Annotated in this window: 106 protein-coding genes and 2 tRNA genes (2 of these 108 cut by a window edge); 52 read left to right on the plus strand and 56 right to left on the minus strand. The window is 65.0% G+C overall.

Translation table 11 applies throughout. The annotated features are described in order from the left end of the window. The 10 genes from ACLE20_RS09370 to sdhC form a co-directional block, all read right to left on the minus strand. Positions 1-1717, minus strand: the 5' portion of a protein-coding gene (locus tag ACLE20_RS09370; RefSeq protein WP_410940008.1) for a 2-oxoglutarate dehydrogenase E1 component. 1280 nt of this gene lie to the left of the window's left edge; the window shows 1717 of its 2997 coding nt (coding positions 1-1717); the start codon lies at positions 1715-1717; the stop codon falls past the left edge of the window. A 232-nt stretch (positions 1718-1949) separates the two neighbouring features. Further along, positions 1950-2852: a succinate--CoA ligase subunit alpha gene (gene sucD, locus ACLE20_RS09375; RefSeq protein WP_410940009.1), complete on the minus strand. Its 903-nt coding sequence runs from the start codon at positions 2850-2852 to the stop codon at positions 1950-1952. A gap of 5 nt (positions 2853-2857) precedes the next feature. Further along, positions 2858-4054, minus strand: coding sequence for an ADP-forming succinate--CoA ligase subunit beta (sucC, locus tag ACLE20_RS09380; RefSeq protein WP_410940010.1), 1197 nt, complete (start codon positions 4052-4054; stop codon positions 2858-2860). A 24-nt stretch (positions 4055-4078) separates the two neighbouring features. Next, the gene (gene mdh, locus ACLE20_RS09385) at positions 4079-5041 is read right to left on the minus strand and encodes a malate dehydrogenase (protein WP_410940011.1); all 963 of its coding nucleotides are present in this window, start codon (positions 5039-5041) and stop codon (positions 4079-4081) included. A gap of 189 nt (positions 5042-5230) precedes the next feature. Next, complete coding sequence (zapE, locus tag ACLE20_RS09390) at positions 5231-6385, minus strand: cell division protein ZapE (protein WP_410940012.1); 1155 nt, start codon at positions 6383-6385, stop codon at positions 5231-5233. Between the two features lie 86 nt (positions 6386-6471). Then, complete coding sequence (locus ACLE20_RS09395; RefSeq protein ID WP_410940013.1) at positions 6472-7020, minus strand: protease inhibitor Inh/omp19 family protein; 549 nt, start codon at positions 7018-7020, stop codon at positions 6472-6474. A gap of 151 nt (positions 7021-7171) precedes the next feature. After that, entirely contained in the window at positions 7172-7951 is a 780-nt protein-coding gene (locus ACLE20_RS09400; RefSeq protein WP_410940014.1) for a succinate dehydrogenase iron-sulfur subunit, read from the minus strand. A 26-nt stretch (positions 7952-7977) separates the two neighbouring features. Next, positions 7978-9822, minus strand: coding sequence for a succinate dehydrogenase flavoprotein subunit (sdhA, locus tag ACLE20_RS09405; RefSeq protein WP_410940015.1), 1845 nt, complete (start codon positions 9820-9822; stop codon positions 7978-7980). 4 nt (positions 9823-9826) lie between these two features. Further along, a complete protein-coding gene (gene sdhD, locus ACLE20_RS09410) occupies positions 9827-10207 on the minus strand; it encodes a succinate dehydrogenase, hydrophobic membrane anchor protein (protein WP_410940016.1) in 381 nt (126 codons plus the stop codon). Positions 10208-10220: 13 nt separating this feature from the next. Continuing rightward, positions 10221-10613, minus strand: a complete 393-nt coding sequence (gene sdhC, locus ACLE20_RS09415) for a succinate dehydrogenase, cytochrome b556 subunit (RefSeq protein WP_410940223.1) — start codon at positions 10611-10613, stop codon at positions 10221-10223. 292 nt (positions 10614-10905) lie between these two features. Here sdhC and ACLE20_RS09420 point away from each other — a divergent pair, with 292 nt between their 5' ends. Continuing rightward, positions 10906-11613, plus strand: a complete 708-nt coding sequence (locus tag ACLE20_RS09420) for a hypothetical protein (protein WP_410940017.1) — start codon at positions 10906-10908, stop codon at positions 11611-11613. On the opposite strand, the gene ACLE20_RS09425 is transcribed toward ACLE20_RS09420, so the two are convergent. The 5 genes from ACLE20_RS09425 to tsaD are packed head-to-tail and all read right to left on the minus strand — an operon-like array spanning position 11569 to position 15120. Continuing rightward, positions 11569-12255 carry a class I SAM-dependent methyltransferase gene (locus tag ACLE20_RS09425; protein WP_410940018.1) on the minus strand — a complete coding sequence of 229 codons (687 nt, stop codon included), beginning with the start codon at positions 12253-12255 and terminating at the stop codon, positions 11569-11571. The genes ACLE20_RS09420 and ACLE20_RS09425 overlap by 45 nt on opposite strands. A 6-nt stretch (positions 12256-12261) precedes the next feature. Then, positions 12262-12702, minus strand: coding sequence for an EVE domain-containing protein (locus ACLE20_RS09430; protein ID WP_410940019.1), 441 nt, complete (start codon positions 12700-12702; stop codon positions 12262-12264). A gap of 5 nt (positions 12703-12707) precedes the next feature. After that, positions 12708-13013: a YciI-like protein gene (locus ACLE20_RS09435; RefSeq protein ID WP_410940020.1), complete on the minus strand. Its 306-nt coding sequence runs from the start codon at positions 13011-13013 to the stop codon at positions 12708-12710. 20 nt (positions 13014-13033) lie between these two features. Next, the gene (locus ACLE20_RS09440) at positions 13034-14026 is read right to left on the minus strand and encodes an NAD(P)H-dependent glycerol-3-phosphate dehydrogenase (RefSeq protein ID WP_410940021.1); all 993 of its coding nucleotides are present in this window, start codon (positions 14024-14026) and stop codon (positions 13034-13036) included. Continuing rightward, the gene (gene tsaD, locus ACLE20_RS09445) at positions 14023-15120 is read right to left on the minus strand and encodes a tRNA (adenosine(37)-N6)-threonylcarbamoyltransferase complex transferase subunit TsaD (RefSeq protein ID WP_410940224.1); all 1098 of its coding nucleotides are present in this window, start codon (positions 15118-15120) and stop codon (positions 14023-14025) included. Before tsaD ends, ACLE20_RS09440 begins: the two co-directional genes overlap by 4 nt. A 60-nt stretch (positions 15121-15180) precedes the next feature. Here tsaD and hemC point away from each other — a divergent pair, with 60 nt between their 5' ends. Together hemC and ACLE20_RS09455 are read left to right on the plus strand one after the other, a co-directional pair. After that, a complete protein-coding gene (hemC, locus tag ACLE20_RS09450) occupies positions 15181-16110 on the plus strand; it encodes a hydroxymethylbilane synthase (protein WP_410940022.1) in 930 nt (309 codons plus the stop codon). A gap of 3 nt (positions 16111-16113) precedes the next feature. Beyond that, entirely contained in the window at positions 16114-16815 is a 702-nt protein-coding gene (locus tag ACLE20_RS09455; RefSeq protein ID WP_410940023.1) for a uroporphyrinogen-III synthase, read from the plus strand. 66 nt (positions 16816-16881) lie between these two features. On the opposite strand, the gene ACLE20_RS09460 is transcribed toward ACLE20_RS09455, so the two are convergent. After that, on the minus strand, positions 16882-17535 hold the full coding sequence (locus tag ACLE20_RS09460; RefSeq protein WP_410940024.1) for a hypothetical protein: 654 nt from the start codon (positions 17533-17535) through the stop codon (positions 16882-16884). On the opposite strand from ACLE20_RS09460, the gene ACLE20_RS09465 reads away from it, so the two are divergent. The 3 genes from ACLE20_RS09465 to ACLE20_RS09475 all read left to right on the plus strand — a co-directional run bounded on the left by ACLE20_RS09465 (position 17522) and on the right by ACLE20_RS09475 (position 20810). Then, positions 17522-18421: a COG4223 family protein gene (locus ACLE20_RS09465; RefSeq protein WP_410940025.1), complete on the plus strand. Its 900-nt coding sequence runs from the start codon at positions 17522-17524 to the stop codon at positions 18419-18421. The two genes, ACLE20_RS09460 and ACLE20_RS09465, sit on opposite strands and share 14 nt — an antisense overlap. Positions 18422-18431: 10 nt before the next feature. Beyond that, on the plus strand, positions 18432-20222 hold the full coding sequence (locus ACLE20_RS09470) for a heme biosynthesis HemY N-terminal domain-containing protein (RefSeq protein ID WP_410940026.1): 1791 nt from the start codon (positions 18432-18434) through the stop codon (positions 20220-20222). A gap of 111 nt (positions 20223-20333) precedes the next feature. Continuing rightward, on the plus strand, positions 20334-20810 hold the full coding sequence (locus ACLE20_RS09475; RefSeq protein ID WP_410940027.1) for a TerB family tellurite resistance protein: 477 nt from the start codon (positions 20334-20336) through the stop codon (positions 20808-20810). Between the two features lie 22 nt (positions 20811-20832). Here ACLE20_RS09475 and ACLE20_RS09480 read toward each other — a convergent pair whose 3' ends face one another. Continuing rightward, entirely contained in the window at positions 20833-22074 is a 1242-nt protein-coding gene (locus ACLE20_RS09480; RefSeq protein ID WP_410940028.1) for an MFS transporter, read from the minus strand. Positions 22075-22303: 229 nt separating this feature from the next. On the opposite strand from ACLE20_RS09480, the gene ACLE20_RS09485 reads away from it, so the two are divergent. Then, positions 22304-22603, plus strand: coding sequence for a YggT family protein (locus ACLE20_RS09485; protein WP_410940029.1), 300 nt, complete (start codon positions 22304-22306; stop codon positions 22601-22603). A 90-nt stretch (positions 22604-22693) separates the two neighbouring features. Here ACLE20_RS09485 and ACLE20_RS09490 read toward each other — a convergent pair whose 3' ends face one another. The 7 genes from ACLE20_RS09490 to ACLE20_RS09520 form a co-directional block, all read right to left on the minus strand. After that, the gene (locus ACLE20_RS09490; RefSeq protein ID WP_410940225.1) at positions 22694-23062 is read right to left on the minus strand and encodes a formate dehydrogenase subunit delta; all 369 of its coding nucleotides are present in this window, start codon (positions 23060-23062) and stop codon (positions 22694-22696) included. Next, on the minus strand, positions 23052-23879 hold the full coding sequence (fdhD, locus tag ACLE20_RS09495; protein WP_410940030.1) for a formate dehydrogenase accessory sulfurtransferase FdhD: 828 nt from the start codon (positions 23877-23879) through the stop codon (positions 23052-23054). Before fdhD ends, ACLE20_RS09490 begins: the two co-directional genes overlap by 11 nt. Continuing rightward, on the minus strand, positions 23876-26755 hold the full coding sequence (gene fdhF, locus ACLE20_RS09500) for a formate dehydrogenase subunit alpha (RefSeq protein ID WP_410940031.1): 2880 nt from the start codon (positions 26753-26755) through the stop codon (positions 23876-23878). The genes fdhD and fdhF overlap by 4 nt, the downstream gene beginning before the upstream one ends. A gap of 61 nt (positions 26756-26816) precedes the next feature. Continuing rightward, positions 26817-27032, minus strand: coding sequence for a DUF4287 domain-containing protein (locus tag ACLE20_RS09505; RefSeq protein ID WP_410940032.1), 216 nt, complete (start codon positions 27030-27032; stop codon positions 26817-26819). After that, complete coding sequence (locus tag ACLE20_RS09510; protein WP_410940033.1) at positions 27029-28585, minus strand: formate dehydrogenase beta subunit; 1557 nt, start codon at positions 28583-28585, stop codon at positions 27029-27031. The genes ACLE20_RS09505 and ACLE20_RS09510 overlap by 4 nt, the downstream gene beginning before the upstream one ends. Continuing rightward, complete coding sequence (locus ACLE20_RS09515) at positions 28582-29061, minus strand: formate dehydrogenase subunit gamma (RefSeq protein ID WP_410940226.1); 480 nt, start codon at positions 29059-29061, stop codon at positions 28582-28584. Before ACLE20_RS09515 ends, ACLE20_RS09510 begins: the two co-directional genes overlap by 4 nt. Positions 29062-29192: 131 nt before the next feature. Beyond that, positions 29193-29963: an SDR family NAD(P)-dependent oxidoreductase gene (locus ACLE20_RS09520; RefSeq protein ID WP_410940034.1), complete on the minus strand. Its 771-nt coding sequence runs from the start codon at positions 29961-29963 to the stop codon at positions 29193-29195. A gap of 115 nt (positions 29964-30078) precedes the next feature. On the opposite strand from ACLE20_RS09520, the gene ACLE20_RS09525 reads away from it, so the two are divergent. The 8 genes from ACLE20_RS09525 to ACLE20_RS09560 all read left to right on the plus strand — a co-directional run bounded on the left by ACLE20_RS09525 (position 30079) and on the right by ACLE20_RS09560 (position 38664). Next, a complete protein-coding gene (locus ACLE20_RS09525; protein ID WP_410940035.1) occupies positions 30079-30843 on the plus strand; it encodes a DeoR/GlpR family DNA-binding transcription regulator in 765 nt (254 codons plus the stop codon). A 124-nt stretch (positions 30844-30967) separates the two neighbouring features. Then, the gene (glpD, locus tag ACLE20_RS09530; protein WP_410940036.1) at positions 30968-32485 is read left to right on the plus strand and encodes a glycerol-3-phosphate dehydrogenase; all 1518 of its coding nucleotides are present in this window, start codon (positions 30968-30970) and stop codon (positions 32483-32485) included. A 46-nt stretch (positions 32486-32531) separates the two neighbouring features. Then, a complete protein-coding gene (locus ACLE20_RS09535; protein ID WP_410940037.1) occupies positions 32532-33614 on the plus strand; it encodes an ABC transporter ATP-binding protein in 1083 nt (360 codons plus the stop codon). 10 nt (positions 33615-33624) lie between these two features. Then, the gene (locus ACLE20_RS09540; protein WP_410940038.1) at positions 33625-34704 is read left to right on the plus strand and encodes an ABC transporter ATP-binding protein; all 1080 of its coding nucleotides are present in this window, start codon (positions 33625-33627) and stop codon (positions 34702-34704) included. Positions 34705-34709: 5 nt separating this feature from the next. Next, on the plus strand, positions 34710-35576 hold the full coding sequence (locus ACLE20_RS09545; protein WP_410940039.1) for a carbohydrate ABC transporter permease: 867 nt from the start codon (positions 34710-34712) through the stop codon (positions 35574-35576). 15 nt (positions 35577-35591) lie between these two features. Continuing rightward, the gene (locus tag ACLE20_RS09550) at positions 35592-36419 is read left to right on the plus strand and encodes a carbohydrate ABC transporter permease (RefSeq protein ID WP_410940040.1); all 828 of its coding nucleotides are present in this window, start codon (positions 35592-35594) and stop codon (positions 36417-36419) included. Positions 36420-36433: 14 nt separating this feature from the next. Continuing rightward, positions 36434-36853 (plus strand): DUF2160 domain-containing protein, encoded by a 420-nt coding sequence (locus tag ACLE20_RS09555; RefSeq protein WP_410940041.1) that lies wholly within the window; start codon positions 36434-36436, stop codon positions 36851-36853. An 83-nt stretch (positions 36854-36936) separates the two neighbouring features. Then, positions 36937-38664 carry an ABC transporter substrate-binding protein gene (locus tag ACLE20_RS09560; protein ID WP_410940042.1) on the plus strand — a complete coding sequence of 576 codons (1728 nt, stop codon included), beginning with the start codon at positions 36937-36939 and terminating at the stop codon, positions 38662-38664. Between the two features lie 201 nt (positions 38665-38865). Here ACLE20_RS09560 and ACLE20_RS09565 read toward each other — a convergent pair whose 3' ends face one another. The 4 genes from ACLE20_RS09565 to ACLE20_RS09580 form a co-directional block, all read right to left on the minus strand. After that, positions 38866-39624, minus strand: a complete 759-nt coding sequence (locus ACLE20_RS09565) for a sugar transferase (RefSeq protein WP_410940043.1) — start codon at positions 39622-39624, stop codon at positions 38866-38868. A 276-nt stretch (positions 39625-39900) separates the two neighbouring features. After that, positions 39901-40890, minus strand: coding sequence for a DUF6030 family protein (locus tag ACLE20_RS09570; protein ID WP_410940044.1), 990 nt, complete (start codon positions 40888-40890; stop codon positions 39901-39903). Between the two features lie 122 nt (positions 40891-41012). Next, a complete protein-coding gene (locus tag ACLE20_RS09575; RefSeq protein ID WP_410940045.1) occupies positions 41013-41207 on the minus strand; it encodes a hypothetical protein in 195 nt (64 codons plus the stop codon). A gap of 133 nt (positions 41208-41340) precedes the next feature. Further along, positions 41341-42147 carry a potassium channel family protein gene (locus tag ACLE20_RS09580; RefSeq protein WP_410940046.1) on the minus strand — a complete coding sequence of 269 codons (807 nt, stop codon included), beginning with the start codon at positions 42145-42147 and terminating at the stop codon, positions 41341-41343. A 254-nt stretch (positions 42148-42401) separates the two neighbouring features. Here ACLE20_RS09580 and mprF point away from each other — a divergent pair, with 254 nt between their 5' ends. Together mprF and ACLE20_RS09590 are read left to right on the plus strand one after the other, a co-directional pair. Next, entirely contained in the window at positions 42402-45011 is a 2610-nt protein-coding gene (gene mprF, locus ACLE20_RS09585; protein WP_410940047.1) for a bifunctional lysylphosphatidylglycerol flippase/synthetase MprF, read from the plus strand. Next, positions 45008-46423 carry a virulence factor family protein gene (locus ACLE20_RS09590; RefSeq protein ID WP_410940048.1) on the plus strand — a complete coding sequence of 472 codons (1416 nt, stop codon included), beginning with the start codon at positions 45008-45010 and terminating at the stop codon, positions 46421-46423. Before mprF ends, ACLE20_RS09590 begins: the two co-directional genes overlap by 4 nt. A 38-nt stretch (positions 46424-46461) precedes the next feature. Here ACLE20_RS09590 and ACLE20_RS09595 read toward each other — a convergent pair whose 3' ends face one another. The 3 genes from ACLE20_RS09595 to rocF all read right to left on the minus strand — a co-directional run bounded on the left by ACLE20_RS09595 (position 46462) and on the right by rocF (position 48623). Further along, complete coding sequence (locus ACLE20_RS09595; protein WP_410940227.1) at positions 46462-47022, minus strand: dual specificity protein phosphatase family protein; 561 nt, start codon at positions 47020-47022, stop codon at positions 46462-46464. Positions 47023-47141: 119 nt separating this feature from the next. Further along, positions 47142-47621: a chemotaxis protein CheW gene (locus ACLE20_RS09600; RefSeq protein ID WP_410940049.1), complete on the minus strand. Its 480-nt coding sequence runs from the start codon at positions 47619-47621 to the stop codon at positions 47142-47144. 78 nt (positions 47622-47699) lie between these two features. Continuing rightward, complete coding sequence (rocF, locus tag ACLE20_RS09605) at positions 47700-48623, minus strand: arginase (protein WP_410940050.1); 924 nt, start codon at positions 48621-48623, stop codon at positions 47700-47702. Positions 48624-48858: 235 nt separating this feature from the next. On the opposite strand from rocF, the gene ACLE20_RS09610 reads away from it, so the two are divergent. Together ACLE20_RS09610 and ACLE20_RS09615 are read left to right on the plus strand one after the other, a co-directional pair. After that, complete coding sequence (locus ACLE20_RS09610; RefSeq protein WP_410940051.1) at positions 48859-49431, plus strand: pyridoxamine 5'-phosphate oxidase family protein; 573 nt, start codon at positions 48859-48861, stop codon at positions 49429-49431. A 92-nt stretch (positions 49432-49523) separates the two neighbouring features. Beyond that, positions 49524-50288, plus strand: coding sequence for a DNA polymerase III subunit epsilon (locus ACLE20_RS09615; protein ID WP_410940052.1), 765 nt, complete (start codon positions 49524-49526; stop codon positions 50286-50288). Positions 50289-50296: 8 nt separating this feature from the next. Here the strand turns inward: ACLE20_RS09615 and nhaA are convergent, their stop codons facing one another. Further along, positions 50297-51436: a Na+/H+ antiporter NhaA gene (nhaA, locus tag ACLE20_RS09620; protein WP_410940228.1), complete on the minus strand. Its 1140-nt coding sequence runs from the start codon at positions 51434-51436 to the stop codon at positions 50297-50299. A 252-nt stretch (positions 51437-51688) separates the two neighbouring features. Between nhaA and ACLE20_RS09625 the strand changes: the two genes are divergently transcribed. Beyond that, positions 51689-52804: a Gfo/Idh/MocA family protein gene (locus ACLE20_RS09625; protein ID WP_410940053.1), complete on the plus strand. Its 1116-nt coding sequence runs from the start codon at positions 51689-51691 to the stop codon at positions 52802-52804. Between the two features lie 68 nt (positions 52805-52872). Here ACLE20_RS09625 and ACLE20_RS09630 read toward each other — a convergent pair whose 3' ends face one another. Both ACLE20_RS09630 and ACLE20_RS09635 read right to left on the minus strand, forming a co-directional pair. Further along, complete coding sequence (locus ACLE20_RS09630) at positions 52873-53052, minus strand: hypothetical protein (RefSeq protein WP_410940054.1); 180 nt, start codon at positions 53050-53052, stop codon at positions 52873-52875. Between the two features lie 68 nt (positions 53053-53120). After that, positions 53121-54713, minus strand: coding sequence for an isocitrate lyase (locus ACLE20_RS09635; RefSeq protein WP_410940055.1), 1593 nt, complete (start codon positions 54711-54713; stop codon positions 53121-53123). A 127-nt stretch (positions 54714-54840) separates the two neighbouring features. Between ACLE20_RS09635 and ACLE20_RS09640 the strand changes: the two genes are divergently transcribed. Together ACLE20_RS09640 and ACLE20_RS09645 are read left to right on the plus strand one after the other, a co-directional pair. Continuing rightward, positions 54841-56238 (plus strand): helix-turn-helix domain-containing protein, encoded by a 1398-nt coding sequence (locus tag ACLE20_RS09640; RefSeq protein ID WP_410940056.1) that lies wholly within the window; start codon positions 54841-54843, stop codon positions 56236-56238. A gap of 165 nt (positions 56239-56403) precedes the next feature. After that, a complete protein-coding gene (locus ACLE20_RS09645; RefSeq protein WP_410940057.1) occupies positions 56404-56694 on the plus strand; it encodes a DUF6074 family protein in 291 nt (96 codons plus the stop codon). A 60-nt stretch (positions 56695-56754) separates the two neighbouring features. On the opposite strand, the gene ACLE20_RS09650 is transcribed toward ACLE20_RS09645, so the two are convergent. Continuing rightward, positions 56755-57288: a 2'-5' RNA ligase family protein gene (locus tag ACLE20_RS09650; RefSeq protein WP_410940058.1), complete on the minus strand. Its 534-nt coding sequence runs from the start codon at positions 57286-57288 to the stop codon at positions 56755-56757. Positions 57289-57424: 136 nt separating this feature from the next. Here ACLE20_RS09650 and ACLE20_RS09655 point away from each other — a divergent pair, with 136 nt between their 5' ends. Next, entirely contained in the window at positions 57425-59686 is a 2262-nt protein-coding gene (locus ACLE20_RS09655; RefSeq protein ID WP_410940059.1) for a heavy metal translocating P-type ATPase, read from the plus strand. 100 nt (positions 59687-59786) lie between these two features. Here the strand turns inward: ACLE20_RS09655 and ACLE20_RS09660 are convergent, their stop codons facing one another. The 3 genes from ACLE20_RS09660 to ACLE20_RS09670 are packed head-to-tail and all read right to left on the minus strand — an operon-like array spanning position 59787 to position 61812. Then, entirely contained in the window at positions 59787-60224 is a 438-nt protein-coding gene (locus ACLE20_RS09660) for an RpiB/LacA/LacB family sugar-phosphate isomerase (RefSeq protein WP_410940060.1), read from the minus strand. Positions 60225-60268: 44 nt separating this feature from the next. Continuing rightward, positions 60269-61039 (minus strand): triose-phosphate isomerase, encoded by a 771-nt coding sequence (locus tag ACLE20_RS09665; RefSeq protein ID WP_410940061.1) that lies wholly within the window; start codon positions 61037-61039, stop codon positions 60269-60271. Further along, positions 61036-61812, minus strand: coding sequence for a DeoR/GlpR family DNA-binding transcription regulator (locus tag ACLE20_RS09670; RefSeq protein ID WP_410940062.1), 777 nt, complete (start codon positions 61810-61812; stop codon positions 61036-61038). The genes ACLE20_RS09665 and ACLE20_RS09670 overlap by 4 nt, the downstream gene beginning before the upstream one ends. Before the next feature lie 221 nt (positions 61813-62033). On the opposite strand from ACLE20_RS09670, the gene pncB reads away from it, so the two are divergent. Beyond that, positions 62034-63338 carry a nicotinate phosphoribosyltransferase gene (gene pncB / locus ACLE20_RS09675; protein ID WP_410940063.1) on the plus strand — a complete coding sequence of 435 codons (1305 nt, stop codon included), beginning with the start codon at positions 62034-62036 and terminating at the stop codon, positions 63336-63338. A 106-nt stretch (positions 63339-63444) separates the two neighbouring features. On the opposite strand, the gene ACLE20_RS09680 is transcribed toward pncB, so the two are convergent. Beyond that, positions 63445-63747 carry a hypothetical protein gene (locus tag ACLE20_RS09680; RefSeq protein WP_410940064.1) on the minus strand — a complete coding sequence of 101 codons (303 nt, stop codon included), beginning with the start codon at positions 63745-63747 and terminating at the stop codon, positions 63445-63447. Between the two features lie 116 nt (positions 63748-63863). On the opposite strand from ACLE20_RS09680, the gene ACLE20_RS09685 reads away from it, so the two are divergent. Continuing rightward, positions 63864-64502 (plus strand): TetR/AcrR family transcriptional regulator, encoded by a 639-nt coding sequence (locus tag ACLE20_RS09685; RefSeq protein WP_410940065.1) that lies wholly within the window; start codon positions 63864-63866, stop codon positions 64500-64502. 97 nt (positions 64503-64599) lie between these two features. Here ACLE20_RS09685 and ACLE20_RS09690 read toward each other — a convergent pair whose 3' ends face one another. Further along, entirely contained in the window at positions 64600-65016 is a 417-nt protein-coding gene (locus tag ACLE20_RS09690; protein ID WP_410940066.1) for a hypothetical protein, read from the minus strand. A gap of 276 nt (positions 65017-65292) precedes the next feature. Here ACLE20_RS09690 and ACLE20_RS09695 point away from each other — a divergent pair, with 276 nt between their 5' ends. After that, positions 65293-65874, plus strand: a complete 582-nt coding sequence (locus tag ACLE20_RS09695; RefSeq protein ID WP_410940067.1) for a DUF2934 domain-containing protein — start codon at positions 65293-65295, stop codon at positions 65872-65874. Positions 65875-66138: 264 nt separating this feature from the next. Continuing rightward, positions 66139-67602: a glycogen synthase GlgA gene (glgA, locus tag ACLE20_RS09700; protein ID WP_410940068.1), complete on the plus strand. Its 1464-nt coding sequence runs from the start codon at positions 66139-66141 to the stop codon at positions 67600-67602. A 68-nt stretch (positions 67603-67670) separates the two neighbouring features. Here glgA and ACLE20_RS09705 read toward each other — a convergent pair whose 3' ends face one another. From ACLE20_RS09705 to ACLE20_RS09715, 3 genes are all read right to left on the minus strand, one after another. Beyond that, the gene (locus ACLE20_RS09705; protein ID WP_410940069.1) at positions 67671-68015 is read right to left on the minus strand and encodes a DUF1330 domain-containing protein; all 345 of its coding nucleotides are present in this window, start codon (positions 68013-68015) and stop codon (positions 67671-67673) included. 474 nt (positions 68016-68489) lie between these two features. Then, positions 68490-70577, minus strand: coding sequence for a glycogen debranching protein GlgX (gene glgX, locus ACLE20_RS09710; protein WP_410940070.1), 2088 nt, complete (start codon positions 70575-70577; stop codon positions 68490-68492). A gap of 121 nt (positions 70578-70698) precedes the next feature. Then, a complete protein-coding gene (locus ACLE20_RS09715; RefSeq protein WP_410940071.1) occupies positions 70699-72639 on the minus strand; it encodes a calcium-binding protein in 1941 nt (646 codons plus the stop codon). Positions 72640-72931: 292 nt separating this feature from the next. Here ACLE20_RS09715 and ACLE20_RS09720 point away from each other — a divergent pair, with 292 nt between their 5' ends. The 5 genes from ACLE20_RS09720 (at position 72932) to ACLE20_RS09740 (ending at position 76095) form a co-directional block, all read left to right on the plus strand. After that, positions 72932-73486, plus strand: coding sequence for a DedA family protein (locus tag ACLE20_RS09720; RefSeq protein ID WP_410940072.1), 555 nt, complete (start codon positions 72932-72934; stop codon positions 73484-73486). Positions 73487-73560: 74 nt separating this feature from the next. After that, on the plus strand, positions 73561-73872 hold the full coding sequence (locus ACLE20_RS09725) for a SelT/SelW/SelH family protein (RefSeq protein WP_410940073.1): 312 nt from the start codon (positions 73561-73563) through the stop codon (positions 73870-73872). Beyond that, the gene (locus ACLE20_RS09730; protein WP_410940074.1) at positions 73869-74297 is read left to right on the plus strand and encodes a YqaA family protein; all 429 of its coding nucleotides are present in this window, start codon (positions 73869-73871) and stop codon (positions 74295-74297) included. The genes ACLE20_RS09725 and ACLE20_RS09730 overlap by 4 nt, the downstream gene beginning before the upstream one ends. Before the next feature lie 95 nt (positions 74298-74392). Continuing rightward, entirely contained in the window at positions 74393-75820 is a 1428-nt protein-coding gene (locus ACLE20_RS09735) for a phosphomannomutase (protein ID WP_410940075.1), read from the plus strand. Positions 75821-76010: 190 nt separating this feature from the next. Further along, positions 76011-76095, plus strand: a tRNA-Leu gene (locus tag ACLE20_RS09740). 187 nt (positions 76096-76282) lie between these two features. Here ACLE20_RS09740 and ACLE20_RS09745 read toward each other — a convergent pair. Both ACLE20_RS09745 and ACLE20_RS09750 read right to left on the minus strand, forming a co-directional pair. Then, positions 76283-77182, minus strand: coding sequence for a LysR family transcriptional regulator (locus tag ACLE20_RS09745; RefSeq protein ID WP_410940076.1), 900 nt, complete (start codon positions 77180-77182; stop codon positions 76283-76285). A gap of 183 nt (positions 77183-77365) precedes the next feature. Beyond that, positions 77366-78277, minus strand: coding sequence for a LysR family transcriptional regulator (locus tag ACLE20_RS09750; RefSeq protein ID WP_410940077.1), 912 nt, complete (start codon positions 78275-78277; stop codon positions 77366-77368). Positions 78278-78433: 156 nt separating this feature from the next. Here ACLE20_RS09750 and ACLE20_RS09755 point away from each other — a divergent pair, with 156 nt between their 5' ends. The 3 genes from ACLE20_RS09755 (at position 78434) to ACLE20_RS09765 (ending at position 82571) form a co-directional block, all read left to right on the plus strand. Beyond that, positions 78434-79423, plus strand: coding sequence for an MBL fold metallo-hydrolase (locus ACLE20_RS09755; protein ID WP_410940078.1), 990 nt, complete (start codon positions 78434-78436; stop codon positions 79421-79423). A 133-nt stretch (positions 79424-79556) separates the two neighbouring features. Further along, the gene (locus tag ACLE20_RS09760) at positions 79557-81263 is read left to right on the plus strand and encodes a PAS domain-containing methyl-accepting chemotaxis protein (protein WP_410940079.1); all 1707 of its coding nucleotides are present in this window, start codon (positions 79557-79559) and stop codon (positions 81261-81263) included. 216 nt (positions 81264-81479) lie between these two features. Next, a complete protein-coding gene (locus tag ACLE20_RS09765) occupies positions 81480-82571 on the plus strand; it encodes a calcium-binding protein (protein ID WP_410940080.1) in 1092 nt (363 codons plus the stop codon). Between the two features lie 78 nt (positions 82572-82649). On the opposite strand, the gene ACLE20_RS09770 is transcribed toward ACLE20_RS09765, so the two are convergent. Beyond that, positions 82650-84419 (minus strand): calcium-binding protein, encoded by a 1770-nt coding sequence (locus ACLE20_RS09770; protein WP_410940081.1) that lies wholly within the window; start codon positions 84417-84419, stop codon positions 82650-82652. Between the two features lie 274 nt (positions 84420-84693). Between ACLE20_RS09770 and ACLE20_RS09775 the strand changes: the two genes are divergently transcribed. The 3 genes from ACLE20_RS09775 to ACLE20_RS09785 all read left to right on the plus strand — a co-directional run bounded on the left by ACLE20_RS09775 (position 84694) and on the right by ACLE20_RS09785 (position 87059). Beyond that, entirely contained in the window at positions 84694-85467 is a 774-nt protein-coding gene (locus ACLE20_RS09775) for an amino acid ABC transporter substrate-binding protein (RefSeq protein ID WP_410940082.1), read from the plus strand. 159 nt (positions 85468-85626) lie between these two features. Continuing rightward, positions 85627-86307 (plus strand): amino acid ABC transporter permease, encoded by a 681-nt coding sequence (locus ACLE20_RS09780; RefSeq protein WP_410940083.1) that lies wholly within the window; start codon positions 85627-85629, stop codon positions 86305-86307. After that, positions 86304-87059, plus strand: coding sequence for an amino acid ABC transporter ATP-binding protein (locus ACLE20_RS09785; RefSeq protein WP_410940084.1), 756 nt, complete (start codon positions 86304-86306; stop codon positions 87057-87059). Before ACLE20_RS09780 ends, ACLE20_RS09785 begins: the two co-directional genes overlap by 4 nt. A 6-nt stretch (positions 87060-87065) precedes the next feature. Here ACLE20_RS09785 and ACLE20_RS09790 read toward each other — a convergent pair whose 3' ends face one another. Beyond that, positions 87066-88070 (minus strand): bile acid:sodium symporter family protein, encoded by a 1005-nt coding sequence (locus ACLE20_RS09790; RefSeq protein WP_410940229.1) that lies wholly within the window; start codon positions 88068-88070, stop codon positions 87066-87068. Positions 88071-88164: 94 nt separating this feature from the next. On the opposite strand from ACLE20_RS09790, the gene ACLE20_RS09795 reads away from it, so the two are divergent. From ACLE20_RS09795 to ACLE20_RS09810, 4 genes are all read left to right on the plus strand, one after another. Beyond that, a complete protein-coding gene (locus ACLE20_RS09795) occupies positions 88165-89031 on the plus strand; it encodes a LysR family transcriptional regulator (protein ID WP_410940085.1) in 867 nt (288 codons plus the stop codon). Between the two features lie 111 nt (positions 89032-89142). Beyond that, complete coding sequence (locus ACLE20_RS09800; protein ID WP_410940086.1) at positions 89143-90648, plus strand: ATPase domain-containing protein; 1506 nt, start codon at positions 89143-89145, stop codon at positions 90646-90648. Next, positions 90635-92692 carry a PAS domain-containing protein gene (locus ACLE20_RS09805; protein WP_410940087.1) on the plus strand — a complete coding sequence of 686 codons (2058 nt, stop codon included), beginning with the start codon at positions 90635-90637 and terminating at the stop codon, positions 92690-92692. The genes ACLE20_RS09800 and ACLE20_RS09805 overlap by 14 nt, the downstream gene beginning before the upstream one ends. Before the next feature lie 130 nt (positions 92693-92822). Next, positions 92823-93089, plus strand: a complete 267-nt coding sequence (locus ACLE20_RS09810) for a DUF982 domain-containing protein (RefSeq protein WP_410940088.1) — start codon at positions 92823-92825, stop codon at positions 93087-93089. Positions 93090-93118: 29 nt separating this feature from the next. Here ACLE20_RS09810 and ACLE20_RS09815 read toward each other — a convergent pair whose 3' ends face one another. Continuing rightward, positions 93119-94186: an AI-2E family transporter gene (locus ACLE20_RS09815; RefSeq protein ID WP_410940089.1), complete on the minus strand. Its 1068-nt coding sequence runs from the start codon at positions 94184-94186 to the stop codon at positions 93119-93121. A gap of 356 nt (positions 94187-94542) precedes the next feature. On the opposite strand from ACLE20_RS09815, the gene ACLE20_RS09820 reads away from it, so the two are divergent. Beyond that, complete coding sequence (locus ACLE20_RS09820; protein WP_410940090.1) at positions 94543-94737, plus strand: hypothetical protein; 195 nt, start codon at positions 94543-94545, stop codon at positions 94735-94737. Between the two features lie 12 nt (positions 94738-94749). Here the strand turns inward: ACLE20_RS09820 and ACLE20_RS09825 are convergent, their stop codons facing one another. Both ACLE20_RS09825 and ACLE20_RS09830 read right to left on the minus strand, forming a co-directional pair. Next, complete coding sequence (locus ACLE20_RS09825) at positions 94750-95793, minus strand: hydroxyacid dehydrogenase (protein ID WP_410940091.1); 1044 nt, start codon at positions 95791-95793, stop codon at positions 94750-94752. Positions 95794-95921: 128 nt separating this feature from the next. Then, positions 95922-96263, minus strand: a complete 342-nt coding sequence (locus tag ACLE20_RS09830) for a hypothetical protein (protein ID WP_410940092.1) — start codon at positions 96261-96263, stop codon at positions 95922-95924. Positions 96264-96386: 123 nt separating this feature from the next. Between ACLE20_RS09830 and ACLE20_RS09835 the strand changes: the two genes are divergently transcribed. Then, positions 96387-97013, plus strand: coding sequence for a ribonuclease D (locus ACLE20_RS09835; RefSeq protein ID WP_410940093.1), 627 nt, complete (start codon positions 96387-96389; stop codon positions 97011-97013). Between the two features lie 114 nt (positions 97014-97127). After that, positions 97128-98477 carry a hypothetical protein gene (locus ACLE20_RS09840; RefSeq protein ID WP_410940094.1) on the plus strand — a complete coding sequence of 450 codons (1350 nt, stop codon included), beginning with the start codon at positions 97128-97130 and terminating at the stop codon, positions 98475-98477. A gap of 43 nt (positions 98478-98520) precedes the next feature. Here the strand turns inward: ACLE20_RS09840 and ACLE20_RS09845 are convergent, their stop codons facing one another. Beyond that, positions 98521-98847, minus strand: a complete 327-nt coding sequence (locus ACLE20_RS09845; RefSeq protein ID WP_410940095.1) for a DUF6665 family protein — start codon at positions 98845-98847, stop codon at positions 98521-98523. Between the two features lie 94 nt (positions 98848-98941). Then, positions 98942-100330, minus strand: coding sequence for a nicotinate phosphoribosyltransferase (locus ACLE20_RS09850; RefSeq protein WP_410940096.1), 1389 nt, complete (start codon positions 100328-100330; stop codon positions 98942-98944). Positions 100331-100649: 319 nt separating this feature from the next. Here ACLE20_RS09850 and ACLE20_RS09855 point away from each other — a divergent pair, with 319 nt between their 5' ends. The 3 genes from ACLE20_RS09855 to ACLE20_RS09865 all read left to right on the plus strand — a co-directional run bounded on the left by ACLE20_RS09855 (position 100650) and on the right by ACLE20_RS09865 (position 103879). After that, positions 100650-102551 (plus strand): hypothetical protein, encoded by a 1902-nt coding sequence (locus tag ACLE20_RS09855; RefSeq protein WP_410940097.1) that lies wholly within the window; start codon positions 100650-100652, stop codon positions 102549-102551. A gap of 288 nt (positions 102552-102839) precedes the next feature. Continuing rightward, positions 102840-103538 carry a Crp/Fnr family transcriptional regulator gene (locus ACLE20_RS09860; RefSeq protein ID WP_410940098.1) on the plus strand — a complete coding sequence of 233 codons (699 nt, stop codon included), beginning with the start codon at positions 102840-102842 and terminating at the stop codon, positions 103536-103538. 265 nt (positions 103539-103803) lie between these two features. After that, positions 103804-103879 (plus strand) — tRNA-Phe (locus ACLE20_RS09865). Positions 103880-103990: 111 nt separating this feature from the next. Here ACLE20_RS09865 and ACLE20_RS09870 read toward each other — a convergent pair. From ACLE20_RS09870 to ACLE20_RS09880, 3 genes are all read right to left on the minus strand, one after another. After that, positions 103991-105802, minus strand: a complete 1812-nt coding sequence (locus ACLE20_RS09870; protein ID WP_410940099.1) for a glycoside hydrolase family 15 protein — start codon at positions 105800-105802, stop codon at positions 103991-103993. Beyond that, the gene (locus ACLE20_RS09875) at positions 105795-106607 is read right to left on the minus strand and encodes an SDR family oxidoreductase (RefSeq protein ID WP_410940100.1); all 813 of its coding nucleotides are present in this window, start codon (positions 106605-106607) and stop codon (positions 105795-105797) included. The genes ACLE20_RS09870 and ACLE20_RS09875 overlap by 8 nt, the downstream gene beginning before the upstream one ends. Positions 106608-106783: 176 nt before the next feature. Continuing rightward, the gene (locus ACLE20_RS09880; protein WP_410940101.1) at positions 106784-107182 is read right to left on the minus strand and encodes a RidA family protein; all 399 of its coding nucleotides are present in this window, start codon (positions 107180-107182) and stop codon (positions 106784-106786) included. 132 nt (positions 107183-107314) lie between these two features. On the opposite strand from ACLE20_RS09880, the gene ACLE20_RS09885 reads away from it, so the two are divergent. Next, positions 107315-107911, plus strand: a complete 597-nt coding sequence (locus ACLE20_RS09885; protein WP_410940102.1) for a TetR/AcrR family transcriptional regulator — start codon at positions 107315-107317, stop codon at positions 107909-107911. Positions 107912-108000: 89 nt separating this feature from the next. Continuing rightward, positions 108001-108690 carry a DJ-1/PfpI family protein gene (locus tag ACLE20_RS09890; RefSeq protein ID WP_410940103.1) on the plus strand — a complete coding sequence of 230 codons (690 nt, stop codon included), beginning with the start codon at positions 108001-108003 and terminating at the stop codon, positions 108688-108690. Between the two features lie 66 nt (positions 108691-108756). Here ACLE20_RS09890 and ACLE20_RS09895 read toward each other — a convergent pair whose 3' ends face one another. Next, positions 108757-109626 carry an SDR family oxidoreductase gene (locus tag ACLE20_RS09895; protein WP_410940104.1) on the minus strand — a complete coding sequence of 290 codons (870 nt, stop codon included), beginning with the start codon at positions 109624-109626 and terminating at the stop codon, positions 108757-108759. A gap of 108 nt (positions 109627-109734) precedes the next feature. Here ACLE20_RS09895 and ACLE20_RS09900 point away from each other — a divergent pair, with 108 nt between their 5' ends. Together ACLE20_RS09900 and ACLE20_RS09905 are read left to right on the plus strand one after the other, a co-directional pair. Continuing rightward, positions 109735-110625 carry a LysR family transcriptional regulator gene (locus ACLE20_RS09900; RefSeq protein ID WP_410940105.1) on the plus strand — a complete coding sequence of 297 codons (891 nt, stop codon included), beginning with the start codon at positions 109735-109737 and terminating at the stop codon, positions 110623-110625. 286 nt (positions 110626-110911) lie between these two features. Then, positions 110912-112360, plus strand: partial view of a TRAP transporter large permease subunit gene (locus tag ACLE20_RS09905; RefSeq protein WP_410940230.1) — the 5' portion only. The gene runs 381 nt beyond the window's last position; 1449 of the gene's 1830 nt are visible here — the first part of the coding sequence; the start codon lies at positions 110912-110914; its stop codon lies off the right edge, out of view.

Below are 112360 nucleotides of genomic sequence, written 5' to 3' on the forward strand. Positions count from 1 at the left end.
GCTTGTAGGACTGGCCTGCCTCGAACTCCTGCTCGAGGCGCGCACGCCAGTCGGCCTTCATCTTCTCGACCTCGCCCTCGGTCAGCAGCCCTTCCTCGATCAGGCGGGCGGCGTAGAGGCTGACCACGGTCTTGTGGCTGCGGATCACCTTGTACATCTTCGGCTGGGTGAAGGCAGGCTCATCGCCTTCATTGTGGCCGAAGCGGCGATAGCAGAACATGTCCACCACCACCGGCTTGTGGAACTTCATGCGGAATTCGATGGCGATCTTGGCGGCATAGGTGACCGCTTCCGGATCGTCGCCATTCACATGGAAGATCGGCGCCTCGATCATCTTCGCCATGTCGGACGGGTAGGGCGAGGAGCGCGAGAAGGCCGGATTGGTGGTAAAACCGATCTGGTTGTTGATGATGAAATGCACCGTGCCGCCGACGCGGTGGCCGCGCAGGCCGGACAGGCCGAGGATTTCGGCCGTCACGCCCTGGCCGGCAAAGGCCGCATCGCCATGCAGCAGCAGCGGCAGCACCTTGGAGCGTTCCTTCAGCGGAATGACATCGCCTTCCCAGACCTTGGCGAGCTGGTCCTGCTTGGCGCGAGCCTTGCCCATCACGACGGGGTTGACGATTTCGAGGTGCGACGGATTGGCGGTCAACGACAGATGCACCTTGTTGCCGTCGAACTCGCGGTCCGACGAGGCGCCGAGGTGGTACTTGACGTCGCCCGAGCCTTCCACGTCGTCCGGCGCATAGGAGCCGCCCTTGAACTCGTGGAACACGGCGCGGTGCGGCTTGCCCATGACGTTGGTCAGAACGTTCAGGCGGCCGCGATGGGCCATGCCGAGCACGATCTGTTCGAGCCCTTCCTGGCCGCCGCGCTTGATGATCTGCTCGAGCGCCGGGATCAGCGATTCGCCGCCATCGAGGCCGAAGCGCTTGGTGCCCTTGTACTTGACGTCGATGAACTGCTCGAAGCCTTCGGCCTCGATGAGCTTCTGCAAGATCGCCTTCTTGCCCTCCGGCGTGAAGTCGACGACCTTGCCCGGTCCCTCGATGCGGGCCTGGATCCAGCCTTTGATCTCCGGGTCCGAAATATGCATGAACTCGACGCCGAGCGTCGAGCAATAGGTGCGCTCGAGGATCTCCACGATCTCGCGCATCGTGGCATAGTCCATGCCGAGCACGTTATCGAGGAAGATCTTGCGATCCATGTCCTCCGGGCCGAAGCCGTAATTGGAGGGGGAGAGCTCGTGATAATCGTCGACTGGCGTCGCGATGCCGAGGGGATCGAGCTTGGCATGGAGATGGCCGCGCATGCGATAGGCGCGGATCAGCATCAGGGCGCGGATCGAATCGCGCGTTGCCTGATGCACGTCTTCCGGCGAAGCGGGCGTGCCGGTGGCGGCGGCCTTTTCCTCGGCCTTGGCCTTCACCTTCTTCTCGACGACCTTCTCAACCGTGCCCCAGTCGCCATCCAGCGCCGAGGTCAGCTCGTCTCGCGGCGTCGCCGGCCAGTGGGCCTTTTTCCAGGAGGCGCCCTTGGCAGCCTTCACCACGTCATCGGGATTGTCGGCCAGCGCCTTGAAGAAGGACTGCCATTCGCCGGAGACCGATGCGGGATCGGTTTCGTAAGCCGCATAGAGCTGCTCGATATAGCTCGCATTGGCGCCGTCCAGGAACGACGTCAGCTGGAATTGCTCGTTGGCCTCTTGCCTTGCCATGTTTCCTCGCGGACCTCGTCGTCCGCCTCCTGACTTGTCGGATGCGCCCCGACGTTCGTCGTCCGGAGCTGGCTTCGCATACTATCGGCAGGGGCCATCCTTTCCCTGCGCGAGCCTTGCAGTCTCGGCGGAGCCGCCGCTGGTCTGGCCTTGCAGCCAGTTGCCCCTGACACTCCAAATGGGGCGGGCGACGGCCGGCGCCAAGCACCGGCCGTCGCCGCTCTCGTTTCGATCAGCCCTTGAGCACTTCGACGAGCGTCTTGCCGAGGCGCGCCGGAGAAGGCGATACCTTGATCCCGGCCGATTCCATGGCGGCGATCTTGTCTTCCGCGCCACCCTTGCCGCCGGAAATCACGGCGCCGGCATGGCCCATGGTGCGGCCGGGAGGAGCGGTGCGTCCGGCAATGAAGCCGACCATCGGCTTCTTGCGGCCGCGCTTGGCTTCGTCCTTGAGGAACTGGGCGGCATCTTCTTCAGCCGAGCCGCCGATCTCGCCGATCATGATGATCGACTTTGTCTCGTCATCGGCGAGGAACATTTCCAGCACGTCGATGAACTCGGTGCCCTTGACCGGGTCGCCGCCAATGCCGACGGCGGTCGTCTGGCCGAGACCTTCGTTCGAGGTCTGGAACACCGCCTCATAGGTCAGCGTGCCCGAGCGCGAGAGGACGCCGACGGAGCCCTTCTTGAAGATATTGCCCGGCATGATGCCGATCTTGCATTCGTTGGGGGTCAGCACGCCGGGGCAGTTCGGGCCAATCAGCCGCGACTTGGACGCATCCAGACGGGCCTTGACCTTGACCATGTCGGCGACCGGAATGCCCTCGGTGATGCAGACGATCAGGCCGATCTCGGCCTCGATCGCCTCGATGATCGCGGCGGCAGCGCCGGCCGGCGGAACGTAGATGACCGAGGCATCCGCACCGGTCTGTTCCTTGCCCTCGGCAACGGTCGCGAAGATCGGCAGCTTTTCGCCCTTGGATCCTTCCCAGGTCTCGCCACCCTTCTTCGGGTTGATGCCGCCGACCATCTTCGTGCCGTGATAGGCGAGCGCCTGTTCGGTATGGAAGGTGCCGGTCTTGCCGGTCAGACCCTGGACGAGGATCTTGGTGTCTTTGTTGATCAGGATAGACATGGCAATCAGGCACCCTTCACTGCAGCGACGATCTTCTGGGCTGCATCGTCCAGGTCGTCGGCGGAAATCACGTTCAGTCCGCTCTCATTGATGATCTTCTTGCCAAGATCGACATTGGTGCCTTCCAGGCGCACGACGAGCGGAACCTGAAGGCCGACTTCCTTGACAGCGGCCAACACGCCCTCGGCAATGACATCGCACTTCATGATGCCGCCGAAGATATTGACCAGGATGCCCTTCACGGCCGGATCGGCGGTGATGATCTTGAAGGCCGCGGTGACCTTCTCTTTGGATGCGCCGCCGCCGACATCGAGGAAGTTCGCCGGCTCGGCGCCGTAGAGCTTGATGATGTCCATGGTGGCCATGGCAAGACCGGCGCCATTGACCATGCAGCCGATATTGCCGTCGAGAGCGACATAAGCGAGGTCGTATTTCGACGCCTCGATTTCCTTCTCGTCCTCTTCGGTCTTGTCGCGCAGCGCAACGACATCCTCGTGGCGGAAGAGCGCGTTGCCGTCGAAGGAGACCTTGGCGTCCAGCACGCGGACGCGGCCGTTCTTCATGACGATCAGCGGGTTGATCTCGAGCAGGCTCATGTCCTTCTCGACGAAGGCCTTGTAGAGGATCGGGAAGAGGGCTTCCGCATCGCTCTTGGCTTCGCCCTCGAGCTTCAGGGCCGAGGTCAGCGCTGCGAGGTTCTCGGCCGTTACGCCCGCTTCCGGGTCGATCGCGACGTTGACGATCTTTTCCGGCGTGTCATGGGCGACTGTTTCGATGTCCATGCCGCCTTCGGTGGAAACGACGAAGGAGACCTGGCCGACCGCGCGATCGACGAGGATCGAGAGATAGAGTTCGCGGTCGATGTCCGCGCCGTCCTCGATATAGAGGCGGTTCACCTGCTTTCCGGCCTCGCCGGTCTGCTTGGTGACCAAGGTGTTGCCGAGCATTTCCTTGGCGAAGGCGACGGCTTCGTCCACGGACTTCGCCAGGCGGACGCCGCCCTTGGCGTCGGGCCCGAGTTCCTTGAACTTGCCCTTGCCGCGACCGCCGGCATGGATCTGGCTCTTGACGACGTAGAGGGGGCCCGGAAGGGATTTCGCGGCAGACTCTGCCTCATCGGCCGAGAAGATCGCGACGCCTTCGGCGACCGGTGCACCAAAGCCCTTCAGGAGAGCCTTGGCCTGATATTCGTGGATGTTCATGGGAAAGACTGGTCCTGTTCTGGCTTATTTGAGGGCCGGGGCAATGCCGACGCAGGCTTCGCAAAGGCCGGCCACGGCGGCGACGGACTTCTCGAAAGCGTCCTTTTCCGTCTTGTTCAGGTCGATCTCGACGATGCGCTCGACGCCGCCGGCGCCGATGATGGTCGGAACGCCGACATACATGTCCTTCACGCCATACTGGCCGGAGAGATAGGCCGCGCAGGGCAGGACGCGCTTCTTGTCCTTCAAGAAGGCTTCGGCCATTTCGATGGCGGAGGCAGCCGGCGCATAATAGGCCGAGCCGGTCTTGAGCAGGCCGACGATCTCGGCGCCGCCATCCCGCGTGCGCTGGACGATTTCTTCCAGGCGCTTCTCGGTGATCCAGCCCATCTTGACGAGGTCGGTCAGCGGAATGCCGCCAACGGTCGAGTAGCGCGGCAGCGGCACCATCGTGTCGCCATGACCGCCCAGCACGAAGGCGGTGACGTCCTGGACGGAGACGTTGAATTCCTGGCTAAGGAACAGGCGGAAGCGGCCGGAGTCCAGCACACCGGCCATGCCGACCACCATGTTCTTCGGCAGGCCGGAGAACTTTTGCAGCGCCCAGACCATGGCGTCGAGCGGGTTGGTGATGCAGATCACGAAGGCGTTGGGGGCATATTTCTTGATGCCGGCGCCGACCTGTTCCATGACCTTGAGGTTGATGCCGAGCAGATCGTCGCGGCTCATGCCGGGCTTGCGGGCGACACCGGCGGTGACGATGCAAACATCCGCGCCCTCGATGGCGGCGTAGTCGCTCGCGCCGGTGAGGTTGGCGTTGAAGCCTTCGACCGGAGAGGACTGGGCGATGTCGAGGCCCTTGCCCTGCGGAATGCCGTCGGCGATGTCGAAGAGGACGATGTCCCCCAGTTCCTTCAAGCCGGCCAGATGAGCCAGCGTACCGCCGATCATCCCGGATCCGATGAGTGCGATCTTGTTGCGCGCCATGAAAGTGCTTCCTTTGCGATCAAATCTGGCAAGGTCCGCCGCGACGCTTCCCGGCCCCTCCGGGCGACCACGCAACCTCACGGCGGAAGGACTTAATCGGCAAAAGTAAAAATATCAATGCTTGTTTTTGTGACGAATGTTTTCAATCGGTTAGATCAAAAAATTCTTACGTAAAGGTAAGAATTGTCGTCATGAATCAGACATCTTCAGGCGGGTTGCCTCCGCATAGTCTTCGCTTTGAATCTCGATCAGTCGTGAGACCGTCCGATCAAATTCGAAACCCTCCGTCCCGCGACGCGTCGCAAGCAGAGCCTCTGGGCGGGTCTCGGCGGAAGCGAAGAGCCGCGCCTGCTGATCGTAAATCGTATCGATGAGCAGAATGAAGCGTTTCGTCTCGTTGCGCCGGTTGGCATCAAGGATCGGGATGTTTTCGACGAAAATCGTCTTGTAGCGCTCGAGGATCGCGAGATAGTCCGCCGCCGCCAGCGGCTTCTCGCAGAGATCTTTGAACTGGAACCGTGCCGACGTGCCGGCTGCGAGCGGCACGCGGATGGTCCGGCCGCGGAACGCGATTTCCGCTGGCGCCACCTTCTGGCCGGCGGTCGCGTGCTGCCAGGCTGTCTCGATCGCTCGGTCGGCTTCGGGCCCGAGTGGTGTCGACCAGACGGGGAGGCCGCTGGTCTTGATCAGCCGGTAGTCTGTTGCCGTATCGAGCGGGATGATGTCGGTATAGGCGCGGAGCATATCGATGAAGGGCAGGAAGAGGCCGCGATTGAGGCCGTCCTTGTAGAGATTGCCGGGTTCGACATTGGAGGTGGCGACAAGCACGCAGCCGCGGCGGAAGAGCTCGCCGAACAGCCGCGACAGGATCATCGCATCGGCGATATCGGTGACGGAAAACTCATCGAAGCAGAGAAGGCGGGATTCGCCAAAAATCTCCGCCGCGATCGGCGGCATCGGATCGGCCTGCTTGGTCTCGCCGGATTTCAGCTTCTGCCGGTGGCGGGCGATGCGGTCCTGCACATCGGCCATGAATTCGTGGAAATGGGCGCGGCGCTTGCGCTCGATTGGAACGGTCTCGAAGAACAGGTCCATCAGCATGGTCTTGCCGCGACCGACGCCACCGTGCAGGTAGAGGCCCTTGAGCGGTGGCTGCTGCTGGCGCTTTGAGGCGAACAGCCAGCCAAGCGCGTTCGACTTGCGCTGGGCGCGATTGCCCGCGAGCGCCACCGCGAGGCGGTCGAGCCGGGTGGCGATCTGCAACTGGGCGGGGTCGCGCTGCAGCGTTCCCGCCTCGATCATCGCCTCAAGCCGGCGGACAATCTTTTCTTCCTGATGGGGCACCGATCAGCCTCGTTTGGCCGTTCCGAGCGCCGTGCGCGCGGGGAGGCGTCGAGACCAGCCGGGACCCGGCTGGTCGAACCGCAGTCTCAGCGGCTGAGGCTGACCGTCTGCCCGGAATTGGTGGAGCCGTCGAAGCGGTTGTCGGCGGTCTTGTAGAGGCGGGCGATGGCATTGCCGTCGCGATCCTTGAGGACGACCTGCTTGCCGGCCACTTCCCAGGAGCCCATCTGCGTCAGCTCGCCGGCACAGCCGCGCGTGCCGCCGCGCGAACCGGAGCCGAGGTTGGTCAGCGTCAGGAACATGTCGCAGGAGGCGCCACCATTGCCGACGCGCCAATTGCCGACCATGGCTTCCTTCTTCACGTCGAGCGACGCAGCCGACGGCGGTGCGCCGGCATCGGCACCGGCAAGGCCGGGCTGGCCGAGTGCTGCCTGCTGGCTGACGGGGGCAGCGGGGAACTGCGAGGCATCGGCCGGGGCGGGCGGCGGCAGCGCGCTGCCCGAGACGGACGGGACTGGCTGCGCCTGGAGAGGGGCGGGACCCGGCGCAGTGTTGAAATCGCTCATCGCTGTGCGCTGGCATCCGGAAAGGGCGAGTGCCACCGCCAAACCCGCTGCAACAGTAGAAACCCGCATGCCTTACTCCCAGTCGTCTCGCGTTGAGGTGCCTGTGCGAGCAGATATAGCCGCCATTATGGTTAATCGAGCTTTAACAGGCGCGAAAAGCCTCAATCGCCCGCCCCTGTGGCAGGATTGCGACTCTTCCCGTCAAGCGGGTCTTTTCCGATCAGACGCGACGCTCGACCATCATCTTCTTGATCTCGCCAATCGCCTTGGCCGGATTGAGTCCCTTGGGGCAGGTCTGCGCGCAGTTCATGATGGTATGGCAGCGATAAAGGCGGAAGGGATCTTCCAGATCGTCCAGCCGCTCGCCCTTGGCTTCGTCGCGGCTGTCGATCAGCCACCGATAGGCCTGGAGCAGCACGGCGGGGCCGAGATAGCGATCGCCATTCCACCAGTAGCTCGGGCAGGAGGTGGAACAGCAGGCGCAAAGAATGCACTCATAGAGCCCATCGAGCTTCTGCCGATCCTCATGGCTCTGCTTCCACTCCTTGGCCGGCGTCGGGGACACGGTCTTCAGCCAGGGCTCGATCGAGCGGTGCTGAGCGTAGAAGTTCGTGAGATCCGGAACAAGATCCTTGACGACCGGCATATGCGGCAGCGGATAGACCTTCACCGGGCCCTTTACATCGTCCATGCCCTTGGTGCAGGCGAGCGTGTTGGTGCCGTCGATGTTCATCGCGCAGGACCCGCAGATGCCCTCGCGACAGGAGCGGCGCAGTGTCAGCGTCGGGTCGATCTTGTTCTTGATGTAGAGGAGCGCATCGAGGACCATCGGCCCGCAATCATCGACATCGATGAAGAAGGTGTCGATCGATGGGTTCTTTCCATCGTCCGGGCTCCAGCGATAGACGCGGAATTCCCGCGTCTTCGTGGCCCCAGCCGGCTTCGGCCAGACCTTGCCCTCGGTCATCTGGGAATTCTTGGGAAGAGCGAGTTCTACCATGTCTGTTTTCCTTGACCGGGCTTCCGTTAGTACACGCGCGCCTTGGGTTCGATCTTGTGGGGATCGATGCCTTCGGCCAGCAGTTCCGTGTGGACGGGACGGTAGTCGAGTTTCACGGCGCCGGCTTCGTCGACCCACGCCAGCGTGTGCTTGCGCCAATTGACGTCGTCGCGGCCGCCGAACGGGCCGTCCGTGTAGTCCTCGCGGGCATGGCTGCCACGGCTTTCCTTGCGCGCCTCGGCGCCGACCACGGTGGTGATCGCGTTCGCCATCAGGTTTTCCAGCTCAAGCGTTTCCACCAGGTCCGAGTTCCAAATCATCGATCGGTCGGTCACCTTGATGTCGGACATCTCGGCCCAGATGGCGCTCATGCGCTTGCAGCCATTCTCCAGCGACTCCTGCGTCCGGAACACGGCCGCGTCTTCCTGCATCGTGCGCTGCATCTTTTCACGCAGTTCGGCGGTCGGCGTCGCGCCGTTCGCATGGCGCAGGCGGTCGAGCCGGCCGACGATCTTGTCGCAGGCGGCCTCGTTGATGGACGGGATCGGGCCGACGCGGTCGATGACCTCGCCGGCGCGGATGGCTGCGGCCCGGCCGAACACCACGAGGTCGATCAGCGAGTTCGAGCCCAGGCGGTTGGCGCCATGCACCGAGGCGCAGCCGGCTTCGCCCACGGCCATCAGGCCAGGGATGATGCGCTCAGGATTCGCGCTGTCGGCGTTGAGCACCTCCCCCCAATAATTCGTGGGAATACCGCCCATATTGTAGTGAACGGTCGGCAGGACGGGGATGGGCTCGCGCGTCACATCGACGCCCGCAAAGATCTTGGCGCTTTCGGAAATGCCCGGAAGGCGCTCGTGCAGGACGGCGGGATCGAGGTGGTCGAGATGGAGGTAGATGTGATCCTTGTTCTTGCCGACGCCGCGACCTTCGCGGATCTCCAGCGTCATGCAGCGTGACACCACATCGCGCGAGGCAAGGTCCTTGGCGGACGGTGCGTAGCGTTCCATGAAGCGCTCGCCTTCCGAATTGACGAGATAGCCGCCTTCTCCCCGCGCACCTTCGGTGATGAGACAGCCGGCGCCATAGATGCCGGTCGGGTGGAACTGGACGAATTCCATGTCCTGCAGCGGCAGGCCGGCGCGCGCGATCATGCCGCCGCCGTCGCCGGTGCAGGTATGGGCCGAGGTTGCCGAGAAATAGGCGCGGCCGTAGCCGCCGGTCGCGAGCACGACCATCTTGGCCGCGAAACGGTGGATCGTGCCATCGTCGAGGCACCAGGCGACGACGCCCGTGCAGCGGCTGCCGTCGTCCGACATGATCAGGTCGAGCGCAAAATACTCGATGAAGAATTCGGCATTATGCTTGAGCGACTGGCCGTAGAGCGTGTGCAGGATGGCGTGGCCCGTCCGGTCGGCCGCCGCGCAAGTGCGCTGTACCGGGGGGCCCTCGCCATAGTTCTGCATATGGCCGCCGAAGGGCCTTTGGTAGATCTTGCCCTCGGCATTGCGCGAGAAGGGCACGCCATAATGCTCGAGCTCATAGACCGCCTTGGGCGCTTCCATGGCCAGATACTGCATGGCGTCGACGTCGCCCAGCCAGTCCGACCCCTTGACGGTGTCATAGAGATGCCATTGCCAGCTGTCCGGCGTCATGTTCTGCAGCGAGGCGGCGATGCCGCCCTGAGCCGCAACCGTGTGCGAACGGGTGGGGAAGACCTTGGTGATGCAGGCCGTCTTGAAGCCCTGCTCGGCCATGCCGAGCGTGGCACGCAGGCCCGCGCCTCCGGCGCCGACGACGATCACGTCATAGGAATGGTCGACATAGGTATAGGCCTTGCCGTTCAAAGCCGGCGATGAAGTCGATGCCATGGGTTTATCCTGCAAAGGCGACCTTGAGGATGGCGAAAAGACAGAGGCCGCCAACCACGATCGGGAAGAATGTGTTGAGGATGAGGAGGACAACCTTGATGCCCTCGGCGTGGACATAGTCCTCGATGATGACCTGCATGCCGATGCGCATATGGATCAGCGCGGAGAGAACGACCAGCCCCATGACCACCGCCACGAAGGGGTTGGAGAGCGAGGCGATGAGCTCCGGATAGGGCGCGCCCGCATGGGTGAGCAGGAAGAGGATGAAGAAGGTGATCAGCGGCACATTGGCGACGCCGGTCAGGCGCTGGCGCCAGAAATGCTCGGTGCCTTCCTTGGCGGAGCCGAGGCCGCGAACCTTGCCGAGCGGTGTACGCATATCCATGGGTCGCGCCTCCTCAGCGGATGATGTAGCCGACGATCCAGAGCAGGACCGTCACGGTGATGGAACCGACCGCATTGGCGATGGCCAGCCTGGTCGAGAATTCCTTCTCGTAGCCGTAGCCGAGGTCCCACATGAAGTGGCGCAGGCCGCCGAACATGTGGTGGACCAGTGCCCAGGTATAGCCGAACAGGATCAGCTGGCCGATGATCGAGCCGAAGAACCAGCTCGCCCACTCGTAATAGGCCGGTCCGCTGGCGGCGGCGATCAGCCACCAGGCAACGAGGATGGTGCCGAAATAGAGTGCGCCGCCGGTAATGCGGTGCACAATCGACATGATCATGGTCGGAATTGGCTTGTAGATTTGCAGATGCGGCGAAAGCGGCCGGTTTTTGGTGACATTCGTCATCGGAACCTCACGGAAAGGCCAGCGGCTTTCGAAGACGACGATGAAAGGCGCCAGCATGCGCAGTATCCGCGCATCATTGTGGTTGACCCGGAGCTTTAATGAGGGATGGAACCCTTCACAAGTCCGTTTGCAGTGCCGCAGAAAATTAATCGATTAGACGAAAATTGCATTTTCCGCTCCTCCCGCAGCGATTAAGCATGCCGCCCGAATTCACCCGTCGAAACCGTGACTTTGCGAACACGATGCTCCAGATTACGCATTAAGAAAGCGTTAGGATCTCCTGGAGCCCGACATGCGAAAATTTGTCACAGCCGGACTGGCGAAAGCCCTGGCGTTCAGTCTCGCCCTCTGGCTCGGGCTCGCAAGCCTCGCCGAAGCGTCGGATCTCGACGGCGTCCGCCTGATGCGACGCCATGATCGCGCTCCCTCCGGCGAGTTGTCACTGCGAAACTTCAATTATGGCGACCGCGATTGGGATCGCGGCGTCAGGCGCAGCCGTGTGGAGGCCAATGGCGGCAGTCGCGACGGCGTCTATGGCTTGCGGACGCGCGACCGTCGCGACCGCTTCCATCGTGAGTTCTCCCGCAACGACCGCTTTGGTAACCGTGACGAGCGACGCCGCTTCGCCGATCGCCGAGACTGGCCGCGGGAGTATCGCGAGGATCGCTGGAGCTGGTCCAATCGTGACGTCCGGCGCCGGGCGCCGCTCTATCGCGAGGATGTCGCCCGCGCCTATCGTGGCGACGACTATGACCGCGCCGACGATTGGTACGGCGGCGCCGATTTCCCGAGCGTCATCCCCGGCAGCGGTACCTATGCCGGAGGCCTGCGCGCCTGGGTGGAGCCGGGCAATGGAACCTATTTCTCGGTCCGGCGGGTCGGCGAGGACGGGGTCATCCACTATCGCAACCGCTCGCGCGGTGCCGAGATCATCGATGCGCGGCGCGACAATCGCTCATGTTCCTTCGAGGCCGGCGTCTGCGTCATTCGGGGACGCTGAGGCGAAGCGCCAGACGGTCGTGCGCTTGACCTCGCTGTCCTCGAGCGCCCGGGTTACCGGCACCTCGAACGTCGCGAGCGCCTGCATGCGCTCGCGCGGGCAATAGGCCCGGCCGGGATCGCCGACCAGAACCGTGATGCCGGAGGCGACGAGCGCAGCGAACCAGGGGATCAGCCGTTCGGCGAAACCGCGGTCGTAGAAGACGTCGCCGGCAAGCAGAACATCGATCGCGGGCTTGCTGCCGATCACGTCGACGCTCCGTCGCTCGAGGGCGACGCCGTTCAGCGCGGCGTTCAAGGCGATCGCCGCATCTGCATAGGGGTCGATATCGACGGCGGTGACCGAGACGGCGCCGGCTTTCGCGGCCGCGATGGCAACCAGGCCGGAGCCGGAGGCGAAGTCCAGAACCCGCTTCCCCCGCACGCAGTCCGGATGGTCGAGCACGAAGCGGGCAAGGCCCTGTCCGCCGGCCCAGGCAAAGGCCCAGAAAGGCGGCGGCAGGCCGAGCGCCTCGAGCTCCGCTTCCGTCTTCAGCCAGAGCTCGTGGGCCTCGCTCGCCAGATGAAGCTGGATCTCCGGCACGTGGGGTGGCGCATCGACGGCGGTGTTCTCAGTGATGAAGCGGGCGGGGTCGCTCTTCACAGGGTGTCAGGAGCGGCTACGCGGCGGCGCATCCAGCCCGCCCATGCGGCAGATCTCTTCCCATTCCGCGTCCGTGACGGCCTGGACAGAGAGGCGCATGGAGGTGACGAGCTGCATGTCTTTGAGCGCCGGATTGGCCTTGATCGCCTTCAGCGAGACCGGTTCGGGCAGGTCGCGCACGGCGCGGATATCGACGCAATCCCAGCGCAGGTCCCCTTCGGCGGTCGAGTCCGGATGGCTCAGTGCACAGACCTCGGTGATCCCAACGATCTCCAGCCCTTCGTTCGAATGGTAGAAGAAGCCGAGATCGCCGATCTTCATGGCGCGCATATTGTTGCGGGCGAGGTAGTTGCGCACGCCCGTCCATTCGGTGCCCGCCGCGCCCGCCTCCTTCTGCATGGTCCAGGACCATTTGAAGGGCTCGGATTTGTACAGCCAGTAGGCCATGGACCTCAGGCTCCCTTGGCAGCGCCGGGCTTGTTGACGGTCCAGTTCCAGGCTTTGACCTCGACGGTCGCAAAGAGGCCGGCCTTGGCATAGGGGTCTTCGGCAAGGATGGCCCGCGCCGCGTCCAGCGTCTCGGCCTCGACGACGACCAGGCTGCCGGTCGGCTTGCCGTCTTCGCCGAGGAAGGGGCCGGCCAGCGCAAGCTTGCCGGCGGCGTTCAGCTCTTCGAGATAGGCGAGATGGGTCGGGCGGGTGTCGAGGCGGATCTGCAGCGCGTTTGGCTTGTCGGTGCACAATGCGGCATAGAGCATGGCGGAGTCCTTCTACTTGTCTATTCCTGGGTCAGCGGGCGTGACATCAGCTGTTCGAGCGCGCGGCGCACGTCGAGCTGTCCCTCGATAATGGCGGCGACGGCGTCGGTCAGCGGCATGTCGATCCCCAGCTCATGGGCCTGGGCAGCGGCCACCGAGGCGGCCAGCGCGCCCTCCACCAGCTCGCCGGTCGCGGCGCTGATCCCGCCCATGCTGCCGATCGCAATGCCATAGCGCAAGTTGCGCGATTGGTGGCTTGTGGCCGTCAGCACGAGATCGCCGAGGCCGGACAGGCCGCGCACGGTCTCGCCGCGTCCGCCGCAGGCTTCGACCAGCCGCGAGAGTTCGGCGAGGCCGCGGGCGATCATTGCGGCACGGGCGGAATCGCCGAGCCCCGCGCCCTCGACGATGCCGCAGGCGATCGCCAGTACATTCTTCAGCGCGCCGCCGAGCTGCACGCCGGTCCGATCATCGGAGGGGTAGAGCCGGAAGGTGGGGCCGGACAGCAGCGCAGCCAGCGCAGCGGCGCGCTCGCTCTCGGACGACGCGATCACCATGGCGGTCGGCAGACCGCGGGCAATATCCGCCGCAAATCCAGGACCGGAAAGCACCGAGACGGCGCGACCGGGCAGGGCCTCTTCCACGACGCGTGTCAGCAGCCGGCCCGAACCCCGCTCGAGCCCCTTGGCGCAAATGACGACATCGGCGTCCTGCCCGATTGCCGCGCACAGGACCTCCGCGGCCTCACGCTGCGCCTGAGAGGGCATGGCGAGGAGGATGGTCCCTGCGCCGGCGAGCATGGCGGGATCGCCCGTCGCGCGCAGCGTTTCGGGCAAGGCGATGCCCGGCAAGACCGCGTCGCTCGTGTGATCATGGTTGATCTCGTCGACCACCTCGTGGCGTCGGGCGAACAACAGCGTCTCAGCCTTGCCGCTGCGGGCCGCGACGGCGGCGAGCGCCGTGCCGAAGGCGCCGGCGCCGATGACCGCGATCCGCGCGGCACCGCCGCTCATGCTTTCGCTCCGCGCTTGCCGAATCCGATCAGCGTTTCCGCCGATTGATCCAGGGGCCAGCGGGCGCGCGGCGAAACGGAGAGCGGATCGGGCGCAAGTCCCGCGGCCATGCGCTCGGCACCGGCCCAGGCGATCATCGCCGCATTGTCGGTGCAGAGCGCAAGCGGCGGGGCGATGAAGCGGAAGCCGTTCTTGTCGCAGAGCTCCGACAGCGTGGCGCGCAACATGCGGTTGGCGGCGACGCCGCCCGCCACCACCAGCGCCGGCTGTTCCTCTCCTGGGGGAATGGTCTCGCGGAAGCGCGCGAGCCCTCGGCCGATGCGGTCCTTCAGCGTGCGGGCGATGGCTTTCTGGAAGGAGGCGCAGATATCGGCGATGTCGGCCTCGCTCACCGGCGCAATCGACTGGGCGGCCTGGCGGACAGCGGTCTTGAGGCCGGAGAAGGAGAAATCGAGCCGCGCCTCGCCCACCAGCGGCCGCGGCAGGTCGAACCGGTCGGGATCGCCGGAGGCGGCGGCGCGCTCGACAGCCGGGCCACCGGGGTACGGCAGGCCGAGCAGCTTGGCGGTCTTGTCGAAGGCTTCGCCCAGCGCATCGTCGATCGTCGTGCCCCAGCGTTGATAATCGCCGACGCCGCGCACCAGGATCAGCTGCGTATGGCCGCCGGAAACGAGCAGCATCAGATAGGGGAAGGCGATCCGGTCGGTGAGCCGCGCCGTCAGCGCATGGCCCTCCAGATGGTTGATGGCATAGAGCGGCTTGCCCGCCGCCCGTGCGATCGCCTTGCCGGTCATCAGCCCGACGATGAGCCCGCCGATCAGACCCGGCCCGCTGGTCGCCGCCACGCCATCGATGCCGGAGAGCGTCGTCTCCGCCCGATCGAGCGCCTCGGCGATCAGGCTATCGAGCGCCTCCACATGGGCGCGGGCGGCAATTTCCGGCACGACGCCGCCATAATGGCTATGCTCGTCCAGCTGGCTCAGCACCACGTCGCCGACGATCTCGCCCCGGCCATCGGCATCGCGGCGCACGACGGAGGCGGCCGTCTCGTCGCAGCTTGTCTCGATGCCGAGAAGGGTGAGGGGGCGGGACATGATTGCGGTGATGCTCAAAGCTCTTTACACGGGGCCTCCGGTAACAACGGATCGAATGGGATGCAAACGAAACCTTTCCGCATCGGCACCCGCGGCAGCCCGCTTGCGCTGGCGCAGGCGAGCGAGGTTCGCGCACGTCTGGTCACGGCGCTGGGCCTCTCGCCCGATGCCTTCGAAATCGTCGTGCTCTCGACGGCCGGCGACCGCATTACCGATCGCTCGCTCGCCGAAATCGGTGGCAAGGGCCTGTTCACCCAGGAGATCGAGGACCAGCTGCTCGACGGCCGGCTCGATTTCGCCGTCCATTCGTCAAAGGATATGCCGACCCGGTTGCCGGAAGGGCTGATCCTCTCGGCCTATCTGCCGCGGGAAGATGTGCGCGATGCCTTCATCGGCGGCGCTGCACCGACGCTGATGGCCCTGCCGGACGGGGCGGTGATCGGCTCGGCCTCGCTCCGCCGCCAGGCGCTGATCCGCCGCCTTCGCCCGGATATTTCGGTCGTCACCTATCGCGGCTCTGTCGAAACCCGGCTGCGCAAGCTGAAAGAGGGCCAGGTGCACGCCACGCTGCTGGCGCTGGCCGGCCTGAAGCGGCTGAGCCTGGCAGAGGCGGCGACGGAGATCCTCGATCCGCACGAGTTCCCGCCGGCCCCCGCCCAAGGGGCGATCTGCATCGAGAGCCGGATGGGCGACGGCCGGATCAGCGAGCTGCTCGCCGCCGTCAATCATGCGGAAACCTTTGAGGCCGTCAGCTGCGAGCGCGCCTTCCTTGCCGCGCTCGACGGATCCTGCCGCACGCCGATTGCCGGCCATGCGGTGAGCGAGGGTGGGCGCATCCGCTTTTCCGGCATGATCCTCACCCCGGATGGGCGCCGGCATCACCGAATCGAGGCCGAGGGCGAGGCGGCGGAGGCCGAGGCGATCGGTGGCCGAGCCGGCGACGAGATTCGCGCCGCTGCCGGCCCAGGCTTCTTCGACAGCTGGAGCTGAACCATGCGCGTGCTCGTAACGCGGCCGGCGCGGGCGGCGGAAGCGACCGCCGCGGCGCTCCGCCAGCGCGGGCATGTGCCGCTCCTCCTGCCACTGACCGTCCCGCTTTATCCGGACCTCGTCTGGCCGGAGATGAACCCCGGCGCGCTGATCGCAACCAGCGCCGAGGCCTTCCGAGCCATCGGCCGCGGCGCCATCGGTCACGCGTTCAAAAGCCGTCCCGTCTATTGCGTCGGCCCGGCCACCGCAGCGGCGGCGGCCGACCTTGGTTTCCAGGACTGCCGTGTCGGCCCCGGCGAGGCAGCAGGCCTCGTCGAGCTCATCCGCGCCGATCAGAGGACGAGCGAGGCGCCGCTCCTCTATCTCGCCGGCGTGCCGCGTCTGCCGGCGCTCGAGGAGGGCCTGAAGGCCGCCGGCCTGCCGTTGCAGGTGATGGATGTCTATCGCATGGAGCCGGTTGCGGTCGGCGATCTCTCCGCGCAGCTCGCCGCGCTGAAGCCGGAGGCCGTTCTTTTCTATTCGCGCGAGGCGGTGCGGCTGTTCTTCTCGGCGCTCTCCGGCCCATTGGCCACGCCGCTCGATCTCCTCTGCCTGAGCCCGGCGATCGCCGCCGCCGTTCCGCCCGGTGCCGGCCGCGTCCATGTTGCAGCGCAGCCGGAAGAAGTGGCCCTGCTCGACCGGCTCGATGCGCTCGCCGCTTCTTGAGCGGTCAAATCGACGGTGAGGGTCTTTCCGTAAGCGGTCTTGGTGACTAGGTTTGTTCCGTTGACCTCATAGACAGGAAAACTGCATGGACCCGGAAAACCCGCCGCGCCGCAAAAGGCCCGAAACAGAGCCGAAGACGATCGATCTGACGGCTAACAAGCCGGAGGGCGAGCCCGTGGCTCCCGTCGTGCCAAATGCGACCGCCGAGCCCGTTTCCGGCGCCGCCAGCGATGCGCCGGCGACCGATCCTTTGACGGCCGCCGGCGGCAGCACTTCCTCAGCCGACCGTGCATCCGCATCGTCCGCCAAGCCTGATCTGACCTCCTCGGACAAGGCAGCCGCAGGTTCAACCTCCGGCTTTGCGTCATCCACGGGGACGGCCGCGGTCAGCACGGACTCCACGCCAAAGGCAAGCGATCCGCTGTCGCCGGCCTCGGACGCCAAGGCCGGTGACAGCGCGCGCGCCGCGGCGGCAGGATCGGACAAGGAGGCGGCCTCGCGTCCGCCTGGGAGCAGTACAGTTCCCCCGACCGGCCGGCCGATCGGCGCCGCTTCGAGCAGCACGTCCGGCAGCGCCGGCAGCACTGCCAGCAAGACCGGCACCAGCGGGCTTGGCAGCAGCGGCGCGTCGGCGGCGAGCGCGTCCCCAGCAAGGCCATCCACAGCAGCTGCCGCCCCAGCAAGGCCCGCTTCCCGTTCCGGCGCCTTGGCTGCCGGCATCCTCGGCGGCCTGATTGCGCTCGTGGGCGCCGGCGTGCTGCAATATGCCGGCGTTGTCCCCTCGATCGGCCCGGCTTCCACGGCCACGACCGGCCGGGACTACGGCGGCGAGATCGACGCGCTCAAGGCCGAACTTCAGTCCCGCTCGACCGCCCCGGTCGACACGGCGCCGCTTGAACAGCGGATCGCGGCGCTGGAGCAGACCATCGGCGCCACGGGCCAGGGTGACGCCGCCGGTCTCGACCAAATCAGGACCGAGGTCGAGCAGCTGAAGTCGACGCTGGCAGAGCAGCAGCAGGCGGTGCAGACGAGCACGACCGACCTCGCCAACCGGCTCGGCGAGGCGGAAAAGAAGCTCGAGGAGCCGTCGAGCGACGTGAAGCTCGCGCGCGCCGTCGCTGTCACGGCGCTCAAGACTGCGATCGACAAGGGTGGTCCTTATCTCGCCGAGCTCGATGCGCTGAAGAGCGTCTCGCCCGACGATCCGGCGGTCGCCGGCTTGGCGGAAAGCGCCAGCCGCGGCGTGCCCGCGCGTAGCGATCTCACCCGCGACTTCCCGGCAATCGCCGATCAGATGCTGATCGCAGTGCGGGGCACCGACCCGAACCAGAGCGTCTTCGCACGGCTCTATGACAGCGCGGCCTCGGCGATCCGGGTCCGTCCTGTCGGCAATGTCGAGGGCAATGGTGCCGATGCGATCATTGCCCGCATCGAGGATCGCCTGACCGATGGCGACTTGAAGGGTGCCAGCCTCGAATGGGACGGCCTGCCGAAGGTCGCTCAGGATGCCGGCAAGGACTTCAAGGCCAGGCTCGACGAGCGCATCCGCGTTGAGGGCCTGATCGACGCCGCAGTCGCCGGCGGCGCCACGGCGAACCAGGGTTGAGGGAGTGACCATGATCCGCATTCTTGTTTTCGCGTTGATCGTGCTTGCCCTCGGCGCAGGTTTTTCCTGGCTGGCCGACCGGCCGGGCGAGCTCAGCCTGATCTGGGAGGGCCAGCGGATCGAGACCAGCCTGATGGTCGGCGCCACCCTTCTGGTGGTGCTGATCGCCGCGATTCTCCTGACCGTCTGGCTGGTTCGCCTGCTTCTTCGCTCCCCCTATTCGATCGCCCGGCATTTTCGGGTGCGCAAGCGCGATCGGGGATACCAGGCACTGTCGACCGGCCTGATTGCCGCTGGCGCCGGCGACTCGGCGCTTGCCCGCCAGATGACGACCCGTGCGCGCGGCCTGTTGCGGGCCGACCAGGAGCCGCTGATTCATCTCCTGGAAGCGCAGACGGCGTTGATCGAGGGCAAGCATGACGATGCCCGGCGCAAGTTCGAGCGGATGGTCGAGGATCCGGAAACCCGGGCGCTCGGCCTGCGCGGCCTTTATCTCGAAGCCAAGCGGCTCGGCGCCGACGAGGCGGCGCGCCACTATGCCGAGCAGGCCGCTGAAAAGGCGCCGCAGCTCTCTTGGGCAACGCTCGCCTCGCTCGACGAGCGCAGCCGCGCCGGGGAGTGGGACGAGGCAATCCGCCTGATCGAGCAGAGCCGGGCAAGCCATGTCATCCCCCGCAAGGAGGCCGACCGGAAGAAGGCCGTTCTTTTGACGGCGCGGGCCAAGCAGCGGCTCGACGGTGATCCGAAGGGCGCACGCGAAGATGCGTTCGCCGCCCTCAAGCTCGACGGCACGCTGGTGCCGGCAGCGGTGATTGCCGCCAAGGCGCTGTTTCGCGAGGACAATCTGCGCAAGGCAGCCTCGGTGCTCGAAAAGGTCTGGCGCGAGACGCCGCATCCGGAACTCGCCGATACCTATGTCCGCGCCCGCAGCGGCGACTCGGCGGCCGATCGGCTGAAACGGGCCAAGCGACTCGAGGCCTTGAAGCCGAACAATGTCGTATCGCTCATGGCGGTCGCCCAGAGTGCTCTTGAGGCACGGGACCTGCCGCTTGCCCGCTCTAAGGCGGAGGCAGCGGCGCGTATCCAGCCAACGGAAGGCGTCTTCCTGCTGCTCGCCGATATCGAGGAGGCCGATACGGGCGATGACGGTCGCATCCGTCACTGGATGAACCAGGCTCTGAAGAGCCCGCGTGACCCGGCCTGGATCGCCGATGGCGCGGTTTCGCCGGACTGGCTGCCGGTCTCCCCGACGAGCGGCCGGCTCGACGCCTTCGAATGGAAGATGCCGGTGCATGTGCTGACCGGTCCGGTCGAGGAGGGCGGCATCAGCCGCGGCGAGGCGGCGATCCGCAGCCTGCCGCCGGTGGCTACCCCAAGCCCAGCGCCGGTACCGACCAGCGCGCCGCGCGAACCAGCGGTCGCGTCAGTTTCGCCCATCGTCCCGGCACCGGGCGTCGCGCCAGCGCCGCTCGCCAGCGATCGCGCGCCGGCCTTCGATCCGCCGCCGCCCGCCCGCGAGCCGGCACCGGGCGAGGTTGTCGCGACCACCATCGCGGTGCCGGCGCCAAGCGAATCGGTGCTCGTGCCGGAGACGGTGATCGTTCCGGCGCCCGCGACGCCGGAGGCCGTGCCGGCCAAGACTGCTGCAGCTGTGCCGTCGTCCGCGGCGAAGCCGAGCCCCACTCCGGGTTCAGCTGAAGCCGGTAAACCGGCGACGCCGGTGGAGCCCTTCTTCGGCCGTCCGCCGGACGATCCGGGCGTCCGCCAGCCTGCACAGAAATCGACCTTCCGGCTCTTCTAGGACCGGCGGGTGCCCGCCGGTCGTGATGCTGGCGCTGCCTTGGCCTACTGCATGATTCCTTGCTGCCGGCCGGGCCGGCGGCTCCCATCCCTCACGCTCGTCTAGGACCCCATGTTCGACCGGATCCGCAGCTTCATCGACAGCCTTACCGAAGACAGGCCGCCCCTGATTGCGGAGGGGGATCCGCGCATCGCCATCATGGCGCTCTGCATCCAGGTCATGGAGGCGGATGGTCATGCCGATGCTGCCGAAAGGGCCAAGGCCAGCGCGATGATCAAGGCCCATTACGGGCTCGACGACGCCTCGATGCAGGCGCTGATCGCCGCAGGCGAGACGGCCGAGAGCGAGGCGATCGACTTCTTCCGCTTCACCAACGAGATCAAGCGGCACTTCTCGGAGGAGGAGCGGATTGATCTCGTCGGCATGCTCTGGGAGATCGTTTATGTCGATGGTGTGCGCAACGAGATGGAGGACCATGTGATCTGGCGCATCGCCGATCTGCTCGGCGTGTCCGGGCGCGACCGGATCCTGAAGCGCCAGGAGGTGGAATCCCAGCTCCACGAAGCCGAGCCGCAGCAGGACGGCTAAGCCATCCGCACGTGCCGGACTGTCAGTGTTTGCCCTCCGGCACGTCCAGCGTATCAATGCGGCGCAGTTGCGGAAAGCCGATCGCCCAGGCGATCGAGACGAGAAGGGTGCCCGCTCCGCCGATGACCACGGCCGGCACGGCGCCAATCCCCGAGGCCATCATGCCGGCCCGGAATTCGCCGAGCTCGTTGGAAGCGCCGACGAAGACCATGTTGACCGCATTGACACGTCCGCGCAGCGCATCCGGCGTCCAGAGCGTGATCAGGGTTTCGCGGACATAGACGGAGATCATGTCGGAGGCGCCCATCAGGATCAGCGCGGCGATCGAGAGCCAGGGCGTTGCCGAGAGGCCGAAGAGAATGGTGCCGAAGCCGAAGAGCGCGACACCGATGAACATCAGCAGGCCGGCGCGATGGCGGATCGGATGGGCGGCGAGCCAGACGGCCATGGTGACCGCACCGATGCCCGGCGCCGCGCGCAACATGCCGAGCCCCCAGGGCCCGAGATCGAGAATGTCCCGGGCAAAGACCGGCATCAGCGCCACGGCGCCACCGAGCAGCACGGCGAAGAGATCGAGCGAGATCGCGCCGAGCACCACTTTTTCAGCCCGGATATAGCGAAACCCCGCGGTGATCGTCTGCCAGCTCTGACCGCTTTGCGCCGTCTTCTGCGCCGGCTTCGGGATGGCGAAGGTCATGACGACGCTGGCCGAGAAGAAGAGCAGGGCCACGGCATAGGGCACCGCTTCCCCGAATGCGTAGATGAGACCGCCAGCCACGGGGCCGACGATCATCGCCGTTTGCCAGGAGGTGGAATTCCAGGCGATCGCATTGGCGAGATCATGGGCTGGCACGAGGTTGGGGGCGAGCGACTGCGAGGCGGGTGCCAGAAAAGCGCGCTCGATGCCGAAGACGACGAGGATCGCATAGACAGGCACGAGGGCGAACTGGCCGGTCAGGGTCAAGAGCAGCAGGGCCGCGGCACACATCGTGCTGACCAGCATGCAGACGGCCATGATCATCCGCCTGTTGTAGCGATCTGCGACAGAACCGGTGACCAGGATGAGGACGAGCGAGGGCAAGAACTGGAAGAGGCCGATCAGGCCGAGATCGAACGGATCGCGCGTGAGGTCGTAGATCTGCCAGCCGACGGCGACGCTGATGATCTGGATGGCGAAATAGGCGAGGAAGCGGGCGAAGAAATAGCGGCGATAGCCCACATGCCGGAAGGTGGCGAAGCGGTCACCGGATGCGGTAATGGACATGGCTGCGGGGGTCTTTCCGGGCTGGGCGCAGCCCTGATCTCGATCTATGGCAATGCCGCATCCGCCGGTCCGTCCGGAACTGACGGCGCGGATGCGCAGGCCGCGGTGGCGCGGCGGGGGAAGAGGTTAACCAACCCCTCCGGTTCCGGCGGCACGGTGCGGTGTGCCGCTCTTGCCGCTTTCGTCGCCAATGTCTACATGTCTGTCAACACCGAACTGGAGACCCCGTATGCTGGCTGTCATCGGCACGCTGAACTTCATCATCAACATTGCGTGGTTTCTGATCATCGCCTCGGCGATCTTCTCCTGGCTCTATGCCTTCAACGTGATCAACACCAATAACCAGGCGATCAACATGATCGGCCGCTCGCTCTATCAGCTGACCGAGCCGCTCTACCGGCCGATCCGCCGCGTGCTGCCGGATATGGGTGGGGTCGACCTCTCGCCGCTGGTCGTGCTGGTGATCCTCTATTTCCTCCAGCTCTTCCTCAACACGACGATCGCCCCAGCACTGCTCGGCTACAACTGACCGCGGCTGCTGGTCGAGGAGAAGCGCATCCGTTGACTCGACGCTGCGCCAGTCTCTGCGGTCGTTGCCGGGCATAGATCGGAAGCCGGCTTAGTACCGCTTGGGGATGCTGGGCTCGGAGAGCGATTCGCCTTCCGCCTGTCCCTTGGCGCCGGCGGCGCCGGCAACCGGGCGCATGCCGGTGCCGATCGCGTCCTGGCCGAGACCGTCCGCCGGCGCGTTCGGGCGGCGGATCAGCGGCAGGGCGGCGAGGACCAGCGGGTCGAGCCCGGAACCCTCGGTTCCGGCGAGCGTGAAGAGCCCGCGGCGCATGCGCGTCTCCCAGAACCTGTTGATATGGGTCGCGACCCCTTCGGCGCGGATCTCGGCCGGCTGCGAGGCGAAGAAGGTAGCGATCTGGTTGGCCATGCGCACCAGTTTCTCCTCCGTCGTGTGGGCGGAGGTGTTCTCACGCGACATCGGCATCGGTCTCCTCCATGCGGATCCGGTCGGAATGCGTGAAGACCTCGAACTCGTTCCCGCGGGCGAGCGCCACCAGGGTCAGTCCCGCTTCATCCGCCGTGCGGATGGCAAGCGCGGTCGGCGCGGAAATGGCGATCAGGATGGGGCTTCCGAGAATTGCGGTCTTCTGCACCATCTCCACCGAAATGCGGCTGGTGACCACCACCGCGCCGCTGGCGCCATCTCGGCCGAGGGCGAGCACCGCGCCAGCGAGCTTGTCCAGCGCATTGTGCCGGCCGACATCCTCGCGCACCGCGGCAAGCCCTTCTCCGGGTACGTAGAAGCCGGCGCCATGCACGGCCCGGGTCAGCGCATGCAGCGGCTGGTTCTCTCCAAGCGCCTCCACGGCCGCCGCGATCTCGGCCGCGGACAGCCGCAACCGGGCGGTGGCGCAGGAGGGCACGCGCCGAACCGCCTGCTCGAGCGATTCGATGCCGCAGAGGCCGCAGCCAACGGGGCCCGCCATATGCCGCCTGCGCGCAGCGAGCGCGGCGTTGCGGTCCTCCCGCAGCGCGATCTGCAGGTCGATGCCCTCATCGGCGTCCAGAACCTCGATCTCCTCGATCTCCGCCGCCGTCGCGATGATGCCCTCGGTCAGGCTAAAGCCGATGGCGAAATCGGTGAGATCGGCGGGCGTTGCCATCATCACCGCATGGGTCGAGCCGCCATAGCTCAACGCCACCGGCACCTCTTCCGGCACCTGCCGGCTGGAGGGGCGCAGCCCGCCCAGGCGCTTGGCGAGCTCGGGAACGGCGCGGGCCGTCGGGCGGTTCATTCGGCCGCCTCCAGCTTGCCCACGATCCGGCGCGATTGCCGCGCCTGGTCCTCATAGTCCCGCTGCCAGTCGGAGGGGCCGTTCGAGGGCGAGACCTGCACGGCGGTCACCTTGTATTCCGGGCAATTGGTCGCCCAGTCCGAGAAATCGGTGGTGATGACATTGGCTTGGGTGGTCGGGTGGTGGAAGGTCGTATAGACGACGCCCGGCGCCACGCGGGACGTGATCAGCGCGCGCAGCGTCGTCTCGCCCGAGCGGCTGGCAAGCCGCACCCAGTCGCCCTCGCGAATGCCGCGCAGTTCGGCATCATGTGGGTGGATTTCCAGGCGATCTTCCTCGTGCCAGACGACATTCTCCGTCCGCCGCGTTTGTGCGCCGACATTGTACTGGCTCAAAATGCGGCCGGTGGTCAGCAGCAGCGGGAAGCGCGGTCCGGTCTTCTCGTCGGTCGCCACATATTCGGTGCGGATGAACTTGCCCTTACCGCGCACGAAGCCGTCGACATGCATGATCGGCGAGCCGAGCGGGCTCTTCTCGTTGCAGGGCCACTGCACCGAGCCGATCTCATCCAGATAGGTATAGGAGACCTTGGCGAAGCTCGGCGTGGTGGCGGCGATCTCGTCCATGATCTCGGAGGGGTGGCTGTAGCGCCAGTCGAGACCCATGGCCTGGGCGAGCTTCTGCGTCACCTCCCAGTCGGCAAGGCCGTTGCGTGGCGTCATCACCTTGCGCACGCGGTTGATGCGCCGCTCGGCATTGGTGAAGGTGCCGTCCTTTTCCAGGAAGGTCGAGCCCGGCAGGAAGACATGGGCGTAGTTGGCGGTCTCGTTGAGGAACAGGTCCTGCACCACCACGCACTCCATGGCGGCAAGGCCGGCCGCCACACGGCGCGTGTCCGGATCGGACTGCAGGATGTCCTCGCCCTGGATGTAGAGGCCCTTGAACGTGCCATCGACGGCGGCGTCCAGCATGTTGGGAATGCGCAGGCCCGGCTCGTCGGAGAGTGTCACGCCCCAGAGTGTTTCGAAGACCGAGCGCGTGGCGTCGTCGGAGACGTGGCGATAGCCCGGCAGCTCATGCGGGAAGGAGCCCATGTCGCAGGAGCCTTGCACGTTGTTCTGTCCGCGCAGCGGGTTCACGCCCACGCCCGGCCGGCCAATATTGCCGGTCGCCATGGCGAGATTGGCGATCGCCATGACGGTGGTCGAGCCCTGGCTGTGCTCGGTGACGCCGAGGCCATAATAGATCGCACCATTGCCGCCGGTGGCAAAAAGCCGGGCGGCACCGCGCAGCGTCTCGGCGGGAACGCCGGTCAGCGCTTCGATCGCTTCGGGGCTGTGGCGCTCTTCTGCCACGAAGGCCGCCCAATCCTCGAATTCCGACCAGTCGCAGCGCGCGCGAATGAAGGCCTCGTCGAACAGGCCCTCGGTAACGATCACATGGGCGAGCGCGGTGACAACAGCGACATTGGTGCCCGGCAGCAGCGGCAGGTGGAAGGCCGCCTCGATATGCGGCGAGCGCACCAGATCGATCCGGCGCGGATCGATGACGATCAGCTTGGCGCCCTGCCGAAGCCTCTTCTTCAGCCGCGAGGCGAAGACCGGATGGCCGTCCGTCGGGTTGGCGCCGATCAAGATCACCACATCGGTCTCTTCCACCGAATCGAAGTTCTGCGTGCCGGCCGAGGTGCCGAAGGCCTGGCCGAGCCCGTAGCCGGTCGGCGAATGGCAGACGCGGGCGCAGGTATCGACATTGTTGTTGCCGAAGCCGGCGCGGATCAGCTTCTGGACTAGGTAGGTTTCCTCGTTCGTGCAGCGCGAGGAGGTGATGCCGCCGATCGCCTCGCGGCCATATTGATACTGGATCCGGCGGAACTCGGAGGCCGTATGGGCGAGCGCCTCCTCCCAAGTCACCTCCCGCCAGGGATCGGTGACCTTGTCACGGATCATCGGGTTGAGGATCCGCTCGCGATGGGTGGAATAGCCATAGGCAAAGCGACCCTTGACGCAGGAATGGCCGCGGTTCGCCTGGCCGTCCTTCCAGGGCACCATGCGCACCAGTTCCTCGCCGCGCATCTCCGCCTTGAAGGAGCAGCCGACCCCGCAATAGGCACAGGTGGTGACGACGGAATGCTCGGGCTGGCCGATGGCGATCACCGATTTTTCCGTCAGCGTCGCGGTCGGACAGGCCTGGACGCAGGCGCCGCAGGAGACGCATTCGGAAGAGAGGAAGGCCTCATGCTGGCCGGCCGAAACCCGGCTCTCAAAGCCGCGGCCCTCAATGGTCAGCGCGAAGGTGCCCTGCACCTCCTCGCAGGCGCGGACACAGCGCGAACAGACGATACATTTCGACGGATCATAGGTGAAATAGGGGTTGGATTCGTCCTTCGGCATCCATTTGGCGTTCACGCCGTCGCCGCTGCGGGCCTTGACGTGGTTGTCGCCATCCATGCCATAGCGCACCTCGCGCAAGCCAACGGCGCCGGCCATGTCCTGCAGCTCGCAGTCGCCATTGGCCGCACAGGTCAGGCAGTCGAGCGGATGGTCGGAGATATAGAGCTCCATCACGCCCTTGCGGATGTCTTTCAGCCGCGTCGTCTGGGTATGGACGACGAGGCCCGGCGCCACCGGTGTCGTGCAGGAGGCCGGCGTCCCCGCCCGACCCTCGATCTCGACCAGACAGAGCCGGCAGGAGCCGAAGGCATCGACCATATCGGTCGCGCAGAGCTTGGGAACCTGGATGCCGGCCTCCATCGAAGCCCGCATGATCGAGGTCCCCTCCGGCACGGTCACCGCCCGCCCATCAATCGTCAGCGTCACCTGCGCACTCGCCCGCGAGGCGGGGGTGCCGTAGTCGGTTTCAGGAACGAGGGGCATGAGAACCTCCGGGTCGGTCCGATCCTTGCGCGCTCTGCGCCTATCGGTCGAATAACTTGGTTTATCGTTTCTTCTCGGCCAGCGTTGCGGCAACAATCGCGTTGGCGTGGCCGTGACCAAGACCGTGTTCCGTCTTCAGAACAGCAACGATCTGCATATGCGTCTTGCCCTCCTGTTCGCGGACGATCATTTGCCAGTGCTCGATCGGCCGCCCATAGGTCTTCTCGATCGACGGGAAGTAAGATGCGGGTCCTTTGACCTTCTCAGTCTCGCTCATTCCGCCGCCTCCTGCACCGGAACGCTCAAGAAGTCGTCGGGGAAGTGGGTGAGTGCGCTCAAGACCGGGTAGGGGGTGAAGCCGCCGAGTGCGCAAAGCGAGCCGAACTTCATTGTGTTGCAGAGGTCTTCGATGAGCGCGCGATTGGCCTCTGGCTCGATGCCGCGGCCGATGCGGTCCATGACCTCGACGCCGCGGGTGGAGCCGATGCGGCAGGGGGTGCACTTGCCGCAGCTCTCGACGGCGCAGAATTCGAAGGCGAAGCGGGCCTGTTTTAGCATGTCGGCGGTGTCGTCGAAGATCGTCACGCCCGCATGGCCGATCAGGCCGCCGGCGGCCGCAAAGGCCTCATAGTCGAAGGGCGTATCGAACAGAGCGCGGGGGAAATAGGCGCCGAGCGGCCCGCCCACCTGCACGGCCTTGACCGGCCGGCCGCTCGCGCTGCCACCGGCGATCTCGTCGACGATCTGGCCGAGCGTCAGGCCGAAGGCGACCTCGTAGAGGCCGGGGCGGCGCGCATTGCCGGCGATCTGGATCGGAATGGTGCCGCGCGAGCGCCCCAGGCCGAAATCGCGGTAGAAGGCGGCGCCCTTGTCGAGGATGATCGGCACCGAGGCGAGCGAGATGACGTTGTTGATGACGGTCGGCCGGCCGAACAGGCCCTTATGGGCCGGCAGTGGCGGCTTGGCGCGCACCGTGCCGCGCTTGCCTTCCAGCGAGTTGAGCAGCGCCGTTTCCTCGCCGCAGACATAGGCGCCGGCGCCGGTGCGGATCTCAAGGGTGAAGGCGCGGCCGGAGCCCTGAATCGAGGGGCCGAGCAGGCCGGCCTCGGTGGCGCGCGCCACGGCGGCCTCCATCGTGGCGATGGCATCCGGATATTCGGAGCGGATATAGACGAAGCCCTTGGTGGCGCCGGTGGCGAGACCGGCGATCGCCATGCCTTCGATCAGCACGAAGGGGTCGCCCTCCATGATCATTCGGTCGGCAAAGGTGCCGCTGTCGCCCTCATCGGCATTGCAGACAATGTATTTCTGGCTGTCGGCGCAGTCGAGCACCGTCTTCCATTTGATGCCGGTGGGAAAGCCTGCGCCGCCGCGGCCGCGCAGGCCGGATTGGGTGACGGCATCGACGATCGCCGCCGGCTCCATGGCCAATGCGGCTTCGAGCCCGCGCAACCCGCCATGGGCGCGGTAATCCTCGAGCGATAGCGGATCGATGATCCCGCAGCGCGCGAAGGTCAGGCGGGTCTGGCCTTTGAGAAACGGGATCTCCTTGGTCAGGCCGAGGCAGAGAGCGTGCTCCTGCCGGCCTTCCAGAAGGGCTGCGAGAAGCTCCGGTACCGCGGCGGGGGTCAGCGGTCCATAGGCCAGGCGGCCCGCCGGCGTATCGAGTTCCAGCATCGGCTCCAGCCAGTGCAGGCCGCGCGAGCCGGTGCGGGTCAGGCTGATCGCCTCGCCGTTCGTGGCGGCAAAGCTTTCGATCGCCGCGGCCACGCGATCGGCGCCGACGGCCCGGGCGGCGGCATCGCGGGGGAGGAAAAGCGTGAGGCTCATCGCCGGATCTCCTCAAGAAGGTCGCCGACCCTCTGCGCATCGAGCCGACCATGCACCGCGCCGTCCAGCATGGCAGCGGGTGCGGTGGAACAGAGGCCAAGACAGAAGACCGGCTCCAGCGTCACCGCGCCATCTGGCGTCGTGCCATGGAAATCAATGCCGAGCGCCGCCTTCACCTGTTCGGCAAGGCGATCGGCGCCCATGGACTGGCAGGCTTCGGCGCGACAGAGTTTCAGCACATGCCGGCCTGCCGGATGGGTGCGGTAGTCATGATAGAAGGTGACGACCCCGTGCACTTCGGCACGCGAAAGGTTGAGTGCCTGAGCGATGACCGGCACCGCCTCGTCCGGCACATGGCCGAAGGCCTGCTGCACGCCGTGCAGGATCGGCAGGAGCGGGCCTTCCAGGCCCTGGTGCTCCGCCACGATCGACAGCACGCGCGGGCCGATCTCCCGCCTCGAAAGTGGAACGTTCACCACGACCTCCCTGTCCCGCACCGCCTCGCCGGCCGGAATACCGTCGCAGAGTCTCGGCAAAGCCGTGGTCCTGCGACCTTCGCGCTGCGACAGATTAAGACCTATCGGCGCCGCCGTCGACGTCATTCCCCTCAGCAGATCAGCTGCCCGCCGTTCACCTCCAGCACCTGGCCGGTAATATAGCCTGACAAGGAGCCGGAGGCGAGGAAGAGATAGGCGGGAGCGCAATCCTCCGCGGTGCCGAGCCGCTGCAGCGGGATCGTCTTGCGGGTGACTTCCAACTTCTCCGGCGAGGAGTAGCGCTCGTGGAATTCGGTGGTGATCGTGCCGGGAGACACGCAGTTGACGCGGATGCCGGCCGGTGCCAGCTCCCGGGCGAGCGCCTTCGAATAGGTGGCGACGAAGGCCTTGGTGGCCGAATAGATGGCCGAACCCGGGCTGCCGCCGGTCAGCGCCGAGATCGAGACGGTGTTGACGATCGCGGGCTGGGTGCCGACTTTCAGGAGCGGGATCAGCCCACGGGTGAGCGCCACCACGGAGGTCTGGTTGAGCGCGACCACGGTCTCATATTGCGCGTCGGTCAGCTCGTCGGCGGCAAAGCGCCCGACCATGGTGCCGGCATTGTTGACGAGCACGTCGAGGCTCGAGAAGCGGCCGGAAACATCGGCCAGAAACTGATCGATGCCGTCGGGATGGAGAAAGTCGGCATAGGAGATGGTGGCCCGGCCTGTTTCCAGGGCGGCCAGTACGTCCTCCGGCAGGGTCGCGCCCTCGGCGCGGCCGCCATGCAGATGCACCGCGGCGCCGCAGCCGAGAAACTGGCGGGCAACCTCCAGCCCGATGCCGCGGCCGGCACCGGTGACGACGACCTGGCGGTCCTTGAATAGATCCGGATGGTGCATGGGTTCCTCCTCCTTTGTCCGCGCTCGCCTGCCTCCAGCAGGTTATGCGCGATCGGCGATTGCGCCGCTTTCGTTTTTCCATATCATGAAAAAAAACGAAAGCGGGCGGAAACAGATGTTCATCAGCGGGCGGCAATCCGAGATCCTCGACCTCGCGAAAGCGGAGGGCCGGGTCCTGGTCGATGAACTGGCGGCGCGCTTCTCTGTCACGCCGCAGACGATCCGCAAGGATCTGAACGATCTGTGCGACGGACGCATGCTGACCCGCATCCATGGCGGCGCCATCTTCACCCGTGGCAACGAGAACGTCAAATACGAGGCGCGCCGCTCCATCGCCTATGAGGAGAAACAGACGATCGGCCAGGCGGCCGCGGCGCTCATTCCCGACAATTCCTCGCTCTTCATCAATATCGGCACGACGACGGAGGCGGTGGGCGAGGCGCTGCTCGACCATCGCGAGCTGATGGTCATCACCAACAATATCAATGTTGCCAACCGCCTGCGGGTTTTCCCCTCGATCGAGGTGGTCATTGCCGGCGGGGTCGTGCGGGGCGCGGATGGCGGCATTGTCGGCGAGGCGGCGGTCGATTTCATTCGCCAGTTCAAAGTGGATTATGCCGTGATCGGCGCTTCGGCGATCGATCGCGACGGGGCGCTTCTCGACTTCGACTATCGCGAGGTCAAGGTGGCGCAAGCGATCATCGCCAATGCCCGTCATGTCATCCTGGTTTCCGACTCGACCAAGTTCGAACGCACCGCACCGGTGCGCATCGGTCACCTGACGCAGGTGCACACCTTCATCACCGACCGCTGCCCGCTCGATTCGATCCGCGAGATCTGTTCGGCCCAGGATGTGCGCCTGATCGAGACGCAGGTTTAGCGTCAGTGACACCAAACGCATATTTCGAAAACCATTCGTTTGACATTCGATAAATTTTCGTTTTAACTTCTCAGGCTTTCGCAAGTGCTCATTTTTGTGCAATGCGAAAACAAGGGGTGGGACCGTGTCCGAACAGGGCGTTTTCGATATTTTCGTGATCGGCGGCGGCATCAATGGCTGCGGCATTGCGCGCGATGCGGTCGGGCGCGGCTACAAGGTCGCGCTGGCCGAGATGAAGGACTTTGCCTCCGGCACCTCCTCCGCCGCCACCAAGCTCATCCACGGCGGCCTGCGCTACCTTGAGCATTATGAGTTTCGCCTGGTGCGCGAATCGCTGATGGAGCGCGAGGTGCTTTGGGCCATGGCGCCGCACATCATCTGGCCGATGCGCTTCGTGCTTCCCTTCCACAAGGGCGGCATACGGCCGGCCTGGCTCATCCGTCTCGGCCTGTTCCTTTACGACCACATTGGCGGCCGCAAGAAACTGCCCGCCACCCGCACGCTCGACATGCGCCGCGATCCTGCCGGCAGGCCACTGAAGCCGCTCTTCACCAAGGCCTTCGAATATTCCGACGGCTGGGTGGATGATGCGCGCATGGTGGTGCTGAACGCGCGCGACGCTGCCGACCGCGGCGCGCTGATCCTCAACCGTTCGCGCGTCGTCTCGGCCAGGCGGGAGGACGATCATTGGGTCGTGACCGTGCAGCCCGTCGAGGGCGGCGCCACGAGCTCCTATCGCGCCCGCATGCTGGTCAATGCTGCCGGCCCCTGGGTCGACCAGGTTCTCTCCAATGCCTTCGGGGTCAACCAGGTGCACAATGTGCGCCTTGTCCAGGGCAGCCATATCGTCGTGCGCAAGAAGTTTGCCGATCCGCGTGCCTACTTCTTCCAAAACCCGGATGGCCGCATCATCTTCGCCATTCCCTATGAGGACGACTTCACCCTCATCGGCACGACAGACTGCGATTACAACGGCGATCCGCGCGACATCCGCATCTCCAAGGAAGAGACCGATTATCTCTGTGCCGCGGCCAGCGAATATTTCGCCGAGGCGGTGCGGCCGGAAGATATCGTCTGGACCTATTCGGGCGTTCGACCGCTATTCGACGATGGCGCGTCCAAGGCCCAGGAGGCGACGCGCGACTATGTGCTGAAGGTCGAGGACCGCGACGGCAAGGCGCCGCTGCTCAACATCTTCGGCGGCAAGCTCACCACCTATCGCCGCCTCGGTGAACATGCGCTGGAAAAGATCGAAGGCGCGATCGGCGCCAAGGGCAAGCCCTGGACGGCCGGCTCGAAGCTGCCGGGCGGTGATTTTCCGGAAACGGGCCAGCCCGAGGAAGTGCGCCAGCTGCGCATCCGCTACCCATTTCTCAGCGAGCGCCATGCTCGACGGTTGGTGCGCACCTATGGGACCCGATCGACGGCCTTCCTCGGTGCGGCGAACAGCATGGAGGATCTTGGTCGGCTGTTCGGCTGGGATCTGACGGAGGCGGAAGTCCGCTTTCTTGTGGAAACCGAATGGGCGCGCAGTGCGGAGGATGTGCTGTGGCGCCGGACGAAACTTGGGTTGAGGCTCTCCGCGGACGAAGCCGCGGGACTTGACGCCTATATGCGGGAGACGTTCCGGCCGGCGGCGTGACAACACCGGGGGGAGCGGCGATCCGCTCGGCGAGGAGGCCGAGGGAATGCTGGAACTGAAGAACATCGCGAAGGTCGTGGGGGCGGAGACACATATCCATCCGACCAGCCTCACGCTTGAGCGTGGTTCGCTCAACGTGCTGCTCGGGCCGACGCTATCGGGCAAGACCTCGCTGATGCGGCTGATGGCCGGGCTCGACAAGCCGACCGCGGGCACGCTGCACATGGACGGCAAGGATGTGACGGGCGTGCGCGTGCAGGACCGCAGCGTCGCCATGGTCTACCAACAGTTCATCAACTACCCGGCCATGACGGTCTATGAGAACATCGCCTCGCCGATGCGCATTGCCGGCAAGGACAAGGCGACGGTCGACCGCGAGGTGCGCAAGGCGGCCGAGCTGATGAAGCTTACCCCCTATCTCGACCGCACACCGCTCAATCTCTCCGGCGGCCAGCAGCAGCGCACGGCGATCGCCCGGGCCATCGTCAAGAATGCCGGGCTGATCCTGCTCGACGAGCCGCTCGCCAATCTCGACTACAAGCTGCGCGAAGAGCTGCGCGAGGAATTGCCGAAGCTCTTTGCCGCCTCCGGCTCGATCTTCGTCTATGCCACCACGGAGCCGGCCGAGGCGCTGATGCTGGGCGGCAAGACCGCGACCATGAGCCTTGGCCGCGTCAGCCAGTTCGGCCCGACCATCGACGTCTATCGTCGGCCCGTCGATCTCGTCTCTGCGCGCACCTTCGCCGATCCGCCGCTGAACACGATCGCGCTGACCAAGTCCGGCTCGACGCTTCGCCGCGGGGAAGCGACCGTTCTGCCGCTGCCCGCCCATCTCGCCGGCATTGCCGATGGCCCGGTGACGATCGCCTTTCAGCCGCATCATCTGGCCCTCAGGCCTGCCTTCGACGGGGCGCCCGCCCTGCCGGCCCGTGTGATCGTCTCCGAGATTGCCGGCTCGGAAAGCTTCATCCACGTGGAGAGCGAAGGCGCCCGCTGGGTGATGCTCGAGCACGGCATCCACGATCTCGACCCGGACCTGCAGACGCAGGTCTTTGTCGACACGCGCCATCTGATGGCCTTCGACGCAAACGGCTTGGCGACGGGCGGGCATGCCGCCCGCGCGGCGTGAGGAGACGATTATGGCACGCATCACGCTCGACCACATCCGCCACGCCTATGGCCCGAAACCGACCTCACCGGCCGATTATTCGCTCAAAGAGGTCCATCACGAATGGAACGACGGCGGCGCCTATGCGCTGCTCGGGCCGTCGGGCTGCGGCAAGACCACCTTGCTCAACATCATCTCCGGCCTGCTGCACCCGTCAGAAGGGCGGATTATCTTCGACGGCAGGGATGTGACGGAGCTCTCGACCCAAGCGCGCAACATCGCCCAGGTCTTCCAGTTTCCGGTCATCTACGACACCATGACCGTCTACGACAATCTGGCCTTCCCCTTGCGCAATCGCGGCGTGCCGGAGGCCGATGTCGACCGGCGCGTGCGGGAGATCATCGAGATGATCGATCTCGGCGACCGGGCGCACAAGAAGGCGCGGGGGCTGACCGCCGACCAGAAGCAGAAGATCTCGCTCGGCCGCGGCCTGGTTCGCTCCGACGTCAGCGCCATCCTGTTCGACGAGCCGCTCACCGTCATTGATCCGCATATGAAATGGGTGCTGCGCTCGCAGCTGAAGCGCCTGCACCAGCAGTTCGGCTTTACCATGGTCTATGTCACGCACGACCAGACCGAGGCCCTGACCTTCGCCGACAAGGTCGTGGTCATGTATGACGGGGAGATCGTCCAGATCGGCACGCCGGCCGAGCTCTTCGAGCGGCCGAAGCACACTTTCGTCGGCTATTTCATCGGGTCGCCGGGCATGAACGTGCTGCCCGTCGCGCTGGACGGCAACCGCGCGACGATCGATGGCCAGGCGATCGCGCTGCCCTTCGCGCCGCAGATTGCCGCGGGCGCCAAGACCGAGCTCGGCATCCGGCCGGAATTCGTCCGCCTCGGGCGGGACGGCGCGCCGGTGACGATCGGCAAGGTCGAAGATATCGGCCGCCACCGGATCGTGCGCGCCGCATTCGCCGGGCGGCCGATCTCGATCGTTGTGCCGGAGGATGGCGAGATCCCGGCCGAGCCGCGGGTCACCTTCGACCCCGCCGCCATCAACATCTATGCCGATTCCTGGCGCGTCGCCGAACCGGGCAGGGAGGCCTGAGATCCATGGAAAAGACCTGGAACAACAAGGCCTGGTTCATGGTGCTGCCGGTTTTGGTGCTGGTCGCCTTTTCGGCCGTGATCCCGCTGATGACGGTCGTCAACTATTCGGTGCAGGACACCTTCGGCAACAATGAGTTCTTCTGGGCCGGCACCGACTGGTTCATCCAGACGCTGCATTCCGACCGATTCTGGGACTCGCTCGTCCGCAACCTCGCCTTCTCGGCGATCATCCTGGCCATCGAGATCCCGCTCGGCATCCTCATCGCGCTCAACATGCCGAAGAAGGGCTTGGGCGTTCCCGTCTGCCTGATCCTCATGGCCCTGCCACTCCTGATCCCTTGGAACGTGGTCGGCACGATCTGGCAGGTCTTCGGGCGCACCGATATCGGCCTGCTCGGCTATACGCTGACCGCGCTCGGCGTGAATTACAACTATGTCAACAATGTCTTCGATGCCTGGGTCACGCTGATCGTCATGGATGTCTGGCACTGGACGAGCCTCGTCGTCCTGCTCTGCTATGCCGGCCTCGTCTCGATCCCGGATGCCTATTACCAGGCCGCCAAGATCGACGGTGCCTCGCGCCTGGCCGTCTTCCGCTATATCCAGCTGCCGAAAATGAAGCGCGTGCTGCTGATCGCCTTCCTGCTGCGCTTCATGGACAGTTTCATGATCTATACCGAGCCCTTCGTGGTCACCGGCGGTGGGCCGGGCAATTCCACCACCTTCCTGTCGATCGACCTTGTAAAGATGGCCGTCGGCCAGTTCGATCTCGGCCCGGCCGCAGCGCTGTCGATCATCTACTTCCTCATCATCCTGTTGCTCTCGTGGGTGTTCTACACCGTGATGACCAACAGCGACGCACAGAGCTGAGGGGAGGGCAGAACCATGGCGACCGCAACCGCAAACCGCGAAACCTCCCGTCTCTCCTTCCTGGTGCCGACGCTCTACATCCTGTTCCTGATGGTGCCGATCTACTGGCTCGTAAACATGAGCTTCAAGACCAACACCGAAATCACCGGCACCTTCTCGCTCTATCCGCATGAGCCGACGCTTCGCAACTACATCGTCATCTTCACCGATCCGGCGTGGTATTCCGGCTATATCAACTCGATCACCTATGTGGTGCTGAACACCATCATCTCGATCTCGGTGGCGCTGCCGGCGGCCTATGCCTTCTCACGCTACCGGTTCCTGGGCGACAAGCACCTGTTCTTCTGGTTGCTGACCAACCGGATGGCGCCGCCGGCGGTCTTCGCATTGCCCTTCTTCCAGCTCTATTCGGCCTTCGGCCTGATCGACACCCATATCGCCGTGGCGCTTGCCCACTGCCTGTTCAACGTGCCGCTGGCAGTCTGGATCCTCGAAGGCTTCATGTCCGGCGTGCCGAAGGAGATCGACGAGACCGCCTATATCGACGGCTATTCCTTCCCGAAGTTCTTCCTCAAGATCTTCGTGCCGCTGGTCGCTTCCGGCATCGGCGTCGCCGCCTTCTTCTGCTTCATGTTCTCCTGGGTCGAGCTTCTGATCGCCCGCACGCTGACGACGGTCGATGCCAAGCCGATCGCCGCCACCATGACGCGCACGGTCTCGGCCTCCGGCATGGACTGGGGCGTGCTGGCCGCAGCCGGTGTGCTGACCATCATCCCCGGCGCGCTGGTCATCTATTTCGTCCGCAACTACATCGCCAAGGGCTTTGCCCTCGGGCGGGTTTGAGAAAGGAGCGTCCGATGGCTGCTGCCGTTTCCAACAATCGACGCTGGCCGATCGCCCTCGTCATCATCCTCGCCGTTTACCTGGCCGCGGCCGTGTCGCTCGCCCTGCAGCTCCCCGTGAAGGACGGCGCGCCAGACTGGTTCGCGACCCTCTTTCCCGGCGGCTGGATGGCCTGGTCCTTCCCCTCCGCCATGTTCTTCCTGACCATCTTCCTGCTGCTCGGCCTCATGGCCGTCTGGGAATATGCGCGGCCGGGCGGACATCCGCGGATCGGCATCCTGCGCTTCGAAACCACGCGCGGCGACCGGCTCTTCGTGTCGCTGCTCGGCTCCGCCTTCATTCATCTCGCATGGTTGGGGCTTGTCGGCCCCAATGTGTGGTGGGCTCTTGCGCTCTCGCTCGTCTACGCCATCGGCGTGTTCAGGCTGGTCTGACGCAAGGAAAGACGACCGGATGTCTCGGCAAGGAGGCCGTGACATCCGGGATCTGCATTCGCAAAACCTTAAGGGAGGACATTATGCGACGGCATCTTTTCACATCGACGGCAGCGATCCTGCTGGCCTTGACCGGAACGGCATTCGCCGGAATGGACGAGGCCAAACAGTTCCTCGACAAGGAAATCGGCGACATGTCGACGCTCACCCGCGCCGACCAGGAAAAGGAAATGCAGTGGTTCATCGATGCGGCGAAGCCTTTCGCCGGCATGGAGATCAAGGTCGTTTCCGAAAACATCACGACCCACGACTATGAATCCAAGGTCCTGGCGCCGGCCTTCACGGCCATCACCGGCATCAAGCTGACGCACGACATCATCGGCGAAGGCGACGTCGTCGAAAAGCTGCAGACGCAGATGCAGTCGGGCGAGAACCTCTACGACGCCTTCGTCAACGACTCGGATCTGATCGGCACCCACTGGCGCTATCAGCAGGTCCGCAACCTGACCGACTGGATGGCCAACGAAGGCAAGGACGTGACGAGCCCGACGCTCGACATTGCCGACTTCATCGGCACCTCCTTCACCACCGCACCGGACAAGAAGCTCTACCAGCTGCCCGACCAGCAGTTCGCGAACCTCTACTGGTTCCGGTATGACTGGTTCAACGACGAGAAGAACAAGGCCGACTTCAAGGCCAAGTACGGTTACGATCTCGGCGTTCCCGTCAACTGGTCTGCCTATGAGGACATCGCCGAATTCTTCACCGGCCGCGAGATCGACGGCAAGAAGGTCTTCGGCCATATGGACTATGGCAAGAAGGACCCGTCGCTCGGCTGGCGCTTCACCGATGCCTGGCTCTCCATGGCCGGCAACGGCGACAAGGGCATTCCGAACGGTCTGCCGGTCGACGAATGGGGCATCAAGGTTGACGAGAACTCCCGTCCGGTCGGCTCCTGCGTGGCGCGTGGCGGCGATACCAACGGCCCGGCCTCCGTCTATGCCATCCAGAAGTACCTCGATTGGCTGAAGGCCTATGCGCCGCCGGAAGCTGCCGGCATGACCTTCTCGGAATCCGGCCCGGTCCCGGCCCAGGGCAATATTGCTCAGCAGATCTTTTGGTACACCGCCTTCACCGCCGATGCGGTCAAGAAGGGCCTGCCTGTTGTCAACGAGGACGGCACGCCGAAGTGGCGCATGGCACCCTCGCCGCATGGCGTCTACTGGAAGGACGGCATGAAGCTCGGTTATCAGGACGTCGGGTCCTGGACGCTGATGAAGTCGACCCCGGAAGACCGCGCAAAGGCCGCCTGGCTCTATGCGCAGTTCGTGACTTCCAAGACCGTGGACGTGAAGAAGAGCCATGTCGGCCTGACGCTCATCCGCGAATCGACCATCCAGCACGAGAGCTTCACCAAGCGCGCGCCGGAACTCGGCGGTCTGATCGAGTTCTACCGCTCGCCGGCCCGTGTCCAGTGGTCGCCGACCGGCACCAACGTTCCGGACTATCCGAAGCTGGCCCAGCTCTGGTGGCAGGCCGTGGGTGATGCCTCCTCAGGCGCCAAGAGCGCCCAGGAAGCGATGGACTCGCTCTGCGCCGAGCAGGAAAAGGTCATGCAGCGCATTGAACGTGCCGGCGTCCAGGGCGATATCGGCCCGAAGCTCGCCGAAGAGCATGATCTCGAATACTGGAACAAGGACGCCGTCTCGAAAGGCCATCTCGCACCGCAGCTGAAGGTCGAGAACGAGAAGGAAAAGCCGATGACCGTCAATTACGACGAACTGGTCAAGAGCTGGCAGTCCGCCAAGTAACCAACAGTCTTCTCTCCCAGGAGATGCCTGAGCCGCCCGGAGCGAAAGCCCCGGGCGGTTTCCGTTTGTAAGACCCGGGAGAGGGCCCGCCTCTCCGTCATGGCGACGCCGCATGCAAAAAAGGCGCCCCGCGAGGAGCGCCAGTTCAAATTATTCGACTGCGAGACCGGGCGGCGGCATTCAAACCGCTGGCACGAGAGATCAGAAACCGGTGCCGCCACGCAGTTCGTTGACCACGGTGCGCAGGATGATCTTGATGTCGAGCAGGAGCGAGAAATTGCGCACATATTCCACGTCGCAGACGATCCGGCGGATCGCCATCCAGCGATGGGTGGTCGGGCCGCGCAGGCCACGCGCCTGGGCGAGACCGGTCAGGCCCGGGCGCATCAGATGGCGGTTCTCATAGCCGCGCACGAGATCGGAATAGTTGCGGCCGGCGGCCAGCATATCGGGCACATGCGGCCGCGGGCCGACGAGCGACATGTCGCCGATCAGGACATTCCACAGCTGGGGGATTTCATCGAGATTGGTGCGACGCAGGAAACGGCCGACCTGGGTGATGCGCGGATCGCCGCTCACCGTCTGCTGCACGCCGGAATGATCGCAGCGATCGGTATACATCGAACGGAACTTGAGGATTTCGAAGGGTACTTCATTCCGGCCGGTGCGCAGCTGGCGGAAGAAAACCGGGCCCTTGCTTTCGATCTTGATCGCGAACGCGATCAGCAGGAGGACGGGAGCGAGCACCAGGAGGCCGGCCAGGGCGCCGACAATGTCCATCGCCCGCTTCGTGGCAAGCTGGACAGGCAGCTCCGGCGCCTTTGTCGGCTCGATGTGGAAGCTGCGGTCCCCGAGCTTGAAGGAGCCGGGGCGGCGCGAGAGACGCCTGATGCGCTGCGGCGGACCAAGACGGTCGATCAGATACTGGTCAGTCGGCTCGAACGCGGTCTGCTTCGTCATGGCTTAAATACTCCCGACACCGCTCGGCAGCCTGCGTCCAAAACGGACACGCGCGAAAAAACAAACTGGCCGACACGATGCGCGCCTCATGCGCGTGGATGAAAATCTTAGCGGTGTCCGCGACCCCGAGGGGGCGCTGTCCCAAAAAAAAAGAAAGTGTGGCAGAGAATTTTTTATTTCTTAACCGTCTAGTAAATCTTGACGGTTTTGGCAAGCCGAGACAGACCTTGCCGTTCACCTTTGGTTAACCCTGCAGTCTGCGGACGCTTCGTGGCGCTACGGCTCGACCGGCTCTGCCGGCGCAGTGTCCGGCTCCTGCTCCGGCACCGTTTGATCGGGACCCGGGCCGGCGATCCCCGGGGGCGGCGTCCGCGGGGCAAGTTCGGCCGGACGAACCGTCTTCACGGTGCGGGGCGGCAGGAGCTTCGGGTCGAGATCGTCGATCCGATGGGCGGAGCCGCGATAGGGAAACCATTCCGATCGGTCGAAATAACGGTCGGCGCCAGTCAGGCGGTGACGGCTGAAGGCTTCGGTGGCGAGAAAGTTATAACGCGGCACATCGCCGAACTCCTTGCGCAGCTGGATGCGGCTGCCGAAGTCCTTGAGGTCGAAGTCCTGAAGGGTCCGGACGCGCTCCGTCACCGTGCCGTCGCCCGACCATTGCACCTGGCTGAGGAACACGCCTGCCGCCTTGGCGCCCGTCTCCGCCACCTGCTCGCGATCCTCCGGTCGCTCGATATTCAATTTCACCCGGAAGGAGCCGACCTCTTTCTCCGTCGCGCCCTTGACGGAAACGAAGACCGAGGATTGCACCCGGCCCTCATCGGCGGGCTTGCCGATGGGAAGCATCGAGGAACATTCCCAACTCCCGCCGCCGGCAGCGCTCTTCGTCCAGGCGATCTCCGGAAAGCCTGTGTCCTTCAGCCGATCGCACAGCGCCTGCGGGTCGCTGCGAATGGCGCGTAGAAAGGTTTGATCGGGCGCGTCGAAATTGGCGAAGAGCCGGTGCGGGGCCGGAACGGTGGCCGCCGGCACCCGCCTGCCCTTGACGACGCGGACCGTGCGGTCGCCCTTGATGGCGCCGGATCGTGGCCCGGACGGCGCGATCAGCTCCGCAAGACCGGGCATGGCCTTGAGCAGATGGTCGAGATTGCGGCGGTTATTGGCAAGCAGAACGGTGGCGGTGATCGCCGCCAGCACCGGCAGGAAGGCGAACCAGAAGAAGAGGCGTCCCGTTCGCCGATCGGTCTTCCCCGGGCCCTTCACGCCATGCCTCCCTTGTCCGCCTGCGCCGGCGCGTGCCAGCGATCTGCGCCATGGCTTACCCTATGGTTGGATATGATTTCATTGGCGCCGGTGGGGAGATATGCGGCGGATCATGGATGGGGTCAATTTGCCTGGCGACGGCGATAGGCAAGAACGGCCACATGGACCAGCAACAGCGGCCAGACCAGGCAGAGCAGCATGCCGAGAATGCGCATGAGATCCCACTGGCCGCCCTGCGCCTCACCCTCGCGATGCGTTGCATCGAGGAAAAACAACGCGACAAGCGTGTAGGTGGCGAAGAGGAAAGTCTGCAGCATCGCGTCCGACGTCTCTGGAGAAGGGTAGGATACTCGATACGAGCAGAATGCAGCCAAAATGGCCGTGGAGCATTAACCATGCCAGATTCGCAATCAGTCGGCAATCGCCGATGATCGCTGGGCCATCGCAGCGTCAGAGACCTTCGTCGGGAATGGCAAGGATATGGCCGCAGGCCTTGCAATGCACCGCATCGGCATCATGGCGGCTCAGGCCGCAATGCGGGCAGGGGTAGGTGACCTTGTACGGACGGACGATCGTTTGGGCGAGGCGCACGAACAGCGAGACGCCGAAGATCATGGTGACGATCGAGGTCAGCTTGCCGAGCGTTCCGGGCAGGGTGATGTCGCCAAAGCCCGTCGTGGTGATGGTGGCGACCGTGAAATAGAGCGCATCGACGAAGCCGTCGATGCCGGCATCGCGGTAAAAGAAGGTCGTGTAGACGAAGCCGGAGATGAGGAAGAGGAAGGTGACGAAAGCGATACAGGCGCGGAGCACGTCGGAATAGCGACGACAGCCGAGCCGCGTGGTGATGACCTCGAAGACTCGGCTTTGGCTGAAGGACCAGATCCGCAGTGCCCGGAGAAAGGCGAAATTGGAAAGGTGCTGCGGCGCGAGCAGGGTTGCGAGGATCAGGAGATCGACCAGGGTCATCGGCCGGAGGAGAAAGCGGCGGAGGCTTTCAGCGACGAGTGCTCGGGCCACGAGTTCACAGGCGATGATCGCCGCGATCGCGTAATCGATGACCAGATAGGAGCCGCCCGGATTGAGATAGGGGCCGGCGAGAAAAAAGAGGATCACGATCAGGTCGATGGCGCCGATCGTCAGCTGGAAGCGGAGCGCCCGGTTGTCCGTTCCATAATAGAGCCGTCGCAGCCTGCCGCGCAGAGACTGCAGCGGCGACGATGCACTAGCCTCGGTCTCTCCAGTCCCGTTCACCATCGTTCCCCCTCATCTCGCCCGGGGAGATAGACGCGACCCCGCCCCGGATCAAGGCTGGCTTGCCGGGCACCGTAGGGCCTCCGGCAGCGGAGGAGCGTGCGTGGTCGAGCCTTTGTTTTCTCGGGGCCTTGACGATCACGGCGGCTAAAACAGTTGTTCACGAAGCGCTTTCGAAAGTTACAGGAAGTTCACTGGACAGGGTGAAGGCGCAGGAGGATAGACGGGCCTCCGATCACGAAAACGTGCGTGTTGCCATGAACGACCAGACCCAATCTTCTCCGGTTACGGAGTCAGTGCCCCGCGCGATCTCCCTCGTCGACCGCTTCGGTCGCTATAGCCGCTATTTCGCCGGCGGCGCCGTCCTCCTGATCGCGGCCATCGTCGTGGTCGCGATCGTGCGGCTGACCTCTGAGGTGCGCTATGAGGACGTGATGACCGCGCTGGCGGCCACGTCCTGGACCTCGATCCTGCTCGCCGTCGCCTTTACCGCCTTGAGCTTCGTGGCGCTGACCTTCTACGATGTGGGCGCGCTCAGCTATGTCCGGCGGAAGCTGCCCTATGCCGATGTGGCGCTGACGGCATTCGCCGCCTATGCCGTCGGCAATATGGCCGGTTTTGGCCCCTTGAGCGGTGGCGCCATCCGCTATCGCGCCTATTCTCGCCTTGGGCTGAAGCCTGAGGAGATCGGCGGCGTCATCGCCTTTACGACGCTCTCGTTTACGCTGGGGCTCGCGGCACTCGGCGCGCTCAGCATCCTGGCGATCGCGCCGGAAGTGTCGCCGCTGACCGGCCTTTCCGCACCGACGTTGCGGGGACTGTCCATCCTCGTCCTCACCGCGCTCGTCGGCCTCATGGTCGCCGGGCGCGATGGCCGGGTGCTGACCTTCGGCACGCTCTCGCTGCGCCTGCCGGATTCGCGCACCAGCTCACGCCAGTTCCTCGTCTCCGTCCTCGATCTCGCGGCGTCTGCCTCCGTGCTCTTCGTGCTGCTGCCGACCGATTCGATCGGCTGGCCGGCCTTTCTTGCGGTCTTCTCCATTGCCGTGGCTCTTGGCGTTCTCAGCCATGTGCCGGGCGGCCTCGGCGTGTTCGAGACGGTCATCGTTGCCGCGCTCGGCCACACGACCGATGTCGATGACGTGCTCGGCGCGCTGGTGCTTTACCGGCTGATCTACAACGTCCTGCCGCTCGGCCTTGCCACCGTCTTCGTCATCGGCGCCGAAGTGCGGAACCTCATGCACCGTCCCGTAGGCTCGAGCCTGCGACGGGTGGCCGGGCGGCTGACACCGCTCCTGCTCTCCGCCTTCGCGCTGATGCTCTCGGCCATGCTGGTCTTCTCGAGCGTGACGCCGACGCCGGACGAGGATCTCGCCTCGCTCTCCGCCAGGCTGCCCTTGCCGGTCATCGAAGGCGCGCATTTTCTCGCAAGCCTGCTCGGCATGGTGCTGATCATCGTTGCCCGCGGGCTCGCACGCCGGCTCGACGGCGCCTGGTGGGCGGCACTTGCCATCTCGCTTGCCGCCTTGGTGCTGTCGCTCGCCAGCGCGGCGGCCTTCTATGAGGCCGGGCTTTTCGCCTTCTTCATCGTCAGCCTGCTCGTCAGCGGCCGCATGTTCACCCGCCCGGCGACGATGACCAGCGCAACGCTGACCATTCCCTGGCTTTCCGCCATGGGCGCGCTCTGCCTCTTCGCGCTCGCCGTTCTGCTCTTCGTCTATCGCGACGTGGAATACAGCCACTCCCTGTGGTGGCAGTTCGAGCTCTCCGGCGAAGCGCCGCGCGGCCTGCGCGCCGTGCTCGGCCTTGCCATCTTCGCCGGCGCCTTCTCCACCTGGAGCCTGATGCGCCCGGCCCGCGGTGCCATCGCGGCACCGACCACGGCGGACATGGAGCGTGCCACGGCCATCGTGGCGCGCCAGAACGAGTCGGATGCCAACCTGGTGAAGATGGGCGACAAGAGCGTGATGTTCTCCGCCGATGGGACGGCCTTCATCATGTATGGCCGGCAGGGCCGATCCTGGATTGCCCTTTTCGACCCGATCGGCCCGCGCGAGGCCTGGGCGGAGCTCATCTGGCAGTTCGTCGAAAGCGCGCGCGCTGCCGGCTGCCGGCCGGTCTTCTATCAGGTCTCTCCGGCCGGGCTTTCCTTCTATGCCGATGCTGGCCTGCGCGCCTTTCGCCTCGGGGAGATCGCCAGCATCGACCTCGAGCACTTCACGCTCAAGGGCGGCAAATGGGCAACGCTGCGCCAGACCCAAAGCCGCGGCGTGCGGGACGGTCTGACCTTCGAGCTGGTGCAGCCGGAGGGCGTGCCGGCAATCCTCGGCGAGCTCAAGCAGGTGTCCGACAGCTGGCTCGCCCATCACGAGGCCAAGGAAAAAGGGTTCTCCCTTGGCTTCTTCTCGACCGATTACCTGCTGCGCCAGCCGGTGGCGATCCTGAGGGTTGAGGATCGCATCGTCGCCTTTGCCAATGTGCTGATCACGGAGACCAAGGCGGAAGGGTCGGTCGATCTGATGCGCTTCCTGCCGGATGCGCCGAAGGGGTCAATGGATGTGCTCTTCGTTTCGCTGATGGAGCATCTGCGCGACCAGGGCTTCAAACGCTTCAATCTGGGCATGGCGCCGCTCGCCGGCCTGTCCGAGCGCCGGACGTCGCCGGTCTGGGACCGCGTCGGCCGGACCGTCTTCGAGCACGGCGAGCGCTACTACAACTTCAAGGGGCTGAAGGCATTCAAGTCAAAATTCCACCCTCGCTGGGAGCCGCGCTATATGGCGGCTGGCAGCGGACTCACTCCCGTAATCGCAATGATGGATGCCACGCTGTTGATCGGCGGAGGCATGAAAGGACTGGTGCGTAAATGAAACGGCTGACCCTGCTGACCCTTCTTGCCTCTCTCGCCGTTCCGCTCGTGCCTTGGGTGCCAGCCACGCCCGCCGCAGCCCAGGATGCCGCAGAGTACGATACGGGCATGATCCCCTCGCCGCGCATCCTGAAGCCGGAAGGCGAGGTGAAGTCCGCCGTCTTCCTGATTTCGGATGCGGCCGGCTGGTCGGCCAAGGAGGATGGCGTTGCCAAGCGACTGACCGGGGAAGGCGCGCTGGTGATCGGCATCGATCTGCCATCCTACCTCGCCAAGCTCGCCAAGGATGAGGGCGATTGCGTCTACATGGTCTCCGATATCGAGTCGCTCAGCCAGCAGGTGCAGCGCTCGCTCGACAATTCGGCCTATGACCTGCCAGTGGTCGCGGGGGTCGGGGCAGGTGGCGCGCTGGCTCTGGCGATCGCCGCCCAGACCCCGCCGGCAACGATCGGCGGCACCATTGCGGCGGATCCGGAGGAGGGCATTGCGCTTCTGAACGAGCTCTGCACGCCGGCAGACAAGCGCACCGTCGGCGACCGGATGATCTACGGCCTCACCGATGGTCCCTTGCCGGATCCGGTCAGTGTGCTTTTCAGCGATGCGGCGACCGAGGCCGAGAAGGCGCATGTGCAAAGCCTGGTGGCCAAGCATGAGGATATCGATGTCGAGGATGCGGGAAGCGACGTCTGGGCATCCTTCTCCGACGCGCTTTCCGACCGGATCACCAATGTGGAGGAAGCCACCAACCCGCTCGGTCTTCCCCTGACGCTGCTCGAGGCGCCGAAACCGTCGGAGACGATGGCGGTGGTCCTCTCCGGCGATGGCGGCTGGCGCGATATCGACAAGGAGGTGGGCGACGAACTCGCCAAACAGGGGATCTCCGTCGTCGGTCTCGATTCGCTGCGCTACTTCTGGTCCGAGAGGAAGCCGCAGGAGGTGGCCAAGGACCTTTCGCGCATCATGGACTTCTATTCAAAGCGCTGGAAGGCGAAGAGGGTACTGCTGATCGGCTATTCCTTCGGCGCCGATCTGCTTCCGCGCACCTATAATCTCCTGCCCGCCTCCGACCGGTCACGGATCGGCCAGATCTCCCTCCTGGCTCTCTCCGACCAGGTCGATTACCAGATCTCGGTGCTCGGCTGGATCGGCGCCGAGCAGAACAGCGGGTCGGGCAGTCCGGTCGATGACCTGAAGTCGATCGATCCGAAGCTCGTCCAGTGCATCTATGGCACGGACGAGGAAGACGATGTCTGCCCGACGCTCCGGGGCACCGGCGTCGAGATCGTGCCGATCGAGGGTGGTCACCATTTCGACGAGGACTATCCCGCGCTCGTCAAGCGAATCCTCGCCAGCTACGCGCAGCGACTGAAGGGCGAAGTCCCACAGAGCCAGCCTGTCCCACAGTCTCCGTAAACCCATCAATCAAGGGCGGCGCGGCAGATGTCGCGCTGTCAGCTCCGCATGCCGAGCTGCGCTTCGAGCTCCTCCCAGCTTTCGTCCATGGCGTAGGCGCGCGAGAGCAGGGGGATCGAGAAATGGCCGAAGAAGAAGGAGAGCTGTTTCTCGGCCGTCTGCTCATCCTTCCCGGCGATTTCATAGAGATAGAGCGAGCTGGCAAGGCCCGTCCGGTCCGATCCGGAGCGGCAGTGGATGAGGATCGGCTTCGGCGCGTCCCGCATCAGTGCCACCAGGCGGCGCATCGCCTCCGGCGTCACCCGCTTGGTGGCCGACATGCGGAAATCGATATGGGTAATGCCGGCCTGTTCAGACGCCGCCTTCTCCGCCTTGTACCAGCCGGCCTTGTCGGCGCCGCGCAGGTTGATGATCGTGCGGATACCATAGCGGGAGGCATAGGTCTCGATGTCTTTGGCGCTCGGTTGGGCGGAACGGTAGAGTTCGCCCGCGATGACTTCATGAAAATTGCCCGTTCCGTGCAGCGCTAAGAGGTAAAGGCCGCCAGCCACGAATATGCCCACCAACGCCAGAAGCGGCGCCTTCAAAACTCTGCGCATTTGCGCCATGCCCCCAAACAAGAAACGCGCCAAGATGGCGCGTTTCCTTATTTAGAGATTTATCATGTCAAACTCGTGTCCGGGAGCCGTCTGCCGGCTGTCCGAATGCTGAAATTCCGTCAGGCGGCGAGCTCGTCGATGTCGCGTTCCTTGAACATGCGGGCAAGGTTCAGGAAGCAGATCATGCCGTTCTCATTGGCGATGATGCCTTCGGCATAGGCCTTGTCGAACGAGGTCGTAACTTCCGGAACCGGCTGCACCTGGCTGCCCTGAACGGTGAGAATGTCGGAGACGCGGTCGACGACGAGGCCGACGACCATGGAATGCACCTCGGCCACGACGATGGCGCTGCGCTCATTGGCGACGGTCGACTTCATGCCCAGCTTGTGGGCGAGATCGATGATCGGGATGACCGTGCCGCGCAGGTTCATGACGCCGATCACTTCCGGCGGCGAATGCGGGATCGGCGTGGAGGGAGCCCAGCCGCGGATTTCGCGGATCGTGGTGGTCTTCACGCAGAATTCCTGGTCATGCAGGCGAAAGGCGATGATCTCTAAAGTCTCGCCGTCGAAACCGGCCATCTTCAATGCGGTACTCATGTCGGTCCGTCCCCGTTGTCACGTGGACAGGACATTAGACAGAAAAACGTTAAAAGAGCTTTTCAGCTCCCTCCCCGCTTACGCACTGCGGGTGGGGCGATCGAGAATGCGGCGGCCGAAGAGACTGGCGGCGAGCTCCACGAGCACACGCGCGCTGCGGCCGCGGTCGTCGAGGAAAGGGTTCAGCTCGACGATGTCGAGCGAGGCGACGCAGCCGCTGTCGCAGAGCATCTCCATGATCAGATGCGCCTCGCGAAATGTGGCGCCGCCCGGCACCGTCGTACCGACGCCGGGGCCGATATCGGGATCGAGAAAATCGAGGTCGAAGCTGACATGGAGCAGACCGTTCTCCGCCTCGACAGCCGCCAGGACCTCGCGCACGGTCGCGGCCGCGCCATTCTCGTCAAGCGCTCGCATGTCGAAGACCTTGACGCCATGGGTGGCGATCTCGCGTCGCTCCGCCTCGTCCACCGAGCGGATGCCGATCTGGTAGACTCGAGCCGGCGCCACCTTGGGCCGATCCTCGGGCAGGATGGCGGGGAAGCCCGGCTGCCCGCAGAAGAAGGCGACCGGCATGCCGTGCATGTTCCCCGAGGGCGTAGTGGCCGGCGTGTTAAAGTCCGCATGCGCATCGAGCCAGAGGACGAAGAGCGGGCGGCCAACCTTTTCCGCATGGCGCGCCATGCCGGAGACGCTGCCCATGGACAGAGCATGGTCGCCACCCAGGATAATCGGCACGCTGCCGGCCTCGGCCGCCGCGAAGGTCGCCGCGTCCAGCGCGCGCGTATAGGCGGCAACGACCGGCAGGTGCTTCAGCGTCGCCTCGGCAGCAAATTCGGCGGCCGGTTCGGGTTTCAGGTCGCCGCTGTCATGCACGGTGAAGCCGAGGCTCTGGAGCACGCTGTCGATGCCGGCAATGCGCAGCGCCGTCGGGCCCATGCTGCAGCCGCGCCGGCCCGAACCTTCCTCGATGGGTGCGCCGATCAGGGTCACCGATGCCATGAGATCATCCTTGCTGTCGTGAAGTTGCGCGCATCCTGCCAATCTCGCGCGACAGGATGAAGATGGAATCCTGCGCGATCTGCAGGGCCAGCCTCTCAGTTTGCCAAGGATGACCATGCAGAACGTGTGGTCAAGATGGGAAGGCAGATGAGCCACACCTCTCGATGACAGTCGGTCAACCTGCTAGAAGGGGAGACCGGTCCGGTGGCTGGCCGGGGTTAGAAACGAGACAATCATGGCCAAGCAATTCCCGCGCCTTGAGGCGCAGCACCACGCGTTCATCGCCAAGCAGCATCTGTTCTTCACGGCTTCTGCGGCCGCGAGCGGCCATGTGAATGTTTCGCCCCGCAGCACCGACATGCTGCGCGTGGTGAGCGACACGGCCGTGCTCTACCTCGATCGCACCGGCAGCAGCAACGAGACCGCCGCGCATTTGAAGGCCGACGGCCGCCTGACGATCATGTTCTGTGCGGTCGATGGGCCACCGCTCATCATGCGGCTCTATGGCCGCGGCCGAGTCATTCACCGCGACAGCGCGGAATTTGCCGAGCGGCTGGTGAGCCTCTTCAACGGGGAGGCGCCGCTCGGCGCGCGGCAGATGGTGCATCTGGATTTCGATCTGGTGCAGACCTCCTGCGGTTACGGCGTGCCGCTGTTCGACTATCGCGCCGAACGGCCCCAGATGGATGCCTGGGCAAGTGCCAAGGGCGAGGAAGGGATCGACGCCTATTGGCGCGAGAAGAACCAGACGAGCCTCGACGGCTTTCCGACCGGCCTCTTCGATCCGCCGGCCGAAGCCGCCGAATAGCACGCGCCGGCGGTCGGCGAACGAAACTGCAGTCTCACGCGTTTGACGCCGGCAGCCGGCCGGCTGCACCTCAGCAGCGGGCCCCAACCATCATGCAGCAGACGATCCTCCGTGTCATCGATCTCGAAACCGCCGGCAATGGTGCGACAGATGTCTGCGAGATTGGCTGGCAGGATGTGGTGCTGGGCGGGGATGGGCTGTGGCAGGTCACCGCCAACCGCGGCGCCCGCTTCGTCAATCCCGGCCGGCCGATCGCCGTCGATACGATGGCGATCCATCATATCCGCGACGAGGATGTGGTGGGCGCGCCGTTCTGGCGGGATCTGGCGCCCGAGATTCTGCGACCGGAGGGCGGCGTCACAGCCCTGGCGGCTCATCGCGCAGCCTTCGAACAGCGCTACTGCACGCCACGGCTGACCGGCGGCACGCCCTGGATCTGCACCTGGAAATGTGCGCTGCGGATCTGGCCGCAGCTGCCACGCTTCTCTAACCAGATGCTTCGCTATCTGAGGAAACCCGAGGGGCTCGATCACGAGACCGGTCTGCCCGCCCATCGCGCCATGCCGGACGCTTACGTCACCGCCCATCATTTGCGCGACATGCTGGCGCTTGCCTCGCTTGAGGATCTCTTGGCCTGGAGCCAGGAGCCGGGGCTGCTCCCGCGCGTGCCCGCCGGTCCCGAGCGCGGCAAGAGCTGGGAGGTCCTGAGCACGCCGATCCTGGAGGCCTTCCTGACCGAGCGTGACATCGACATCCGCTTCAGCGCCAGCACCGAACTGCAGCGCCGCGGCGTGCCGACGCCGCCGTTCCCCCGCAAGCCGAAGACGGAGTCCGCCCAGCGCAAGCTGTTCGAGTAGCCTGACCTTTAGCGGGCACGCAGCAGCACGGCGGCGCCGGCAAGGCCGGAGAGGACCGAGCCCAGGATGACGCCGAGCTTCACCTCGTCCTGCAGGTGGACGGAGGTGGGGAAGGCGAGCAGGCCGATGAACAGGCTCATGGTGAAGCCGATGCCGCAAAGCAGCGAGACGCCATAGGCCTGACGCCAGGACGCCTTCTCCGGCAGCTGCGCCCAGCCGCTGCGCACGGCGAGCACCAGCATGCCGAAGACACCCAGCTGCTTGCCCAGAAACAGCCCGGCAGCGATGCCGAGCGGGACCGGATCGAGCAGCGAGGCAAAGGAGAATCCGGCAAAGGAGACGCCCGCATTGGCGAAGCCGAAGATCGGCACGATCAGGAAGGCGACCCAGGGCTGGATCGCATGTTCGAGCTTGAAGAGCGGCGATAGCCCGGGCTTGCGGATCTCGAGCGGAATGGTCAGCGCCAGGATGACGCCGGCCAGCGTCGCATGCACGCCGGAGCGCAACACCAGCACCCAGAGCACAAGGCCGAGTACCAGATAGGGGGCGAGCCGCATGACGCCGGCGCGGTTGAACGCCACCAGCAGCAGGATCACCAGGCCTGCGCCGCCCAGCGCGAAGAGATCGAGGCCGGCCGTGTAGAACAATGCGATGATCACGACGGCGCCGAGATCGTCGATGATGGCGAGCGCTGCGAGGAACACCTTCAGCGACGCCGGCACGCGTGGGCCGAGCAGTGACAGAACGCCGAGCGCGAAGGCGATGTCGGTGGCAGCCGGGATGGCCCAGCCGCGCAGCGTCTCTGGTCCGCCGAGATTGATCAGGACGTAGAAGAGGGCGGGCGCCGCCATGCCGCCGAGCGCGGCGAGGCCTGGGAGAACCCTCTGGTCCCAGCGTGACAGCTGCCCGTCTACCACCTCGCGCTTGATCTCCAGCCCGACCAGCAGGAAGAAGACCGCCATCAGCGCATCATTGATCCAGTGGAGCAGGCTGAGCCCGGCGATCTCCCGGTGAAGCGCGTGGTCATAGGCTTCGAAGAGCGGCGAATTGGCGACGACGAGCGCAAGGGCGGCCGCGCCCATCAGGACCAGGCCGGCCGCGGCTTCGTGGGCAATGAAACGGCGAAGAAAGCCGCCGGAATTTCGCATCTGGGGTGCCGACACAGGATCATCCTTCCGTGGTGAGCGGTTGCACAATCTCCGTCGGTTCAGGGGAAGACCCAAGGCGCACGCAGCACACGCCCATGGCGGATTTTCTAGCACGACCGACCCTGCAAGGCCAGTCTAATCGGACGGAAGGTTCGGGCGGTATAGCGGTAAAGGGTGGTTCAAGCGTAAGTTCTGCCGCTCGCGTTGCGGCGCAGAGGATGAGGGAGAGGAGACCATATGGGGGAGAGGATCATGCCGGATCGCGCGCTGGGTGTCGCGCTGATCGGGACTGGGTTTATGGGCAAGTGCCATGCGCTTGCCTGGCGCACTGTATCGGCCGTCTTCGGCGGCGCCCATCCGCGGCTGGAGATCCTGGCGGATGTGTCTGAGGAGAGCGCAGGGCGTTTCGCCGGTCAGTTCGGCTTCGCCCGCGCGACCGCGGATTGGCAGGCGGCGGTGACCGATCCCGTGGTCGATGTCGTGTCGATCACCGCCCCGAACGGACTTCACCGGCCGATGGCGGAGGCTGCGCTTCTCGCCGGCAAGCATGTCTGGCTCGAAAAGCCGATGGCCCTGACCCTCGAGGATGCCGAGGCCATGGCAGCGCTCGCCGCGGCGCATCCCGGCCAGGTGACGATGCTCGGCTACAATTATCTGCGCAGTCCCGCCTTTCAGGCAGCTCTGGCCATGGTCCGCCGGGGAGAGATCGGCCGGCTGCTCGCCTTTCGCGGCGTCTATGACGAGGATTACTCGGCCGATCCAGGCCTGCCCTGGTCCTGGCGCATGACGCATCGGGAGGGTGGCCTCGGGGCGCTCGGCGATCTTGGCTGCCATCTCGTCAGCCAGATGCTGGCGCTGATGGGTCCGGTGCGGGCTTTGACGGCGCAAACCCAGATCGCCATGCCGGAGCGTCCGTCCCCTGAGGGGATGAAGCGGGTCGAAAACGAGGACAGCGCCCTGGCGCTGCTTACCTTCGCCTCCGGCGCGCAGGGCTCCTTCGCCACGTCCCGCGTCGCCCGCGGCCGCAAATGCCGGCTGCAGTGGGAACTGCATGGCGCGGAAGGGACGATCGTCTTCGACCAGGAAAACATGAACGAGCTCCTCGTCCACCGCGCCGGCGAGGCAGGCTTCGTGCGTCATCTCACCGGACCGGACCAGCCGGATTTCGCCGCCTTCTGCCCGGCGCCGGGTCACAATTTCGGCTTCAACGAACAGAAGGTCATCGAGGCGCGCGACCTGCTGGCCGCCATTGCCGGCGGGCCGAATGTCGGGCCGGACTTTGCCAAGGGGCTGGAGATCGAGCGGATCATCCACGCCATGGCACGCTCCAACGGGCAGCGGATGGTGTTGATGGACGAGGAAGGCTGACAGATCTGGTCAGCGAAAACGGCGCGCGGGGGGAGACCCCAGGCGCGCCGTCTTTGTCAGTCGCGCGGTCAGGAAATGCGGCCGAGCCGGTGGTAGAAGTTCGAATATTTGATCGACTCCGGCTTATCCTTGACGACCTGCAGGTAATGGGCGACCGCGACGCGGATCAGCTCGAAATCCTGCTGGGAGAAGACGGCGCGGGAGCGCTCCGGCTGGGCGGGGTGGGTGGTCTGCATCGGGTCGGACATGGTTTCTCTCCTTGAAGAACGGGGCGGCCAGCGGCGACGCCTTGGGTGAAGGGGTGGTTCGCCACGGCTCAGGCGGCGAACTGGTTCATGGTGTTGTGGGCGCCGCCGGCCTTCAGCGCGGCTTCGCCGGCAAAATAATCCTTGTGGTCGTCGCCGATATCCGAGCCCGCCATGGCCTGGTGCCTGACGCAGGCGATCCCCTCGCGGATCTCCGTCCTCTGTACCTTGGCGACATAGCCGAGCATGCCTTCGGGCCCGAAATAGTCTTTAGACAGCGCGTCCGTGGAGAGCGCCGCCGTGTGGTAGGTCGGCAGGGTGATCAGGTGGTGGAAGATCCCGGCCCGGGCCGAGGCCTCGCGCTGGAAGGCGCGGATGCGCGCATCCGCCTCCCGGCCGAGCGCGGTCCCGTCATAGTGCTCGCTCATCAACTGCGCGCGGTTGAGGCCCGTCAGGTCGCGCCCCTCGGCCTGCCAGTCGTCGAAGACCTGCTGGCGGAAATTGAGCGTCCAGTTGAAGGAGGGCGAGTTGTTGTAGACGAGCTTCGCCTCGGGGCGCACAGCGCGGATCCGGTCCATCATGCCGGCGATCTGGGCGATATGCGGCTTCTCCGTCTCGATCCAGAGCAGGTCGGCGCCATTGTCGAGCGCGTGGATGCAGTCGAGCACGCAGCGGTCTTCCCCGGTTCCCGGGCGGAACTGGAAGAGGTTGGAGCGCAGCCGCTTCGGCCGCATCAGCCGACCGCCCTGGGTGAGCAGCACATCGCCGCTCTCGACTGGAAGTCCGGTCATGTCCTCGCAATCGAGGAAGCTGTTGTATTGATCGCCGATATCGCCGGGCGCTGCGCTGTAGGCGATCTGCTTGGTCAGGCCGGCGCCGAGCGAATCGGTCCGAGCGACGATGATGCCGTCATCGATGCCGAGTTCGAGAAAGGCGTAGCGGCAGGCGCGGATCTTGGCGATGAACTCCTCATGCGGAATCGTCACCTTGCCGTCCTGATGGCCGCACTGCTTCTCGTCGGAGACCTGGTTCTCGATCTGCAGCGCGCAGGCGCCGGCCTCGATCATCTTTCTGGCGAGCAGATAGGTCGCTTCCGCATTGCCGAAGCCGGCGTCGATATCGGCGATGATCGGCACGACATGCGTCTGATGCGTGTCGACCGCATGGATCAGCTGCCGCTCGCGGGCGAGGTCGCCGGCGGCGCGCGCCGCATCGATCTCGCGGAACAACGCGCCGAGCTCGCGTGCATCGGCCTGACGCAGGAAGGTGTAAAGCTCGGCGACCAAAGCCGGAACGCTGGTCTTCTCATGCATGGACTGGTCGGGCAGGGGGCCGAATTGCGAGCGGAGTGCGGCGACCATCCAGCCGGAGAGATAGAGATAGCGCCGCTCGGTCGTGCCGAAATGCTTCTTGATCGAAATGAGCTTCTGCTGGGCGATGAAGCCGTGCCAGCAGCCGAGCGACTGGGTGTAGTGAGCCGGATCGCGATCATAGGCCGCCATGTCCCGCCGCATGATCGGCGCGGTATAGCGGGCAATGTCGAGGCCGGTCGGGAAGCGGTTCTGCAGGCGCATGCGGGCCACGGCCTCGGCCGTCATTCCGGTCCAGGTGCTGGAGCGGGCAATCAGCTGCTCGGCTTCGCGGAGGGCGGCGGTATAGGACATGGCAATCTCCTTTTCGTCCTGTCTGCGGATGGGAGGAGGCTAGACGAGCGCCTCGCCATCGAGCAGAGGGATTGCTGTCATCCTGTCAAACTTTACAAGCTTGCGCTGTAATGCTGTAAATAGCTGTATGGATAAGCAGGGCGTCTATCTCGGGCCGCGGCTTCGCCGGCTGCGCAAGGATCTGGGCCTCACCCAGGCAAACATGGCCTCGGACCTCGAGGTCTCGCCCTCCTATATTGCCCTGATGGAGGGCAACCAGCGGCCGGTGACGGCGGAGATCCTGCTGCGCCTGGCGCGCACCTACAAGCTGGACATGGCAAGCCTTGCCGATGACAGCCTGCCGGACCTCGTCGCCCGGCTGCAGGCGGCGCTAAAGGATCCGCTCTTCGCCGATATCGACATTGCGCCGCTGGAAGCCGCCGACGTGCTGACCAGCTTTCCGGGGTTCGGCGAGGCGCTGCTTCGCCTGCACACGGCGTACAGGGAGGGGCAATTTGCGCTGGCCGACCGACGTCAGGCGGCGGCGGAGGGCGGTGGTGAAGACCTCGCCGATCCGGTGGCCGCCGTGCGCAGCTTCCTTGCCGCCCGGCACAATTGCTTCCCCGCGCTCGACAGTGCGGCAGAGCGGCTGGCCGGCGTGGTGGCGGAGGCAGGCGGTCTCGTCGCCTATCTCTCAAGCCGCCATGCTTTGCGCGTCCGGCGCCTGCCGGCCTCCGTCATGATCGGCTCCAAGCGCCGGCTCGACCGCCATCGGCGTGAAGTGCTTCTGGAAGAGACGCTCGATGGCGCGAGCCAGGCCTTCCAGCTCGCCCAGCAGATCGCCTATCTCGAGATGGACGAGGAAATCGACCGGCTGGTGCGGGAGGCGGTGCTGCCGACCGAAAGCGGCCGGCGCCTCGCTCACCGCGCACTGGCCGGCTTCTTCGCGGCCGCCGTCCTGATGCCCTACACGGCCTTCTCTCGCGCGGTGGAAGCGCGGCGTTACGATATCGAGGCGCTGTCGCGCCAGTTCTCGACCAGTTTCGAACAGACGGCGCATCGGCTGACGACGCTGCAAAAGCCGGGGCAGGAGCGCATCCCCTTCTTCTTCATCCGGGTGGATGCGGCCGGCAATGTCTCGAAGCGGCTCGATAGCGCCGGCTTCCCCTTCGCCCGCCATGGCGGCGGCTGTCCGCTCTGGAGCCTGCATCAGGTCTTCTCCACGCCGCGCCGGCTCGTCACCCAATGGCTGGAGCTGCCCGATGGGCAGCGCTTCTTCTCCATCGCCCGCACGGTCAGCGCCGGCGGTGGCGCCTATGGCGTGGCGACGGTGGAGCGTGCCGTGGCGCTGGTCTGCGAAGGCAGCCAGGCGGAGCGGCTCGTCTATCACCAGCCCGGCCAGCCGGTCGTCCCCACCCCGATCGGCATCAGCTGTCGCCTCTGCCAGCGCGAACACTGCACCGCGCGCTCGCAGCCGCCGATCGGCCGGCAGATCCTGCCAGACCACTATCGCCAGACCGAAGCCCCCTTCGGCTTTTCCGACTGATCGAAGGCATCGGTCAGCGAGTTCAACCGTCCCGCCTTGGCGCAGGGACTGGGCGATCAAACCTTCGTCATTCACGAAGCCGTCACTTTGGACACCAAGCATTAACCAAATTCTCCGTAGATCAAGGCAGTGAGAGAATCGCCATTGACGACAGGAGCGCGCATCATGACGGCACCCCATGCGGAGACGATCGTCGCCTTTCCGTTTGCGGGACGCCGCGCCGCCGTCCGAAAGGCGGCTGCGGAGCTTGAAGGCGTGCATGGCGAGGAAGCCGTCATCCATTGGCGGGCCGCCTGCCGTGCGATTGCCAGGGAACTGCGCGGACTTGGCTGCGAAGAGCACGACATCCACGTTCAGGTTATGGATTTCCAGGCGGAAGTGCAGCTCGAAATGATGCGCCGCTATCTCGACCGCCGGGACGATGCCGACGCCTTCGCCGAACGCAACAGCCTCTAGACCTGTTCGACCCGATCGACATCGGGCGAAGACGCCGTCTGGCCTCGCTCCCGAGAAACGCTAGACAGAGCCGGGCGCGCTGCCGAAGGAAAAGTCCCGCACCGCCTCCCATGGCCCGCCGCGATAGCGCCAGAGCTTGATGCCGGTGAGCAGGAAGGGCGGCGGCAGCGGCGCGGCGCTCAGCTCCGCCTCCAAGGCTCGCGCCACAGCCGTTTCCACCTTGTTCTGCACCGTGATATGCGGCCGGAAGCCTTGGCGATCCTGCGCGCTCAGCAGGGGCGACAAGGCATCGACCAGGCGACGATGGCACTGCTGCAGCTCCGGAGAGGCAAGCGCATAGGCCACACCCCGCCCGAGAAACCGGATGCCCTCCACCCTGACCTGCGGCGGCAGGATTGCTGTCGCCTCCGCCGCGAGCGCCTGCTCGACCGCCTCCTGCTCCACGCCTGGAAGCGCGTGGAAGAGGGTGATGTGCGCGGCGAGATAGTTGCGCGAGGGCGGAAAATGCGCGGTGCGCAGCGCGGTGAAATGCGCTTGCGCCGCCGCTTCCATCTCCGCCGTGACGATCAATGGCGCGCTGTCTGTCGGATCCATTCTTTTCCCCCGTCTCGTGAACAGGATGCTTACGCTGGTATCCGGCAAATCGATGCCTGGCCGGTGCGATTTTCGCTTGCACCTCTAGTGGCTAGAGGTTCTAGAGCTGACAGATCAGCAAGCATGGGAGCCGGCGATGACCTCGACCACGGAAAGCCGCTATCGCGTCAGCGGAATGGATTGCGCCGGCTGCGCGGCGAAGATCGACCGCGCGGTGCGCCGGATCGAGGGGGTGAGCGACGTCTCCGTTTCGCCCACGGTCGGTACGATGGTGGTCCGTCACGCCGGGCCGCTCGATGCTGCCGTGCTGGAGCGAAAGGTGAAGAGCCTCGGCTATGGCCTGACACCGGCTCCACGGGGCTCGGCAGAACCTTCCCGCGCAGAGGAGGGAGAGACGGTTGCCCATGCCCATGGTCCGCATGATGGGCATGACCATGCCCACGACCATGACCATGACCATGACCATGACCATGAGCATGCAACCTCCTCGCAAAAGACGCCGGTCGTGGCCGGTCTCCATGGCCATGATCATAGCATCGGCGAAGGGCCATGGTGGGGGTCGCGCAAGGGCCGGCTGACACTCGGGGCCGGTGCCGCGCTGCTGCTCGCCTATGGTCTCGGACAGCTATTTCCCGAGACAGCCTCCGTCTTTTTCCTGGCAGCACTTCTGGTCGGGCTCGGTCCGGTTGCACTGCGGGCCTTCGCAGCGGCGCGGGCCGGCACGCCCTTCTCCATCGAAATGCTGATGACGATCGCGGCCGTCGGGGCGGTGGTCATTGATGCCGGCGAGGAAGCCGCCACCGTCGTCTTGCTTTTCCTCGTCGGGGAATTGCTGGAAGGGGTCGCAGCACAACGTGCCCGGCGCGGGATCGAGGCGCTCTCGGCGCTCGTGCCGAAGACGGCTCTTCTGGAGACCGATGGCGCCACTCGCAGCGTGCCGGCCGAGACGTTGCAGGCCGGCGATCGGGTGCTGGTGCGTCCCGGCGATCGCCTGCCGGCGGATGGCGAGATCGTCAGCGGCGAAAGCCAGATCGACGAGGCGTCCATGACCGGAGAGAGCGTGCCGGTCTTCAAGGGCGTCGGCGCTGCCGTCTTTGCCGGAACGGTGAATGGCGATGGAACGCTCAAGGTGCGCGTCACTGCGACGGCAGCGGACAATATGATCGCCCGCATCGTCCGGCTGGTTGAGGAGGCGCAGGAGGCAAAGGCACCGACGCAGCGCTTCATCGATCGTTTCTCCAATGTTTACACGCCGCTGGTGGTGCTGGTGGCGCTGCTGACGGCCGTGCTGCCGCCACTCTTGATGGGTGGCGATTGGGGGGGCTGGTTCTACAAGGGGCTTGCCATCCTCCTGATCGGCTGCCCCTGCGCGCTGGTCATTTCGGTGCCGGCGGCAATCGCGTCTGCGCTCTCGGCCGGCGCGCGCCGGGGTATGCTGGTCAAGGGCGGCACGGTTCTGGAGACGCTGGCCAAGGTTGAGGTGATCGCCTTCGACAAGACAGGCACGCTGACTGCCGGTCGACCGGTCGTCACCGACATCTTGTCCTTCGGCGCCCCGGAAGCCGAGATCCTGCGCTTGGCGGCCGCGCTCGAGACCGGCTCCAGCCATCCGCTGGCAGCGGCGATCCTCACGCGGGCGAACGACGCCGGGATCGTTCCGCCGGCGGTCGAGGGAGGCGCAGCACTCGGCGGCAAGGGCGTGAGCGGAAATGTCGAGGGCAGGTCACTGTTGCTTGCCTCGCCGAAGACCATTTCCGCCGAAATGCCGCTTGGCGGCGAGATCGAGGCGCAGATTGCCGTGTTGAACGAGGCTGGCAAGACGGTTTCGATTCTCGCAGTCGACGGCCGGCCGGTGGGCGCCCTGGCCATGCGCGACGATCCACGCCCGGATGCGCGCACCGCACTTGCGGCGCTGAAGCAGCGCGGAGTCGAAACGCTGATGCTGACCGGTGACAACGCGCGCGTCGCCGCCGCCGTCGGCGCCGATCTCGGCATTGCGGTACGGGCGGACCTGCTCCCGGCAGACAAGCAGCGCATCGTCCTCGACCTGAAGGCTCAGGGGCGGCGCGTCGCCAAGGTCGGGGACGGGATCAATGATGCCCCGGCGCTTGCCGCGGCCGATGTCGGTATCGCGATCGGCGGCGGTGCCGATGTCGCGCTCGAAACGGCGGATGCGGCGCTGCTGCAGGCGCGGGTCGGCGACGTGCCGGCGCTCATCGACCTGTCGCGACGGGCCATGGCCAATATCCGCCAGAACATTGCCGTTGCCCTCGGCTTGAAGGCGGTGTTCCTTGTCACGACGTTGGTCGGCCTCACAGGTCTTTGGCCGGCCATCCTCGCTGATACCGGCGCCACCGTGCTGGTGACGATGAATGCGTTGCGGCTGCTCAAAAGCTGAGGCGTGAAACGCAGTGCGCCCGACATGTCTGCCGGGCGCACTGCACCGCGATGCGGAGGGCGGATCAACGCATACGCAGGTCTCTGCTCAGGCGAAGCGCCTACTTGCCTTCGTCGAGCCGGTCGATTGCCTTGACATTGTCGGCTGAGGCGCCGTTCGGATCGAAATCCGAGGCGAGCCAGGTGTCGACGATGGCCTTGGCGAGTTCCGGGCCGATGACGCGGGCGCCCATGGTGATGATTTGGGCGTTGTTGGACTTGGCGGCGCGCTCGGCGGAATAGGTGTCATGCGTCAGCGCGGCGCGGATGCCCGGCACCTTGTTGGCCGAGATCGAAACGCCGATCCCGGTGCCGCAGAAGAGGATGCCGCGCTCGTTCTCGCCCTTGACGATCGACTGGGCGAGACCCTGCGACAGGTCGGCATAAAATCCCTGCTGGCTGAGGTCGGTGACTTCCACCCCTTCCTTGGTCGCCAGATGCTTGGCGATGACATCGAGAAGCGGCTTGCCGGCGCTGTCGGCTCCGATGGCGATTTTCATGGGCTTTCTCCCTTGGTTGACGGCTTTTTGGTTGATGATGCGGGTCAAACGGCCGCGGCGACGCGGGCGAGAATGTCGAGATAGCCGGACGCGGCCCAGGCCGAGCGGCCGATGAACAGCCCGTCAATATGCGGCTTGGTGATGAGCTCCACACAATTGCCGGGATTGACGCTGCCGCCGTAAAGCACCGGCACGTCAGTGCCGAGGCAGGCGCGGGCGGTCTCGGCGATCCGCGCATGACGCTCGTCGGCATAGTCGGACGAGGCGGGAATGCCGTTGACGCCGATTGCCCAGACAGGTTCGTAGGCGAGCAGCACCGGACGGTCTTTCGCCTCGCCGTCGAGCCGTGCGAGCGCGCCTTCCACCTGGCGCTTCAGGACTGCATCCGCCTGGCCGGCCTCGCGTTCGGCAAGCGTCTCGCCGATGCAGATCAGCGGCGTCAGGCCGTGGCGCACAGCGCTCTCGACCTTGAGCCCCACCGTCTCGTCGGTTTCGCCGAAATGCTCGCGCCGTTCGCTATGGCCGAGCTCGACGAGATCAAGCCCCGCATCCGTGAGCATGGGCGCGGAAATCTCGCCCGTCCAGGCGCCGGCCTCGTCCCAATGCATGTTCTGTGCGCCAACCTTGACGCTGGTATCCTTCAGCCGCGCCTTGACCTCGCGCACGGCGGTGAAGGGTGGGATGACGAAGCGCTGGATGCGCGGATCGCGCGCCGCATCCGCCGTCGCCAAAGCCTCGGCAAAGTCGAGCGCCTCGGCCAGCGTCTTGTTCATCTTGAAACTCGTGCCGACCCACAGCCCGGTCTTCGTCGTCATTGACGGCTTCCCTCTTCCACAGTGATGACCGGTATGCCGGCCGTTTTCAGCGCCGCCTGATCGGCAGCGGCAAGCTCCGCCCCGGTGATGACCGCGGTGAACGCGTCGAGCCCGGTCAAGAAATGCAGGGCAGACCGACCGAATTTCGCATGGTCCACCATCAGATAGCTTCGACCGGCAGCCCGCATCATCTGGCGCTTGGTCTTCACCACCTCCTGGTCCTGGTGGTAGGCGGCGTCGCCCTGGATGGCCGAGCTCGACAGGAAGGCGATATCGCCTTTGAGCGACCCCAGCGTCTCCTCGGTCAGAATGCCGAAGAAGCCGTTGAACTTGCGGCTGTACTGGCCTCCGAGCGCGATGACGTCGATGCCGGCGATCGGCGCCAATCGGGCGATCACACCAAGATTGTTGGTGATCACCGTCAGCGGCCGGATATCCTTCAGATGCTCGGCAATGCCGCCGGCGGTCGATCCGTCGTCGACGAAGATGATCTGCCCCGGCTCCACCAGGCTTGCCGCCCGCGCCGCCAGGCGCCGTTTCTCCTCAACCGCGATCTTCTCGCGATAGCGAAAATCGCTTTCGAACTGCGGGCTCGACTGAATGGAGGCGCCACCATGCACCTTGCGCAGCAGGCCCGCCTGTTCGAGCTCGTCGAGGTCGCGATGCACCGTCATCTTGCTAACGCCGAAGCGCGCCGCCAAATCCTCGACCGACGCCGAGCCCTGGTCCATCAGAATGTCCATGATCCTCTGCCGACGCTCGTCCGGTCGCATTCCGGCCTCCTCCCTTACCAACCTATGTAAACCATCACTTAGACAAGTGCAACATTCCTGGTGAGATTTTGTGATAATTTCGTGTGATTTTGGCAAGCCTTTTGTCGCGTCGCACGCGTTGCGGGCGCGCCTTTGACATGTCATGAGAAGGCGAGGGGAGACGGCGGTCATCCGTAATCTCCGAGAGGCGCGGCCACGGCTGCCAGGCAAGGAGAGAGGCCATGACCAAGACCGATATTGCGCGCCGGGTCCATGACAATGCCTGGAAGCTCGATCCGATCGTGCGCAGCCTGCTCGATACGGATTTCTACAAGCTCCTGATGCTTCAGATGATCTGGAAGATGTATCCGACCGTGGATGCGACCTTCTCGCTCATCAACCGTACCAAGAGCGTGCTCCTGACCGAGGAGATCGACGAACAGGAACTGCGCGAGCAGCTCGACTATGTGCGCACCGTGCGCTTTACCAAGAAGGAGATGATCTGGCTTGCCGGTAACACCTTCTACGGCAAAAAGCAGATCTTCTCGCCGGACTTCCTCGCCTGGCTCGCCGATTTCCAGCTGCCCGATTACGAGCTGTCGCGCCGCAACGGACAGTATGAGCTGACCTTTCCCGGCAAGTGGACGCATACGAGCATGTGGGAGATTCCCGCGCTCGCCATCGTCAATGAACTTCGCTCCCGCACGGCGATGAAGGGCATGGGGCCCTTCGCGCTCGATGTGCTCTATGCCCGGGCCAAGGCCAAGATGTGGACCAAGGTCGAGCAGCTCCGCCAATATCCCGAACTGCGCATTTCCGATTTCGGCACGCGGCGGCGCCATTCCTTCCTCTGGCAGCGCTGGTGCGTCGAGGCGCTGAAGGAGGGTATTGGCCAATCCTTCACCGGGACCAGCAACGTGCTTCTCGCCATGGATACGGATCTCGAAGCGCTCGGCACCAATGCCCATGAGCTGCCGATGGTCGCCGCGGCGTTGGCGAGAACGGACGAGGAGCTCGCCCAGGCGCCTTACAAGGTGCTGCAGGACTGGAACCGGCTTTATGGCGGCAATCTGCTGATCGTCCTGCCGGATGCCTTCGGCACCGCCGCCTTCCTGCGCCATGCGCCGGACTGGGTGGCCGACTGGACCGGCTTCCGGCCCGACAGCGCGCCGCCGATCGAAGGCGGGGAAAAGATCATTGCCTGGTGGAAGTCCAAGGGCCGCGATCCGTCCGAGAAGCTGCTGATCTTTTCCGACGGGCTCGACGTCGACATGATCATCCGCACCTATCGCCACTTCGAAGGACGGGTGCGCATGAGCTTCGGCTGGGGCACGAACCTCACCAATGATTTCGCCGGCTGCGCGCCGACCGAGGTCAGCGGCCTCAACCCGATCTCCGTCGTCTGCAAGGTGGCGGATGCCAATGGGCGCCCGGCAGTCAAGCTTTCCGACAATCCGCGCAAGGCGACCGGCGAGCCATCCGAGGTGGAACGCTATCTGAAGTTCTTCGGAACGGAGGATTTCCACGAGCTGGTCGTGAAGGTCTGACCGGCCTCCGCCGTAAAAAAACCCAGCCGGGGGAGGTCGCCCGGCCGGGTCTGGTCTGCGTCAGGGAGGGCGCAGGGGTTCGGCGGGGGAGGGCTCCGCCGAAGGTTCAGTAGCAGGCGGCGCAAGCGCCGGAATTGCCGACGGCCAGCGGATGCACCATGGCGAGCAGCCGGCGCTTCGGTGCGGCCAGCAGGCGCGTGGCATGCTGGCGGGCGCCATCGGCGGCAGGCGGGGTCGGCTGGCGTAGCGCATTGGCCGCCGACAGCATCAGCATCTTGAACTCAGACGTCGTCACCTTGTCGGCGCGCATCACGGCGCGGATCATCGGATCGGCCAAGGCCTCCGACAGGGTCAGGTCGTCATTGGCGAAGCTGTATTCGGCGTTCGTCTTCATCGTGGCCTGGTTCATGGCCGTTTCCTTCGTCTCATACCGGTCAAGCTCCGTACGGTGGCGTGAGCTTGACGTTCCGTCTCATGCATGTTACCGCTTAGTAACAAATGCATAGTTACCGACCGGTCACACCTATGTCAACAACCTCTTTCAAGAAATCCTCCAAAGGCGGCGCAACTATGAAAGCGGCCTCGGAATGTTGCGATGCAAACGTGAAAGTGGCGCCGCGTGATCGGATCGTGAGCACGGCGCGCGATCTCTTCCGCCAGCACGGCATTCGTGGCATCGGCGTCGATGCGATCGCCGAAGCGGCCTCGACCAACAAGATGACGCTCTACCGCCATTTCGGCTCCAAGGACGACCTGATCTGCGAGACGCTGAAGGCCGTCTCGTCGCAGGCCTGCGCGCTCTGGACCGAGCTTGCGACGACCCTCCCCGGCAATCCCCGCGGCCAGCTCGATCTCTGGGTCGATCGTATCGAAAGCTGTGTGCTCACCGAGCCGCATGGCTGCGATATGGCCAATGCGGCGGTGGAACTGAAGGAAGCCGGTCACCCCGCCCATGAGGTGATCGAGGCCTTCAAGGCCGACCAGCGCGCGCGGCTCACCGATCTCTGTCGCGAGGCCGGCGTCAGCGAGCCGGAGCTGCTGGCCGATACGCTGCTGATGCTCCTGGAAGGCGCGCGCGTCTCGCGCCAGGCGGTCGGCGCCGAGGGGCCAGCCAAACGGTTCCGCGAGGCCTGCCAGAAGGCCATTGCCATCTACAGCGCCTGACCTCTTCCGATCATTGCCTCTTGCCAAAGCCGGCCGCCTTTACGGCGCGCCGGCTTCGTCGTTTCGCGTCTGATGGTTCCACGGGCGGAGCGGGGCGTCAGAGGCCCTGGCGCTGGAGGAGGATGCGAACCTCCTCGAAGCGGCGGCGGTTTTCATTGTTGCGTTCATCCGCGGCATAGCAGGTGCTCGACAGGCAGAAGCGCTGCAGGTCGAAGGGCGCGGCAGTGTTGCGGAACTCGCAGGAGATTGTGTCGACCATGTCCTTCGGCTCGGTACCTTCGCGCGTCGAGTAGGTCATGCGCGCGCCCGGCGGTTTCAGGTCGGGGAAGGCCTGGACGACGCCGGTATGCACGGTCTCCGTCATCAGGAGATGCTTGGCGACCTGCACGCAGACATCCTCGATCTTGGGAGACTGCGCCGCGGCCGGCGAGGCAACCGACAGGAGGCCGGCGAGTGCCGCCAGCGGGGCGATGATGAGGGAGGGCGAACGGGGGGCGAAGGGCCGGGTCGTCATGCAGCTATGTCTCCTGCGAAGCCGCCGGTCTGAGCGGCAGCGGTGAAGGTCTCCTCTGGGTTCAGTAAGGAGAGTGACACTGATCTAGGGCGCCATCGTCGCTGGTCTATCGTTCCAGCTTGCGCGCGCCACTGATTCGCCGAAAAACTCCGTCTTCAGGCCGGCCGCTCAAGAAACGCGGCCTTCCGGCGTCGCTTTAGATCGCTATAACCTACGAAAATGGATCACGTTTCTTGTAGACCGACCGCAAGCCGGTGCTTTCATCGGCGCGGGATATTGCTGTTCAGCCGCCGAGGAACAAATATGCACTGCCACGGTTCGAAGCTGGTTCGAGCCGGCCGCCAAAGGGAGCACGTCATGGCAAAAGCCGATGATGACCGCATCAGAAAAAGAGCGCATGAAATCTGGGAAGAAGAGGGCCGCCCCGAGGGTCGACACAGCGAACATTGGGAGCAGGCTGCTCGGGAAGTAAGCAGCGCTTCCGCCGGCTCCAAATCTGCCGGCAAGGCCAAGGGCAAGGCCGAGAGTGCCACGGCACCGGAAACGAAGCAGGCGAAATCTGCCGCCAAGACAAAGGCTGCCAAACCCGCTGCGAAGTCTGCCGCCAAGAGTGAGGACAGCGCGACCGGAAACGACGCAGCCAAGGCCACGCCGGAAGAGGCTCCTGCCACGACGTCCGCGGCCAAGGCGACTGCGCCGAAACCGGCAGGCAAACCCGCGGCTGAGAAGCCGGCTGCCGCAAAATCCGCTGCAGCGCGCCCCGCCAAGGGCAAGGCGGACGCCCCGAAACCCGTTGCCGCGCGGGCAGATCAGACCGTCGTCAAGGCGCCGGCGCGGCGCAAGCCGAAGGCCGAGTGAGGTCCGTTCGAACCGCAGCCGGCGCGCCGCTTTTTGCGGCGCGTCTAGGCAGAAAGATAATGGGCTCTTGAGGAGCTGCAGGCGCCGGAGAAGTCCTTTCCATCCGGTTACTGCGACGCACAATTTTTCTTCGGAGGGGATGATTTTTCGTAGGACAGGATGACCGCTTTCCTCCATCATCGCGCCGCGGATGACGCCTCGCCAGCGCCCCGCTTCGAAGGCAGCCGCCCGGCTCCACCGATGGCAAACAGGAATGTGATCTGCGTGGATGTTCTCTCCGTGACATCGGAAGTTTTTCCGTTGATCAAGACCGGCGGTCTCGCCGATGTCACCGGCGCGCTGCCCAAGGTTCTGTTGGCGCGTGGGTACCGCACGCGCACACTCGTGCCCGGTTATTCCGCCGTTCTCGCGCAGCTCGATCAGCCGAAGACCGTTCATTTCTTCCCCGACCTGTTCGGCACGCCGGCGACGCTGCTCGAAGTCACGGCAGCGGGGCTCGATCTCTTCGTGCTCGACGCGCCGGCGCTCTACGACCGGCCGGGTGGACCTTATTCGGGCGAGGACGGCGTCGATCACCCGGACAATTGGAAGCGCTTCGCAGTGCTCTCCTATGTCGCCTCGGCGCTTGCCGGCGGCCTGCTTCCCGACTGGCGACCCGACCTCGTCCATACCCATGACTGGCAGACGGCGCTGACGACCGTCTATATGCGCTATTCCGACAATGCGCGGCATGTGCCGTCCGTGCTGACGATCCACAACCTTGCCTTCCAGGGCCAATATGCGGCCGATCGCCTGCCGCTGATCGGCCTTCCACCAGAGGCCTTCAGCATCAATTGCCTCGAATATTACGGTGACATCAGCTTCCTGAAGGGCGGCATCCGCACTGCCTCCGCCGTGACGACCGTCAGCCCCACCTATGCGCGCGAGATCGTGTCGCCCGAGCTCGGCATGGGCATGCAGGGCGCGCTGCTTTCGCGGCTCGATGCCTTCAGCGGCATCGTCAACGGCATCGATACCGAGGTCTGGAATCCGGCAAACGACCCCTATCTGCCGGCCAATTATGACGTCCGCCAGATCCGCCGGCGCGGGATCAATCGCGAGATCCTGATGCAGGCCTTCCATCTCGACAGCAAGCCCGGTCCGGTCTTTGCCGCCGTTACCCGGCTGACCTGGCAGAAGGGGGGCGACATGCTGGCCGAAGTGGCGGAGGAGATCGCCAGCCTCGGCGGCAAGCTGATCGTGCTCGGCAAGGGCTCGAAGGATATCGAGACCCAGCTTCTGCTGGCCGCCGGGCGGCATCCGGGCCGGATCGGCGTGCGCATCGGCTATGACGAGCATACGGCTCATCTTATCCATGGCGGCGCCGACATCATCATCCAGCCGTCGCGCTTCGAGCCCTGCGGGCTGACCCAGCTCTACGCGCTGCGCTACGGCGCCGTCCCCGTCGTCTCGCGCACCGGCGGCCTATCGGAAACCATCATCGATGCCAATGATGCGGCCATGTCGGCCCGCGTCGCTACCGGTTTCCAGTTCCATCCTGCCACCAGCGACAATCTCCGCCTGGCCATCCACCGCGCATTCCATGCCTATCGCGATCCGAAGAAATGGGCGCGGCTGCAGAACCAGGGCATGAAGGCCAATTTCTCCTGGGAGCGCTCAGCCGAGCAATATGCCGAGCTCTATGGCCGCCTGATCCAGGCCAATCGCTATGCGGGCCATTCGTCCTGAGCCGATGATCCTGGGTTTTTAACGCTCATGGAGCAAGCGCCCGCGGCGCCGCCGGCTTTCCTTGATCGTCAGTTGGCAGGCGCCTCGACGACGAAGATCTTGAAGCTGGCATATTTCTCGCCGATCTTGCGCGCGTCTCGATAGGCTTGGGAGGAAAAGGTCGCCTTGGCTTTCTCCAAACTGTCAAACCGGAGAATGGCCACGCGCTTGGGCGCGACGTCATCGATTGCCACCGGAGCCGTCGGTTTTGCCAGGAAGACCGCCCCGGCCTCGGCATAGACCTTGCCGACGAGCGGCAAGAACTCCTTCGTGAACTCTTCTGGCTGCCGAACATCGAGTTCAACGACAGCATAGGCAATTTTCTTATCCTCGGCTGCCGCCGGGTGGGAAAACAGCAAAGCCCCGACCAGCACCGCGCTGAGGGTCAAGGGGCCACGAGAAATTACATGCATCATTTGGCTCTCCGATTGGGACTGGGATGACGTCTGACCTTCGCCGGCATGATCCTCGTCCGACGATCAGCCCTGGCGGCGTCAACCGTCCATATCGATGCGATTGACGCCCGGAGCCGACCGTACGAGCTCGGGCACTTGCTATCAAGGTCCCTAATATGAAAGAAATTACATGTAATTATGGACGCCGTGCCGGACTCCCGACGGCATGGTTTGGGCAGTCTCCAAATGCCCCGGACCTGAAGGTGGCGGTGGAATGGGGGATGGGACCGGGTCAAGACGATACCCTCGGCAATCAGGCGGGGGGAAAGGTCGTCCAGGCACCTCATCCTCACAAAACGAAGACCGGTCGTCCTCCTAGCCGGAGCTTGAGGGATAACCGGTCTGATCACTCTTCGTAGGCATGCGAGGCGAGATGCCTTGCTACAGGAGGTGTCAGCTCGAGCGGAAAAGCGCTAGGCTGCGCGCCGCCATTTCGAAGCTTTCGCCCTCCACGGGTTGGGCTTCCAACGCCGGATCATCCGTCGTCAGTTCCAGCGTCCAGCTGCCGCCGTTCGGCGCCTCGGGCAGGGCGAAGGGTACGACGCCCTCATGCGGATTGAAGATCAGGAGGGCATGCGGCCAGATTCCGTCCTGGCCTTCGAGATCGGGCCGTGAGATCACGGCACCGATCGTCGTGCCGCCGCCATCGGCCCATTGCTCCGCCGTCTGTTCGCCGCCGCCGGCGTTGAACCAGGTGAGCACCATGCCATCGCGCCAACTCTCGCGGCGGAACAGAGGCTGCGCAGCGCGAAGGCTCGTGAGCCGGCGAACGAAATTGCGCAGCTCTTCGGCCGAGGGCGGCAGGTCCTCCCAGTGGATCCAGCTGATGTCGCTGTCCTGGCAGTAGCCGTTGTTGTTGCCCATCTGGCTGCGGCCGAATTCGTCGCCGCCAAGGATCATCGGCGTGCCATGCGAGAGGAGGAGCGTTGCGAGGAAGTTGCGTTTCTGGCGCTCACGGATGGCATTGATGCTCTCGTCGTCGGTCGGGCCTTCTGCGCCGTAATTGTCGCTGCGATTGTCGCTGTGGCCGTCCTTGTTGTCCTCGCCATTCGCCTCGTTATGCTTCTCATTGTAGGAAACGAGGTCGTTGATGGTGAAGCCGTCATGGGCGGCGATGAAGTTGACGCTTGCCCAGGGGCGGCGGCCGCGCTGGTCGTAGAGATCTCCGGAGCCGAAGAAGCGGGCGGCGAAATCGGGCGCCGTGCCGTCCGTGTCCTTCCAGTAGTCGCGCACGGTGTCGCGATATTTGTCGTTCCACTCGGCCCAGCCTGGGGGGAAGCCGCCGACCTGGTAGCCACCGGGGCCAATATCCCAAGGCTCGCCGACCAGCTTGACCTTGGAAAGCACCGGATCCTGCGTGACCGCGTCGAAGAAGCCGCCGCGCTGGTCGAACCCTTCCGGCTCGCGGCCGAGAATGGTGCCAAGATCGAAGCGGAAGCCGTCGACATGCATTTCCTCGACCCAGTAGCGCAGCGAATCGGTAACCATCTGAAGGACGCGCGGATGCGAGGTGTTGACCGTGTTCCCGGTGCCAGTGTCGTTGATATAGTAGCGGTGATTGTCAGGGATCGTGCGATAGTAGGAGAAATTGTCGATGCCCTTGAAGGAGAGCGTCGGCCCAAGCTCGTTGCCTTCGGCGGTATGGTTGTAAACGACGTCGAGGATCACCTCGATGCCGCCATCATGCAGTGCCCGCACCATGTCGCGGAAACCGGCCAGCGCGCGGGGCCCGTAATAGCGGGTGGCCGGGGCGAAGAAGCCGAGTGTGTTGTAGCCCCAATAATTGTGCAAACCCTTGTCGATCAGCATGCTGTCGTCGGGGAAGAAATGGGTGGGGAGCAGCTCGACCGAGGTGATGCCGAGGCTCTTCAGATAGTCGACCGCCGCCTTATGGCCCATGCCATCGAATGTGCCGCGCAGCTCCTCCGGAATGGCCGGATGCAGCTTGGTGAAGCCTTTCACATGCGTTTCGTAGAAGATCGTCCGCGACCAGGGGATCATCGGCGCGGTATCGCCTTTCCAGTCGTAATCCTTGGAGTCGATCACCCGGCTCTTGGGCATAACCGGGGCGCTGTCTTCCTCGTTGAAGCTGAGGTCCTTTTCCTCAGACTCCATGTCATAGCCGAAATGCGCGCTCGACCAGGCGACGTCGCCGACCAGTTCGCGGGCATAGGGGTCGACCAGAAGCTTGTTGGCGTTGAAACGGTGACCGTTTTCAGGGTCAAAGGGGCCGTGCACGCGGAAGCCATAGAGCGCGCCAGGCTTGAGGCCCGGAACATAGCCGTGCCAGATCTCGTTCGTATATTCGGGAAGCTCGATGCGGGCTGTTTCCTTGGTGCCGCTTTCATCGAACAGGCAGAGCTCCACCCGTTCGGCATGGGCGGAAAACAGCGCGAAATTGACGCCGTCCTTGTCCGGCGTGGCGCCCAGCGCCGTCCATGTGCCGGATTCCACGCGCGTCTTCCCTGAATGATCGGTCATCGAGATCCCCTGTGTCGAACCGATCAGTAAGTGTGCAGCGCGAAAAAGGTTCCTTTAGTGGCTTGAAAGATTTGATAAATGAGCAGCCGCGCCGTGTGATGGCGCGGCTGCTTTACACGTCTCAGGCGAAGAGGAAATCACCATCGGCGGGACGGCCAACGCCGACCAGCGTGATGGTGAAGTCGCTTGATCCGTTGCGGTCCGTATCGATCGAGAGGATCGTATCCACGCCGCTCGTCGTCGAGGCGATGTTGCTCACGTCGATGTCGAAGGCGCTGAGATCGATCTTGTCGGCTCCCGAAACGAAGTCATTGATCCGCTCGGCCCCGCCGGTGACGGCGAAGACGAAGACGTCGTTCCCGGCGCCGCCGATGAAGCTGTCGTTGCCTGCGCCGCCATCGAGCCGGTCATTGCCCATGCCGCCGACCAGGAAGTCATTGCCGCTGCCGCCGCGAAGGTCGTCATCGCCCATGCCGCCATTGACATAAACGGCGCGGGTCTCGGCGCTGTCGTCAATCGTATCGCCGGCCTGCGTCCCCAGACGGACGATCGAAAACTGGTCGCCGCGCTGAACGCCGCTGACGAGATCGCGCACGTCGAATGTCACGCCCGGGGTGGAGGAGACGAAGCTGATGCCTTCGTCATCGTAGCGGCTGCGGGCGCCGAGCCCGTCGAGCCCGTCTTCGGCGAAGAGCTGCACCGCATAGCCGCCATCCTGGTTGGCCAAGCTGTCGCCATCGCGGGCCGCGCCATTGCCCACCTCGGCGCTGGTGAAGGCAAGCCGCACCTGGCCAGCGGTCAAAGGCGCCGTGACATTGACGACGTCCATGCCTGCGCCGAGATCCACGCGATCCTGCCCATCCGTTGCCAGATTGACGATGACCGTGTCGTCGCCGGTCGAGCCGGAGATCACATCATTGCCGGCGCCGCCGATGAAGCTGTCATTGCCCGCAGCGCCGCGCAGGACGTCGTTCCCGGCACCGCCGACCAGGAAGTCGTCGCCTCTGCCGCCGGTCAGCCTGTCATTGCCCATGCCGCCATTGGCATAGAGGCTTTCCGCGCGCGACGCGGCGGCGGTGATGGTGTCGTTGCCCGACGTGCCGAGCTCGACAACCGTGAAACCGTCACCGCGCTGCACGCCGCTCACCAGATCACGCACATCGAAGGTAACGCCGGGTGTCGCGGAGACGAAACGGATGCCTTCGTCATCATAGCGGCTGCGGGCGCCGAGCCCGTCCATGCCGTCCTCGGCACGCAGTTGCACCGCAAAGCCGCCATCCTGGTTGGCCAAGCTGTCGCTGTCGCGGGCCGAGCCGTTGCCGACCTCGCTGCTGGTAAAGGTCAGGCGAACCTGGCCGGCAGAGGCCGGCGCCGTGACATTGACCGTATCGAGGCCAGCGCCGAGATCGACGCGATCCTGCCCGTCGGTCGCCAGATTGACGAAGACGCGATCGTCGCCCGCGCCGCCGCGGATCACGTCATTGCCGGCACCGCCGATGAAGCCGTCATCGCCATCGCGGCCTTCCAGCGTGTCGTTGCCGGCGCCGCCGACGAGGAAATCATTGCCTGTGCCGCCAATGATACGATCGGCCCCTGCGCCGCCGTTGATGTAATAGGCGCCTTGGCCCGCGGCAGCCTTCAGCAGTTCGGACTGCTCAGTGCCGAGCTGGACGACATCGAAGCGGTCGCCGCGTGAAACGCCGCTGACCAGATCGCGCACGTCGAAGGTGGCACTGCCTTCGGTCACAAAGGTGATGCCCTCATCATCGAACCGGCTTTCCGGGCCGCGCAGGCCTCCGCTCCGGTTTTCCGCCTGCAGATGCACGGCGAGGTCACCGTCCTGGTTCGGCTGGCTGTCGCTGTCGTCCGCCTCGCCATTGCCGACTTCGCCGCTCGTCAGCGTCAGGCGGATCTGCGAGACATTGTTCAGGGACTCCACGACCACGCGGTCATTGCCGTCGCCCAAATCCTTCGCCACCGGGCCGTCGCGGAAAAGATCCAGCCGGTAGCTGTCATCGCCGCGGGCGCGTCGGGCCGCGTCTTCCTTCGTTTCGGTGCTCATGGTCTGTCTCCCTTGTTGCTCGGCGTCGCCGTCGCGCCTCCTGCGCCACGAGTCCTGCCTGTCCGCGGAATTGTCCGCACGCCGGGAGACGACCTGTGGTGGCAAAGAGTTTCAAGGCGGACGAGTATACCCGGTCACATTGTGCGTGAACGCGGCGTGATCACTGTCGGCCTCGCCTGTCGAGGCGCGAATCCCGGGCGCTCTTTCCGCGCCGATCCGCGGCGCTACCTCCGCAATGACCAACGGAGAGCGGCATGGCAAAAGGGTGGAAGCGTCACGGGGAGAGAAGGCCGTGATCGAGGCTCTTGTCGCGCGCTACGGGGTCTTCGGCGTTCTGCTCGGCGCCGGGATCGAAGGGGAGGCGGTCGTGTTCCTGGGTGGGGTGCTGGCCCATCGCGGCCTGATGCCGCTCTGGCAGGTGATGATCGCCGCGGCCATCGGCTCCTTCCTGGCCGATCAGCTCTTCTTCGCGCTCGGGCGCCGCGCCACAAGCCTGTCCTACGTGCAAAGGCTGATGACGGCGAAGGCCATGCTCAGGGCGCGTGACCTGCTTCACCGCCATCCGACCGGCTTCATCCTCGCCTTCCGCTTCCTCTACGGAATGAGGATCATCAGCCCGGTCCTGATCGGCACGACCGAGATCCCGACCGCGCGCTTCGTGCTGCTCAACGCCGTGGCCGCCTGTCTTTGGGCAGTTGTCATCTCAGGCGTCGGCTATCTGTTCGGCAATTTGGTGGAAGCGCTGCTCGGCCATCTGCGCCTGCATCTCCACCTCCTCATCGCCCTCACCGCTCTCGCCCTCGCCGGCGCCGCGCTGCTGCTCCTCCGGCGGCGACAGGGGGATTGATCCTGCCCAAGGCGCTGGCCAGCCTGTTGGCCACGCTTTATGCAGGTGCTTCGCGGAAAGACAGGAACACGATGATGAGCGACAAGCCACGGGTCACGATACTCTATTGCACCCAATGCAACTGGCTGCTTAGGGCCGGGTGGATGGCGCAGGAGTTGTTGCAGACCTTTTCCGACAGCCTGGCAGAGGTGGCGCTCATTCCAGGAACAGGCGGGGCCTTCGAGATTCGTGTCGATGGCGCGCTGATCTGGGAGCGCAAACGCGATGGCGGCTTTCCCGGTCCGAAGGCGCTCAAGCAGCGCCTGCGCGACGTGATCGAACCCGGCCGCGATCTCGGCCATGTCGATCGCGGCCCGGCGGACGATGGCGGCTCCGATCCGGAATGACCGATCTGTCGCTGTTCGTCGGCATTTTCGCCGCGGCGTTCCTCTCGGCCACCCTCCTGTTCGGTCTCTCCGAAGCGGCGATCGTCGCCGCTTTGCAGAACCCGGATCTGTCCCGCTTCGCCGTAGTCGCGGTCGCAACGGGCGGCAATGTTCTGGGCGCGCTGGTTAATTACGTCCTGGGATTGTGGTTTCTGCGCTTTGAAGGAAAGCGCTGGTTTCCCGTCTCTCCGGCGGCCAGGCTGCGGGCGGAGCGCATCTTTCAGCGCTTCGGCCAGCCGGTGCTTCTTCTCTCCTGGCTTCCAGTCGTCGGCGATCCGCTCACCCTGGTCGCTGGCCTGCTGAGGATGCCGATCCTGCCCTTCCTCCTCTTCGTCACCCTTGGCAAGGCCGCCCGCTATGGCGCGCTGGTTGCTCTCTTCGGTTAATCAAGCCCGCTTGTTCCGGGTTTTCTTGGGGAGGTCTCCCGTCTATGGTTCCGCCGTTAGACGGGACGGGTGGCGACAGAAGGAGCACGGCGCAAGTGAGTCTCAAATTCGGTACGAGTGGGCTTCGCGGCCTGTCGGTGGATCTCGAAGGTCCGGCAGCAGCCGTCTATGCCGCGGCCTTCGCCCGCAGCCTGCTTGCCGCAGGCCTCGTCCGCCCGGGCGACACCATCCTGATCGGCCGGGATTTTCGTGCCTCGAGCCCGAAGATTGCGGCCATTGCCGCCGGCGCCCTGCAGCGCGAAGGGTTTCAGGTGCGCGATTGCGGCACGGTTCCGACGCCGGCTCTGGCATTGCAGGGCCTCGCCATGGGCGCTGCGGCGCTGATGGTCACGGGCTCGCACATTCCCGCCGATCGCAACGGCATCAAATTCTACCGGCCGGATGGCGAGATCGGCAAGGCCGACGAACTGGCGATCGGCGCGGCCGCGCAGGCGATCGAGGCCGAAGGCGCCATCGATGCCACCCCGGCCGAGGTGGAGAGCCTGGAGGCAGAAACCCGGGCTCTGTTCTTGGCGCGCAACACGCGCTTGTTGCCGGACGGCGCGCTCGCCGGCCTGACCGTCGGCGTCTACCAGCACTCCACCGTCGCGCGCGATCTTTTCGCCGAGGTGCTCGAACATTATGGGGCAACGGTCGTCAGGCTCGGCTGGTCGGACACCTTCGTTCCCGTCGACACCGAGGCCGTCTCGCTGGAGACGATCGAAGCGCTGCGGCGCTGGACGGCCGAGCACAGTCTCGACGCGATCGTCTCTGCCGACGGCGATGGCGACCGGCCACTCGTGAGCGACGAAACCGGCGAGCCGCTGCGCGGCGATCTCCTTGGCCTGATCGCGGCCGAGTTTCTGGGTGCGCAACTGGCAGTGACGCCGGTCACCTCCAATTCGGGGCTCGAGCGCCAGGGTAACATCACGATCCGCCGCACGCGGGTCGGCTCGCCCTTCGTTATTTCCGGCATGCAGGAGGCGCTTTCCGAACGCGTGCAAGGCGTCATGGGATTCGAGGCCAATGGCGGCACGCTGACAGCCAGCGACTTTTCAATCAACGGGGGGACGCTGACGGCGTTGCCGACGCGCGACAGTTTCCTGCCCGCGCTCGCCACGCTCTCCTTCGCCGCCGACCGCAAGCTTTCGCTCTCCGCTTTGGCCCGCAGCTATGCCCTGCCCGTGGCGCTCAGCGACCGTCTGGAGCAGTTCCCGACCGAAACCAGCTCCGCCTTGATGGCCGAGCTGCGCAGCAGTCCTGCCGCGCTCGCCGCATTTCTGGCGCCGATCGGTCGGCCGGCCTCGGTCAGCGATATCGATGGCCTGCGGGTGACGCTGGAGAGTGGGGCCGTCATCCATTTCCGCCCCTCCGGCAACGCACCGGAAATGCGCTGCTATGTGGAGGCGCAAGACGACGCCGCTGCGCAGCACCTGCTCAAGGATGGCCTTGCACGGATCCGCTCCTGGGCGGCGTCGCGCTGAGCCACGCCGGACGGCGCGAGATGGGGGCACTTTTGATCGAGACGTCAGGGCAGGGCGCAGCCGCATCGCGGCATGCGCCCTGATTTCCAACAAGAAAATCCCGCGTCGCTGTCGATTTTCGGGGTCGGGATGGAAAAGATGCGAAAGCCTGTTGACACTCGCCCGGCCAGCTTTTACATGCCGGTCCGTCGCCCAGATGGCGGAATTGGTAGACGCGCAGGTTTCAGGTACCTGTGCCGCGAGGCGTGGAGGTTCGAGTCCTCTTCTGGGCACCATTTCCCTTTAGAATAGAGTGTTTGGCCGGATTTCGGCTGGTTCGGATCCGTGCCGACGGATGTCGAGCAGCGTTGCATGATGCCTTCATCAGCGCCAGGTCACGCAGGTCTTGATTCAGACCGCTATCAGTCCAGTAAAGTAAAAGCGCTGGCTTGCGCCACGGGCCCTTTTACACGGCAATGACGCTCAGCGCTTGCGGTCGATCTGCTTGACGATATCGATGAAGGCGCGCAGCGAGGCCGGCATATGGCGGTTGCGGGGGTAATAGAGCGCAAGGCCGCTCGTCGGCGGGCACCAGTCGTCGAGAACGGTGACCAGCGCGCCCGTTGCCAGAAGCGGCCGGGCGAAGGGCTCGGGGACGAAGGCGATGCCGCGTCCTGCGGCTGCGGCTTGCACGAGAAGATCGCTGTCATCGAGCGTCAGGCTGCCGGGGACATCGACCGTCATTTCTTCGCCGCGAAGTGAAAACTCCCACTGGTAGCGTTTGCCGCTTGGAAGTCGTTGCCGGATGCAGCGATGGGCCGCGAGGTCGTCGGGCGTCATGGGCGCGGTCTTGCCGGCGAGATAGGCGGGCGCGGCGATGGCCACGAAGCGGACATCGCCGCCGAAAGGGACGGCGACCATATCCCGCGGGACCGCCTCCAGGAGACGGATACCGGCATCGAAGCCCTGCTCCACAATATCCACCAGCCGACCTTCGGAAACGAGGTCCAGTTCGACATCGGGGTAGAGATCGAGAAAGCGTGGGACCGCCTCGTTGAGGAGCAGCCGGGCGCCGCTCTTGTTGGCATTGATGCGCAACACGCCGCTCGGCGTGCCGCGCTCGTCCGACAGGCTGTCGAGCGCGCGATCGAGATCGCGCAGCACCGGATCGAGGCGCGCGAGCAGGGCGGCGCCGGCGGTCGTCGGCGAGACGCTGCGGGTCGTGCGGTTGAAGAGGCGGACGCCGAGCTTGGCCTCGAGCGCGATGATCGCATGGCTGAGCGCCGAGCGCGACAGGCCCATCTGATCGGCCGCGCTGCGGAAGCTTCGATGCCTGGCGACCGCGGCGAAGGCGGCGAGATCGCTGAGGCTCGGCCGTTGCATTCGTGAGCTCCTTCTACCAATCCATTCGAGACTGGTGAACCCATAGCACGAGATCGGAAATGGCGCCGCAAGACGCTTGGCCTGCGCCAGGATCGTCCGGACCAACATACGTCCGAACGCCAGGCTGTCCCGGGAGCGACCGAGCCTTCAAGCTTCGCCGGCCGCCACTTACCTTCCGTCGAGTCATTCCGTTTTCTGCCCCTGCCAATCGAAGCGCTTCATATGATCAAGAAGGGCCCGCATGGCGGCGCTCGGAAGGCGGCGGCTCGGATAATAAAGGAACCAGTGCGGCAGAACCGGGCTGTAGTCGGAGAGGAGTTCGATCAGTCGACCGTCTTCAAGGAAGGGACGGGCATAATCGTCGAAAATATGGGCAATGCCTCGGCCAGCCAAGGCGGCTTGCAGCTCGTTCTGGGCAGCGCTCACCGTCAGGCGGCCGGTGGGTGTCACCTCGATCTCCTCCTCACCGTCCACGAAGCGCCAGCTTACCAGGCTGCCGCCGGGGAAGCGGCGCCTGATGCAGTCATGGCCGACGAGCGCTTGCGGCGTGCGTGGCGCACCATGCCGATCGACATAGGAAGGCGATGCGACGATGGCGTAGCGGAGTGCGGGCCCAAGCGGCAGCGCGATCATGTCCTGGGCAAGCTGCTTGCCGAAGCGCACACCGGCGTCGAAGCCCTGCGCGACGATATCGATGACGGCGGCATCGCTGACGATCTCGACCTTCACCTCGGGATGCCTTTCCATGAAGTCGAAGACAAGCGGGCAGAGACAATGATCGACGGCCGGCGCCGGCGCATTGATGCGCAGCGTTCCCGTTGGACTGTCGCGCAAGGCATCGATCTCGACGACCGCCAGCTGGATGTCGCCGAGCGCCGGGCCGAGCCGCTCCAGCAGCCGCTGCCCAGCCTCTGTCGGCGATACGCTGCGAGTCGTTCGGTTGAGAAGGCGGATGCCAAGGCTTGCCTCCAGCGACGCCACGGTCTGGCTGAGCGCGGAGGAGGAGACACCACGTTCGCGCGCTGCCGCACGGAAGCCGCCGCAGCGAATGACAGCGGCAAAGGCATCGAGACTATCAAGGCGAAGCGGAATCATTGCGAAGTTTGGCTTATCAGGCTGTCCGTCGCTGTGCAGCTTATCGGCCTACTGCCCATCTGTCATCCTTTGCCCATAAGCGTGCTGCCGTCGTCGTCGGTTCAATCAGACGAGCCGAGAGCGGAAGGGCAGCCGACGATCGGAAAGGAACGAGCGATGACCCATTTCACCCTCAAGCGACGCACGATCATGCTGTCCGCCGCCGGCGGCGTGGCCGCGCTGTTCGGCTCAGCCGGCACCGGCATTGGCGAAGCGCAGGAAGCCGCGCCGGCGATGCTGCGCAATGCCGGCGTCTATCGCTTCCGGGTCGGCGACATCACGGCAACCGTTCTTAGCGATGGCGTTATCGGCGGGCCGCCGCGTGTCTATGCGAGCGACGCGCCGGAAGCGGAGCTGCGCGAGGTGCTGCGCCGGGCTTTCCTCGCGGAGGACCACATGGTGCTCAACCTCAACACGCTGCTGATCGAGACCGGCGGCCGGCGGATCCTGATCGAGGCCGGCGCCGGCAAGACGATGGGGCCGAATGGCGGGCAGCTGTTCGAAAATCTGGCGGTCATCGGGCTTGGGCCCGCCGATATCGACACCATCGTCATTTCGCACACCCATCCGGACCATGTCGGAAACCTCCGGGCCGCTGATGGCGGCAAGGCCTTTCCGCGCGCCACAGTCCATGTCCCGAAGGCCGACTGGGACTTCTTCGTCCGCACCGAGCCCGACCTGTCCTATATGCCGGTCCCGCCGGAGTTCCGGGCCCGGTTCGGCGCGGCGATCAAGGCGAGTCTTGCACCAATTGGCAAGGATGTAGAGGTCTACGAGGCCGGCGTGGAGATCGTGCCCGGTTTGACGTCGATCCCTGCCGAAGGTCATACGCCTGGCATGGCCACGTTCCTCGTCCATTCCGGCAAGGACCAGCTCTTACTGACAGCGGATCTTGCCTATCACCCGGTCGTCAATGTCGATCATCCCTGGCGCCCGGGCCCCGACCGCGATCAGGAGCGCGCGCTCGCCTCCCGTCGCCGAATCTTCGACCTAGCGGCCGCCGACAGCATTCCGCTTCTCGGCTTCCACTTTCCGTTTCCGGGGCTTGGCCGGATGCTGAAGACCGACGGTGGCTATGCCTGGGTGCCGGCCAACTGGCAGTTCTGATGCCAATCGAGCGCGTCGGCGCTCCGAGCGGGGGCGTGGCATCGCCAGCTTGACGGCTCTTCAGAAACGGACGCTTTGCGTTAGATTAACCTTTTGTAGGTAGTCTCTATCCAAATTGATCCTGGAGACTTTCGTGCCGCACCTTTTTGCTTCCCGATCCGATAAACTTCTGGCCGCGCTAGACCTCTCCTTCGCCGTCATTGAATTCGACGTGGACGGCCAGATTCTGAGCGCGAACCGAAACTTCTGCGACCTGATGGGCTACCAGCCGGGCGAGCTCATCGGCAAGCACCACAGCCTGTTTCTGGATCCAGACTATGCGAAATCGGACGAGTATCGCGCGTTCTGGGGGAAGCTCCAGGGCGGCGATTTCGTCTGTAGCGAATTCATGCGGCTGACCAAGAGCGGCCGCGAGGTCTTCATCCGCGGCAATTACAATCCGGTGAAGTCGAGCTCCGGCAAGGTGCTGAAGATCGTCAAATTTGCCAATGACATCACCCAGACCAAGCTGGACGGTATCGACACGGCCGCCCGCGTCCAGGCCATCTCGCGGGCGCAGGCGGTGATTGAATTCAAGCCGGACGGCACGATCATCTCCGCGAACCAGAATTTTCTCGATACGCTTGGCTATTCGCTGGCTGAGATCGTTGGCCAGAACCACCGCATGTTCGTCGAGCCGGGCTTTGCCCAGTCCGCCGCTTATGCCGAGTTCTGGCGTAAGCTCAACGCGGGTGAGTTCGTCTCCGACGAATTCCGCCGGATCGGGAAGGGCGGGCGGGAGGTCTTCATTCAGGCTTCCTACAATCCGGTCTTCGACCTGAAGGGCCGGGTGATCAAGGTGGTCAAGTTCGCGACCGACGTCACCGGCCGCGTCAATAATGTCGACCAGCTGGCCCGTTGCCTGTCGAAGCTCGCCGAAGGCGATCTTTCGCAATCGATCGAGCATCCCTTCATTCCCTCCCTCGAACTGCTGCGGCAGGATTTCAATGCCGCCTGCAATCGGCTGAAGGCGGCGATGCTGACCGTCAGGCGCAATGCCGAGGCCATTTCCAGCGGCGCCGACGAGATCCGGGTGTCGGCCGATGCCTTGTCGCAGCGCACCGAGCAGCAGGCAGCCTCCGTCGAACAGACAGCGGCTGCGCTCGAGGAGATCACCACCACGGTCAAGGACTCCTCCCGCCGCGCCGAAGCCTCCGGCAACCTCGTCGCCCGGGCCAAGGAACAGGCCGATCATTCCGGCACGGTGGTGCGCGAGGCGATCTCGGCCATGGACAAGATCGATTCCTCGTCGAAGGAAATCTCCAACATCATCGGGGTGATCGACCAGATCGCTTTCCAGACCAATCTCCTGGCACTCAATGCGGGCGTGGAGGCCGCACGGGCCGGCGAGGCTGGCAAGGGCTTCGCCGTGGTCGCCCAGGAGGTGCGCGAACTCGCTCAACGCTCCGCAACTGCCGCCAAGGAGATCAAGACGCTCATCACCGCCTCGACGAACCATGTGGCGGATGGCGTCTCGCTGGTGAGCAAGGCCGGCGAGGCCCTGCAGGCGATTGCCGGCCAGGTCGGCCATATCAACGAGGACATCAGCGCCATCATCAACGCCGCGCGTGAACAGTCGAATGCGCTCGGCGAGATCAACACCTCGATCAACGCCGTTGACCAGGGCACGCAGCAGAATGCGGCGATGGTCGAGGAACAGACGGCAGCAAGCCACGGCCTTGCCGAAGAAGCGGCCGCACTGTTCGGCCTGCTCGACCAGTTCCGCTTCGACAGCCCTGCCCGCAGCGCATCGTACAGCGAGCCCCGCGCGTCTGCTCAGCCGCGGTCCCGGGCGGCCTGACGTGAGAGACTGAGCCGGCCCCGCAGCGTCTGCGGTGCCGGTTCCGAACCGCGCCGGCCCGGCCTTCCCGATTGAATTCGGGCGTCGTCTTCGAGGCCTGCCATCCGATCGGCGCGATCAAAAACCGCACATGCTTTTGTCGGAAACAGGACGCCAGCCGGTGCCGAATGGTCGAGAGAAGATCCTCACCGATTCGGCGCGGAGCGGAGGCTCACCATGTCCAAGATAGGAACTGACGGGAACGACTATATCTATAATCCGGGGTCGCAGGCGGTTTATGGCTTGAGCGGCGCCGATGTTATTGGATCGAACGGCAGGGGCGATCTGACGGGTTATGGCGGCGAAGGCTCCGATGTCATTGTGTTCGACCGCTCCGTCGATACGAACGGCTCGCTGGCAGTCCTGAGCGCCCATGGCGGCACTGGCAATGACTGGCTCGTCAACTGGTCGACCGCCGTCGGCGGCGACAGGCTTTATGGCGATGAAAACAACGACATCATCTACGGCGGCTACGGCGATGACATGCTGGATGGCGGCGGGGATATCGACGGTCTCTTCGGGGGGCCTGGCAATGACCGCCTCTATGGCGGTGATGGGGATGACTACAACACCACGATCGGCGCCGGATCGACCGCCTTTGGCGCTGGATTCTACGTCGAGCGGCAGGCTGGCCGTTACGGCGAAGCCGGCGACGATCTGCTCGATGGTGGCGCGGGAAACGACTATCTCGATGGCGGCATCGGCAATGACGAGCTCTCCGGCGGTCGTGGTGACGACAAGGCCTATGGGCAGGCCGGAGATGATGACCTCTCTGGAGGGACTGGCAACGACGATCTCTACGGAAATGATGGGAACGACACGATCGAAGGCGGTTCCGGCAATGACGGGCTGGTCGGTTCGACCGGCGATGACATCGTGTCGGGCGGACGCGGCGATGACAGCCTCTGGGGCGATCTCGGCAATGATCTTCTCTCCGGCGGCACCGGGAAGGATACGTTCCGCTTTCTCTATGACGTCAATGCCAAGACCAATGTCGACACGATCAGCGATTACAGCGTCGCCGACGACACGATCTATCTCGCCAAATCGGTGTTCACGAAGATCGCCGGGTCAGCGGCCCTGTCGGCCGCTCAATTCTGGGCAAGCAGCGATGGCAAGGCCCATGATGCGTCCGACCGTATCCTCTATGAGACCGATACCGGAAAGCTCTCCTATGATCCCGACGGCAAGGGTGGTGCCAAGGCCGTGCTGTTCGCCATCCTCGATCGCGATCTGGCCATGACGGCGTCCGAATTCGTGCTGTTCTAGGTCCGTCGGCATGACGGACCGGCGCGACAAGTCTGTCGCGCCGGCCTGAGGCGAATTGATATCGTCGGTCCGCTGTCGTCAGACGACGAAGAAGTCCGAGGCCTTGAGGGTGAGCCCGTCGTCCAGATGGGCGAGCAGCTCCAACCCGCCGGCCTTGCTGCCATTGGCATCATAGGACAGGGCGCCGGTGCTCTTGTTGTAGATGATGTGGTCGGAGGCATCCTTGGCCTTGCTGCCGATCACGAACTCGGCCGCATCCAGCGTGCCGAGATCCAGCGCCTTGAAGTAGCGCTTCTGCAGCTCGAAGCTATCATTGTTGCCGGTCTTGTTGGCAAAGTCGGTGATGGTGTCGACATTGCCGGCCGTTGCGGCGGCCGAGAAGACGAAGACGTCATTGCCGAGACCGCCGGTCAGTACATCCTTGCCGATGCCGCCGTCGAGCCGGTCGTTTCCTGCGCCTCCGATCAGTGTATCGGCGCCTTTCAGTCCCAGCAGGGTATCATTGCCGCCATCGCCGGACATCCAGTCGGCGAGATTGGTGCCGCGCACGTAATCATTGCCGTCGAGGCCGGCCATCTGCCCTGTGGCATCGACCCTCAGGCGGTCGTCGCCGGCCGTGCCGCGGCCGAACACCATGCCGGCGATGCCGTCATTGTCGATGTCGATCGACTCGGACGTATAGCTGACGGCGAAGCCGCCGCCGGCAAGCCCCGTGACGGAGAGCTCCGACTGGTCGTCATATTTGTCGCCATCGATGCCGACCGTGAAGACCTTGCTGACCGGCCGTCCGCTTTCCGAAAGAACGATCGCATAGGCGTCGTCGCCGACCTCGCTATCGACGAGCGATTGCTGGCTCCAGGTCACGACATAGTGGCCGCTGTCGAGCACGGCCATGTCGAGATCCTTGACCACGATGCCTTTTTCGAAGATCGGGATGGCCTTGCCAATCGCCTTTCCCGTCGCAGTATAGCTGGTGAAGTAAAGCCCTTGGGTGCCATCGTCCTTGGGGTTCGGGGTGAAGTCGAGGTTGGCGACGGCGAAACCGCCTTTGGGACCGGCCGCGACGGCATAGCCGAAATTCTCGTCATCGCTCCAGGCGCCGCCGGCTCCGCCGATATGCGGCGTCAGCCCGAAATCGGATTTGATGAGCTTGCCCTTGCTGTCGAAGAGCGAGGCGCGCAACTGGTTCTGGCCGTTGTTCGTGCCGTCATCGATCGCCGCTTCCGAATTCCAGATGATGACGGAATTGCCGTTGCTGAGCGCCGTCGACTTGGTCACCAACTCATCGAAATCATTGGAGACGGTATTCAGCACCTTGTCGGTGCCGCGCGGTATGCCATTGGCCGAATAGGCACGGGCATAGACCTCGTCAAACTTCGTCCCGGAGCCATCGGCACCATAGGAGACGATGAATCCGCCATCCTTGGTTTCGACGACGTTCGGTGCGACCTTTTCGAAGGCGCTCACCGTGTCGACCTGGAAGGCGCCGCTGACCTGGTTGCCGCTTTTGTCGAAAACCTGCGCCATGATGTGGGCGCCATTGCTGGAGATCGCATCGTCCAATGTCTCCGCCCAGGTGACGACGACATTGCCGTTCTTCAGCTGCGTCGCATCCGGCGCGCCGGAATAGGCCTCCTGAATGCCACGAAGCAGAAGCTCTCCACCCACCGGCCGTCCTGCGGCATCGTAGAACTGGGCGCCGACATAGGTCGCCCTCGTGTCCGAGCCGTCGTAATTGTTCAAATAGCTCTCCCAGCTGACCATGAATCCGCCGTCCTTCAGGGCAAGGACATCGGAGCCGCGCTGCCAGTTGTTTTGATAGCTATTGACGCGAAATTCGCTTCCCATAGGGTCTCTCCACATTGCTTTGCAGCTCGGCACTTACGGAGCTTTTATGGCAGGAGTGTCTCGATGCTGCCATAAATTGTGCGGGCAGAGATATTTTCCCTTATCGGTTGGCGGAGAAGGCTTTTCAAAATCCGTGACTTAGGCCTGAGAGGGGCGAGAGCAGAAATGAGTAATTTTTTCTCATTCGCCTCATAATTTTGCGTTTTTCTCTCCTCCTGACGGCATCACTTTCCTAGATGAGTCTGTCATCGACCATGCTTCGAAAGGAAATGCCATGCGTTGGCTGAAGCCCCTTGCCGCCGCCCTCCTCATCCAGGCCGCGGCCTCCCTGCCGGCTCTCGCTGGCGAGAACCTCGATGCGATCAAGTCGGCGGGCACGATCCGCATCGGCACCGAGGGCACCTATGCCCCCTTTACCTTCCATGATTCGAGCAATGCGCTGGTCGGCTTCGATGTCGAGATCGGCCGTGCAGTGGCCGAGAAGCTCGGCGTCAAGGCCGAGTTCGTCGAGGGCAAATGGGATGGGCTGATCGCAGGCCTCGATGCCAAGCGCTACGACCTTGTCATCAACCAGGTCGGCATCACCGAAGCGCGCAAGCAGAAATACGCTTTCTCCGAGCCCTATATCGCGTCCAAAGCCGTGCTGATCGTGCGCGAAGGCAATGGCGACATCAAGAGCTTCGAGGATCTGAAGGGCAAGAAGTCGGCGCAGTCCCTGACCAGCAATTTCGGCAAGCTCGCCGAAGCGGCCGGCGCGGAGCTGGTTGGCACGGATGGCTTCGACCAGTCGATCCAGCTCGTGCTCACCGGCCGGGCCGACGCCACCATCAATGACAGCCTCTCCTTCCTCGACTTCAAGAAGCACCAGCCGCAGGCACCGGTGACGGTCGTGGCCGAGAAGAAGGATGCCGATTATTCCGGCATCATCCTGCGCAAGGGCGATGAGGACCTGGTAGCGGCGATCAACAAGGCGCTCTCCGACATCAAGGCCGACGGCACATACAAGACGATCTCGGACAAATATTTCGGCCAGGACGTCTCGAACTAAACGGCATCTGAGAAGATCGACGGAAAGAGGGAGGCACACCGTCGCCTCCCTCTTTCCGTCGGTCGCAACTTCCGTCATTCTCCCGGCTTGCCCGCCGTCCGACAGGGCAGCCCGTCCGCCAATCGGCCGGGTTCACCGGTCCCCCAAGCGAGAACCGCCGTGCCGCACTGGCTGCAATTGATGATCGACTCCCTGCCGACCCTGCTCTGGGCCGGCATTCGCTTCACCGTGCCGCTGACGCTGTTAAGCTTCGCGCTCGGCCTGGCGCTCGGGCTGTTGACCGCGGTTGCGCGGCTCTTCGGGCCGCCTCCGGTCGCTGCTCTAGCCCGTTTCTATGTCTGGATCATTCGCGGCACGCCGCTGCTCGTCCAGCTCTTCGTCATCTTCTACGGGCTGCCGAGCGTCGGCATCCTGCTCGATGCGTTTCCGGCTGCGCTGATCGGCTTCACGCTCAACATCGGCGCCTATACGTCGGAGATCATTCGCGCGACCATTTCCTCGGTGCCGCGCGGCCAGTGGGAGGCGGCCTATTCGACGGGAATGAGCTGGTCGCAGGCCATGCGCCGCACCATCCTGCCGCAGGCAGCCCGCGTTGCCGTGCCGCCGCTGTCCAATACCTTCATCTCGCTGGTGAAAGACACATCGCTCGCCGCCGCGATCACCGTGCCGGAGCTCTTCCAATCGGCCCAGCGCATCGTCGCGGCAACCTACGAGCCGCTGATCCTCTATATCGAGGCGGCGCTGATCTATCTCGTTCTGAGCTCGGTCCTGTCCGCCCTGCAGGCGCGGCTCGAAACGCGCTTCGCCCGCTATGGCGGCATGGTGGAGGCCAACCGATGATCGAACTGACCGCCATCGAGAAGCGCTTCGGCGAGGCCGTGATCCTGCGCGACATTTCGCTGAAGTTTGCGGAAGGCAGCGTCACTGCGCTGGTCGGGCCCTCCGGCGGCGGCAAGAGCACGCTGCTCCGCTGCATCAACCTCCTGGAACCGCCGAACTCCGGCCGCGTGGTGATCGGCGATGCGGCGGCCGATTTCGTGCCGGGAAAACGTCAGCCCTGGAGCACCATCCAGGCGCTGCGTCGCCAGACGGGCATGGTGTTCCAGAACTTCCAGCTCTTCCCCCATCGCACCGCGATCGAGAACGTCATGGAAGGCCTGCTGGTCGTCGAGAAATGGCCGCGCGAGAAGGCGCGGCGGCAGGCGGAAGAGCTGCTCGCCAAGGTCGGCATGGCGGAAAAGGCCGATGCCTGGCCGGCCAATCTTTCCGGCGGCCAGCAGCAGCGCGTGGCGATTGCCCGCGCGCTCGCGCCGTCGCCCCGTGTGCTGCTTTGCGACGAGCCGACCTCGGCGCTCGATCCCGAGCTATCGGCCGAGGTGGTGGAGGTGCTGAGTACCCTGGCGCGCGAAGGCACGACCATGGTCATGGCGACCCATGACTTAAGGCTCGCCTCGAAGGTCGCGAGCGCCGCCGTGTTCCTCGAAGCCGGCCGGGTGGTGGAGACGGGACCCGCCGCCGAGATCTTCCGCAATCCACGCGAGGAGCGCACCCGCCAGTTCGTCTCCTCGATCAACGCCGCCCAGACGGTGTAAGCGGGCTCAAGCGGCCGGCGCCGCCGCCTCGGTTGCGGCCTCCCTGGCCTTACGGCGAGCCGCATAGGACTGGGCGATGACGGCGCAGGCCATCAGCTGGATCTGGTGGAACAGCATGATCGGCAGAACGATCGCGCCGATCGACACCGGCTGATGGGCAAAGATCGCATTGGCCATCGGCACGCCGCTCGCCAGCGACTTCTTCGAGCCACAGAAGGTGATGGTGATCTCGTCCTCCTTGGAAAAGCCGAGCAGGCGGCTGCCGAACATCGTCAGGCAGAGAACGATGGCCAGCAGCACCATATCGAGCACGACGACCGTGGCAATGTCGCGCGCTGAATAGCGGTGCCACAGGCCCTCGATGACGGCTTCGGAAAAGGCGAGATAAACGACCATCAGGATCGAGCCGCGATCAATCGGCCAGAGCAGTCCCTTGCGGGCGCGGATCCAGCCGCCGATCCAGGGCTGCAGCAGTTGACCCGCGAGGAAGGGCAGGAGCAGCTGCAACAGGATGCTCTGCAGCGCCGACCAGGAAAAGCCGGCGCCGCCCGTGGTCGAGAGCAGGATGCCGGTGAGCAGCGGCGTCATGAACATGCCGACGATATTGGAACCCGACGCAGCCACGATCGCTGCCGGAACATTGCCGCCGGCCATCGAGGTGAAGGCGATCGATGATTGTACCGTGGAGGGCAGTACGCAGAGAAACAGCAGCCCGGTGGAAAGCGATGGCGCCAGCAGGCTTTCCGGCAGATGGCCGAGCGCCAGGCCCAGCAGTGGGAAGATCACGAAGGTCGTGGCAAGGATCGTCAGATGCAGCCGCCAATGCAGCGTGCCGGCCACCACGGTGGCGCGGGAGAGCCTGGCGCCGTGGAGGAAGAAGAGGAGACCGATGGCAATGCTGGTTGCAACTGAGAAAAACTCGGCCGCGGTGCCATGGATCGGCAGAAAGGAAGCCAGCACCACCGTTGCCACCAGGAGCAGGGTGAAGCTGTCGGGCAGGAAGCGGCGCATCAATTCTTTCGTCCTTGATATCAGTCTCGCTAGAGCCCGCCTCATCGCCTATCATGAACCGCAATGCAAACACTAACAGTTATCACGAAATGCGATGGCACCGCTCAATCTCGTTCATCTTGATAGTTTCCTGGCGCTGAGTCAGGCCGGCAGTTTCACGGAAGCGGCGGCGCGGCTTGGCATCGGGCAGTCGACGATCACCCAGCACATCCAGCGGCTGGAAAAGGCGCTGGGGCGGCGGCTTGTCGCACGGGATACGCATCACGTGCGGCTGACGGCGGATGGCGAGGCCCTGCTCGGCCCCGCGCGCCGCATGCTCGAGCTCGACCGGGGCGTGGCGTCGCTCTTCGGCGAAACCCGTCTGCGTGGCCGGTTGCGTCTCGGCGTCTCGGAGGATGTGGTCGAAAACAGGCTTACGGCGATCCTCGGCGATTTCATCCGCCAGCATCCGCTCGTCGATCTGGAGATGACGGTGGCGCTCAGCGAGCCGCTGCGGCAGATGCAGGATGCCGGCGATCTCGATCTGGTCTTCGCCAAGCGGCATCCGGGCGAGACCCATGGCCGGCTGCTCTATCGTGAACCATTGGTCTGGCTGGCACAGGATCCGGCGGCGATGCTCGCCCGGACCGATGCGCTGCCGCTCATCGCCTTTCCGCCGCCCTCCATCACCCGCCGCGCGGCGCAGGAGGCGCTCGATCGCGACCGGCGGGCCTGGCGGATCGTCTGTACCTGCTCGAGTCTCGCAGGCCTGACCGCCGCCGCGCGCGCGGGCATGGGACTGCTCGTGCAGCCGCGCAGCATGGCGCCGGCCGGGTTGAAGGAGGTGCCGGCCGCTGACCTCCCGGCTTTGCCGGATGCCGAATTCGTGCTCCTGCGGCGGCGCGGGGCCGATGCGGAGGTCAGCGCGGCACTGGAGCGCCTGATCGTCGCGCGAATGGCTTCACCGGCAGGGCCGGCTTGAGCGCGGCTGGCCAGAAACGGCCAAGATCTTCCGATAAATTGCGTGTGTAACCGGCTGGCCCTCGGTACTTTTCGACTTATATGTCAGACCTGCGCAGCGAGGTCGGGACGAATGTTGGATGTAGGGGCAAAGGCGGCAACGGGCATTGTGGGGCTCGATGACGTTCTGGGGGGTGGGTTCTCCCGTCGGCATGTTTTTCTTCTGCAAGGGCAGCCCGGCACCGGCAAGACCACCATTGCGCTCCAGTTCCTGACCGAAGGGACCGCGCGTGGTGAGAGGTGCCTCTACATCACCCTGTCGGAGACCGACACGGAGCTGCGCGAGACGGCCGCTGCCCATGGTTTCTCGATCGATGGCGGGCTCGAAATCTTCGAACTGGTGCCCCCGGAATCCTTGCTCGATGCCGACCAGCAGCAGAGCCTGCTCTATTCCTCGGACCTCGAGCTTGGCGAAACCACCAAGATGATCTTCGAGGCTTTCGAGCGCCTGAAGCCGCATCGCGTGGTGCTGGACAGTCTTTCGGAAATCCGTCTGCTCGCCCAGAGTTCGCTGCGCTATCGCCGGCAGATCCTGGCGCTCAAACATTATTTCGCCCGCTCGGGCGCAACGGTGCTGCTGCTCGACGACATGACCTCCGATTCTGGCGACAAGACGGTGCACAGCGTCGTCCATGGTGTGGTGCATCTGGAGCAGCTGGCGCCCGATTACGGCGCCGAGCGCCGCCGCATGCGGGTGATCAAATATCGCGGCCAGGCCTTTCGCGGCGGCTATCATGATTTCGTCATCCGCACCGGCGGCGTGGCCGTCTTCCCGCGGCTGCGCGCCGTGGAGCATCGCGGCACCTTCGACAATGCGCTGCTGCCAAGCGGCATCGCCGAGTTCGACGCACTGCTCGGCGGCGGGATCGATCGGGGCACGAGCACGCTGCTGATCGGCCCGGCCGGCACCGGCAAGAGCCTGTTCGCTTTGCAGTTTATCTTCGCTGCCGTCGCGCGCGGCGAGCGCGCCGTCCTCTTCGTCTTCGACGAGGAGATCGGCGTGCTCTTCAACCGCACGAAGATGATGGGCTTCGACCTGGAGCGTCTGCGCGACGAAGGCATGGTCCATATCGAGCAGATCGATGCGGCCGAGATCTCACCGGGCGAATTCTCCCACCGCCTGCGCGAGCGCGTCTCGCTTTCCAAGGCCAGCACGGTCGTCATCGACAGCGTCAACGGCTACCAGGCCTCGATGCCGGAGGAGAACGCACTGATCCTGCACATGCACGAGCTCCTGCAATATCTGAACCGGCAGGGCACCAATACGTTCCTGACCGTCGCCCAGCATGGACTGGTCGGCGACATGCGTTCCCCGGTCGATGTCACCTATCTCGCCGATACGGTGATCCTGCTGCGCTATTTCGAGGCGCGGGGCAGCGTGCGGCGCGCCGTCTCCGTCATCAAGAAGCGCACCGGTCCCCATGAGGACACGATCCGCGAATTCCGCATCGGCGAGGCGGGGCTTTCGCTCGGCAGGGCGCTCACCAATTTCCAGGGCGTGCTGCGCGGCGTACCGGTGATCGTCGGCGAAGAGCCGGAACTGTTCCAGCAGGACAGCGCGGGCTATGGTGAATTCTGATCCGGTCTTCACGGCCCTGATCCTCGCGCCGAGCGGCCGTGATGCCCAGGTCGCCGGTGCCCTCATGGTCGAGCTGGGCTTGGCCCCGGTCGCCGTCCCCGACCCGCGCACGCTTGTCTCGCGGCTCGGCGATGATGTCGCCCTGGCGCTCGTGGTGGAAGATTCGCTGCGCTCGGCGGATCTGAGGGCGCTTGCTGCCTGGATCGAGACGCAACCCAGCTGGTCGGATCTCCCCTTCATCCTGCTCACCCATCGCGGCGGCGGGCCGGAGCGCAATCCGGCGGCCGCGCGCATGTCGGAATTGCTCGGCAATGTCAGCTTCCTCGAACGGCCCTTCCACGCAACGACGCTGATCAGCGTCGTCCGCACGGCGCTGCGCAGCCGCATGCGCCAATTCGAGGGACGGCAGCGCATTCTCGAGCTCGACGAGAGCGAGCGGCGGTTGCAGACAGCTCTGTCCGCCGGACGCCTCGGCGCCTGGGAACTCGATCTCCAGACCCTGACGCTGACCACCTCCTCGACCTGCAAGGCGATCTTCGGCCTGCAGTCGGAGGACAGCTTTCCCTATTTGCGCTGGCAGGCCACGATCCATCCGGACGATCAGCTACGCGTCGAGTCGGCGCTCGATCGGTCGCGGCTGACCGGCGAGGATTATGCGATCGAATATCGCATCCTCTGGCCGGATGGCAGCCTTCATTGGGTGGAGATCCGCGCCCAGGCGCATCACGACCGGCTCGGCCGCCCGGTCAAGCTGGTGGGCGTCACCGCCGATATCACCGAACGGCGCCGCGAGGCGGACAAGAACCGTCAGGTGAACGAGATCCTCGAACAGCGGGTCGCCGAACGCACGGCCGATCTGGAGGCCGCCCATGCCTCCGTGGTCGAACAGGCTGCCCAGCGGCAGAGCGCCGAGGAACAGCTGCGCCAGGCGCAGAAGATGGAGGCGATCGGCCAGCTGACCGGTGGCGTCGCCCATGACTTCAACAATCTGCTGATGGCGGTGCTCGGCAATCTGGAACTGCTGCGCAAACATGTGAGCGGCGATGCCAAGGCCGAGCGGCTGATCGAGGGGGCCCTGCAGGGCGCGCGCCGCGGCGCCTCGCTCACCCAGCGCATGCTGGCCTTCGCACGGCGGCAGGATTTGAAGATCGAGGCCGTCGATCTTGCCACCCTCCTGTCCGATGTCGAGGATCTTCTCGTGCGCTCGGTCGGTGCCATGGTGCAGATCGAGATTGACGCGCCGCAGGGGCTTGCTCCGGTGATGGCCGATGCCAACCAGATCGAGCTCGCTTTGCTGAACCTTGTCGTCAATGCGCGCGACGCCATGCCTGAGGGCGGGCTGGTGACGATCGCGCTCCGGCAGGCGGATGTGGAGGCGAGCGAGGAGCTGGCGGCCGGTCGCTATGTCGTGCTCTCCGTCACCGATCGTGGGACCGGCATGGACGCCGAGACGCTGAAAAAGGCGATCGAGCCCTTCTATTCTACCAAGGAGCTCGGCAAGGGCACCGGCCTCGGCCTATCGATGATCCATGGCCTCGCCCGCCAGCTCTCCGGCACGCTACGGCTGACGAGCCGGCTCGGCGAGGGCACCGCCGCCGAACTCTGGATCCCCGCCGGCAGCGAGGCGGCCGCGCTGCGGACCGAACCGGTGGCGGAACCTGTCCTCGAAGCCGCAGCGCGCGTTGACCAGGGTCCGCGCCGTATCCTGCTCGTCGATGACGACGCCCTGATCGCCATGAGCTCGGCCGATATGCTGCTCGATCTCGGCCATGATGTGGTGGAGGCTCATTCCGGCCGGGATGCGCTCGAGCACTTGCGCGCCGAGGGGCCTTTCGACCTGATGATCACCGACTACTCCATGCCGGGCATGACCGGCGGCGAGCTGGCGATCGCAGCCCGCGAGATCGCGCCGACAATGCCGGTGCTGCTCGCCACTGGCTATGCCGACCTGCCGCCGGGCGTCGAGCTCGATGTTCCCCGGCTCGGCAAGCCCTACTCGCAGAGCCAGCTGGAGCGCGAGCTGCAGAAGATCTTCTCGGTCTGACGCGGCCCCGCCGTCCCCGTCCGGCGACTGCCTCAACCGCCCATCGTAACCTTAATTTTAGGTAGCGCTTTCGCTTGAGGCCGCGGCGTGGCACAGAGTGCGCATGGTTCCTGTTAGGAGTTTGTCAACCATGATGATCGAAGTGCGAGACGAAATGGCCGATATCTGCTGGGGCGACTCCGTGGTGGTCGATCTTGGCGATGGTCTGTGGCGGCGGGTGCGCAGCCCGGCCCAGGCACTGCAACTCCTGACCGTCCAGTGGACCGGCGAGCAGGGCGAGCGCTTCCACCGGGTCTGCGACGCCTGCTATGCCGCACTCGCCCATCGCGCCACCGTCTTCCAGGCTCGCCAGGCCTTCGTGGAGTTCTACACCAACGCCTGGTCGGCTGCCCGCTGAAGCGGGGCCGACCGTTCCATTCCGACTCGTTAGAGGATCAGCGAGCCGTCCGTTTTCTGCCGGCTCTGCTCGTCCATTACGATGCTCCAGGCAACAAAGAACAGCGCGGCGATCAGCGGCCCGATGATGAAGCCGTTGATGCCGATCAGGGCGATGCCGCCCACTGTCGACATCAGCACCACATAATCCGGCAGCTTCGTTTCCTTGCCGACCAGCGGCGGGCGCAGAAGATTGTCGACGAGGCCGATCACCAGCACGCCGACGGCGACCAGGATGATGGCCTTGGTGGCGCTGCCGGTCAGCGCCAGATAGATCGCCGCCGGCACCCAGACGATGGCGGCGCCCACGGCCGGCAGCAGCGACAGGAAGGCCATCAGCACGCCCCAGAGCAGGGCGGCCTCGATGCCGAGCGCCCAGAAGGCAATCCCACCGATCAGCCCCTGCAGCGCGGCGATGATGACATTGCCACGCACGGTTGCGCGCACCACCGAGAGAAACTTGGCGGAGAATTGCTGCGTGTGGGAATCGCTGAGCGGCAGGGCACGACGGAGCGTGCGCGCCAGCCCGCGTCCGTCGCGGAACAGGAAGAACAAGAGATAGAGCATCAGCCCGAAGGCGATGAAGACCTGGAGCGTGCTCTGGCCGAAGGTCACGGCGCGGCTTGCGAGAAAACCTCCGCCCTGCATGCCGGCTGACGAGACGCGTTGCCAGAGATCCTGAAGCCCGTTTTCCTGCAGCGTCCGGATCCAGTCCTGCGCCACGCCCGGCAGCGACGCCTGCAGGCTGAGCCAGAGCGCGCGCAGATCGATCTCGCCGCTCTCGATGCGGCCGTAGATCGTGCTGGCATGGCGGGCGATCGAGCCGATGATGATCATGCCGGGAATGATGACCAGGCAGACGCAAATCAGAACCGAGCAGACGGCTGCCAGACTCCTGCGGCCCCCGAACGCCCTCTCGATCCGTACATGCAGCGGATAGAAGACGATGGCGAGCGCCACGGCCCAAAGAATGGCGGAGTAGAAGGGCAGCATCAGCACGACGAAGGCGACGCTCACCAGCACGAGGACGAGATAGAAGGAGACGCGCTGCACGGACATGGGGATCCTTTGTCGCTTTTTGAGCTTTTGGTGAAGAACATAGGCGCTGTCCCCCTTGCGCACAGCCAGTGTTTCGGCAAAATCTTTTTCAGGCCCGCGAAGGCCGAAATAGACACACAACCCAGCCACACATTGCACTCACCTGTAACTTTTCATCATGCAAAACTAACGCTTCATTCTCGTGCAAAAATCCCGATGCTGGAATGCGGGATCCTTGATTCGCCTGGGGTGGTGTTGGGGCGGGGGACTGCCGGACGAGGGATGTTCGAACCCGTCTCGTTCGGGAACCATGAGGGTGGGAGGCGGAGGGCATCCGGCCTCCTCAAAGCCGAATGAGACGGCACAAGGGGCACGACATGAAGCAATCCGACGACGTCAGAAGCTGGGCCGTCTTCCGCGCGCAGCAGATCCTCATGCGCGAGGGTATGGATCTCGCGCTCTCCGCCCAGGACTTCGACAAGGACGAGGTTCGCGCACGCGGCAAGCGTCTGGCAATGGCGATCGCCAGCTCGCTCATGGAAGCCTCAAACGTTCACGCCGCGCGCAGCTGAGGCCCGCGCGCGTCAGTTGACCGCGACGGGCTTGGAGCGCATGCGCGACACGGTTTCCCGCTCGGCGCGCTTGCAGCGCATCGGCGGGAGATCGCGGTCCATCAGGTCCATGTCCTCGAGCACCATGTCGCCCATCCGCTTGAAGGCGATGTCGAGCGCGCCGGCCCGGTGGGCGGAGCGCAGGAAACCCGGCAGCCGGCGAACCGGATGATCGGCAGGCAAAGGCTCTTCGGGGAAGACATCACTTGCCGCGCGGATCTGGCCGCTTTCCACCGCTGCCATCAGGTCGTCGAAATTGACCACGGCCGCGCGGCTGAGCAGGATCAAAGCGGCCCCCCTGCGCATGGATGCGAAGGCGCTGGCATTCAGGAATCCCTCGTTCTCGCTCGTCACCGATGCGACGACGAAAACGACATCGCTCTTCGTCAACACGGTTTCGAGGCTGGCCGGCGTCACGCCGTGATCAGCCAGAATCGAGGCCGGCAGCCAGGGGTCGAAGACACGGGTGGTGGTGCGGAAGCCGGTGAGCAGGCGATTGAGCGCCTTGCCGAGATCGCCGAAGCCGATCAGCCCCACCTCCGCGCCGGACAGGAGTCGCGCGCCGCCGTTTCCTTCGCCACCCCAGAGCTCGCGTCCCTCGCGGAAGTCGAGATCGGCATCGACCAGGCCGCGGAAGAGCGAGAGGGCCATGGCGAGCCCCAGCTCCGCCACCGGCTCGGCAAAGACCTGTCCCGTCGTCACGACATGAATGCCGCGGGCGAACAGGATCTCGTAGGGCATGTTGTTGATGAGATTGCTCTCGACATTCAGGATCGCGCGCAGCTGCGGCATGCGTGCGAGCGTCGCGGCGTCGAGTGGCGGCTGGCCGAGAATGAACCGGGCCTTGCCCAGCACCGCATCATCAAGCGCGGCGATCGCCTCCGGATCAGCCTCGACGATCTCATAGCGGTCGGTGAGCTGCCGGCGGGCCTCGTCGGTGAAGATCAGGTCCAGGCTGCGGGGTTCGGGCGCGCTGATTACCAGTGGACGGTCGGCCGGAACGGTTGCATGCGTCATGTCTCTCTCTCCCCTGCGGCCGCCCGCAGCGCCTCCTGTTTGTGAGGTGGGACTATCGCAGTCAGGGGCGGGGAGGCAAGGGCGTTCCTCCAAGCATCACGCGGCGGCAACCGCACGGATGAGACGTCTCAATAGGGCAGGCCGCGCAGCTGGCGCAGATTGGAGGGCGGCAGCATGGGGGAAACGAATTCCGGCCCACCATCGCGCCGGCAGACATTCACAGCGCGGTATCGCGGGCCGCGCTGTGGCATCAGGCCGTCGCGGGCCCGGTCGATATAAGCCTGTTCGCAGGTCACGCGGGGCTCGGCGACGAGTGGCGCCTGGGGGGTGACACCCGGCAGATAGCCCTGGACGCTGCCTGTGCCCGGCAGAACAAACCCTTCCTCCGCCGCTCGCGCCGAGCTTGCCATTCCGGTTGCTGCCAGTCCCGACAGAAGAGCCATCAAGAGGGCAAGGCTGCGCATGGACATGGGCCGGATCCTGAGGGCAGAGGGCTCGCCTCGGCGCGCCGGGTGGGTTAGAGCTTTGCCTTGCCGATGGGGACGAAGTCCGCACCCGGCGGCGGGCCGCTTATTGGCAATGTGGGGTGTTCCATGGCGAATGCAATACGGGTTCACGACGGCGATCTTCAGGAGGCGGATGCGGCACGCTACACGGGCGCAGTTGCCATCGATACCGAGACGCTCGGTCTGGTGCCGCGGCGCGACCGGCTCTGCCTCGTGCAGCTTTCGCCGGGCGACGGCAGTGCCGATCTCATCCGCATCGCTAAGGGCCAGACTCAGGCGCCCAGGCTCACCGCCTTGCTCGCAGACCCCACACGTCAGAAGATATTCCATTACGGCCGCTTCGACATCGCCGTTCTCTACCAGACCTTCGGCGTCACCACCGCCTCGATCTTCTGCACCAAGATCGCCTCGCGCCTGGTGCGCACCTACACGGATCGGCATGGGTTGAAGGACAATCTCAAGGAAATGCTCGACGTCGATATTTCCAAGCAGCAGCAATCCTCCGACTGGGCAGCGGAGACGCTGTCGCAGGCCCAGCTCGACTATGCCGCCTCCGATGTCCTCCACCTGCATGCGCTGCGCGACCGGCTGACCGAGCGGCTCTTGCGCGACGAGCGGATGGAGCTCGCACAATCCTGTTTCGATTTCCTGCCGACCCGCGCCAAGCTCGATCTGCTCGGCTGGAACGAGACCGACATCTTCGCGCATAGTTAACGCTAAATTAGGGCATTGCCCCTTATAAGTTGCGGCCTGTGCAATCTCCAGTGCGGGCCCCAGCCGATGATACTCCCGTCTGCTCAAGCCGCAGGTGCGGCGTCGACCCAATTGATGCGCTCGATCGTCAACGAGGCGGAAGAACGCCGCCTCCAGGAGGAGGAAGCGCGGCGGAAATTTCCGAAGACCGATGAGTTTCTGGCCGCCAAGACCAAGCGCAGCCAGAGCCACGAGGTGCTGAACGACAAGATCAACGCGCATTTCTTCGGCGCTCAGAAATATGACGACGAAGCCATGCAGGCCCTGATCGGCCGCTTCACGGCGACCCTCGGTCTGCAGCGGGAGAAGGATGAGCTTGGAACGGATTTCGCTCAGCGGCTCTCGGATGCGCTGGTGGTGGTCGACCATATCAGCCCGACCGAGTTCTTTCTTCCTCCGCCAATGCAGAGGTTCTCCCTGGCGCGCTTTTCTGTCTCGGTGGAAGAGTTGAAAGCGGCGCTCGATCCGGCCCGAAAGGGCGAGCCGCGGAGCGACATGGCGAAGACGATCGCGCGTCTTGTCGAACGCCTTGGCATCGAACCGCAGGGCGAACAGGAACTCGATGTGACCTACAGCGAGCGCGTCGGCCGGGCCCTTGCCGATTATCGGAAGCCTCTCGTCTGGAGCACGGCCGAACTGGAAAAGAAATCCGGCCTTCGCGACCTCGGCTTCACGGCAAAGGACATGATCGAGGCCATCGCCAATCCTTCCGGCGACACCGCCAAGGCGATTCAGGAGGCTCTGGACAAGCAGGTGCGCGAGGAGAAGTTCGCCTCGAAGGACATGACCAAGGTTATCCAGCGGCTGGAAGAGGCCGCGGATCCGAAGACGGTGGCCGAACTGAAGCTCGAGCGCACCGACAAGTCCGATCCGACCAAGGTCGAGGATGCCGAGACGAAGAAGGAGCGCGAAGAGCAGATCCATGCGCTCGAGGCCTCGGAGAAGCTCGAGGACGTCGAGAAGGCGCGCAAGGCCGTGGAGGAGCTGAACGAAGCGCTGGGCAAGTTGCCGGAGTCCGCCAACGACAAGCCGGACGCACCAGCGTCTCCAGACGTCGTTTCCAATGTCAGCGACCTTCTGGTGGCCCTGGCTGCCGGTGCCGAGGCTGCACAGAGGGATGTGGAGCAGCAACAGGCAGCCGATGCGCAGTCTCGAACGGCGGTCCAGGCTGCCGAGGCTGCCGAGGCTGCAGTGGATGAGTCCGCCGGAAAATCGGACGAGACCAAGCAGGCCGAGGCCGAAACGAAACAGACCGAGATGATCGCCCGCGCGGGGCCCGGCGGGCCGGGCACGGCTGGAACGGACGAGGAGGGGGCTGGCATTCTCCCGGTCTCCGTCGACGAGAACGGGATTTACGAAATGCTGAAGCGCAAGGCGGAGGCCGCGGCGGCCAAGGCGCCGGCGGCCAGCCCTGTTGCTGCCTGAGACAGGCCGGGCGTCCCACACGCGGTGCCCGATGGGCGGAAGCTCAGGCCGGCGGTTTGCGCACGACGCCGAGCCGAGCGATCACCTCGCGCGGGATGCGATAGCGGGCGATCGCATCCTTGTTGGAGCGCAGGCCGCAAAGCTCGCGTGTGATGAAGAAGGACCAGACAGCGTCGGCGGCAGCATCGAGAAGCGCCTCCCGTTCGGCCGGTTCCGAACAGGCTTCCAGCCGGGCGATAGCGGTTTCCACTTTCAGCCCATGGCGGCCGAGCGCATCAGCGCGCTCGCTCATCAGCTCGTATTCGAGAAGATCGAAGCCCGTGGTACGCGCGCCGGGATTGGTGAAGGAGCTTGGGGGGCGAACCACCATCGGTCTGTCCTTGATCTCGTGCTAAGACGGGCGTCCTGCCGGAAAGGTGCCCCGTGCTTCCAAAGTGGGGCGTTTTTGACGTTGGGACAAGGCGTCAGGCCTGTGCGGCGCGCGCCCGCACCTCCCGCAGCGACCAGTCCTTCAACAATGCGCCATTGCGCCAGACCGGCTGCAGGAGATTGTCCCGGCCCGCCAGCTGGTCCAGCCGGACGGCTTCGAGCCCCAGCGCCCCCATAACCACCGCTTGGCGCCCGGCCTTGGTGGCCTTGACATTCATGGTCGCCGGCCGTTTCCAGACATCGTGCCATTTGCCGGCCTGGTCCAGCCTGGCATTGGCCTTCATGGTAAAGCCGAACTGGTCGCGATCGACGCGCTGCAGGATGCGCGATCCCATTGCGAAGCTGATATTCTCGGCCGAGTAGCCGAAGGCCTCGAGCCGGCTCAGGATCTGGTTCATGTCGGAAAGCGTGATGCCATCGCCCTGGATGACGCGCACCGAGCGGTCGAGAACCTTGAAGCCCTTGCGGTTGGGGCTGGAGCCGAAACGATAGTCGAGCTGCTGGATGACCTGGATCGGCGTTTCGATGGGGTCGCCGCTGTCGGGGCGGATATGGACGGTGGCGCCGCTCGCCTTCACCTTGTCGCGCAGTCGCTTACCCCATGTCTCCGAGACGGCGGTAGCGATGTCGTAGCTGTCGGAAACCACTGCGAAGGCGCCTGTCGGGGCGAAGCGGTCGATCATGGTGGAGAAGGCCTCCGCCTCGCGATCCCCGCCCCAGGCGGTCATGGTCGAATGTTCGGAAGCGGGCATCGACGTGCCGGCCATCTCGGCGCCATAAAAGCGGCGGGCATAGAGGACCGCCGGCATCGTGTCCGTCTGGGTGAAATGGAGGAGATGGGCCACGCCGCCGATCCCCGCCTGTTCATAGCTCGCCACGCCGCGGGCGCCATAGTCGAGAAGCCGAGTCGGCAGCAGGGCTTCGGGCGTGTCGCAGGTCCGTTCCAGCGCCGCCGCCAAGGCGAGCTTGATGCGCCGCACCGTCCCGGCGACGGTCGAGGGATACCAGACCGCCCTGATGAGCGCCGTCTCGATATGCGAGACGAGCCAGGCACAGGCGGGATCGGTGTTTGCGACCTGCACCAGCGGCACGCCGCGTCGCGTAACGACGCCCTCGGGCAGCGCTTCGATGACCAGAGGCAGCAGGCCGCCATGGGCCTCGACGATGTGCATCCAGCCGGCACGGTGGAAGGGCTGGCCATGGGCGGTGACCATCGCCTCGGCCTCCTCGACGTCGCGCCGCGTGATCGGCCGTGCCAGCGCGTCCTTCAAGAACATCTGCAGGCCGAAGAACTGGACATCGACCAGATCCGGCGCGCCGCGGGTCTCGATATAGGAGGAGATCGCGGCCGTGCCCGGCGGATATTGCAGGTAATGGCCGAACTTGTAGCTGTCGGTATCGAGAATGAGGTTCGGCGCGCTCATCGATTCGTCTCTTTCGGCCTGAGGATCGCCCCGCAGGATTAGGGGAGCCGCCTTGTCTCCGCAAGACGAGCGAGGCGGGCGTAACACTTTGTCAACCGGCCTGCGATACGCTCCTCTGGTCGATCCCTTATGCATTGCCCAGCGGCATGTGGCGCAGGCCGAGCCTCCCGATCCGCCGTCTCCGATCGACATTCCCACGCATGATGCGTTTGCGCAGGTTATCCCATGCCCAAGCCGGCCGACGTCGGCGCCCGCAGCCGGACCGGCGCGCTGCAGGCTCACCATCATGGTCCGCCGGTCCGGATCGGAGACCGGAACAATGGCACCCGTCATCGCCAGGAGTGCCGCTGCGGCCCTGGCCGATGGCGGAACATCGCGGGATCGCTCGCTGCTCGGCAGCACCACGCGCCGCTTCGACACGATCCTGCATGTGCTCGAAGTGGTGCTGAAGGACCTCCCCGCCGCCGATCCAGACACCCGCATGGCGCTGGCCCGGCTGACCGAGGCCCTCGGCCAGATCGTCAACCTGCCGCCGCAACCGCAGGAGGGCCTCGCTGCCTTTGCGAAACGGCTGATCGCCCATATGGAGCAGATGCCGCCGGCGGCTCGCGCGCTCCTCGACAAGCAACTGACGCAGCAGAGCTTGATCGCGGCGCTGAAGCTGCTGGTCGAGAGCCTCAAGAACGGCAACCTTCTCGATCTCCTGCCGAAAGGCGAGCCGCTTCCGCCGATGAGCGGGCCGCACCTGCCCGAGCGGGACGAGACGCCCTTTCGCCCGCCGGTCATTCAGCAGCCTCTGCCGGTTCACGCTGCCGCAACCCATCCCTCGACGGTGATCGGCAGCGCACCGGAACTGCAGGCGGCGCTGCGGCAGGCCTATGGCGCGGGCGAAACGACGGCATCAGCCACAGGGGCGGCGCCGCATGGTGAGGACCAGCGGGCAGTCGCGCCCGAGATGTCCGGCCCGGTAGAAAGCCAGCCGCAGGGCAGTGCCGGCGATCCGGCGTGGCCCGTCGATGAGGCGGTATCGGCTCCTGACTTCTGGGATCAGGGACCCTTTGCCGGCGATCCGATCCCGACGCTGAAGGAAGCCGCCGCCTTTCTCGCCAAGGACCTGAAGGCCATGGCCCGCGCTGTCGAGATCACCTGGGGCGCCGCACTGTCGCGGTTTGCCGGGGAGGAGCCAATCGTCCCGAGCGCGGACGTCGATCTGACGCCACCCAGCGACGATCAGGCATCGCTCGGCGAAAGAAACAGCCGGCCTTCGAACGGCCAGCCACATGCGGCCGATCACCCGCAGAACCGGAGGACGGCGGAGGCCCTGATCGGTTCGACCCGGCCGGTTCCGCCGTCGGCTGCCGGCTCGACCCAGGCAGTGGCGTTGCCTTCATCGCCGGATCGCGCCGCGCGTTCGGTCTCCGCCCATCCCGCCTCGATTGCGGCGGGCAACCTCCTGTCGAGATCCGAACCCGGCGCGGACCAATCCCTTATCCCTGGCCGGGGCCCGTCGTTGGGTCACGGACCATCCGAGCGGGTGCCGACGGAGACACCGCCGCGTGTTTCTCGCCTCCCGGAACGAGGAACCGAGTTGCGCGGCGAGGAAAGGCACGGGGAGGAGGAGGCTGCACGACTGCCGCTCCCACGGCCAGCGATGGGCCCGTCGATGCCGCCTGCCGCTGCGCAGCCGGCGCAAGCCTCCTTCGACGAATGGGAGACGCTGTTCTTCATGCTGGCCGGTCCGCGTGAAGATGCGGAAGCGCCGCCTGCGCCGCCGCACGGTCTTGCCGAGCAGGAGGCTTCGGCCGCGCCAGCCAAGACGCCCGGCGCCTCTGCCAGTGCCCATGCGACCGTCGATGCCGATCCGCCGGCCGGCAGTGCGGCGCATGCGGCATCCGCTCGGTTGGCGGAAGGTCTGGTGGCGACGCCGGCGGCCGCCTCTGACGCTCTGGCCACCCTGCCTTCGCCTCTGCCAGCCGCCGCCGCAGCGATCCAACCCTTCCTGCTGCCATTCCTGACCGTACCCTATGCCCCTCTTCCCGATCGGCCGTCCACCGACGAGGAGGCCGAGCCGCAGCATCAGGAAGGCCAGGACGACACTGAGGCGGAGGAGCGCCGAGGCGAAGGCCGCGGCCAGCCGCGCGGCGAAGCCCCGGAGGACGAGGAGGAAGAGGCCCCCGCCGATGCGGGGCAGCTCTACCGTCACCTGGCGGATCTCGCTTGAGCCGCGTTGAAGCGGGGGAAGAATTAGAAAGTCATGGCAAACATATCGCAGGACCAGCCGCTTTGGCGGCGTCGTTCGCCGCCTTGATGCTTGTTCCTGTTTTGGCGCTCCTGGCTAAGCTGCGGGAACATGCTAAAACATTGCAGCGTTTCAATATTGTCCGATACCGTACCCACTCTTCAGACCGATAGCGCGAGAGGAGACGGCTTAATAATGTGCGCCTCTCCGTTTCGATAGGAAGGCCACTCATCTGTGACTGCACATGACACTGACCTGACCCAAGAGTCGGTGAAGAACACCATTTTGAAGAGACTGCCGAGGGATGCCTTCGACTATCTGAAGCCGCGTCTCGTGCCTGTCGCGCTTCCGGTTCACTATACGCTCGTCGAGCCCCGACAGCCGATCGAGAAGATCTACTTCCTCGAAAGCGGTCTCGGCTCCCTCGTCACCCGCAGTCCCGACGGCAAGAGCGTCGAGGTCCGCCATGTCGGCTATGAAGGGCTCTCGGGCTATTCGACCGTGCTTGGCGTTGATCATACGCCCAACAAGACCTTCATGCAGGCGGCCGGCCATGGCCTGCAGGTCAAGGTTTCGACCTTCAAGGCCCTGCTTGATCATCGCGGCGCGCGCGAACTCCTGTTGCGCTATGTCCATACTTGCGAACTGCAACTCGCCTATTCGGTTCTCGCCGCCGCAAAATATACCATGTATCAGCGCCTCGCCCGCTGGCTCCTGATGTGTCACGATCGGCTGGAAGGCGACGATTTGCCGATTACCCATGATTTCCTTGCTTTGATGCTCGGCGTACGGCGCTCGGGCGTGACCGAACAGCTGCATATTCTCGAGGGCGAGCATGCCATCCGCTCGACCCGCGGCAGCGTCCGCATCGTGAGTCGCGCCAAGCTGCTCGAGCTCGCCGCTGGCTCCTACGGCGTCCCCGAACGCGAATATGCCCGCCTGGTCGATGGGTTCGTCTACAGCGAGTGAGCCGGGCCCTCTGCCTGAGCGACGAGGCGGCGGGGGGCTGGCGCGGCGCAGTTTTAGGGGCGGCGCCTAGCGCTCCGCTTGGTGAAATCGATAAGACGCCTTGCACGCAAACCCGTCAAAGGCCTTGCTTTTCCCGATCTTCACCCCGTCGGTCTGGCCCAGGCAAAAAACCGCATTTTGCGGCTGGACACCGACGAGCAAGCTGTTATAACCCCGCTCGCTTCACAGGGACGCCACGTCCCGCCGGCCCTGCCGGAGAAGAGAGGCCCGGATAGCTCAGTTGGTAGAGCAGCGGATTGAAAATCCGCGTGTCGGTGGTTCAAATCCGCCTCCGGGCACCATTACTCATTTCATGGTCTTGGTGCGCATTTCTGGATCGACGTGCGTCGCATCCTCGCTCCGTAGTCGACCAACCGTCCCGTCCTTTGCGAAGCGTCACCGCACCACCAGCCTTACGGCTGCCAGTTCGGTCGATGAGAGGGGTCCAGGCGGCGGTCGGTGAAGTAGGCGGCGCTGATGAAGGCCAGGTGAGTGAGCGCCTGGGGGAAGTTGCCGAGGTGGAGGCCGCGTCGGTCCTGTTCTTCGGAGTAAAGGCCGAGCGCGTTGGCGTAGCGCCGGCCTTTCGCCAGCACCAGCTGTGCTTCGGTCAGCCGCCCGGCACGCGCCAGACATTCGGCCAGCCAGAAGGTGCAGGTGGTAAACGCCCCTTCGCCGCCGTCGAGACCGTCATGGGTGCGATAGCGATAGACGAGGCCGTCGTCGCAGAGCTGGTCGCGGATGGCGTCGAGCGTTTTCAGCCAGACCGGATCGGTGGAGGAGACGAAGCGCACGAGCGGCATCATGAGCAGGGCGGCATCGAGCTCGGTTCCGCCGCGCTCCTGTACGAAATAGCCGTGCTCGGGATGGCGGAAATTCTCCCAGATATCGGCGGCAATCGCATCGCGGCATTCGGTCCAGCGGACGAGCGGCGCTGGCAGGGAACGCTTGATCGAGAGGCGGATCGCCCGGTCAAGCGCCACCCAGCACATGACGCGCGAGTGGAGGAAATGCCGCGGCTCGGCGCGGATCTCCCAGATACCGGCATCCGGCTTCTGCCAGTTGGCGATGACATAGTCGACGATGCCGGCCACATGCGACCAGCCCTTGTGGCTGATTGCCTCGCCATATTTGTTGGTGAGGTAGACGCTGTCCATCAGCTCGCCGAAAATATCGAGCTGGCTCTGCGAATGGGCGGCATTGCCGATACGCACCGGCCGGCTTCCGGCATAGCCGGCAAGGTGCGGCAGTTCGTCCTCGTCGGCCGCTTCCGTCCCGTCGATCGCATACATGATCCGCAGCGGGTGGTCGCTGTCCGACGCCATGACCCGGGCGCCGGCCCAGCGTCCGAAATGCTTGGCCTCGTCGATGAAGCCGAGCCGCATGAAGGCATAGACGGTGAAGGAGGCATCGCGGATCCAGACCGCGCGGTAATCCCAGTTCCGCCCAGCCCCGGTCGCCTCCGGCAGGGAGAAGGTGGCAGCGGCGGCGATCGAGCCGTGACGGCGCGAAGTGAGAAGCTTGAGCGCCAGGGCCGAGCGCATGACGTCTTCCCGCCAGCGGCCCTTATAGGAGGATTGCGCGGTCCAACGGCGCCAGGCGTCGGTGGTGGCGGCGATTTCTTCCAGGATCTTTGCATCGTCCGGCCGGGTAAGGTCGGCGTCACCCAGCACGAACCAAGCGCTCTCGCCAGCCGAGAGCGTGAAGCTGGCGCTGGCTGCGTCGCCGTCGGCCTCAAGCGGCACGGAGGCGAAGAGCTGCAGCATCAGGGTCTTGCCGGTGAAGCGGGCGCCGTTTTCGTCGATCGCCAGCTTCGGCGTCTCGCGGGCATAGTCGAAGCGCGGCGCGCAGCAGGCGGAGAAGCGGATCGTGCCGCGCGTCACGCTGACGCGACGGATCAGGCATCGCGCCGCCTCGCTCGGCCGCGGCCGCGCATCCGGATGCGGCATGATGTCGAGGATCTCCGCGCTGCCTTCCTCGGCCATGAAGCGGGTGGTCAGGACATTGGTCTCCGGCAGATAGAGCTGGAGGCTGCGTGGATCATCAAGCGCAGGGGTGATCGAGAAGGCGCCGCCCTTGCCGGGGTCGAGCAGGTCGGCGAAGACGGAGGGACTGTCGAGGGCTGGCCAGCAGAGATAATCGATCGTGCCGTCGCAGGCGACGAGCGCCGCCGTCTCCATGTCGCCGATGATGCCATGCTCGCCGATCGCGCGGGGCGGCTCAGCCATTGTCGCGGAACTCCGGATAGAGCGCCATGCCGCCATCGACGAAGAGAGTCGTGCCGGTCACATAGTCGGCCTCGTCGCTCGCTAGCCATACCGCGGCGCGCGCCACATCCTCCGGCTCGCCGATGCGACCGTAGGGGATGAGGCGCAGAAGCTTCTCAAGCGCCGCCTCGCTCTCCCAGGCCTCCTTGTTGATCGGCGTGCGGATGGCGCCCGGCGCGATCGCGTTCACCCTGATCCCATCGGCCGCCACTTCCTGGGCGAGCGAGCGGGTCAGCATGCGGATGCCGCCCTTGGCCGTGGCGTAGTTGACGTGGCCGGCCCAGGGAATGACCTCATGGACAGAACTCATAGCGATGATCGTCCCGGCACTGCGGGCCGGGCGGCCCTGCCGGTCCTGGCTACGGAAGCGCCGCACCGCCTCGCGGGCGCAAAGGAACTGGCCGGTCAAGTTGATGTCGATCACCGTATTCCAGTCATCAAGCGTCATCTCGGCAATCGCTGCGTCCTTCTGGACGCCGGAATTGGCGACCAAGACGTCGACGCGGCCGAAGGCCTGCACCGTCTCATCGAAGAGGCGGAGCACATCTTCCTCTTTGGAAACATCGGCCTTCATGGCGCGCGCCCGGCCGCCGGCCTTTTTGAGCCGGTCGACGAGATCCTGCGCCGGCTCCTCCTGCGAGTGATAATTGACGATCACCGCGGCGCCAGCGCGCCCCAGCGCCTCGGCGACGGCGATGCCGATCCCGGAGCTGGCGCCGGTGACGATGGCGACGTGGTTGGCAAGGCGTTGCTCGGGGCTGGACATGGCGGCGCTCCTGGATTGAGCCAGCGCATAGTGCCGCGCGGGCTCGTTCGACAAGTCTCGAGCGCTTAGCTATGGCGGTCCGCCGGAACTGACAGGGCCGGCGGCGAAACTGCCGCATCGCCGCAACCCTCAATCGCGAGCGCCGCGCCGAAGAGCGCGGCGCTCGGTGATGCTTGTCAGGCGGCCTGCGGCAGGCGGGCGATCACCTTGATCTCGAAGTCGAAACCCGAGAGCCAGGTCACGCCGATCGCGGTCCAGGTCGGATAGGGCTTCTCCGGGAAATAGTCCTGCTTGACAGCGAGGACGGTGTCGAACTGGGTCTTCGGATCGGTGTGGAACGTGGTCACGTCGACGATATCGTCCAGTGTCGCGCCGGCCGCCGCCAGGACGGCCTTCAGGTTCTCGAAGGCGAGGCGAACCTGCTGCTCGAAATCGGGATGGGGCGTGCCGTCCTCGCGGCTGCCGACCTGGCCAGATACGAAGAGGAACGCGCCGGCGGGAATGGCGGGTGAATAGCCGTGCTCGTCATAGAGGGCGTGGCGGCCGGCGGGATAGATCGGTTGGCGCTTGGTCATGGGGTGTCTCCTGCTGATTGCCGACGGCTTTGCCATCGGGCCGAAATTTGATATACGGCTCGTATGTAAATACTCGGATACAGAGCGTATGTCAAACTGACATACGCCACGTATGTCAAAGGAGAAGCACGGATGGCCGGCAAGCGGCTCGAAACGATGCAGGAAAACCGGCAGAAGCTCATTGCCGCCGCCCGGCGGGCGTTTTCGACCAAGGGCTATGCCGCAGCCTCGATGGACGAGCTGACGGCGGAGGCGGGGCTGACGCGCGGCGCGCTCTATCACAATTTCGGTGACAAGCGCGGCCTCTTCGCCGCGGTGGTCGAGGAGATCGACACCGATATGGCAGAGCGCGCACAGCGGCGGGCGGCATCGGCAGGGGACGAGTGGCAGGGCCTGCTGGCGGAGGGTGCAGCCTATATCGAAATGGCGCTGGAGCCGGAGGTGCAGCGCATCGTCCTGCTCGACGGGCCCGCCGTGCTCGGCGATCCCTCGCAATGGCCAAGCCAGAACAGCTGTTTGCAGGTGACCAGGGAGGCGGTCGAGCGCCTTCTCACCCTTGAGCTTCTGAAGCCGGTGGATGCGGAAGCCGCCGCGCGGCTGCTCTGCGGCGCTGCGCTCAATGCCGCGCTCTTCGTTGCCGCCGCGCCGGATCCGAAGGCGACCTTGCCGAAGGCGGTTCAGGCCTTCCAGGCGCTGGCGAGCGGGCTTCTGGCGGAACCGCGGTCGTAGCCGCGGGGTCGTCGGCAGACACAAGCGGGCTAGGTATTGTCCTGAAAACCGGGACCGGGCCAGAGAGAGAGGCGAGCAGGACCAGACCGATGCGTATAGGATTGATGCTCTTTCCGAAACTCACTCAGCTGGACCTGACCGGTCCGGCCGAGGTCTTCTTCCGCATGCCGGGCGCGGAGGTCTCGCTGCTCTGGAAGACGCTGGATCCGGTTCGTGCCGATACCGGGCTGACGATCCTGCCGACGGCGACTTTCGACCAGTGTGACACGCTCGATCTGATCTGCGTGCCGGGCGGCCCCGGGCAGATCGAGTTGATGGAGGATCGGGTCGTGCTCGACTTCCTGCGCCGGATCGCGCCGGGCTGCCGGCTCGTCACCTCCGTCTGCACCGGGTCCCTGGTCCTGGCCGCGGCCGGGCTCTTGACCGGTTACCGCGCCACCAGCCATTGGGCCTCGCGCGAGCAGCTGGCGCGCTTCGGCGCTATTCCCGTGGCCGAGCGCGTCGTGCGGGACCGCAACCGCATCACCGGCGGCGGCGTCACCTCGGGTATCGACTTCGCCTTGACCGTCGCGTCCGAACTGCTCGGGCCAGAACGGGCCCAGGCGATCCAGCTGCAGATGGAATATGATCCGCAGCCGCCTTTCACGAGTGGTTCGCCGGCACGCGCGGATCCGGCCGTGGTCGAGTCCGTGCGGGCGGCGATGAAGCCGATGCTGGATCGGCGCCTGGCTGCGACAGAGGCGGCGGCCGCCCGGCTCGAAGCAGAGCAGAAGGCCTGAGCAGGCTGCCGGCGAAACGGCAAGGGGCGCCTCAGACGGGCGCCCCTCCGCGACGTAACGAGAGCCTCATGCGCGCGCGGCATTCGCGGCCACGAAGTCGCGATAGCTGTGGAGCGGGCGGCCGAGCCGCGTCGTCAGGCGTTCGACATCGCCCGGCTCGGGCAGCATGCCATCGCTGACATAGCGTTCGGCCATCAGCCGCATTTCATAGGCCATCCAGACCGGCATGAAGGTGCCAAGCGCCTGCTCGAACGGGGCCGGGTCGTCGCCGCCATAGTGGATCGTCCGTCTCAGCCGTTCCGACCAGAGAGCCGCCACATCGGCGCCGGTGAGCGCATCGGGGCCGACCACATTGATCGTCTCGCTCGCCAGGCGGGCCGGCGCATCGTGACGCCGGATCAGCTCGATGGCGGCGAGTTCCGCGATATCGCGCGCATCGACCATGGCGACACCCTTGGCGCCGATCGGCATCGGATAGACGCCGTGATCGAGGATGACGTCGCGGATCATCAGGTCGTTGTCGATGAAGTAGGAGGGCCGCAGGATCGTGGCGCCGAAACCGCTTGCGGCGATCATCCTCTCGGCGCCCGACTTGACGGCGAAATGCGGCACATTGGCGAAGTGGTCGGCATTGAGCACCGAGAGATAGACCAACCGCTCGATACCGGCCTCCTTGGCCAGGTTGAGCGTAATCAGCGCCTGGGAGAACTCGTCTCCGGTGACGGCATTGAGCAGGAACAGCGTGCTGACGCCCTGCATGGCCTGGCGCAGAGCGGTGACATCGAGCAGGTCGCCCTGTGCCACCTCGACCTCTTGCGGAAACGTTGCCTTGGCGGGATCGCGGGTCAGGACCCGCACGGCGGCGCCGCGGGCGACGAGCTCTGAAACGACATGGCGGCCGACGCGGCCGGTAGCGCCTGTAACGAGAATGGTCATGACATGATCTCCTTCATTGCTTGGTTTGCCTTGACGAACCAACTATGCTCGGTTCACAGGTGAGCCGATAGACAACGGATTTGGACCCGCTGTCTCACAGGTGGAACGATGGATCTGCTTGCTTTGTCGGATTTCAATCTCGTCGCCAGACATGGCGGCTTCGGAAAAGCGGCGCGGCTGACCGGTCGGCCGAAGGCCACGCTGTCACGCCGCGTCTCCGAGCTGGAGGCGGCACTCGACCTGCGTCTTTTCGAACGCGGGGCACGTGCGCTGAAGCTCACCGAGGAGGGGCGCGCACTCTATGAGCGAACCGCGATCCTGCTCGCGGCGATCGACGAGACGGCCGCCAGTCTCGCCGCCAGCGGCGCCGAGCCTCGGGGCCGGCTTCGCCTCAGCGCGCCGCTGCTCTTCGCGCAGACCGCCATGGGGCGCATTGCCGCCGGCTTCCAGGCTCGCCATCCGCAGGTGCAGCTGGAGGTGACGACCGAGGACCGGCCGGTGGACATGGTGGAGGAGGGCTATGATCTCGTCATTCGCGTCAATCCGGATCCGGATGAAAGCCTGGTCGGGCGCATCCTGATGCATGATCGGCTGGTCGTGGTGGCCGCAGCCGATATCGCCTTTCCCGGGGACGGTTCACCTGTGCGCAGCGTTGTGCGAAGGCTGGAGGATCGGCGAGACTGGCGACTGCGGCGCAAGGCCAAGCCGGTGATAATCGCGACGGAGCCGGTTCTCGCGCTGTCCTCGCTTGTCATGGTGCGGGATGCGGTCCGGGCCGGAACGGGCGTGGCACGCTTGCCGATCTCGCTGGTGACGAAGGATCTCGAAGCGGGCCGCCTGGTGCTCTGGGGCGAGGTGGAGGGGTCGGACATCGCGCTCTGGGCTCTCTACCCCACCCGTCGCCTGCTCAGCGCCCGCGTCTCCGCCTTTCTCGATTACCTCAAGCAGGCTTTTCCAAAGGGCACGCCAGATGAACTCGCAGCCTTCATCGATGGGTGAGCCTGGCGTCGCCGAGAGGGTTCCACAGACGGACTGCTTGCGCGAAGGGTCCGCGACCCGGCGATCGATGGGCCATCGCGACCAAAACCGGAGAACGGCGCGTCGGGATGATCTACGGCTTCCTTCAAGAAATGCTTGAAGAAGGGCGCCGCCTGCGCGACAAGGGCGCGCCGCCTGCGCGACAAGGGCGCGCCTCATGGGCGCACTCGCCGTCACCACGTCTCCGGCACTTCAGCTTGCTGACTATCAGGACCTGCACCGCAATGATCGAGGCCGAGCACGGGTGATGAGGCTTGATGCATCTTTGCCGAAACGTCGGGCCCGCACTTTGGCCGCGACCGCCGCACGGCTGCGTGCCGGGCTCGAGACCGTGCTCGGGACGCTGGCGGCGCTGGTGCTCGCTTTGCTGCTCGGTCTCGTCCTGACCGGGGTTGCAGCCCGCTACCTGTTCTCGACCGGCTTTATCGGCCTGGAGGAGCTTGCCATCTGGCTGCATGTGGCTTTGATCTCGCTCGGTGCGCCGCTCAGCCTCGGCGGCGCGCTTGCCATGCGCCTCGATGTCTTCGTCCGGCTTTTGCCACCTCGAACGGCACGCATCGCCGCTCTGCTGTCCGATGGTTTCAGTCTTCTTTCGGCGTTGATCCTGCTGTTCGGTGGCGGCGAGATCATGCAGATGCTGGGTGGTGTCTCGCCGACGCTCGGTCTGCCGGAGTGGATCCGTTTCGGCCTGCTGGGCGCCGGTGGCGGGCTGATCCTGATCGTGCTTGTCCTGCGGCGGCTGGAAGAGGGCCGGGGCGCCGGCCTCGCGCTTTCGCTGGCGCTGGCCGGCGTGGTCTATCTCGCCATCCCCTTGCTTGCGGTCGAGAGCGCCCTGCCGCCGAGCCTGTTTCTCGCGCTCACAGCCGCGCTGGGGCTGGTGGTTGCGGCGCCGCTTAGCCATGCCTTCCTCACCGGTGCCTATGTCGCCATCGCCTTCGGCAGCAGTCTGCCGGAACCTGCCATCGTCTCGACCACCGTCAGCAGCCTGTCGAAATTTCTGCTGCTTGCCATCCCCTTCTTCCTGCTGGTCGGCGGACTGCTCACCGCCTCGGGGGCGGCCCGGCAGCTGGTGCGGTTTGCGGCAAGCCTGGTCGGGCATCGCCGGGCGGGGCTCGCGCAGACGACGCTGCTCACCAGTGTGCTGTTCTCCGGCGCCTCCGGTTCCTCGGTCGCCAATGCCGCCTTCGGCGCTGCCACCTTTCAGCCGGAACTCGTGCGCCATGGACTGCCGCCGGCAAGGGCCGGCGCGATCATCGCCGCTACATCGGTGCTCGACAATATCATCCCGCCTTCGATCGCCTTCCTCCTGCTCGCCGCCGCCACCAATCTGTCGGTCGGCGCCCTGCTGGTCGACGGATTCTTCGCCGGTGGGGTCATGGCCGCCTGCCTCGCCGTTGCCATCCACTTTACGGTGGCAGATCGCGCGCCGACAGCGCGGACCAGCGGGCCCGAGCGTCTGCGGGCCGCATTCGCCGCCCTGCCGGCCTTCGGGCTCGGTGCGATCGTTGTCATCGGCATCCGCATCGGCATCGTGACGACGACGGAGGCTGCGGCACTGGCGGCGCTCTACACGCTCGGCCTGGCGCTCTTCGCCCGGCTTGGCCCCGGCCGTTTGCTTGCGGTGTTTCGAGAGGCGGCGCGCGAGGCGGCGGCGATCGGCCTGCTGATCGGCACGGCCGGACCCTTCGCCTTCCTT

Source organism: Rhizobium sp. YIM 134829, assembly GCF_046546455.1.

Bases quoted from the DNA above. Each gene is read 5' to 3' on its own strand.
- ACLE20_RS09690 (WP_410940066.1), bottom strand. From the start codon at position 65,016: ATGACGACCCGGCCCTTCGCCCCCCGTTCGCCCTCCCTCATCATCGCC.
- sdhC (WP_410940223.1), bottom strand. From the start codon at position 10,613: ATGACGAATGTCACCAAAAACCGGCCGCTTTCGCCGCATCTGCAAATC.
- ACLE20_RS09800 (WP_410940086.1), top strand. From the start codon at position 89,143: ATGTTGGATGTAGGGGCAAAGGCGGCAACGGGCATTGTGGGGCTCGAT.
- fdhD (WP_410940030.1), bottom strand. From the start codon at position 23,879: ATGAACCGCCCGACGGCCCGCGCCGTTCCCGAGCTCGCCAAGCGCCTG.
- ACLE20_RS09565 (WP_410940043.1), bottom strand. From the start codon at position 39,624: ATGACGAAGCAGACCGCGTTCGAGCCGACTGACCAGTATCTGATCGAC.
- ACLE20_RS09435 (WP_410940020.1), bottom strand. From the start codon at position 13,013: ATGCTCTATGCCGCATTGTGCACCGACAAGCCAAACGCGCTGCAGATC.
- ACLE20_RS09545 (WP_410940039.1), top strand. From the start codon at position 34,710: ATGGAAAAGACCTGGAACAACAAGGCCTGGTTCATGGTGCTGCCGGTT.
- ACLE20_RS09550 (WP_410940040.1), top strand. From the start codon at position 35,592: ATGGCGACCGCAACCGCAAACCGCGAAACCTCCCGTCTCTCCTTCCTG.
- ACLE20_RS09490 (WP_410940225.1), bottom strand. From the start codon at position 23,062: ATGTCGCGTGAGAACACCTCCGCCCACACGACGGAGGAGAAACTGGTG.
- ACLE20_RS09810 (WP_410940088.1), top strand. From the start codon at position 92,823: ATGATGATCGAAGTGCGAGACGAAATGGCCGATATCTGCTGGGGCGAC.
- ACLE20_RS09840 (WP_410940094.1), top strand. From the start codon at position 97,128: ATGCGCTCGATCGTCAACGAGGCGGAAGAACGCCGCCTCCAGGAGGAG.
- ACLE20_RS09855 (WP_410940097.1), top strand. From the start codon at position 100,650: ATGGCACCCGTCATCGCCAGGAGTGCCGCTGCGGCCCTGGCCGATGGC.
- ACLE20_RS09895 (WP_410940104.1), bottom strand. From the start codon at position 109,626: ATGACCATTCTCGTTACAGGCGCTACCGGCCGCGTCGGCCGCCATGTC.
- ACLE20_RS09805 (WP_410940087.1), top strand. From the start codon at position 90,635: ATGGTGAATTCTGATCCGGTCTTCACGGCCCTGATCCTCGCGCCGAGC.
- ACLE20_RS09610 (WP_410940051.1), top strand. From the start codon at position 48,859: ATGGCCAAGCAATTCCCGCGCCTTGAGGCGCAGCACCACGCGTTCATC.
- ACLE20_RS09505 (WP_410940032.1), bottom strand. From the start codon at position 27,032: ATGAGCGAGACTGAGAAGGTCAAAGGACCCGCATCTTACTTCCCGTCG.
- ACLE20_RS09630 (WP_410940054.1), bottom strand. From the start codon at position 53,052: ATGTCCGACCCGATGCAGACCACCCACCCCGCCCAGCCGGAGCGCTCC.
- ACLE20_RS09725 (WP_410940073.1), top strand. From the start codon at position 73,561: ATGAGCGACAAGCCACGGGTCACGATACTCTATTGCACCCAATGCAAC.
- ACLE20_RS09580 (WP_410940046.1), bottom strand. From the start codon at position 42,147: ATGGTGAACGGGACTGGAGAGACCGAGGCTAGTGCATCGTCGCCGCTG.
- ACLE20_RS09790 (WP_410940229.1), bottom strand. From the start codon at position 88,070: ATGCGCCGCTTCCTGCCCGACAGCTTCACCCTGCTCCTGGTGGCAACG.
- ACLE20_RS09615 (WP_410940052.1), top strand. From the start codon at position 49,524: ATGCAGCAGACGATCCTCCGTGTCATCGATCTCGAAACCGCCGGCAAT.
- ACLE20_RS09900 (WP_410940105.1), top strand. From the start codon at position 109,735: ATGGATCTGCTTGCTTTGTCGGATTTCAATCTCGTCGCCAGACATGGC.
- tsaD (WP_410940224.1), bottom strand. From the start codon at position 15,120: ATGTCCCGCCCCCTCACCCTTCTCGGCATCGAGACAAGCTGCGACGAG.
- ACLE20_RS09540 (WP_410940038.1), top strand. From the start codon at position 33,625: ATGGCACGCATCACGCTCGACCACATCCGCCACGCCTATGGCCCGAAA.
- ACLE20_RS09665 (WP_410940061.1), bottom strand. From the start codon at position 61,039: ATGACGACGAAGACCGGGCTGTGGGTCGGCACGAGTTTCAAGATGAAC.
- ACLE20_RS09560 (WP_410940042.1), top strand. From the start codon at position 36,937: ATGCGACGGCATCTTTTCACATCGACGGCAGCGATCCTGCTGGCCTTG.
- ACLE20_RS09595 (WP_410940227.1), bottom strand. From the start codon at position 47,022: ATGCGCAGAGTTTTGAAGGCGCCGCTTCTGGCGTTGGTGGGCATATTC.
- ACLE20_RS09875 (WP_410940100.1), bottom strand. From the start codon at position 106,607: ATGTCCAGCCCCGAGCAACGCCTTGCCAACCACGTCGCCATCGTCACC.
- ACLE20_RS09830 (WP_410940092.1), bottom strand. From the start codon at position 96,263: ATGTCCATGCGCAGCCTTGCCCTCTTGATGGCTCTTCTGTCGGGACTG.
- ACLE20_RS09535 (WP_410940037.1), top strand. From the start codon at position 32,532: ATGCTGGAACTGAAGAACATCGCGAAGGTCGTGGGGGCGGAGACACAT.
- ACLE20_RS09655 (WP_410940059.1), top strand. From the start codon at position 57,425: ATGACCTCGACCACGGAAAGCCGCTATCGCGTCAGCGGAATGGATTGC.
- ACLE20_RS09685 (WP_410940065.1), top strand. From the start codon at position 63,864: ATGTCAACAACCTCTTTCAAGAAATCCTCCAAAGGCGGCGCAACTATG.
- pncB (WP_410940063.1), top strand. From the start codon at position 62,034: ATGACCAAGACCGATATTGCGCGCCGGGTCCATGACAATGCCTGGAAG.
- ACLE20_RS09890 (WP_410940103.1), top strand. From the start codon at position 108,001: ATGCGTATAGGATTGATGCTCTTTCCGAAACTCACTCAGCTGGACCTG.
- ACLE20_RS09670 (WP_410940062.1), bottom strand. From the start codon at position 61,812: ATGCGACCGGACGAGCGTCGGCAGAGGATCATGGACATTCTGATGGAC.
- ACLE20_RS09440 (WP_410940021.1), bottom strand. From the start codon at position 14,026: ATGAGCGGCGGTGCCGCGCGGATCGCGGTCATCGGCGCCGGCGCCTTC.
- ACLE20_RS09680 (WP_410940064.1), bottom strand. From the start codon at position 63,747: ATGAACCAGGCCACGATGAAGACGAACGCCGAATACAGCTTCGCCAAT.
- ACLE20_RS09400 (WP_410940014.1), bottom strand. From the start codon at position 7,951: ATGGTAGAACTCGCTCTTCCCAAGAATTCCCAGATGACCGAGGGCAAG.
- sdhA (WP_410940015.1), bottom strand. From the start codon at position 9,822: ATGGCATCGACTTCATCGCCGGCTTTGAACGGCAAGGCCTATACCTAT.
- ACLE20_RS09765 (WP_410940080.1), top strand. From the start codon at position 81,480: ATGTCCAAGATAGGAACTGACGGGAACGACTATATCTATAATCCGGGG.
- ACLE20_RS09645 (WP_410940057.1), top strand. From the start codon at position 56,404: ATGACGGCACCCCATGCGGAGACGATCGTCGCCTTTCCGTTTGCGGGA.
- ACLE20_RS09600 (WP_410940049.1), bottom strand. From the start codon at position 47,621: ATGAGTACCGCATTGAAGATGGCCGGTTTCGACGGCGAGACTTTAGAG.
- ACLE20_RS09625 (WP_410940053.1), top strand. From the start codon at position 51,689: ATGCCGGATCGCGCGCTGGGTGTCGCGCTGATCGGGACTGGGTTTATG.
- ACLE20_RS09430 (WP_410940019.1), bottom strand. From the start codon at position 12,702: ATGGCCTACTGGCTGTACAAATCCGAGCCCTTCAAATGGTCCTGGACC.
- ACLE20_RS09485 (WP_410940029.1), top strand. From the start codon at position 22,304: ATGCTGGCTGTCATCGGCACGCTGAACTTCATCATCAACATTGCGTGG.
- glgX (WP_410940070.1), bottom strand. From the start codon at position 70,577: ATGACCGATCATTCAGGGAAGACGCGCGTGGAATCCGGCACATGGACG.
- ACLE20_RS09455 (WP_410940023.1), top strand. From the start codon at position 16,114: ATGCGCGTGCTCGTAACGCGGCCGGCGCGGGCGGCGGAAGCGACCGCC.
- ACLE20_RS09820 (WP_410940090.1), top strand. From the start codon at position 94,543: ATGAAGCAATCCGACGACGTCAGAAGCTGGGCCGTCTTCCGCGCGCAG.
- ACLE20_RS09850 (WP_410940096.1), bottom strand. From the start codon at position 100,330: ATGAGCGCGCCGAACCTCATTCTCGATACCGACAGCTACAAGTTCGGC.
- ACLE20_RS09825 (WP_410940091.1), bottom strand. From the start codon at position 95,793: ATGACGCATGCAACCGTTCCGGCCGACCGTCCACTGGTAATCAGCGCG.
- nhaA (WP_410940228.1), bottom strand. From the start codon at position 51,436: ATGCGAAATTCCGGCGGCTTTCTTCGCCGTTTCATTGCCCACGAAGCC.
- ACLE20_RS09650 (WP_410940058.1), bottom strand. From the start codon at position 57,288: ATGGATCCGACAGACAGCGCGCCATTGATCGTCACGGCGGAGATGGAA.
- ACLE20_RS09640 (WP_410940056.1), top strand. From the start codon at position 54,841: ATGGATAAGCAGGGCGTCTATCTCGGGCCGCGGCTTCGCCGGCTGCGC.
- ACLE20_RS09660 (WP_410940060.1), bottom strand. From the start codon at position 60,224: ATGAAAATCGCCATCGGAGCCGACAGCGCCGGCAAGCCGCTTCTCGAT.
- ACLE20_RS09420 (WP_410940017.1), top strand. From the start codon at position 10,906: ATGCGAAAATTTGTCACAGCCGGACTGGCGAAAGCCCTGGCGTTCAGT.
- ACLE20_RS09460 (WP_410940024.1), bottom strand. From the start codon at position 17,535: ATGCCGGCAGCCAAGGCGCCGGAACGGGAAGCGGGCCTTGCTGGGGCG.
- ACLE20_RS09795 (WP_410940085.1), top strand. From the start codon at position 88,165: ATGGCACCGCTCAATCTCGTTCATCTTGATAGTTTCCTGGCGCTGAGT.
- ACLE20_RS09770 (WP_410940081.1), bottom strand. From the start codon at position 84,419: ATGGGAAGCGAATTTCGCGTCAATAGCTATCAAAACAACTGGCAGCGC.
- ACLE20_RS09750 (WP_410940077.1), bottom strand. From the start codon at position 78,277: ATGATTCCGCTTCGCCTTGATAGTCTCGATGCCTTTGCCGCTGTCATT.
- ACLE20_RS09775 (WP_410940082.1), top strand. From the start codon at position 84,694: ATGCGTTGGCTGAAGCCCCTTGCCGCCGCCCTCCTCATCCAGGCCGCG.
- ACLE20_RS09575 (WP_410940045.1), bottom strand. From the start codon at position 41,207: ATGCTGCAGACTTTCCTCTTCGCCACCTACACGCTTGTCGCGTTGTTT.
- mdh (WP_410940011.1), bottom strand. From the start codon at position 5,041: ATGGCGCGCAACAAGATCGCACTCATCGGATCCGGGATGATCGGCGGT.
- mprF (WP_410940047.1), top strand. From the start codon at position 42,402: ATGAACGACCAGACCCAATCTTCTCCGGTTACGGAGTCAGTGCCCCGC.
- ACLE20_RS09755 (WP_410940078.1), top strand. From the start codon at position 78,434: ATGACCCATTTCACCCTCAAGCGACGCACGATCATGCTGTCCGCCGCC.
- ACLE20_RS09730 (WP_410940074.1), top strand. From the start codon at position 73,869: ATGACCGATCTGTCGCTGTTCGTCGGCATTTTCGCCGCGGCGTTCCTC.
- ACLE20_RS09845 (WP_410940095.1), bottom strand. From the start codon at position 98,847: ATGGTGGTTCGCCCCCCAAGCTCCTTCACCAATCCCGGCGCGCGTACC.
- ACLE20_RS09555 (WP_410940041.1), top strand. From the start codon at position 36,434: ATGGCTGCTGCCGTTTCCAACAATCGACGCTGGCCGATCGCCCTCGTC.
- ACLE20_RS09815 (WP_410940089.1), bottom strand. From the start codon at position 94,186: ATGTCCGTGCAGCGCGTCTCCTTCTATCTCGTCCTCGTGCTGGTGAGC.
- ACLE20_RS09785 (WP_410940084.1), top strand. From the start codon at position 86,304: ATGATCGAACTGACCGCCATCGAGAAGCGCTTCGGCGAGGCCGTGATC.
- ACLE20_RS09525 (WP_410940035.1), top strand. From the start codon at position 30,079: ATGTTCATCAGCGGGCGGCAATCCGAGATCCTCGACCTCGCGAAAGCG.
- ACLE20_RS09870 (WP_410940099.1), bottom strand. From the start codon at position 105,802: ATGGCTGAGCCGCCCCGCGCGATCGGCGAGCATGGCATCATCGGCGAC.
- ACLE20_RS09590 (WP_410940048.1), top strand. From the start codon at position 45,008: ATGAAACGGCTGACCCTGCTGACCCTTCTTGCCTCTCTCGCCGTTCCG.
- ACLE20_RS09470 (WP_410940026.1), top strand. From the start codon at position 18,432: ATGATCCGCATTCTTGTTTTCGCGTTGATCGTGCTTGCCCTCGGCGCA.
- ACLE20_RS09715 (WP_410940071.1), bottom strand. From the start codon at position 72,639: ATGAGCACCGAAACGAAGGAAGACGCGGCCCGACGCGCCCGCGGCGAT.
- sucD (WP_410940009.1), bottom strand. From the start codon at position 2,852: ATGTCTATCCTGATCAACAAAGACACCAAGATCCTCGTCCAGGGTCTG.
- rocF (WP_410940050.1), bottom strand. From the start codon at position 48,623: ATGGCATCGGTGACCCTGATCGGCGCACCCATCGAGGAAGGTTCGGGC.
- ACLE20_RS09510 (WP_410940033.1), bottom strand. From the start codon at position 28,585: ATGAGCCTCACGCTTTTCCTCCCCCGCGATGCCGCCGCCCGGGCCGTC.
- ACLE20_RS09885 (WP_410940102.1), top strand. From the start codon at position 107,315: ATGGCCGGCAAGCGGCTCGAAACGATGCAGGAAAACCGGCAGAAGCTC.
- hemC (WP_410940022.1), top strand. From the start codon at position 15,181: ATGCAAACGAAACCTTTCCGCATCGGCACCCGCGGCAGCCCGCTTGCG.
- fdhF (WP_410940031.1), bottom strand. From the start codon at position 26,755: ATGCCCCTCGTTCCTGAAACCGACTACGGCACCCCCGCCTCGCGGGCG.
- ACLE20_RS09480 (WP_410940028.1), bottom strand. From the start codon at position 22,074: ATGTCCATTACCGCATCCGGTGACCGCTTCGCCACCTTCCGGCATGTG.
- sucC (WP_410940010.1), bottom strand. From the start codon at position 4,054: ATGAACATCCACGAATATCAGGCCAAGGCTCTCCTGAAGGGCTTTGGT.
- ACLE20_RS09395 (WP_410940013.1), bottom strand. From the start codon at position 7,020: ATGCGGGTTTCTACTGTTGCAGCGGGTTTGGCGGTGGCACTCGCCCTT.
- sdhD (WP_410940016.1), bottom strand. From the start codon at position 10,207: ATGGATATGCGTACACCGCTCGGCAAGGTTCGCGGCCTCGGCTCCGCC.
- ACLE20_RS09635 (WP_410940055.1), bottom strand. From the start codon at position 54,713: ATGTCCTATACCGCCGCCCTCCGCGAAGCCGAGCAGCTGATTGCCCGC.
- ACLE20_RS09475 (WP_410940027.1), top strand. From the start codon at position 20,334: ATGTTCGACCGGATCCGCAGCTTCATCGACAGCCTTACCGAAGACAGG.
- ACLE20_RS09520 (WP_410940034.1), bottom strand. From the start codon at position 29,963: ATGCACCATCCGGATCTATTCAAGGACCGCCAGGTCGTCGTCACCGGT.
- ACLE20_RS09880 (WP_410940101.1), bottom strand. From the start codon at position 107,182: ATGACCAAGCGCCAACCGATCTATCCCGCCGGCCGCCACGCCCTCTAT.
- ACLE20_RS09745 (WP_410940076.1), bottom strand. From the start codon at position 77,182: ATGCAACGGCCGAGCCTCAGCGATCTCGCCGCCTTCGCCGCGGTCGCC.
- ACLE20_RS09835 (WP_410940093.1), top strand. From the start codon at position 96,387: ATGGCGAATGCAATACGGGTTCACGACGGCGATCTTCAGGAGGCGGAT.